At 73.1% G+C, this 111,650-nt stretch carries 110 protein-coding genes, 1 tRNA gene and 1 pseudogene (2 of these 112 running past the window's edge); 61 read left to right on the top strand and 51 right to left on the bottom strand.

Features of this window, described 5'->3' with window-relative positions; translation table 11 throughout:
* Positions 1-443, top strand: partial view of an alpha/beta fold hydrolase gene (locus tag BX286_RS30215; protein ID WP_121016885.1) — the 3' portion only. The gene continues 334 nt to the left of window position 1, outside the view; the window shows 443 of its 777 coding nt (coding positions 335-777); its start codon lies off the left edge, out of view; the stop codon is at positions 441-443.
* Between the two features lie 340 nt (positions 444-783).
* On the opposite strand, the gene BX286_RS30220 is transcribed toward BX286_RS30215, so the two are convergent.
* Together BX286_RS30220 and BX286_RS37060 are read right to left on the bottom strand one after the other, a co-directional pair.
* The gene (locus tag BX286_RS30220; RefSeq protein ID WP_079430663.1) at positions 784-1,146 is read right to left on the bottom strand and encodes a hypothetical protein; all 363 of its coding nucleotides are present in this window, start codon (positions 1,144-1,146) and stop codon (positions 784-786) included.
* Between the two features lie 191 nt (positions 1,147-1,337).
* The gene (locus BX286_RS37060) at positions 1,338-1,544 is read right to left on the bottom strand and encodes a hypothetical protein (RefSeq protein WP_222842062.1); all 207 of its coding nucleotides are present in this window, start codon (positions 1,542-1,544) and stop codon (positions 1,338-1,340) included.
* A gap of 136 nt (positions 1,545-1,680) precedes the next feature.
* Between BX286_RS37060 and BX286_RS30230 the strand changes: the two genes are divergently transcribed.
* The 3 genes from BX286_RS30230 to BX286_RS30240 all read left to right on the top strand — a co-directional run bounded on the left by BX286_RS30230 (position 1,681) and on the right by BX286_RS30240 (position 3,382).
* Entirely contained in the window at positions 1,681-2,115 is a 435-nt protein-coding gene (locus tag BX286_RS30230) for a hypothetical protein (protein WP_079430664.1), read from the top strand.
* A 94-nt stretch (positions 2,116-2,209) separates the two neighbouring features.
* Positions 2,210-2,782, top strand: coding sequence for a YceI family protein (locus tag BX286_RS30235; RefSeq protein WP_079430665.1), 573 nt, complete (start codon positions 2,210-2,212; stop codon positions 2,780-2,782).
* 186 nt (positions 2,783-2,968) lie between these two features.
* Positions 2,969-3,382 carry an SgcJ/EcaC family oxidoreductase gene (locus tag BX286_RS30240; protein ID WP_398898834.1) on the top strand — a complete coding sequence of 138 codons (414 nt, stop codon included), beginning with the start codon at positions 2,969-2,971 and terminating at the stop codon, positions 3,380-3,382.
* A 337-nt stretch (positions 3,383-3,719) separates the two neighbouring features.
* On the opposite strand, the gene BX286_RS30250 is transcribed toward BX286_RS30240, so the two are convergent.
* On the bottom strand, positions 3,720-4,247 hold the full coding sequence (locus BX286_RS30250; RefSeq protein ID WP_079430667.1) for a MarR family winged helix-turn-helix transcriptional regulator: 528 nt from the start codon (positions 4,245-4,247) through the stop codon (positions 3,720-3,722).
* A 111-nt stretch (positions 4,248-4,358) separates the two neighbouring features.
* Here BX286_RS30250 and BX286_RS30255 point away from each other — a divergent pair, with 111 nt between their 5' ends.
* The 5 genes and pseudogenes from BX286_RS30255 to BX286_RS30275 all read left to right on the top strand — a co-directional run bounded on the left by BX286_RS30255 (position 4,359) and on the right by BX286_RS30275 (position 7,544).
* The gene (locus BX286_RS30255; protein ID WP_121016890.1) at positions 4,359-4,934 is read left to right on the top strand and encodes an NADPH-dependent FMN reductase; all 576 of its coding nucleotides are present in this window, start codon (positions 4,359-4,361) and stop codon (positions 4,932-4,934) included.
* A 72-nt stretch (positions 4,935-5,006) separates the two neighbouring features.
* The gene (locus BX286_RS30260; RefSeq protein WP_100862428.1) at positions 5,007-5,435 is read left to right on the top strand and encodes a nitroreductase family deazaflavin-dependent oxidoreductase; all 429 of its coding nucleotides are present in this window, start codon (positions 5,007-5,009) and stop codon (positions 5,433-5,435) included.
* Between the two features lie 11 nt (positions 5,436-5,446).
* A pseudogene (locus BX286_RS30265) lies at positions 5,447-5,725 on the top strand (SDR family oxidoreductase); the annotation flags it as partial.
* 24 nt (positions 5,726-5,749) lie between these two features.
* Positions 5,750-6,109 carry a nuclear transport factor 2 family protein gene (locus BX286_RS30270; protein WP_079430670.1) on the top strand — a complete coding sequence of 120 codons (360 nt, stop codon included), beginning with the start codon at positions 5,750-5,752 and terminating at the stop codon, positions 6,107-6,109.
* Positions 6,110-6,650: 541 nt separating this feature from the next.
* Positions 6,651-7,544, top strand: coding sequence for a phenylalanine 4-monooxygenase (locus tag BX286_RS30275; protein WP_237293382.1), 894 nt, complete (start codon positions 6,651-6,653; stop codon positions 7,542-7,544).
* Between the two features lie 577 nt (positions 7,545-8,121).
* Here BX286_RS30275 and BX286_RS30280 read toward each other — a convergent pair.
* From BX286_RS30280 to BX286_RS36780, 6 genes are all read right to left on the bottom strand, one after another.
* Positions 8,122-9,075: an IS481 family transposase gene (locus BX286_RS30280; RefSeq protein WP_121017770.1), complete on the bottom strand. Its 954-nt coding sequence runs from the start codon at positions 9,073-9,075 to the stop codon at positions 8,122-8,124.
* A 123-nt stretch (positions 9,076-9,198) separates the two neighbouring features.
* Entirely contained in the window at positions 9,199-11,724 is a 2,526-nt protein-coding gene (locus BX286_RS30285; RefSeq protein WP_079430672.1) for a hypothetical protein, read from the bottom strand.
* A gap of 801 nt (positions 11,725-12,525) precedes the next feature.
* Positions 12,526-13,932 (bottom strand): hypothetical protein, encoded by a 1,407-nt coding sequence (locus BX286_RS30295; RefSeq protein WP_079430674.1) that lies wholly within the window; start codon positions 13,930-13,932, stop codon positions 12,526-12,528.
* Positions 13,933-13,949: 17 nt separating this feature from the next.
* Complete coding sequence (locus tag BX286_RS30300; RefSeq protein ID WP_121016894.1) at positions 13,950-14,579, bottom strand: hypothetical protein; 630 nt, start codon at positions 14,577-14,579, stop codon at positions 13,950-13,952.
* A gap of 199 nt (positions 14,580-14,778) precedes the next feature.
* Positions 14,779-15,138, bottom strand: a complete 360-nt coding sequence (locus BX286_RS30305) for a hypothetical protein (protein ID WP_079430676.1) — start codon at positions 15,136-15,138, stop codon at positions 14,779-14,781.
* A 65-nt stretch (positions 15,139-15,203) separates the two neighbouring features.
* Entirely contained in the window at positions 15,204-15,821 is a 618-nt protein-coding gene (locus tag BX286_RS36780; RefSeq protein WP_159036700.1) for a LysE family translocator, read from the bottom strand.
* Positions 15,822-16,325: 504 nt separating this feature from the next.
* Between BX286_RS36780 and BX286_RS30315 the strand changes: the two genes are divergently transcribed.
* The 4 genes from BX286_RS30315 to BX286_RS30330 all read left to right on the top strand — a co-directional run bounded on the left by BX286_RS30315 (position 16,326) and on the right by BX286_RS30330 (position 21,522).
* Positions 16,326-17,357 (top strand): 4-hydroxy-2-oxovalerate aldolase, encoded by a 1,032-nt coding sequence (locus BX286_RS30315; protein ID WP_121016895.1) that lies wholly within the window; start codon positions 16,326-16,328, stop codon positions 17,355-17,357.
* 463 nt (positions 17,358-17,820) lie between these two features.
* The gene (locus BX286_RS30320) at positions 17,821-19,107 is read left to right on the top strand and encodes a helix-turn-helix domain-containing protein (protein ID WP_187344218.1); all 1,287 of its coding nucleotides are present in this window, start codon (positions 17,821-17,823) and stop codon (positions 19,105-19,107) included.
* A 38-nt stretch (positions 19,108-19,145) separates the two neighbouring features.
* The gene (locus BX286_RS30325) at positions 19,146-20,003 is read left to right on the top strand and encodes a fumarylacetoacetate hydrolase family protein (RefSeq protein WP_121016900.1); all 858 of its coding nucleotides are present in this window, start codon (positions 19,146-19,148) and stop codon (positions 20,001-20,003) included.
* A 214-nt stretch (positions 20,004-20,217) separates the two neighbouring features.
* Positions 20,218-21,522: a phosphatase PAP2 family protein gene (locus BX286_RS30330; protein WP_261993549.1), complete on the top strand. Its 1,305-nt coding sequence runs from the start codon at positions 20,218-20,220 to the stop codon at positions 21,520-21,522.
* Here the strand turns inward: BX286_RS30330 and BX286_RS30335 are convergent.
* The 3 genes from BX286_RS30335 to BX286_RS30345 all read right to left on the bottom strand — a co-directional run bounded on the left by BX286_RS30335 (position 21,504) and on the right by BX286_RS30345 (position 27,796).
* Positions 21,504-22,457, bottom strand: coding sequence for a SigB/SigF/SigG family RNA polymerase sigma factor (locus BX286_RS30335; protein ID WP_121016902.1), 954 nt, complete (start codon positions 22,455-22,457; stop codon positions 21,504-21,506). The two genes, BX286_RS30330 and BX286_RS30335, sit on opposite strands and share 19 nt — an antisense overlap.
* Before the next feature lie 80 nt (positions 22,458-22,537).
* Complete coding sequence (locus tag BX286_RS30340; protein WP_100862424.1) at positions 22,538-24,838, bottom strand: SpoIIE family protein phosphatase; 2,301 nt, start codon at positions 24,836-24,838, stop codon at positions 22,538-22,540.
* 9 nt (positions 24,839-24,847) lie between these two features.
* Positions 24,848-27,796, bottom strand: coding sequence for a HAMP domain-containing protein (locus BX286_RS30345; RefSeq protein ID WP_121016904.1), 2,949 nt, complete (start codon positions 27,794-27,796; stop codon positions 24,848-24,850).
* A gap of 228 nt (positions 27,797-28,024) precedes the next feature.
* Here BX286_RS30345 and BX286_RS36785 point away from each other — a divergent pair, with 228 nt between their 5' ends.
* Genes BX286_RS36785 through BX286_RS30380 form a run of 7 tightly spaced genes read left to right on the top strand, consistent with a single transcriptional unit; the run spans position 28,025 to position 32,417 of the window.
* Positions 28,025-28,519 carry a hypothetical protein gene (locus BX286_RS36785; RefSeq protein WP_185117148.1) on the top strand — a complete coding sequence of 165 codons (495 nt, stop codon included), beginning with the start codon at positions 28,025-28,027 and terminating at the stop codon, positions 28,517-28,519.
* The gene (locus tag BX286_RS30355; protein ID WP_121016906.1) at positions 28,516-28,839 is read left to right on the top strand and encodes an MrpF/PhaF family protein; all 324 of its coding nucleotides are present in this window, start codon (positions 28,516-28,518) and stop codon (positions 28,837-28,839) included. Before BX286_RS36785 ends, BX286_RS30355 begins: the two co-directional genes overlap by 4 nt.
* A complete protein-coding gene (locus BX286_RS37600; RefSeq protein ID WP_261993550.1) occupies positions 28,826-29,134 on the top strand; it encodes a monovalent cation/H(+) antiporter subunit G in 309 nt (102 codons plus the stop codon). The genes BX286_RS30355 and BX286_RS37600 overlap by 14 nt, the downstream gene beginning before the upstream one ends.
* Positions 29,131-29,421 carry a DUF4040 domain-containing protein gene (locus BX286_RS37605; RefSeq protein WP_237293162.1) on the top strand — a complete coding sequence of 97 codons (291 nt, stop codon included), beginning with the start codon at positions 29,131-29,133 and terminating at the stop codon, positions 29,419-29,421. Before BX286_RS37600 ends, BX286_RS37605 begins: the two co-directional genes overlap by 4 nt.
* A complete protein-coding gene (locus BX286_RS30370; protein WP_121016909.1) occupies positions 29,418-30,146 on the top strand; it encodes an MnhB domain-containing protein in 729 nt (242 codons plus the stop codon). Before BX286_RS37605 ends, BX286_RS30370 begins: the two co-directional genes overlap by 4 nt.
* Positions 30,143-30,535 carry an NADH-quinone oxidoreductase subunit K gene (locus tag BX286_RS30375; RefSeq protein WP_121016910.1) on the top strand — a complete coding sequence of 131 codons (393 nt, stop codon included), beginning with the start codon at positions 30,143-30,145 and terminating at the stop codon, positions 30,533-30,535. Before BX286_RS30370 ends, BX286_RS30375 begins: the two co-directional genes overlap by 4 nt.
* A 16-nt stretch (positions 30,536-30,551) precedes the next feature.
* Positions 30,552-32,417 (top strand): complex I subunit 5 family protein, encoded by a 1,866-nt coding sequence (locus tag BX286_RS30380; protein WP_237293163.1) that lies wholly within the window; start codon positions 30,552-30,554, stop codon positions 32,415-32,417.
* 15 nt (positions 32,418-32,432) lie between these two features.
* On the opposite strand, the gene BX286_RS30385 is transcribed toward BX286_RS30380, so the two are convergent.
* Together BX286_RS30385 and BX286_RS30390 are read right to left on the bottom strand one after the other, a co-directional pair.
* On the bottom strand, positions 32,433-33,533 hold the full coding sequence (locus BX286_RS30385) for a glutamate--cysteine ligase (protein ID WP_121016912.1): 1,101 nt from the start codon (positions 33,531-33,533) through the stop codon (positions 32,433-32,435).
* A 65-nt stretch (positions 33,534-33,598) separates the two neighbouring features.
* Positions 33,599-33,835: a hypothetical protein gene (locus BX286_RS30390; protein WP_079430689.1), complete on the bottom strand. Its 237-nt coding sequence runs from the start codon at positions 33,833-33,835 to the stop codon at positions 33,599-33,601.
* Between the two features lie 288 nt (positions 33,836-34,123).
* Here BX286_RS30390 and BX286_RS30395 point away from each other — a divergent pair, with 288 nt between their 5' ends.
* A complete protein-coding gene (locus BX286_RS30395; RefSeq protein ID WP_079430690.1) occupies positions 34,124-36,193 on the top strand; it encodes a SpoIIE family protein phosphatase in 2,070 nt (689 codons plus the stop codon).
* Between the two features lie 71 nt (positions 36,194-36,264).
* On the opposite strand, the gene BX286_RS30400 is transcribed toward BX286_RS30395, so the two are convergent.
* The 4 genes from BX286_RS30400 to BX286_RS30415 all read right to left on the bottom strand — a co-directional run bounded on the left by BX286_RS30400 (position 36,265) and on the right by BX286_RS30415 (position 39,371).
* A complete protein-coding gene (locus BX286_RS30400; RefSeq protein ID WP_079430691.1) occupies positions 36,265-36,894 on the bottom strand; it encodes a DUF305 domain-containing protein in 630 nt (209 codons plus the stop codon).
* Positions 36,895-36,979: 85 nt separating this feature from the next.
* A complete protein-coding gene (locus BX286_RS30405; protein WP_121017772.1) occupies positions 36,980-37,462 on the bottom strand; it encodes a DUF6153 family protein in 483 nt (160 codons plus the stop codon).
* Between the two features lie 63 nt (positions 37,463-37,525).
* Positions 37,526-38,563 carry an NUDIX hydrolase gene (locus tag BX286_RS37935; protein ID WP_100862422.1) on the bottom strand — a complete coding sequence of 346 codons (1,038 nt, stop codon included), beginning with the start codon at positions 38,561-38,563 and terminating at the stop codon, positions 37,526-37,528.
* A 184-nt stretch (positions 38,564-38,747) separates the two neighbouring features.
* The gene (locus tag BX286_RS30415) at positions 38,748-39,371 is read right to left on the bottom strand and encodes a LysE/ArgO family amino acid transporter (RefSeq protein ID WP_079430692.1); all 624 of its coding nucleotides are present in this window, start codon (positions 39,369-39,371) and stop codon (positions 38,748-38,750) included.
* Positions 39,372-39,440: 69 nt separating this feature from the next.
* On the opposite strand from BX286_RS30415, the gene BX286_RS30420 reads away from it, so the two are divergent.
* From BX286_RS30420 to BX286_RS30455, 8 genes are all read left to right on the top strand, one after another.
* Positions 39,441-40,391, top strand: coding sequence for a LysR family transcriptional regulator ArgP (locus BX286_RS30420; RefSeq protein ID WP_079432072.1), 951 nt, complete (start codon positions 39,441-39,443; stop codon positions 40,389-40,391).
* A gap of 99 nt (positions 40,392-40,490) precedes the next feature.
* The gene (locus BX286_RS30425; protein ID WP_079430693.1) at positions 40,491-41,111 is read left to right on the top strand and encodes a dihydrofolate reductase family protein; all 621 of its coding nucleotides are present in this window, start codon (positions 40,491-40,493) and stop codon (positions 41,109-41,111) included.
* A 195-nt stretch (positions 41,112-41,306) separates the two neighbouring features.
* The gene (locus tag BX286_RS37620; protein ID WP_398898906.1) at positions 41,307-43,217 is read left to right on the top strand and encodes a protein kinase domain-containing protein; all 1,911 of its coding nucleotides are present in this window, start codon (positions 41,307-41,309) and stop codon (positions 43,215-43,217) included.
* A gap of 32 nt (positions 43,218-43,249) precedes the next feature.
* Positions 43,250-43,639, top strand: a complete 390-nt coding sequence (locus BX286_RS30435; protein ID WP_079430694.1) for a molybdopterin-binding protein — start codon at positions 43,250-43,252, stop codon at positions 43,637-43,639.
* 73 nt (positions 43,640-43,712) lie between these two features.
* Positions 43,713-44,795, top strand: coding sequence for a magnesium/cobalt transporter CorA (corA, locus tag BX286_RS30440; RefSeq protein ID WP_121016915.1), 1,083 nt, complete (start codon positions 43,713-43,715; stop codon positions 44,793-44,795).
* Positions 44,796-44,930: 135 nt separating this feature from the next.
* Positions 44,931-45,761 carry a chitosanase gene (locus tag BX286_RS30445; protein WP_079430696.1) on the top strand — a complete coding sequence of 277 codons (831 nt, stop codon included), beginning with the start codon at positions 44,931-44,933 and terminating at the stop codon, positions 45,759-45,761.
* Positions 45,762-45,921: 160 nt separating this feature from the next.
* Positions 45,922-46,275: a DUF805 domain-containing protein gene (locus BX286_RS30450; protein ID WP_100862421.1), complete on the top strand. Its 354-nt coding sequence runs from the start codon at positions 45,922-45,924 to the stop codon at positions 46,273-46,275.
* A gap of 198 nt (positions 46,276-46,473) precedes the next feature.
* Positions 46,474-48,693 (top strand): NADP-dependent isocitrate dehydrogenase, encoded by a 2,220-nt coding sequence (locus BX286_RS30455; RefSeq protein ID WP_079430698.1) that lies wholly within the window; start codon positions 46,474-46,476, stop codon positions 48,691-48,693.
* 108 nt (positions 48,694-48,801) lie between these two features.
* Here the strand turns inward: BX286_RS30455 and BX286_RS30460 are convergent, their stop codons facing one another.
* Together BX286_RS30460 and BX286_RS30465 are read right to left on the bottom strand one after the other, a co-directional pair.
* Complete coding sequence (locus BX286_RS30460) at positions 48,802-49,290, bottom strand: hypothetical protein (RefSeq protein ID WP_079430699.1); 489 nt, start codon at positions 49,288-49,290, stop codon at positions 48,802-48,804.
* A gap of 109 nt (positions 49,291-49,399) precedes the next feature.
* Entirely contained in the window at positions 49,400-50,737 is a 1,338-nt protein-coding gene (locus BX286_RS30465; protein ID WP_100862419.1) for a DUF2254 domain-containing protein, read from the bottom strand.
* 244 nt (positions 50,738-50,981) lie between these two features.
* Here BX286_RS30465 and BX286_RS30470 point away from each other — a divergent pair, with 244 nt between their 5' ends.
* Positions 50,982-52,586: a glycoside hydrolase family 71 protein gene (locus BX286_RS30470; protein WP_261993551.1), complete on the top strand. Its 1,605-nt coding sequence runs from the start codon at positions 50,982-50,984 to the stop codon at positions 52,584-52,586.
* A gap of 151 nt (positions 52,587-52,737) precedes the next feature.
* Positions 52,738-53,880, top strand: coding sequence for an aminotransferase class V-fold PLP-dependent enzyme (locus tag BX286_RS30475; protein ID WP_121017773.1), 1,143 nt, complete (start codon positions 52,738-52,740; stop codon positions 53,878-53,880).
* A gap of 67 nt (positions 53,881-53,947) precedes the next feature.
* Here BX286_RS30475 and cobF read toward each other — a convergent pair whose 3' ends face one another.
* Complete coding sequence (gene cobF / locus BX286_RS30480; RefSeq protein ID WP_079430702.1) at positions 53,948-54,700, bottom strand: precorrin-6A synthase (deacetylating); 753 nt, start codon at positions 54,698-54,700, stop codon at positions 53,948-53,950.
* A gap of 18 nt (positions 54,701-54,718) precedes the next feature.
* On the opposite strand from cobF, the gene BX286_RS30485 reads away from it, so the two are divergent.
* The 4 genes from BX286_RS30485 to BX286_RS30500 are packed head-to-tail and all read left to right on the top strand — an operon-like array spanning position 54,719 to position 57,978.
* Positions 54,719-55,474, top strand: coding sequence for a (Fe-S)-binding protein (locus tag BX286_RS30485; RefSeq protein ID WP_121016919.1), 756 nt, complete (start codon positions 54,719-54,721; stop codon positions 55,472-55,474).
* Positions 55,471-56,949 carry a lactate utilization protein B gene (locus BX286_RS30490; RefSeq protein ID WP_121016921.1) on the top strand — a complete coding sequence of 493 codons (1,479 nt, stop codon included), beginning with the start codon at positions 55,471-55,473 and terminating at the stop codon, positions 56,947-56,949. The genes BX286_RS30485 and BX286_RS30490 overlap by 4 nt, the downstream gene beginning before the upstream one ends.
* Positions 56,946-57,578 carry an LUD domain-containing protein gene (locus BX286_RS30495; RefSeq protein ID WP_100862415.1) on the top strand — a complete coding sequence of 211 codons (633 nt, stop codon included), beginning with the start codon at positions 56,946-56,948 and terminating at the stop codon, positions 57,576-57,578. Before BX286_RS30490 ends, BX286_RS30495 begins: the two co-directional genes overlap by 4 nt.
* 4 nt (positions 57,579-57,582) lie before the next feature.
* On the top strand, positions 57,583-57,978 hold the full coding sequence (locus tag BX286_RS30500) for a VOC family protein (RefSeq protein WP_079430706.1): 396 nt from the start codon (positions 57,583-57,585) through the stop codon (positions 57,976-57,978).
* A gap of 146 nt (positions 57,979-58,124) precedes the next feature.
* Here BX286_RS30500 and BX286_RS30505 read toward each other — a convergent pair whose 3' ends face one another.
* Positions 58,125-58,604 carry a DUF309 domain-containing protein gene (locus tag BX286_RS30505; protein WP_121016923.1) on the bottom strand — a complete coding sequence of 160 codons (480 nt, stop codon included), beginning with the start codon at positions 58,602-58,604 and terminating at the stop codon, positions 58,125-58,127.
* A gap of 110 nt (positions 58,605-58,714) precedes the next feature.
* Between BX286_RS30505 and BX286_RS30510 the strand changes: the two genes are divergently transcribed.
* A tRNA-Pro gene (locus BX286_RS30510) sits at positions 58,715-58,788 on the top strand.
* 74 nt (positions 58,789-58,862) lie between these two features.
* Here the strand turns inward: BX286_RS30510 and BX286_RS30515 are convergent.
* Both BX286_RS30515 and BX286_RS30520 read right to left on the bottom strand, forming a co-directional pair.
* Complete coding sequence (locus BX286_RS30515; RefSeq protein ID WP_100862408.1) at positions 58,863-59,693, bottom strand: DUF5995 family protein; 831 nt, start codon at positions 59,691-59,693, stop codon at positions 58,863-58,865.
* Positions 59,694-59,716: 23 nt separating this feature from the next.
* Positions 59,717-60,301: a hypothetical protein gene (locus BX286_RS30520; RefSeq protein ID WP_148710301.1), complete on the bottom strand. Its 585-nt coding sequence runs from the start codon at positions 60,299-60,301 to the stop codon at positions 59,717-59,719.
* Positions 60,302-60,427: 126 nt separating this feature from the next.
* On the opposite strand from BX286_RS30520, the gene BX286_RS30525 reads away from it, so the two are divergent.
* Together BX286_RS30525 and BX286_RS30530 are read left to right on the top strand one after the other, a co-directional pair.
* Positions 60,428-61,012, top strand: coding sequence for a TetR/AcrR family transcriptional regulator (locus BX286_RS30525; protein WP_159036692.1), 585 nt, complete (start codon positions 60,428-60,430; stop codon positions 61,010-61,012).
* An 84-nt stretch (positions 61,013-61,096) separates the two neighbouring features.
* The gene (locus tag BX286_RS30530) at positions 61,097-62,077 is read left to right on the top strand and encodes a zinc-binding dehydrogenase (protein ID WP_121016924.1); all 981 of its coding nucleotides are present in this window, start codon (positions 61,097-61,099) and stop codon (positions 62,075-62,077) included.
* Between the two features lie 80 nt (positions 62,078-62,157).
* On the opposite strand, the gene BX286_RS30535 is transcribed toward BX286_RS30530, so the two are convergent.
* The gene (locus BX286_RS30535) at positions 62,158-62,766 is read right to left on the bottom strand and encodes a TetR/AcrR family transcriptional regulator (RefSeq protein WP_261993552.1); all 609 of its coding nucleotides are present in this window, start codon (positions 62,764-62,766) and stop codon (positions 62,158-62,160) included.
* Positions 62,767-62,842: 76 nt separating this feature from the next.
* Here BX286_RS30535 and BX286_RS30540 point away from each other — a divergent pair, with 76 nt between their 5' ends.
* Positions 62,843-63,424, top strand: a complete 582-nt coding sequence (locus BX286_RS30540) for an alpha/beta hydrolase (RefSeq protein ID WP_100862404.1) — start codon at positions 62,843-62,845, stop codon at positions 63,422-63,424.
* Positions 63,425-63,509: 85 nt separating this feature from the next.
* Here BX286_RS30540 and rpsR read toward each other — a convergent pair whose 3' ends face one another.
* The 4 genes from rpsR to rpmG are packed head-to-tail and all read right to left on the bottom strand — an operon-like array spanning position 63,510 to position 65,359.
* Entirely contained in the window at positions 63,510-63,749 is a 240-nt protein-coding gene (rpsR, locus tag BX286_RS30545; protein WP_079430713.1) for a 30S ribosomal protein S18, read from the bottom strand.
* Positions 63,750-63,775: 26 nt separating this feature from the next.
* Positions 63,776-64,918, bottom strand: a complete 1,143-nt coding sequence (locus BX286_RS30550; RefSeq protein ID WP_079430714.1) for a GTP-binding protein — start codon at positions 64,916-64,918, stop codon at positions 63,776-63,778.
* Positions 64,915-65,163, bottom strand: a complete 249-nt coding sequence (locus BX286_RS30555) for a type B 50S ribosomal protein L31 (protein WP_079430715.1) — start codon at positions 65,161-65,163, stop codon at positions 64,915-64,917. The genes BX286_RS30550 and BX286_RS30555 overlap by 4 nt, the downstream gene beginning before the upstream one ends.
* 31 nt (positions 65,164-65,194) lie before the next feature.
* A complete protein-coding gene (rpmG, locus tag BX286_RS30560; protein ID WP_079430716.1) occupies positions 65,195-65,359 on the bottom strand; it encodes a 50S ribosomal protein L33 in 165 nt (54 codons plus the stop codon).
* Positions 65,360-65,429: 70 nt separating this feature from the next.
* On the opposite strand from rpmG, the gene rpmB reads away from it, so the two are divergent.
* The 3 genes from rpmB to BX286_RS30575 all read left to right on the top strand — a co-directional run bounded on the left by rpmB (position 65,430) and on the right by BX286_RS30575 (position 66,310).
* Entirely contained in the window at positions 65,430-65,666 is a 237-nt protein-coding gene (gene rpmB / locus BX286_RS30565) for a 50S ribosomal protein L28 (protein WP_079430717.1), read from the top strand.
* Positions 65,666-65,971 carry a 30S ribosomal protein S14 gene (gene rpsN / locus BX286_RS30570; protein ID WP_100862403.1) on the top strand — a complete coding sequence of 102 codons (306 nt, stop codon included), beginning with the start codon at positions 65,666-65,668 and terminating at the stop codon, positions 65,969-65,971. Before rpmB ends, rpsN begins: the two co-directional genes overlap by 1 nt.
* 201 nt (positions 65,972-66,172) lie before the next feature.
* Complete coding sequence (locus BX286_RS30575; protein WP_100862402.1) at positions 66,173-66,310, top strand: LuxR C-terminal-related transcriptional regulator; 138 nt, start codon at positions 66,173-66,175, stop codon at positions 66,308-66,310.
* On the opposite strand, the gene BX286_RS30580 is transcribed toward BX286_RS30575, so the two are convergent.
* Positions 66,303-67,184, bottom strand: coding sequence for an SDR family oxidoreductase (locus tag BX286_RS30580; protein WP_100862401.1), 882 nt, complete (start codon positions 67,182-67,184; stop codon positions 66,303-66,305). The two genes, BX286_RS30575 and BX286_RS30580, sit on opposite strands and share 8 nt — an antisense overlap.
* Before the next feature lie 48 nt (positions 67,185-67,232).
* On the opposite strand from BX286_RS30580, the gene BX286_RS30585 reads away from it, so the two are divergent.
* Together BX286_RS30585 and BX286_RS30590 are read left to right on the top strand one after the other, a co-directional pair.
* A complete protein-coding gene (locus BX286_RS30585) occupies positions 67,233-67,604 on the top strand; it encodes a MerR family transcriptional regulator (RefSeq protein ID WP_261993553.1) in 372 nt (123 codons plus the stop codon).
* 111 nt (positions 67,605-67,715) lie between these two features.
* Positions 67,716-68,777: an NAD(P)-dependent oxidoreductase gene (locus tag BX286_RS30590; protein ID WP_121017775.1), complete on the top strand. Its 1,062-nt coding sequence runs from the start codon at positions 67,716-67,718 to the stop codon at positions 68,775-68,777.
* Between the two features lie 124 nt (positions 68,778-68,901).
* Here the strand turns inward: BX286_RS30590 and BX286_RS30595 are convergent, their stop codons facing one another.
* Both BX286_RS30595 and BX286_RS30600 read right to left on the bottom strand, forming a co-directional pair.
* A complete protein-coding gene (locus BX286_RS30595) occupies positions 68,902-70,020 on the bottom strand; it encodes a sensor histidine kinase KdpD (protein ID WP_079430722.1) in 1,119 nt (372 codons plus the stop codon).
* On the bottom strand, positions 70,017-70,757 hold the full coding sequence (locus BX286_RS30600) for a response regulator transcription factor (protein ID WP_100862399.1): 741 nt from the start codon (positions 70,755-70,757) through the stop codon (positions 70,017-70,019). The genes BX286_RS30595 and BX286_RS30600 overlap by 4 nt, the downstream gene beginning before the upstream one ends.
* A 125-nt stretch (positions 70,758-70,882) precedes the next feature.
* Between BX286_RS30600 and BX286_RS30605 the strand changes: the two genes are divergently transcribed.
* From BX286_RS30605 to BX286_RS30630, 6 genes are all read left to right on the top strand, one after another.
* On the top strand, positions 70,883-71,593 hold the full coding sequence (locus BX286_RS30605) for a glycosyltransferase family 2 protein (protein ID WP_398898837.1): 711 nt from the start codon (positions 70,883-70,885) through the stop codon (positions 71,591-71,593).
* Between the two features lie 206 nt (positions 71,594-71,799).
* Positions 71,800-72,219, top strand: a complete 420-nt coding sequence (locus BX286_RS30610; protein WP_398898907.1) for a DUF2064 domain-containing protein — start codon at positions 71,800-71,802, stop codon at positions 72,217-72,219.
* Positions 72,216-72,935 carry a bifunctional 2-polyprenyl-6-hydroxyphenol methylase/3-demethylubiquinol 3-O-methyltransferase UbiG gene (locus BX286_RS30615; RefSeq protein ID WP_079430726.1) on the top strand — a complete coding sequence of 240 codons (720 nt, stop codon included), beginning with the start codon at positions 72,216-72,218 and terminating at the stop codon, positions 72,933-72,935. The genes BX286_RS30610 and BX286_RS30615 overlap by 4 nt, the downstream gene beginning before the upstream one ends.
* Positions 72,932-74,359, top strand: a complete 1,428-nt coding sequence (locus BX286_RS30620) for a glycosyltransferase 87 family protein (RefSeq protein WP_121016928.1) — start codon at positions 72,932-72,934, stop codon at positions 74,357-74,359. The genes BX286_RS30615 and BX286_RS30620 overlap by 4 nt, the downstream gene beginning before the upstream one ends.
* Before the next feature lie 113 nt (positions 74,360-74,472).
* The gene (locus tag BX286_RS30625) at positions 74,473-75,768 is read left to right on the top strand and encodes a molybdopterin-dependent oxidoreductase (protein ID WP_208949851.1); all 1,296 of its coding nucleotides are present in this window, start codon (positions 74,473-74,475) and stop codon (positions 75,766-75,768) included.
* A complete protein-coding gene (locus BX286_RS30630; protein WP_079430729.1) occupies positions 75,765-76,322 on the top strand; it encodes a hypothetical protein in 558 nt (185 codons plus the stop codon). The genes BX286_RS30625 and BX286_RS30630 overlap by 4 nt, the downstream gene beginning before the upstream one ends.
* Positions 76,323-76,341: 19 nt before the next feature.
* Here the strand turns inward: BX286_RS30630 and BX286_RS30635 are convergent, their stop codons facing one another.
* The 7 genes from BX286_RS30635 to BX286_RS30665 all read right to left on the bottom strand — a co-directional run bounded on the left by BX286_RS30635 (position 76,342) and on the right by BX286_RS30665 (position 85,577).
* Positions 76,342-78,039: a hypothetical protein gene (locus BX286_RS30635; RefSeq protein ID WP_121016930.1), complete on the bottom strand. Its 1,698-nt coding sequence runs from the start codon at positions 78,037-78,039 to the stop codon at positions 76,342-76,344.
* A 1-nt stretch (position 78,040) separates the two neighbouring features.
* Positions 78,041-80,737, bottom strand: a complete 2,697-nt coding sequence (locus tag BX286_RS30640; protein ID WP_121016932.1) for a hypothetical protein — start codon at positions 80,735-80,737, stop codon at positions 78,041-78,043.
* A gap of 209 nt (positions 80,738-80,946) precedes the next feature.
* Positions 80,947-82,551: a serine/threonine-protein kinase gene (locus BX286_RS30645; RefSeq protein ID WP_121016935.1), complete on the bottom strand. Its 1,605-nt coding sequence runs from the start codon at positions 82,549-82,551 to the stop codon at positions 80,947-80,949.
* A 159-nt stretch (positions 82,552-82,710) separates the two neighbouring features.
* The gene (locus tag BX286_RS30650; RefSeq protein WP_079430732.1) at positions 82,711-82,956 is read right to left on the bottom strand and encodes a ferredoxin; all 246 of its coding nucleotides are present in this window, start codon (positions 82,954-82,956) and stop codon (positions 82,711-82,713) included.
* Complete coding sequence (locus BX286_RS30655) at positions 82,953-84,146, bottom strand: cytochrome P450 (protein WP_079430733.1); 1,194 nt, start codon at positions 84,144-84,146, stop codon at positions 82,953-82,955. Before BX286_RS30655 ends, BX286_RS30650 begins: the two co-directional genes overlap by 4 nt.
* A gap of 201 nt (positions 84,147-84,347) precedes the next feature.
* Positions 84,348-84,692 (bottom strand): STAS domain-containing protein, encoded by a 345-nt coding sequence (locus BX286_RS30660; RefSeq protein WP_121016937.1) that lies wholly within the window; start codon positions 84,690-84,692, stop codon positions 84,348-84,350.
* A 123-nt stretch (positions 84,693-84,815) separates the two neighbouring features.
* Positions 84,816-85,577: a helix-turn-helix transcriptional regulator gene (locus BX286_RS30665; RefSeq protein ID WP_079430735.1), complete on the bottom strand. Its 762-nt coding sequence runs from the start codon at positions 85,575-85,577 to the stop codon at positions 84,816-84,818.
* Positions 85,578-85,659: 82 nt separating this feature from the next.
* Between BX286_RS30665 and BX286_RS30670 the strand changes: the two genes are divergently transcribed.
* Both BX286_RS30670 and BX286_RS30675 read left to right on the top strand, forming a co-directional pair.
* The gene (locus tag BX286_RS30670) at positions 85,660-86,460 is read left to right on the top strand and encodes a TSUP family transporter (protein ID WP_121016939.1); all 801 of its coding nucleotides are present in this window, start codon (positions 85,660-85,662) and stop codon (positions 86,458-86,460) included.
* A 281-nt stretch (positions 86,461-86,741) separates the two neighbouring features.
* Entirely contained in the window at positions 86,742-87,161 is a 420-nt protein-coding gene (locus BX286_RS30675) for a molybdopterin-binding protein (RefSeq protein WP_079432077.1), read from the top strand.
* A gap of 70 nt (positions 87,162-87,231) precedes the next feature.
* Here BX286_RS30675 and BX286_RS30680 read toward each other — a convergent pair whose 3' ends face one another.
* Positions 87,232-87,801, bottom strand: coding sequence for a hydrolase (locus tag BX286_RS30680; RefSeq protein ID WP_079430737.1), 570 nt, complete (start codon positions 87,799-87,801; stop codon positions 87,232-87,234).
* Between the two features lie 217 nt (positions 87,802-88,018).
* Between BX286_RS30680 and BX286_RS30685 the strand changes: the two genes are divergently transcribed.
* From BX286_RS30685 to BX286_RS30705, 5 genes are all read left to right on the top strand, one after another.
* Positions 88,019-89,851 carry a glycoside hydrolase family 15 protein gene (locus BX286_RS30685; RefSeq protein WP_121016941.1) on the top strand — a complete coding sequence of 611 codons (1,833 nt, stop codon included), beginning with the start codon at positions 88,019-88,021 and terminating at the stop codon, positions 89,849-89,851.
* A 143-nt stretch (positions 89,852-89,994) separates the two neighbouring features.
* Positions 89,995-91,806: an ABC transporter ATP-binding protein gene (locus tag BX286_RS30690; RefSeq protein WP_079430739.1), complete on the top strand. Its 1,812-nt coding sequence runs from the start codon at positions 89,995-89,997 to the stop codon at positions 91,804-91,806.
* A gap of 153 nt (positions 91,807-91,959) precedes the next feature.
* Positions 91,960-92,313, top strand: a complete 354-nt coding sequence (locus tag BX286_RS30695) for an STAS domain-containing protein (RefSeq protein WP_079430740.1) — start codon at positions 91,960-91,962, stop codon at positions 92,311-92,313.
* Positions 92,314-92,352: 39 nt separating this feature from the next.
* Positions 92,353-92,850 (top strand): ATP-binding protein, encoded by a 498-nt coding sequence (locus tag BX286_RS30700; RefSeq protein WP_079430741.1) that lies wholly within the window; start codon positions 92,353-92,355, stop codon positions 92,848-92,850.
* Positions 92,851-92,984: 134 nt separating this feature from the next.
* Positions 92,985-94,034: an enoyl-CoA hydratase/isomerase family protein gene (locus BX286_RS30705; protein ID WP_121016943.1), complete on the top strand. Its 1,050-nt coding sequence runs from the start codon at positions 92,985-92,987 to the stop codon at positions 94,032-94,034.
* 221 nt (positions 94,035-94,255) lie between these two features.
* Here BX286_RS30705 and BX286_RS30710 read toward each other — a convergent pair whose 3' ends face one another.
* Positions 94,256-94,999: a TetR/AcrR family transcriptional regulator gene (locus BX286_RS30710; protein WP_079430743.1), complete on the bottom strand. Its 744-nt coding sequence runs from the start codon at positions 94,997-94,999 to the stop codon at positions 94,256-94,258.
* Between the two features lie 271 nt (positions 95,000-95,270).
* On the opposite strand from BX286_RS30710, the gene BX286_RS30715 reads away from it, so the two are divergent.
* Positions 95,271-96,014, top strand: coding sequence for a class I SAM-dependent methyltransferase (locus BX286_RS30715; RefSeq protein WP_121016945.1), 744 nt, complete (start codon positions 95,271-95,273; stop codon positions 96,012-96,014).
* A 41-nt stretch (positions 96,015-96,055) separates the two neighbouring features.
* On the opposite strand, the gene BX286_RS30720 is transcribed toward BX286_RS30715, so the two are convergent.
* From BX286_RS30720 to BX286_RS30735, 4 genes are all read right to left on the bottom strand, one after another.
* Positions 96,056-97,126 (bottom strand): esterase family protein, encoded by a 1,071-nt coding sequence (locus tag BX286_RS30720; protein WP_079430745.1) that lies wholly within the window; start codon positions 97,124-97,126, stop codon positions 96,056-96,058.
* A 102-nt stretch (positions 97,127-97,228) separates the two neighbouring features.
* Complete coding sequence (locus tag BX286_RS30725) at positions 97,229-98,812, bottom strand: molybdopterin-dependent oxidoreductase (RefSeq protein ID WP_121016947.1); 1,584 nt, start codon at positions 98,810-98,812, stop codon at positions 97,229-97,231.
* 178 nt (positions 98,813-98,990) lie between these two features.
* A complete protein-coding gene (locus BX286_RS30730; RefSeq protein ID WP_100862388.1) occupies positions 98,991-99,221 on the bottom strand; it encodes a hypothetical protein in 231 nt (76 codons plus the stop codon).
* Between the two features lie 169 nt (positions 99,222-99,390).
* Positions 99,391-101,055: an alpha-galactosidase gene (locus BX286_RS30735; protein ID WP_237293168.1), complete on the bottom strand. Its 1,665-nt coding sequence runs from the start codon at positions 101,053-101,055 to the stop codon at positions 99,391-99,393.
* A gap of 246 nt (positions 101,056-101,301) precedes the next feature.
* Here BX286_RS30735 and BX286_RS30740 point away from each other — a divergent pair, with 246 nt between their 5' ends.
* The gene (locus BX286_RS30740) at positions 101,302-101,943 is read left to right on the top strand and encodes a TetR/AcrR family transcriptional regulator (RefSeq protein WP_079430747.1); all 642 of its coding nucleotides are present in this window, start codon (positions 101,302-101,304) and stop codon (positions 101,941-101,943) included.
* A 41-nt stretch (positions 101,944-101,984) separates the two neighbouring features.
* Complete coding sequence (locus tag BX286_RS30745; protein ID WP_121016949.1) at positions 101,985-102,905, top strand: serine/threonine dehydratase; 921 nt, start codon at positions 101,985-101,987, stop codon at positions 102,903-102,905.
* Positions 102,906-102,933: 28 nt separating this feature from the next.
* Here BX286_RS30745 and BX286_RS30750 read toward each other — a convergent pair whose 3' ends face one another.
* Genes BX286_RS30750 through mdlC form a run of 6 tightly spaced genes read right to left on the bottom strand, consistent with a single transcriptional unit; the run spans position 102,934 to position 110,946 of the window.
* On the bottom strand, positions 102,934-103,176 hold the full coding sequence (locus BX286_RS30750; protein ID WP_100862386.1) for a hypothetical protein: 243 nt from the start codon (positions 103,174-103,176) through the stop codon (positions 102,934-102,936).
* Positions 103,173-105,092: a peroxidase family protein gene (locus tag BX286_RS30755; protein ID WP_079430750.1), complete on the bottom strand. Its 1,920-nt coding sequence runs from the start codon at positions 105,090-105,092 to the stop codon at positions 103,173-103,175. Before BX286_RS30755 ends, BX286_RS30750 begins: the two co-directional genes overlap by 4 nt.
* A 9-nt stretch (positions 105,093-105,101) precedes the next feature.
* Positions 105,102-106,478: a hypothetical protein gene (locus BX286_RS30760; RefSeq protein ID WP_261993554.1), complete on the bottom strand. Its 1,377-nt coding sequence runs from the start codon at positions 106,476-106,478 to the stop codon at positions 105,102-105,104.
* Positions 106,479-106,521: 43 nt separating this feature from the next.
* Positions 106,522-107,874: a cytochrome P450 gene (locus BX286_RS30765; protein ID WP_121016951.1), complete on the bottom strand. Its 1,353-nt coding sequence runs from the start codon at positions 107,872-107,874 to the stop codon at positions 106,522-106,524.
* Positions 107,871-109,283, bottom strand: coding sequence for an FAD-binding oxidoreductase (locus tag BX286_RS30770; protein ID WP_121016952.1), 1,413 nt, complete (start codon positions 109,281-109,283; stop codon positions 107,871-107,873). The genes BX286_RS30765 and BX286_RS30770 overlap by 4 nt, the downstream gene beginning before the upstream one ends.
* Positions 109,284-109,335: 52 nt before the next feature.
* Positions 109,336-110,946, bottom strand: coding sequence for a benzoylformate decarboxylase (gene mdlC / locus BX286_RS30775; protein WP_121016954.1), 1,611 nt, complete (start codon positions 110,944-110,946; stop codon positions 109,336-109,338).
* Between the two features lie 485 nt (positions 110,947-111,431).
* Between mdlC and BX286_RS30780 the strand changes: the two genes are divergently transcribed.
* Positions 111,432-111,650: the 5' portion of a sugar ABC transporter substrate-binding protein gene (locus BX286_RS30780; protein WP_079430754.1), read on the top strand. Its footprint extends 1,116 nt past the window's final position; 219 of the gene's 1,335 nt are visible here — the first part of the coding sequence; the start codon lies at positions 111,432-111,434; its stop codon lies off the right edge, out of view.

A 111,650-nucleotide genomic window follows, 5' to 3' on the forward strand; every position in this document is an offset into this window, starting at 1 on the left:
GCTCGATCGTCGGCATCTCGCCGGTACCCGCGTCCGGGTTCCCGCTCGAAGGGGAGATGTGGGAGCTGTTCGTCGGGGCCGTGGAGGATTCCGGCAACCGTAGGACGATCTTTGACGTCACCACCGGCGGTCGGCACGACGATGCATGGCTGGATGCCAGGGTGAGCGGCTCGGAACGCTCCTCGTCGGCTGCCCTGCGCTCGTACCTCGAATCCTGGACTCGCGGCTCCGACATCCACGAGCGGATCGAGGGGAATCCGATCCCGGTGCTTGTCGTGGCTGGTGCGAACGACCCGGCGATGGGCCCTGACACCATGCGGTCCACCTGGCTGCAGTGGTATCCGAACGCTGAGCTCGAGGTCTTCGACGACGCCGGCCACTTCGCCCCGGATGAGAGCCCGGAGGCCCTGGCGGCAGTGGTCGAAAGGTTCCTCGGCCGCTAGTCTCCGCCTCTCGCTTGCGGCAGCGTCCGGATGCCGAGGGGAAACGCGAAAGTGCCTCCTGAGCTTGGGATATGAGGCCTGTCCAGGGACGCGCCTATAGCGGCCGGGGAAGACGTCCGACCGCTGAAGTCAGTTTGGGCACCGGCTGGTCTGCCGCCCCTGTCGGCGGGGCCGCAGGCCGGGCGCCCGTGTGGCTGCGCCAGCGCGTGCGGTGAGGTCGCGGTTGCACGGTGGCAGAAAGGCCGGGGCAGACGATTCGGCCTGCCATTACCAACCGGCCTCCCGCTGCGTGCGCGGGCCTGGACCGAACGGGGCTGGTGTGGGGCATGAGCGGGCCGGGTCAGCCCTGTGCCTTGATGTGGTCGATGACGGCGGTGAAGGCTTCGGTGGGTGAGAAGTCCACGTATTCGCAGTCCTCGAGGGCCACGGGGACGTGCCCGGACGGCCAGTAGAAGGCCTGGCCCGCTTCGTAGGTCTCCTCCCCGTCCTTCGTCACCATCTTCAGCCGCCCTTTGAGCATGTAGCCCCAGTGAGGGCAGGCACAGAGGCCGTCGGGCAGACCGGTCAGGGCAGGCCCCATGTCGGTGCCCTGCGGAAACCGAACGAAGGCAACGGACAGTCCGTCTCCGATCGCCTGCGTACGGACTTCGACGCCTCCGCCGTCGATCACGACCGGTGTGTCATCCCGCGTCGTCGCCGTCATGGCCCTCTCCGTTCGCTGGGACTACGGATGTCCTTCCTCCAGGCTGGCCCCGGCGGACGGATCGCGCCAGGTCGCGAGTGGGGGGCCCAGGGGCGGACGCGTTCGAGCTTGGCTGCGAGGCGCAGGAGGGTTGCCTCGTCGCCGACACGGCCGAGGAAGTGGACGCCGATGGGCAGGCCGCTGCCGGACCACTACAGGGGTACGGACACGGCGGGGTCGCCGGTGATGTCGGCGACGACGGCGGGGAAGGCGACGAAGGGGGCGCTGCGCTCGGCGGCGCGCAGGTCGTGTTCCCAGTACGCCCGGGTGAGGGTTCGAGCTCGCCGGGGGCGGGGTTCGCGGCCCAGTCCGGCGAGGAGCCCGAGGGCGTCAGGGCGTGTTCGCAGGCCAGCGACCACAGCGCCTCTCGCGAACGCCGTGACCAGCTGGTTTCCCTTGCTGCGGGGCCGGCGGGTGGGGGAGAACCGGCCCCCGTTTGACATGGTTCGAACGGATGGCAGGGTTGTATCTGGGGCCAGTGTTGGGAGGCTCGGCATGGTTTCCGGTGGGGCACGATGTTCCGTAGCACGGCAACTTCCGCTCAGGCTCACGGTCGGCGCGTTCTTCCTGAACTCCGGGCTCTCGAAACTCGGTGCGGACGAGGCCACCGCCGAGAGGCTGCAGCAGTTCGCCGCCACGACCTACCCGTTCCTGGGCAAGCCCGACGCCCAGAAGTTCGTACGGTTGCTCTCCGGCGGGGAGCTCGCCATTGCCGCCACCCTGCTCCTGCCGGTCGTCCCTGCCGCTGTCGCCGGGGTTGCGCTGACCGCGTTCTCCGTTGGCACCGTCGGGCTCTACCTGCGTACACCGGGGATGCGGAAGGAAGGCAGTCTGCGCCCGACCGAGCAGGGAATCGTGCTGGCCAAGGACGTCTGGATGCTGGGCATCGGCATCTCCCTCATCGCCGAGGGCCTGAACGGACACCGGTGACGCACCACGAGCACGTCGGCCGCCAGGGCTGCCGTACGCGCTCCGTGACCGCCATCGCATCCGTCCTGGTCGAAGGGGCAAGTCAGGGGCGCACATGGCCATGACCAAATGGTTCTTCGAGCCCGGTCACACCGCGGCGGAGTTCCGTGCCAGGCACATGATGGTCACCTACGTGCGGGGGCAGCTCAAGAACGTGCACGGCTTTCTGGAGGTCGATGCCGACGAGCCGGAGAAGGCGCGCGTCGAGGCGACGGTCGACGCGACCCAGGTGTACACCGGTCAGCCCCAGCGCGACGCCCACCTCCGCAGCGCCGATTTCTTCGACGTCGAGCACCACCCGACCTGGACGTTCGTCGGGTCGCGCATTCACCAGGTGAGCGGAACCGAGTTCGAGGTGACCGGAGATCTCACGGTACGTGGAGTGACGCGCCCCGTAACCTTCGACGTCACCTACTTGGGACAGTGGGATACGCCTTGGTGGGAGGAGGGGCGGGACCTCGGGCCCAGGCGACGCGCCGGTTTCGCCGCCACAACGCGTATCAATCGGCATGACTTCGGTGTGAGTTGGAACGATGTCGTCGACCACGGCGGCGTGGTCGTCAGCCCCATGGTCGATGTGACGGTCGACGTCGAGGCCGTCCTCGAGCCCATCGGAACGGCCGCCTAGTCGGCCGGGCCGTAGTGGAATCCGAGGTGGCCGACGTCGTCGAGCTCCGACGGGGTGCCTGTGGGTCGGAAGACCCAGTCCGGGTTTTCGGCACGCAGCTCGGTGGCGCGGCGGGTGAGGGCCGTTCGCCCGTGGTTGAGCGCCCTGCAAAGGAGGCTTGACCTCAATCGGGCTTGAGGTGTGACGATGATCCACATGACCACGGAATCCACAGTCCGCGCGGCAGACATCGAAGCGATCGGCCGGCTCGTCGCCACCGTCGAGCACTCACAGCAGAACAAGGACCCCGAGGAGTTCCTCGGCCTCTTCCATCCGGAGGCGATCTGGACGACGGCCCACGGGAAGGTCCTCATCGGATTCGACGCGATCGCAGAGTTCACCCGCAAGGTCCTCCCCTCAGCGAGCTGGGACGGCAAGGTCACCTACCAGGTGGACCACGTGCTCTTCATCCGCCCCGACGTCGCGGCGGTCAAGGTCCGTCAGCGTTACCTGGCCCCGGGCGAGGAGAGCGAGGGCGCCCCGCTGTACGTGATCTCGAAGCAAGCCGACGGCCGCTGGCTGCTGACCGCCTGCCAGAACACGGGAGTTGTCGCCGACTAGGGGGAGTTGGAAAGCTGTCACAGCGTGAGGAGTAACGGTCTTAGCTCCTCTACACTCCTATACTTTGGCCCATGTAGTCCATGACGAAGGCGTGCCGCTGAGCAGGATGCCGAGGGCCTCACCGCGCTGGTGCAGAGGTCCAGCGCCTATCAGGGGCCGTACGCCACGGTGATGTCCGGCTACCGGGTCACGGCTGACTGCATCGACCGGCATCAGGTCTTCGCGGCGATCGAGACGACCGGGCCGTTGGCTTCCGGCCGATCATTGTTGTCAACCACCGTCCAGCCATCCGCCCTGTCGCCACTACCCTCCGACCTCCTCGAACGGCGCACCTGGTTCAGGACCCGGGGTCGGTGACCTCGCACGGGTCGGGGGTGACGTCGCAGGGGGCAGTGGACAAGTCCATGTCCCGGACGTCGCAGGCGATCCGGCCGAGGAGGGTCCGGAACGCTTGGCGCTCATTCTCATCGAGCGCCCCAAGGAGCCGGTCTTCGGCTTCCTGTACCTGCCGCTGCAGCTCCTGGAAGGTGTTGACGCCGTGGTCGGTGGCGACGATCTTGCGCTGGCGGCGATCGGCGGGGTTGAGCCGGCGCTCGACCAGGCCGGCCGTGACGAGGTCGTCGATCAGGTAGGTCATGACCGTGCGGTCGATCCCCAGGTACGTCGCCAGGGCTAGCTGATTTTGCTGGTCGCCTCGGGTGACGACGGCGAGCGTCTGGTAGCCGCGGGCGCCTTGCGGGACGCCGTACAGGACCGACGCGACGACGGTCCTGTACGCGCGCATCAGGACGAGGAGGGAGAGACCGAAGTCCCCCGCGACGTCGACACCGCCGGCGACCGGCGTGGTCGGTGTCTCCGCACTCATAACAGGAATGATACCCGCCCATTCATTGTTGAACAGATCGTCTGCGCAGCATGCGATCTATCGGACAGCGCACTTCCGCGACGAAGCGCCGCAGATGAGAAGGCAACCGTCATGCTCAAGATCGGCATCATCCTCGGCAGCACCCGCCCCAACCGCAACGGCGAACAGGTCGCGAAGTGGGTGCTCGACACAGCCTTGCGCCGCGACGACGCCGCGTTCGAGCTCATCGACCTCCGCGACCACCCCCTGCCGCACTTCGATGAGCCGATGCCGCCGATGTTCGGCCAGTACCAGAACGTGCACACCAGGCAATGGGCGGCCAAGATCGGGGCGTTCGACGGGTTCGTCATCGTGACACCCGAGTACAACCACGGCATCCCCGGCGTGCTCAAGAACGCCATCGACTACCTGTACGCCGAGTGGAACAACAAGGCGGTCGGCTTCGTGTCCTACGGCGGGGTCGGCGGCGTCCGGGCCGTCGAGCACCTGCGCCTCGTCGTTGCCGAGCTCCAGATGGCCGACGTACGACAGCAGGTCGCACTCTCGATGATCACCGAATTCGAGAACTTCAGCGCCTTCAAGCCCGGGGCCCACAGCCTGACCGCCCTGGAAACGATGCTCGACCAGGTCATCGCCTGGAGCGCCGCGCTCGCACCGCTGCGCACGGCCTCGGCCGCCGCTGCCTGAGCCGCCCGCCGGCTGTTCCTGCAGATCATCCTCCCAACGCATCACCGGGTTCGTGGACGACAGGAGTTCGACATGAGCGAAGCACTCGACCGGAACGCGAAGGTCATCGCGGAGTTCCGGGCGAACGAGGGCAGGGTCGGCGGGGTCTTCGAGGGCGCTCCGCTGGTCCTCGTCCATCACCGCGGACGCAAGAGTGGGCAGGAGCACGTCAGCCCGATGATGTACCTCCCGCACGACACCGCGCCGGACATCGTCTATGTCTTCGCCTCCAAGGGCGGAGCACCCACCGACCCGGATTGGTACCGCAATCTGACCGCCGCCGGTGAGGGCACCATCGAACGCGGCACCGCGACCTACCAGGTGACCGTGCGCGAACTGACCGGCGCTGAACGCGACCGCATCTACGCCGAGCAGGCACGGCGTTACCCCGGCTTTGCCGAGTACGCACGAAAGACTGCTGGAATCCGCACCATTCCCGTGCTCGAACTCCGGCAGGCGTAGCCCACCCTCCAGAGGTCGCCCCGCGCGGCGTCCGCGTCAACACCGTCTCACCGGGCTTCATCCAGACCACCGCCGCAGACAACCTGGTCGCCAAGATCGCCCAGGAGGCCGGCGCCACCCGGGAAACCGCCCTGGACCGCCTCATGGGCTCACTCGGCGGGATTCCCCTCGGCCGCCCCAACCGACCGGAGGAAGTCGCTGAACTCGTCGCCTTCCTCGTATCCGACCGCGCCTCGGCCATCGTCGGCGCCGAACACGTCATCGACGGCGGTACCACCCCCGCCGTCTGAGCCCCCACAGTCAGGAGGACCGTCATGCCGAGCCATCAGCCCCACACCATAGCCCCGAGCGACTTGCCCAAGACGATCACCCGCTACCTGCGGGCCCACCGGGACCACGACACCTCGACCGCAGTCACCGCCTTCACCAGCGACGCCACGGTGACCGATGACGGCAAGACGTACCAGGGCGCCACTGCAATTGAACGGTGGCTGGACCGCTCCGCCACCGAGTTCACCTACACCATCGAACTCACCGAAGCGCAGCAGATCGATCCGGCCCACTACGTCGCCACACATCACCTCGAAGGCAACTTCCCCGGAGGCAGCGTCGACCTGCGCTATCAGTTCAGCCTCCGCGACGAACTGATCGAGCGCCTGGTCATCGAGCCCTGATCCGTCTGGGCGTGCTCCCTCCGGCCCTCAGTGGTCGCGGCAGCGGCAGCGTCCCGTCCGAACGGCCCGGGCACACCAGCCAACTTCCGGACCCTGTTCAAGGCGCACCTCAGGGTTCCATCCGGTCCCCGGCTCCCACGCAGTGCCGTGTGCTCGTGATGCCGTAGTCCTTGCGGCTGATCGGCACCGAGTCGCCCAGTGCCAGCGCCCGCCCCACACGCTCCTGCGCACGCGACCCCGACAGCAGCCCCCGCACCTGCTGCCAACCGGTCCTAGAACCCAGTCGGCCCCCGCGTGACACCTGGGGCGCAGCATCGTTGAACGATGCAATCCCGATCCGGGCCCGGAACGTCATGGCCGACCCGCGGGACGTCGGGACAGGTGCGTGGTGCCGATGGTCCTCCGGGCCGGGTTCAGCCGTCGGGGCGGGACTCCGCCGTGTGCCGAAGCGTAACGAGCAGGCCGGACCGCTGCGTACTGCTGAGGCGTCGCCCCCTGCGGACATGGACGAACAGGAGAATCCGTGGTCGAGGTGATGGCGATGACCCCCGTCAGGGAGGACGGCAGACTGGGAAGCGCCGACGCTCATCCCGCCTTCGCCGACCCTGCGTATGTGCTCCGCCGTGACGCCATTGCCGCCGGCGCCGCAGGGCATCGGGTGGGCGCGCCGTCGCCCATCGTCGAGTACACGGCTGCCGAACACGGGGTCTGGAGGCGGGTGCACGCAGCTTTGGCGGGAGCACGCGAGGGGCGCGTGTGCCGTGTGGTGGAAGAGGCCTGCCGGCAGGCGCCGATTCCCTCCGATCGCGTGCCGCAGCATGCCGAGGTCGGAGACCGGCTGCGTGAGCTGTCGGGGTTCACCTTCACACTGGCCGGAGGCATTGTGCCCAACAAGCGGTTCCTGGGCGCGATGGCCGACGGCTACTTCCACGCCGTGCAGTACATGCGGCACCCGGCTGTGCCTCTGTACGCGCCGGAGCCCGACATCATCCACGACGTCTTCGGGCACGGCATCCATCTGAGCAGCCCCTGGTTCGCCGACCTGTACCGCACCGTCGGCAGGGCGGCCCGCCGTGTGGACAGCGACGACGCCCTCGATCTGATCAGCCGCGTGTACTGGTACAGCCTCGAATACGGCGTCGCCCGCGAGAACGGCACGGTCAAGGCCTACGGAGCGGCGTTGTTGTCCTCCTACGGAGAGCTGCACCGCTTCCACCGGGCCCGCATCCGCCGATGGAACATCCTCGACCTCGTCCGCCAGCCCTACCAGGTCACCGGCTACCAGCCCCTCCTGTTTGCGGTGGACTGCCTGGACCACCTCGCCGAGGAACTGCACGCCTTCCTCGACGACTTCGACGAAACCGCCCGCGAACGACACGGCCTCCCGCCCCTGAGCCGGCGGGGCTCCATGGGCCGCCGCCCCGCCAGGCCCTGAACCGCCCGCCGGCCGTCATCGCCGCCCATGCCAAACGGGGTCCACCCAGAGAACCCGCGAACCCACGCCAGACTCAAGCTACGGGGTTCTGACCGGGCCTCCGGATGCTGTGGGTGATCTCCGGCACGAGCGCTGTCGCGTTCCAGTAGTCGCTGGTCACACGGCGCCCCGACGAGCCCGGGTGCCGGCCGAAGCCGCACGAGAGAACGGCTATCGGCGACAACTCCGGCACGCCGCACGGGGCGCAACAGCGCAGCGTCAATGGGTCCCGACAAGATCACCAACAGCATCCCTTCCGTGATCTCTACGCCAGAGGGATGACCTTGTCCAGGACCGGCAGACACGCGCTCCCGCCTGAGCGGCGCGCGGTTCTGCCGCAGTAGGCGTCCTCCGTCATCGAATCAAGGCGTTTGACAGCGAACCCAGCCGCTGGACTCGTCACGATTCCGGGGGCTGAGTGACGAAGAGGATGCTGCCTGTGTTCGTCATGTCCGGGACGCTGAAGGCCGTGAACGGTAGTCCGCGGGCCGCCAACAGACGATGGAGGCTGGGAGTCCACGGTTGACCCCGCGGCGCCCTAGATGTACTGCCCTGTGAGGTTGGGGACGCGGCTGGCGGGTGGTTTGCCTGCGAGTGCGGTGTGTCCGCGGTGGTGATTGTAGGTGTGGAGCCAGCCAGGGAAGGCGTCGCGTCGTTCCTGCTCTGAGTGGTAGGGGCGGGCGTAGGCCCACTCCTCGAGCAGGGTCCGGTTGAGGCGTTCGACCTTGCCGTTGGTCTGGGGCCGGTAGGGCCGGGTTCGCTTGTGGGCGATCCCGGCCGCTGTCAGGGCGTCGCGCCAGTCGCGGGAGCGGTAGCAGGCGCCGTTGTCGGTCAGGACCCGTTCGACGGTGATGCCCACGCCGGCGAAGTAGGCCTGGGCCCGGGCCCAGAAGGCGGTGGCGGTCTCCTTCTTCTCGTCGGCGTGGATCTCGCTGTAGGCGAGGCGGGAGTGGTCGTCGACGGCGGTGTGGATGTAGCTGTAGCCGGCGCTGGAGCGGTTCTTGCGGCCGGCCTGGCGGCCGAGGGTCTTGTGGCCGCCGCCGTCGGGGATGTTGCCGAGCTTCTTGATGTCCACGTGGACCAGCTCGCCCGGACGGTCGCGTTCGTAGCGGCGTATGACGGCGCCGGTGGCGCGGTCCAGGTGCGTGAGACGGGCCAGGCCGAACCGGGTCAGGATCCGGTGCACCGTCGAGGGCACCAGGTTGAGCAGGTGGGCGATGCGGGCGGGCCCCCACCGGCGGGCGAGGCGGACCTTGATGATCCGCCGCTCGATGCGGGTCGGGGTCCGGCGCGGGCTGGTGTGCGGGCGCGAGGACCGGTCGGTCATTCCGGCCTCACCCCCGGCCCGGTAGCGGGCCGCCCACCGCTGGGCGGTGGTGGGCGAGACCTGGAATCGCTCGGCCGCCCGGCGCAGCGGCCAGCCGTCCTCGACCACGCAGCGGGCCAGGCGAAGGCGTCCGGTCTCGGTCAGGGGTGCATTACGGTGGGGCATGAGGGCCTTCTGCTGGTCGGTGTAGACGTCGCAATCCACACCGAACCCGGAAGGCCCTCACCCGTTCAAGATCCCTCAGCCGAGACCTGCATCACCCGTCCACAACCTCCCAGGGCAATACACCTAGATCTGCAGGATCAGGCTCTCCACTTGCTCCAGGGCTGACACGCTGGTCTGCGCAGCATCGCGCGCCTTCACGAGCTTCTCCATCCACGTGATCCGCTCGTCCGCGGGCAGCGGTTCCTCGCCCAGCTGGGTGCGCAGACGGCGGGCCTCCTCGAAATCGGCGAGCAAAGCGTCGGCAGCGGCGACTGCGCTCTGATAGCTTCCCTCGGCCAACTCGACGCGGGCCGGCAGCTCCCTTCGGAGGCTGGCCAGCTGATCGCGCGGGTCCACAGGCGCATATTCGTGCACGGTGGCGCCGGCGTCGGCGGGATCGATGGCCCTGGAAGTCGACGGCCCTCCGCTCGCGCCCCCAGCAGCATGGGTCTGTGTGGCGCGGCCCAACTCCACGGGGAACATCTCGTCAAACCACGCCTTGTCGACGACGAAGGAGGTGGGGCGGCCGTCCATGTCCGGGACGAGCACCATTCCCGGCACGATCGCGGTTCGTGCCGTGTCGTCCCAGTACCGCTCGCCGTAACAGACCGGCCGACCCCCCTCGGGTGTCTCGGGTGGCTCCATCGCATCAGGGTGTGCCAACACAGCCCGCGCGAAAGCAAGGAGCAGCGCCCTGCTGACGTGCGGGGTCTGCTCGGTGTACGCCAGCGTCAGGGCCGCGAGCGCACTGGACGGGGTTCGGCGCACACCCTTGCGACTGTCTCCGGCCTCGCTGCCCTGGCCCGGTGTGATCAGCGGCTCAGGAGCATGCATCAGGTTCGGTGCCATCCGGCGCACCAGTGCGGCCCACGCGGTGGGATCGCCGGCCTCGGCCCCCAGGAACAGGTCCTTCAGCGACCTCGGGTCCTGCCCGGACCCTTCCTTTGCCTCCGGCACTCCGAACAGGCCAAGCGCGGAGAGAATGTTGGCCCGGTGCAGGTACAACTGGGCGATGGCCGCGGACCACAGCCTCGTGCGGGCCTCGGCGGTCTTGGCGCGGATCTGACTCCACGCCGGCTCCTGCAGCGCCCCTTGCACAATCGGCCAGAACCATCCGGTGTCACGGACCTGACGCCTCCCCGTCGACGGTGGAGCGGAAGGAACCTCGGGGAAGACGAGCGCTGTGATGGCCCGGATGGCCACGTCCCGCATCGTGACCGGCGAGACCTCCTCGCCTGGCGGCAGCAGGGAGGCCAGCGGATCGAGCGGCCCATTCGCAGTCAAGGCATCGCGCACGCCCCCCAAGTCGAGCAGTTCCGCCCCCCGCGCGGTGGGGAAGGTGTCGGCGAGCACTGCACCGAGCTGGCCCTCCTTGGCGTACGCGTCGACGAGCGTGGCGAACAGAGCGATCAGCCGTGCGTCTTCGTCGTAGGGCTGGATTCCGCGCAGGTGGTCGTTGACGTTCAGCGCCCGAAGCACGTGCTCCAGCGCCTCCGGCTTGCTGCAGCCGATGACAATCTCCATCGGAACGGTGGCGACCTTGGAGGCGCGCTTGGCCGCGTGCTCGGGTTCTGTCTCCTCCGCAGCACTGGCCTCGTTGAGGCCGGCCGAGACACGGTTGAGGATCTCGCGCTGGTTGAGCAGCAGCAGAGTCGGGTCGTTCTTCTCCTTCGGCAGCGGACACAGAGACTGGGGCATACCGGTGACCAGGTGTTCCGGGCGTAGTCCGAAGATATCGAGGCGGGCCAGCGCCCGGTTGTTGGCGGTCACCGCCACCATCCGCCACAGGCTGGAGGACGTACCGTCGGCAGTCTTGATCTGCCACTGCTGCAGCACGCTCATGCCGCGAGTGAGCTGCCCTGAGGCAACCAGGGACTCAGTGAGGTCGTAGCCTCGAGTCTTGCCTGCGCGCCGCAGGTTGGCCGCAGCGTAACGCTGGATGTGTACCGCCACCTCATACGGTTGCTCCGCGAGCGTCAGGGCTGACATGGGCTGACCGTTGTCGTCTACCGCCTGGACTACGGGGCGGGGCCGACGGTGCCCAAGCGCGGCCAGGAGGGCGTCACGTTCGCGCTTGGCATCCCTCACTTTCCGGGCTGCCTCAGCGAACTTCTCCCCCGCGGCGGCGAGCGCCTCGGCGGCATAGGTCTCGTCGCCGGGTGCGCGGCGGCGGGCGTCGCGCTCCTTTTCGGCGATCCTCTGTTCCTTCTCGGCCTTCTCCAGCGCCGTTTCGGCGGCGATCAGGGCTGAGACGCGTTGCGTTGCCTCCGGACTGGGCGGTGTCCAGGAGCTGACCGTACGGTCATTGAGGTCCCACGGCACCACGGCAGCACCGTGGACGTCACAGATGAGGAGGAGGACCGTGTCGGCGCCCGCCTGCACCGGCCGACACGTGTTGGGGCGCAGGACCTTCTTCCCTCCTACGGTGGCCACGATCTTCTTGATCTCAGTGTCGCCGAGGGCGGTGGCGAGGCCCTCGGTGATCGCAATACGCGGGGGCGGGACCACGCCGTGCTGCTCGCAGGTGTTCTCGACCGCGTCAGCCAGGTGCTTAGCCCAGGTATCGGTGCCGATGTATGGGTAAACGCCATCGGGTCGTTTGTAGGCCACGGGACTGTCGCCTTTCCCCGGCAGGCGCCGGGCGAAAAGCACGCTCTGCCTCTGCGGGAGCGTGACACGCGCCCGAAGGCCAAAGCCTCGCGCCAGCGGGATGCAGGCCGCTCACCGTGGGAGTGCGACATGTTCCGCTCCGTACGATCCGACTGCCGGCGCCCGTAGAAGGATCGGCCCGAACAGCACCCCGTATGGTGCCTGGGCATCTCGCGACTTGCTCCTGCTCCGCCGTCGGCGGCATGAGGCGGACGACGGTGACGAACCACCGACGTGCAGAGGGGAATCTGCCACCAGAAGGAGGGCTGAGCGGCCAGGATCCGTATGCGCTCACCCCATCGGGTGATCTTCTTGGCGAATCACCTCATTGGGAGGCGCATTGGGAAATAATCCGGCCTCCCCATTGTCCGTCGAGGAGGTGGGAACGCTCTTTGCCGGCTCCGGGGCGGCGAGCGGAGATCAGCCGGGACAGAAGCGGCCGTCGCACGAGTTGGCGTGCACGTCCGCTCGGTCATAGGCCAGGCAGGCACTTGGGGCGCCACATACCCGAGCGCCCTACCGCGCCGCTGCCCACCGGCTGCACTACACCGCAGGGCAGCTCGACGACGAGCGCAGGTCCCGTGTCCCCGTCGACCCGGGTGCCCTCATCAAGCAGCTGGACGGGCTCGCGGACGGGGAGCCCGGCGGGCATGCAGAGGGCCGTGAGGCCCTGGGACGGTGCCGGGGCGGGTTGACCGGCAAGCTCCATCTGCTGGCGGATCACCGCCGCCGGCCCGGCCGCTTGAGCGTTCGGGGTCGGTGTCAGCGGCGGCCGATGATCCCCGCGAACAGTGCCAGGGAGACGGTGCCGGACTTCTTGGCAGCCGCGCCGACGGCGCCCCAGCTGCCGATGGACTGCCCGTAGTTGGCCGTCAGAGCGGCACCCGTGGCTGCGGTCTTCGGGTCGGACATGTCCGTGCCGGAGGCCAGTTCCACCACCAGGGGGACCTGGGTGGAGAGGTTGACCGAGCCCTGAAGGACCTTGCCCGCGATCTTTCCGGAGGTGGCGGAGCCGCTGACGACCTTGGCGCCCTTGGTGCCGATGTAGTTGAAGACGGCCGAGGCATCGGAGGCGGCGGAGCCGCCGGTGGTGGCGAGGAAGGTGCGGCCGGCGGTCTTGGAGACGACGCTGGCCTTGGAGACCGCGTTGCCGGCGGTGCCGATCGTCTTCATGGCGGCTCGGCCGGCCTTCAGGCTCTTGGCGACCGCACCGATCCCGGGGAGGGCCGCGAGGGCGTCGGCGCCGAGACCGGCGAACGTCGTGGCGTCCCAGTCGCCCTTGATGGACGCGTCCACCGTGTGCGCTCCGAGCGAGGCGACAGCGGTGACGACGGCGATCGGCCCCGCGATCGGGGTGAAGACCGGGATGAGGGCCAGAACGCCGGAGACCGCGGAGACGATGCCCAGAATGTCACCGAACAGCGACCAGAATCCGCCGCCCTGCTCGGCGGCCGCCTTGCGCGCGGCCTCGGCCTTGAGCCACTCGAACTCCTGGCCCCGCGTCGTGATGATGCGGGTGAATTCGCGGTCGGTGAGCAGGGCCTGGAGCTGGAACTCGGCCTGGAGGGCGATGGCGGTGTCGATGAGGTCGTAGAGGTAGCCGTCGGGGATCCGGTCCCGGGCGTAGCCGTTGTCCTTGAGCCGCCAGTAGTTCCCGGTGAAGCTCATGCCTCCCATGGCGAGGGAGTAGTTGGGGCCGGTGTTGCGGGCGATCTCCGGGTGCATGAACGACATCACGCCCTGCACCGAAAAGCGCAGCCACTCCAGGTCGCTGCTTGAGGGCGGGAAGGGCGATTCCGCGGACGGTGCCCACTCCTGGAGCTGCGTGTACTGCTTCTCCAGGTCGTCCTGGAGGGACTGCGTGAAGGCTTCGGCCTGGCGGGCCGCTTCCGGGTTTGACTCCAGGTAGGCCCGGTACTCCTCGTCCAGGCGCCGCAGGGCGGAGAGGATCTGGTTCTCCTGGAAGACGAACATCCGCAGCAGCTGGTCGATCTTGTACCGGTCGGCGTCGGTGAGCGTGTTCGGGTCCCAGCCCCAGATCCTCAGGGCGTCCCGCTCGTTGCCGGTGTACATGTTGAGTTCGGAGTGGATGGCGCCGACGTACTTGTCGCTGCCCGGGTCGAAGCCGAGGCTGTAGAGCTGCTCGCTGATCTGGTACGAGATGCGCATCGCGGGCTGATCCCTTCTCAGGCGGCTTCGGCGAAGACGATGGTCCGGCAGACCTGGGCGAGGATCTCGACGCAGTCCTCCCACTCGGCGGTGTTCTCCGTGGCGATGGCGAAGTCCGCCATCGCCAGCCGGCCCGGGATGGGCACGAAGACGTGGAGCTGGCGCACGACGGTGGCGCCACCTCCCTCGCCCAGGAGGTTCACCGGCCGCTCCACCTTCCTCTCCTCGGTGAGCAGCACCGCCGGCCCGGCTTCGAGGCGGACGACACCCACCTCGGCATCCGGGTAAAGGGCGCCCATGGTGCGAGCCAGACGGTGCACGGTCAGCTCGTTCGACAGCTCACTGGGGCGCGCGGTCACCGTCAGCGTCACGGACGACAGCCGCTTCTCCGGTTCCTCGCGCGTCGGCCCGGAGAGCAGGGTGCCCGCGTAGACGGCGCCCGCCGCGCTGAGCATCTCGTACATCGACTGCTGCGCCAGGACGGCGTGCGCGATTTCCGCCTCCGACGGCTGCGGGTCGACCATGTTCAGCCGGTCGATCAGCCGGTTGGTGTTCACCTCCGCGGATACCGCGAAGTCGATGTCCTGAAAATCCTCCGGAACTCCGAAGCTCAGCGGCAGATCGATCGTGGCGTCGGGTACGGGCACACTCCAGGGAGACTGGGGGAAAGGGCAGGACGTGCAGGAGCCGTCACGGGCACGATCACGGATCGTGCCCGGCTGCGCCATCCTCCGGAACTCTCCGAACACCCGACAAGACGGCCAATCAAGCCAAGGGTGACGAACGGCTCGTTTTGCGCGGCGGTGGGGGCCCGGCCCTCGGGGGGGTCGGAGGGCCGGGTGGGTGTCAGGTGTCCATGCCGAAGTAGTGGCCGAAGTAGTCGATGATCTCGGCGCTGTGGGGCAGCAGTTCGGGCAACTGGGCGGCCAGGGTCTCGCGGGTGGCCGTGGCCAGGGCGGTGGCGCTCGTGGCGGCGGGGCGGACGTACGGTTCGAGGCGCCTGATCAGCTCGTAGATGACCCGGCCCCCTCCCGCCTCGGGGTTGACCCAGGCCTCCAGGGTCAGGTCGCCGCTCGGGGCGACCGCCTGCTGCTTGCCCGCGGGCAGCGTCAGGTACTGGTCCTTGCCGTCGAACAGGAAGGCCCGGCCGCCAGTCGCGGAGTCCGCCTCGCCCAGGGCATCAGATGGCTGGACCTCGCCGTCCAAGGCGGCCGGCCACCGCCGCACGGGCCGGCCCCCGGGGGCCTGGCGCGACGCGGCGGCGGAGACCGTCAGACCCCTGCGGCGACCGCGGTCCCGAGCGCCAGGAGTACCAGCCCGGTGACCACGCGCAGCCCCCGCTGCACGGCCGGCCGGGTCATCAGGGCCCGGCCGCGGCTGACGCCCCAGGTGAACAGCAGGTACCAGCAGGCGTTCACGAACGCCCATACGGCGCCCAGCAGTGCGATCGAGGCGAAGGCGGGCCCGTGCGCGGTGACGAACTGCGGTAGTACCGAGACCGCGAAGACACCTGCTTTCGGGTTGCCCAGGTTCGTCGCGAGACCCGTGCCGAAGGCGCCCCAGCTGCCTGTGCGCGGGCCGTCCCGTCCCGGTGGTGCCGGGCCGCCGCGCTGCGCCCGGAGCGTGTTGACCCCCAGGACGACGAGCACCAGGCCGCCGGCGATCCGTACGACGGTGTAGACGCCGGGGTTGGTCAGCAGCAGCGTGGACAGGCCCGCCGCCGCCGACAGGGACCAGACGAGCAGTCCCACCGCGTTGCCGACGATGGTCGCCCGCGCGGCGCCCAGCCCGCCCTCCAGGGTCTGCCGCATCATCATCGCCTGTCCGGCGCCCGGCAGCATCGCCAGGAGCCAGGTGGTCAGGACGAAGAGCGGCAGCTGCGTGGGCATTACGGCCGCCTGACGCGGGCGGCGGCGGGTAATGCGTGGGTGTTGTCCATGAGCGGTTCCTTCCTTCGGTGAAGTCCGGGACGTCGTCGGAGGCGTCACGCGGAGGCTACGCGGCGGTGATCGCAGGACCGTCGGAGTCCGCCTCGTGCGAGCGGCGGCCGCACTCCGCCTCGCGGTCCCGGCCGTTTCTCGACCGGGAATCCGTTGCCCGTGAAGGTCCCCTCTGCTTATCGGAGAGGGAATTTCCCGTGAAGGGACCTTCTTCGCGGTGGTCACGATCGGCTCCGGCCGGGCCCGGTCCGCACGTATGCGCACGTGAGCGGCGTGCGGTAGTCGATCCCGCACCGACGTGGAGACCATACAAGGATCGACGCCACTCACGGGGCGGCATCTTGGGCTTTCCCAGAAGCAGTGAAAGTGCCTCTTCCGTTGCCTCTCCCGCAGTTCGGCCCCGGGGTAGCTTGAAGACCCCTGAGCGACTTTCCTATGGGTTAGGGAGTTCCCATGACCGGCGTCTTGCAAGAAACCGTCGACCGTAATATTCCGGCTGCGGCCGAGATTCTTGACTGCACGCTCCGGGACGGCAGCTATTCCGTGGACTTCAGGTTCACGGAGGAGACCATCCGAGCCGTCCTGACCGGCCTGGAGAACGCGGGACTGGGGCTGATCGAAATGGGTCACGGCCTCGGTCTCAACGCCGGCGAGGCGCTTTCCCGCCCCAGCCTCGTCGGTGACGAACGCTGCTTCGCCGTCGCCGCCGAGACGCTGCGCCGGACGGCCTGGGGGATGTTCTGCATTCCCGGTCTCGCCGAGCCGGACCACCTCGTGCGCGCCGCCGACGCCGGAATGGGATTCGTGCGCATCGGCGTGGACATCACCGACGTGTCCCCGGCCGGGCACTTCGTCGAGCTGGCGAAGGAACTGGGCCTGCGCACGTTCGTGAACCTGATGAAGACCAACGTCCTCGACGAGGACGGGGTCGTGGCGGCGGTCCGGCGCTGCGCCGGCTTCGGGGCCGACAGCGTCTACCTGGTCGACTCCGTCGGCGGATTCCTGCCGCACGAGGTCGAGGAACTGTTCCGCCGGGTCGGCGCCGAGGTGGCCGTTCCGCTCGGCTTCCACGGCCACGACAACCTCGGGCTCGCCAATGCCAACGCACTGGCCGCCGCGACGGGCGGGGCGCGGTACGTGGACGCCACGCTCGACGGCATCGGGCGCGGTGCGGGCAACACCGTGACCGAGGCCTTCGCCGCGATCCTGACCCGGCACCGGGCCGGCGCCGCCTACGACTACCGGGCGCTGGCCCAGCTGAGCGAGACCGTCGTGCGCCCGCTCCCGCGGCTGCACGACGACCGGACCTTCCAGGTGCTCGGCGGGCTGACGCAGACCCACTCCAGCTTCTTCCCGCTGATCACGCGCTGCGCCGAGGCGGCCGACGTCGACGTCTTCGAGCTGATGACCGCCGTCGCGGAGGTGGAGCGCGTCCGTCCGACGGAGCAGCTGGTCAAGGAGCTGGCCGTCGCCCTGCGGCCCTGAACCCCCGGCGGGCCGGCCGCCGCGGGGCGGCGCTCCGGGGGCGGCTCGCCCGCCGCGCGTCCGCATGACATGCCTCACACGAAATGTCCGCACCATCCCGCCGGAAGCGGAGGGTTCACGCCACCGTGGCGGTAAACGCCAGGACCGATACCGGGATCATGCGGCTATACGAGGCATTCCCTTCCGACCGGGACGGCGGTACGAGGCACTTGCCTGCCGTCACAAGTGCCGATATGCCTCCAACCGGAACTCAACGCTTGATCGCACGAGGTTCCGTGGTTCAACCGACTCCAGTTAGGGTCGGGCCAGTCGGTACGCCGACTGATCCGCCGATATGTACCGATCCGGCTGACGGGGGCCAGGGGAATTCCCTACAGGGAATGGCTGCCGGCTGCGTACGGCACCGTCACTCCCCTCATGTGGCGGCGTGCGCGCGTATTCATATCTGGAGTAATTGAAGATGATGAACTGGGCGAATGTCGAGGACTTCGGAGTCCAGCTCCAGCGCTATCGGAAGCGAGCTCAGCTGAGCCAGAAGACCTTGGCCGACCTTTCCACGGTCAGCGTGCGGGCGGTGCGCAACCTGGAGCTCGGGCGGGTGGCCGCCCCGCGCCGGGAGACCGTACGGCTCCTCGCGGACGCGCTGGCGCTGACCACCGACGAACGGCTCTCCTTCGAACTCTCGGCGGGCGGCGAGGTCGACGAGGTGCTCTTCGAGGCCCTCGGCCTGCCGATCAGCGTCCTGGCCCGTCCCCTCGTCGGACGTGGCCGCGAACTCGACTCCCTCACCCGGCAGTTGCTGGACGACCAGCAGCGCATCACGGTCCTGTCCGGGTTCCCGGGCGTCGGCAAGACGCATCTGGCGGCCGCCGCGGCGGGTGCCGTCGAGGCGACGGGCTCCGCGGCGGTCCTCTGGGTCCGGCTACAGGAGGACTTCGACCGCGGCCCGCTGCAGGCCGCCATCGCCGACCTGCTCGTCGGCGAGGGCGCGGGCGTCAGCAGGCTCGCCCGGCAGATCGGCGACCGCGCCTCGCTGCTCGTCCTCGACGGCAACGACCACGGCCAGGTCCGTCGCGAGACCGTGTGGACCCTCATCCGCGAGTGCCCGCGCCTGAGCGTCCTGGAGACCGCCCGCGTCCCCCACGGCGTCTCGGACCACCACAGGTTCCTGGTGTCCCCCCTCGCCACCCGGCGCGCGGAGCCGCCGCAGGTCCCTCCCGCGCACGCGCCGGCCCTGGACTTCCTCCTGCGGCGCCTGGCCGACCTGCGGCCCGGCTTCCAGGCCGGCGAAGGCGAACTGCGCAAGCTCGCGGAGATCTGCGCCCGGCTGGACGGCCTGCCCAGCGCCCTCGAGTCCGCCGCCTCCTGGGCCACCGTGATATCCACCGACGAACTGCTGACCATGGCCCGGGAGGAACCGGAGGCCCTGGCCAGCCACCCCGCGATGCGGACCGACCCCGTGGCTGCGGCACAGGACGTACTCGCCCAGCAGACCCCCGTCATCCAGGACCTGGCCCTGCGGCTCGCAGGCCGGTCCGAAGGCTGGACCGTCGACCAGGTCGTCCGGCGGTCCGGGCTGCCCAGGGCGCAGGCGGCCCTCGCCCTCCAGTCACTGCTGCACGCCGGCCTGATCGCCGAGGTCCCCTCGAAGCCGGGCGGTCCCGTCCGCTTCACCCTCCTCAATCTCGTCCGGGCCGCGACGCGGGGCCGCTCCCCGCTCGCCCCCAGGCTCGCGCTGCGCGCGAGCTGACCCACCTTTCGCCATCTGTTCCTGGAAACGGAGTACCCATGCGCCTTTGCACCCTGACCGTGGACGGCCGGGAGGACGTCGGCATCGCGGTCGACGGCGGGATCGTCCGGCTCAGCGTCCTCGCCGAGCTGACCGGGACCGCGCTCGGTCCGACCCTCTTCGACATCGTCGTCGGCGACCAGCTGGGCAGCATCCGGGAGGCCCTGGCCGACCCGCCGGCCAGGGCCAAGGCCGTCCACTCCGCCGAGGTGGCCTTCGGGCCGATCTACCGCCACCCGCCCAAGCTGTGGGGAGTCGGGCTGAACTTCCGGGGGCACGCCGCCGACCTCGACGTCGAGCAGCCCGTCGGCACCCCCGGCTCGTACCTGCGTCCGAGCAGCTGCGTCATCGGCGACGGCGACGAGATCGTCCTGCCGGCCCAGTCGGACCGCGTCACGGCGGAGGCCGAACTCGGCGTGGTGATCGGCCGGACCTGCCGGGACGTCGCGCCGCAGGACGCGGCCTCCGTCATCTTCGGCTACACGACCATCCTGGACATGACCGCCGAGGACGCGATCCGGGTCAACCCGCGCTACATCCCGTGGTCCAAGGCGTTCGACACGTTCTGCAGCCTCGGCCCGTGGATCGTGACCCCGGACGAGGTCGCGGACCTCTCCTCGATCCGCATCTCCACGGTGGTCAACGGCGATACCATCGCCACCAACCAGGTCTCCGCCATGATGCGCGACCCGTACTGGCAGGTCGCCCACTTCTCCGGCGGCATGACCCTCGACGCCGGATCCGTCCTCTCCACGGGTACGCCCGGGGCCGGGGTCATCCAGGACGGTGACGTCGTCGAGGCCGTGGTCGAGGGGATCGGCACCCTCCGCAACACCGTGCGCCGCGCCGCGCGCTAGGGGGCGCACCCCGAGGGCCGGCCACCCCGGCCGGCCCTCCGCCGCGGTTCCCGGTGTCCGGCCCCGGCGGTACCGCCCGTATCTACAGGCACGGCCGCTCCGATAACATGTTCGGCCTAACAATGATCACGTCGAAACATGAACATCGGCCGAAAAATTGATATCTGCGGTAACGCGAGTGTTCTCCGGAAAAGACGGCGGAACGGAGCCTCCCGTGTGGCGTCGGCCCCGGGTGGTGCTGTGGGCTGCCGCGAGCCTGATCGGCCTGGGGTTCCTCGTCGCCCTGGAGATCGCCTCGCGCCATTACGGCTCCCCGGGGCCGATCACCGCCCAGGCACGCGAGGTGATCTTCCCGCCCCGGTCGGGGACGGTGCTGTACGCCGCCATGACCCTGATGCTCGTGGTGCTCACCTGGCGGCAGCGGTTCATCGCCGTCGGCGCCGCGGTCGGCATCGACCTGGTCTTCTGGCTCGTGCGCTGGGCGGTGGGCGCCCCGACGATGTTCGGCAACGGCGCCCTGATCGTGACCCTGGCCTGCGCCGTCATCGCCGTCACCCGCCGCTCCGGCCGGGAGCGCACCCTGCTGCTGAAGGGCGTCGGACTGGCCCTGCTGCTCGTGACCGGCCGCAAGACCGGCTACACCTGGCTGGACATCACCGCGCAGACCCGCCCGATGGTGCTCGACCAGTACGTGGCGACCGCCGACCACGCGCTCGGCAACCCCTCATGGGTGGCCGGCCGCATCGTGCAGGCCACCGGCGCCGTCGGCGCCCACGTCCTGGACTGGGTGTACATCCAGCTGGCGGTCGGCGCGGTCCTCGTCGCCCTCTACCAGCTGCGCAACGTGGCGTCCGAGCGCCGCTTCCCCAAGCACCACCTGGTGCGCACCTTCCTGGTCGTCGGGCTGCTCGGACCAGGCATCTACATGATCTTCCCGGTGGTCGGCCCGGTCCTCGCCTACGGCGCCGACGGCGGCCAGTGGGCCCTGGCCGACCTCTGGCCGAACACGCCGCCGCCGCTCGGCACCCCGCAGGCGATGCTCTTCGACGGATTCACCCCGCGCAACTGCATGCCGAGCCTGCACACGGCGTGGGCCACCGCGATCTTCATCCATTCGCGGAAGGGCCCGCGGGCCCTGCGGTTCCTCGGTTCCTTCTGGCTGGTCGCCACCCTCGGCGCCACGCTGGGATTCGGCTACCACTACGGCTCGGACATCCTCGCCGGCGTGGTGTTCACGGTCACGATCGAAGCCGCGCTGCGCGCCGTCGACCGGGGCCGGGACCGGCGGGGGCTCCTGCTGGCCGGGTACGGAACGGCCGTGTTCACCGCGCTGCTGCTCTCCTACCGCTACCTGTCGCAGGAGCTGGCCGCGCTGCCGTGGCTGTGCGGGCCGCTGCTCGTCCTGGCGGCGGCCTCGGTGGTCTACGGCTACCTGCGGACCACGAGGCTGTGGGACCGCGAGGCCCCGCAGGCGGCCGTGCCGCAGCCCCGGCGCGAGCCTCAGCCCGAGCTGGTCTGAGCGGCCGGACCGTCCTCGGGGTCTTCCAGCGGCGGGTCCGTCAGCAGGCCGGTCCGCAGGGTCGCGAGGGTCCGGGTGAGCAGCCGGGACACGTGCATCTGCGAGATGCCGAGCCGCTCGCCGATCTGCGACTGGGTGAGCTCCTGGCCGAAGCGCAGGGACAGGATCTCCCGGTCCCGCTCGGGCAGCTCCGCCAGCAGCGGCTTGAGGGACTCCAGGCACTCGATGCGCTCGTAGACCGGCTCCTCCTCGCCCAGCGGGCGCTGGGCCGTACCGGAGTCGGCGTCGTCCTGCGCCGGGGCGTCGAGCGACCGCGAGGCGTACACCTGGGCGGCCCGGCGTCCCTCGGCCAGCTCGGCCTCCGTCAGTCCGAGCCGGTCGGCCAGCTCCGCGTCGGTGGCGCCGCGGCCCAGGTCCTGCTCCAGCTCGTCGGAGGCCTTGGCCAGGTTCAGCCGGAGCTCCTGGAGCCGGCGGGGGACCTTGACGGCCCAGCTGGTGTCGCGGAAGAAGCGTTTGATCTCACCGGTGACGGTGGGCAGCGCGAAGGTGGTGAACTCCACCCCGCGGCTGACGTCGTACCGGTTGATGGCCTTGATCAGGCCGATCGTGCCGACCTGGACGATGTCCTCGAAGGGCTCGCTGCGGCCGCGGAAGCGGCGGGCGGCGTACTTGACGAGGCTGAGGTTCAGCTCGACCAGGGTGTTGCGCACGTACGCGTACTCGGCCGTGCCCTCCTCCAGGGCGTTCAGCCGGCGGAACAGGGACCGCGAGAGGGTCCGGGCGTCGGCGGTGCTGGCCTTGAGCGGTTCGGCGAGCAGGTCCGCCACGGGCTCCCCCAGCGGTGTCGCCGGGTGATCCTGCGGCGGGGCGGTACGGCAGGCGCTCCGCGGGGTTCCGCGGGTGGGGCGGGTGCGGGTCTGCTGGATTCGGGTCATGGAACGGACCTCCGACCCATGTCGGGTTTCATCCCTTTCATACCCGTTCCTCAGAGAACGACCCATCTTGGGCGGGCGCCTCAGGTGACCCGCACCACCACCAGGCTGGTGTCGTCGTCGGTGTCCCCGAGGACCGCCGACATCAGCCGGTCCGCCAGCTCCTCCGCCGGCTCCGGCCGCAGCCGCTCCACCGCCCGGCGCAGCACCTCCAGGCTCTCGTCCAGGCCCACGTGCCGACGCTCGACGAAACCGTCCGTGTACAGCAGCAGGGTGTCGTCGGACCGCAGCTCCGTGACGGTCTCCCCGTACCCGGCCCCCGGCAGCGCGCCGAGCAGGATGTTGTGCATGCCCTCCAGGAAACGGGCCCGGCCGCCGCGCAGCAGCAGCACCGGGGGATGGCCGGCCCCGCACCAGTGCAGCGAGCGGTCCGCCGGGTCGAACAGGGCGCACACCGCCGTCGCCGTCGGCTGCCCGGGCGTGCGCAGGGCCACCTCGTTCAGCCACTCCATCAGCCGGCCCGGGGTGTTCCCGGTGAAGGCCAGGCCGTGCAGTGCCCCGCGCAGGGCGATCATGGCCGTGGCGGAGTCGATGCCGTGCCCGGCGATGTCCCCCACCGTGACCAGCACCTTCCCGTCCGGCAGCGACTGCACGTCGTACCAGTCACCGCCCACCCGGTACTCCGCGGCCGCCGGCCGGTAGCGGGCCGCCACCCGCAGACCGGGCGGGTTCTCCAGGGCCGGGGCCTCCGGGACGATGGCGTGCTGGAGGCCCAGCACCAGGTGGTCGCGCAGCTCGGCCTCGATCCGCGCGGCCGACAGCTGGTCGTACGTGGCGGTCAGCGCCACCTCCGTGTGGTGCTGCGCCGACACGTCCTGGAACACCCCGACGATCCCGGTCAGCGCGCTGCCCGTCAGCACCGGCTCGGCCGCCACCCGCACCCGGCGCACCCCGCCCCCCGGCCGCACCGCCCGCACCAGGACCTGCCCGCCCGCGTGCCGGTCGGTCAGGGAGGCCAGCAGGCCCTCCAGCCGTGCCCTGTCCTGCGGGTGCAGCCGCGCGCCCAGGTTGCGCAGGGGCACGGCCGGATCCTCCGGGTGCAGCCCGAAGACCGGGTACGCGTGCGCGCTCCACACGGTCGTACCGGCCGCGAGGTCCTCCTCGAACACCGCCAGCTGCTCCAGCCGCGCCAGCGCCCGGGTCAACGGCGGCCCGCGCCGGTCGTCGGCGTGCCACATCACCGCCGTGCGCCCGCCGCCCAGCGGAAGCACCCGCACCTCGGCCATCGCGTGCTCGGCCGCCGCCGTCCCGGCCTTCGCGGGCCTGGCGTTCGGGGGAGCGGCCGGCAGGACGGGGGCGTACTGCGGGGCACCGGTGGCGTTCGCCCGCGCGAGCAGCCCGACCAGTTCCTCGTACACGGAGGGGAAGAGCTGCGCGACCGGCCGCCCGACGGGCGCGGGGAGGCTGCCGAGGTCGCGCACGGCGGCGGGGTTGAGGTAGTCCACGGTGTGCGCCCGGCCGAAGCCCACGGCCTGGCCCCCGGCCGGGACCGTCACGCTGACGAGCATCGCCGGCATCACGAGCTCGGAGAGGACGGCGGTCAGCCGGGGCGGCGCGGCCGGGCCGTGGTCCCTGAGGTCCAGCACCTGCCCGGCCGGGCGGCACAGGGCCGCGACGGTGGCGCGCACCGTGTCGTCGAGGCCCCGGGGTCCGGGCCAGACGACCAGGGCGAGCCCCGCGCTCTGGCCGGACCGGTGGAGCGGGACCAGCCCACGGGCCGCCTCGGCCCGGGGACCGGGCAGCCGGCCCTCCGCCCCCGGGCCGTCCGGGAACCAGGTGGGCAGGCCCATCGTGAGCGTGCGGTGCAGCGGTCCTTCGGTCTCGGGCGGGACCCAGCGCCAGTGCGTGGCCTCCAGCGGGGGCGCTCCGGCATGCCCGGCCAGTTCCAGGCAGTCGGTCTCGGTCCGCCGCCACAGATAGACGGACTCGATGCCGAGTCGCCGCAGGCCGCCCTCCAGCAGGGCCGAGGCCGCGGCGTCGGCGGTGTCGGAGGTCAGCACCGCGGTGGTGCCCCGGCGGATCCGGCGGGCCTCGGCCGTCGGCACCGCCACCTCCGCCGCCCCCGGGCCGGAACCGTGGACGGCGTCCGGGCCGATCGCCGCGTTGACGATGTCCGCCGCGAGGTCGGTGGCGCTCAGCCCCGTCGACACGGCCAGTCTGAGCAGGTGGTCGTTCGCCTCGGCGGGCGGCACCGACAGCTGGGCCATCAGCACCCCGCAGGCCAGGTCCAGGAGACTGCGCCGGGCCCGGTCGGCGTGCAGGGCGGCCACCTCGGCCGTCAGGTCCGCGACGGTCGAGGCGAGTCCGCTCTCGGGCTGGGCCATGAGGCTTCCTCAGCGGGGTGTCAGCCAGGTGCGCAGGGCGGTGAGCAGCCGGTCGGGGGCCACCGGTTTGACCACGTAGTCGGACGCCCCGGCCGCCAGGGCCTCCGTCCGGTCGCCCGGCATCGCCTTCGCGGTCACCACCACCACGGGCAGCTCCGCCAGCCGGGGCATGGCCCGGATGGCCCGGGTGGTGGCGTAGCCGTCGAGGCCGGCCATCATCAGGTCCATCACCACCAGGTCGACCTCCGGGTGCGCGGCCAGCATCCGGATCGCGGCCTCGCCGTTGTCGCAGGTCAGTACCTGCATGCCCGCGGACTTCAGCACCTCGGTGAGGGCGTAGACGTTGCGGGTGTCGTCGTCGACGACGAGCACCGTCCGGTCCCGCAGGCCCTCGTCGTCCACCGGCGCGGCGAGCGCGGCGGCAATGGCATCGTCCTGCTCCTCCTCGCTCCCGGCCGGCGCCGGCCGGGCCTGCGTCCTGCCGTCGTGCTCCGGCAGGTAGAGGGTGAAGCAGCTGCCCTGGCCCAGCGTGCTCTCGGCGGTGAGGGTCCCGCCGAGCAGTTTGGAGACCTCGCGGCTGATGGACAGGCCCAGGCCGGTGCCGCCGTACGCCCGGTCGGTCCCGCTGTCGCCCTGCTGGAACGCGTCGAAGACGGACTCGAGCTGTTCGGCGGGGATGCCGATGCCGGTGTCGATGACCCGGAAGGCGAGGACCGGCCCCGCCCCGCGCAGCGGTTCGGGCACCTCCTGCGGGGCGGTCTGCTGGACGCGCAGGGCGACCCCGCCGGTGTGGGTGAACTTCAGGGCGTTGGAGACCAGGTTGCGCAGCACCTGGCGCAGCCGGGCCTCGTCGGTGACCAGCCCCTCGCCCGCCGACGGCGCCCCGCTCACGGTGAACTCCAGGCCCCGCTCGTCCGCGACGGGCCGGAAGGTGACGTCCACGTAGTCCAGGACCCGCTGGAGGGACACCGGCTCCGGGTGCACGTCCATCCGCCCGGCCTCCACCTTCGACAGGTCGAGGATGTCGTTGATCAGCTGGAGCAGGTCGGAGCCGGCCGAGTGGATGACGGCCGCGTAGTCGGCCTGCTTCTCGGTCAGGTTGCCCTCGGCGTTCTGCGCCAGGAGCTGGGCGAGGATCAGCAGGCTGTTGAGCGGGGTGCGCAGTTCGTGGCTCATGTTGGCCAGGAACTCCGACTTGTAGAGGGAGGCCCGGGCCAGCTCCTGGGCCCGCTCCTCCAGTTCCTGGCGGGCCTGTTCGATCTGGTGGTTCTTCCGCTCGATGTCCCGGTTGCGGTCGGCCAGCAGGGCCGCCTTGTCCTGGAGTTCGGCGTTGCTGCGCTGGAGTTCGCGCTGGCGGGCCTGGAGTTCGCCGGACCGGGCGCTGAGCTCGGCGGTCAGCAGCTGCGAGCGCTCCAGCAGCTCGTCGGTACGGGCGTTGGCGGTCAGGGAGCTGACGTTGACCCCCAGCAGCTCGGTGAACTGCTCCAGGAAATCTCGGTGCAGGGGAGCGAAGGGGCGCAGGGAGGCGAGTTCCAGGGCGCCGAGCACCTGCCCTTCGAAGACGATGGGCAGCACGATCAGGGTGGTGGGGTCGGCGGAGCCCGTCCCGGTGAGCACCGGTGCGTACCCGGGCGGCAGTTCGTCCACGACGACCACCCGGTGGTCGGCGGCCGCCTGCCCGACCAGGGACTGTCCCACGCGGAAGCGGCGGGGCACGCAGGAGGGGTCGTCGGGCAGCCCGTACGAGGCGATCGCGACGAGTTCCGGTGCCTGGCCCTCGGCCCGGTCGGCGCCCACGGCGCCCTGCGGGCCGTCCTGGGCCAGGAAGAAGCAGCCGTACTGCGCGTGCACCAGGGGCGGCACCTCGCGCATGATCAGCTGGGCCACCGTGGTGAGGTCGCGCCGGCCCTGGATCCCGCCGGAGATCCGCGCGAGCTGGGTCTTGAGCCAGTCCTTCTCCTCGTTGGCCCGGGTGGTGGCGCGCAGCGACTCCACCATGGAGTTGATGTTGTCCTTGAGCGCGCCGACCTCCCCGGGAGCCTCGACGGTGACGGTACGGGTCAGGTCGCCGCGGGCCACGGCGCTGGTGACCTCCGCGATGGCCCGGACCTGGCTGGTGAGGTTCGCCGCGAGCTCGTTGACGTTCTCGGTGAGCCGGCGCCAGGTGCCGGACACGTCCGCCACCTCGGCCTGGCCGCCGAGCCGTCCCTCGCTGCCGACCTCCCGGGCCACCCGGGTCACCTCGGCCGCGAACGACCCCAGCTGGTCGACCATGGTGTTGATGGTGGTCTTGAGCTCCAGGATCTCCCCGCGGGCGTCCACGTCGATCTTGCGGGTGAGGTCGCCCTCGGCGACGGCCGTGGTGACCTGCGCGATGTTGCGGACCTGGTTGGTGAGGTTGTCCGCCATCGAGTTCACGTTGTTGGTGAGGTCCATCCAGGTGCCCGAGACCCCGTGGACGGTCGCCTGGCCGCCCAGGTTGCCCTCCGTGCCGACCTCCCGGGCCACCCGGGTGACCTCCTCCGCGAAGGAGGACAGACGCTCGACCATCGTGTTGATGGTGTCCTTCAGCTCCAGGATCTCCCCGCGCGCGTCGACCCTGATCTTCTGCGTGAGGTCGCCCCTGGCCACCGCCGTGGCCACCTGGGAGATGTTGCGCACCTGCGAGGTCAGGTTGTCCGCCATGCTGTTGACGGCGTCGGTGAGCTCGCGCCACACGCCCCCCACGGGCGGCACCCGCGCCTGCCCGCCGAGCCGGCCCTCCCCGCCGACCTCCTGCGCCACCCGGGTCACCTCGGTGGTCACGAGGGACAGCTGGGCGACCATGCCGTTGAAGACGGCCGCGATGTTTCCGGGCAGGCCGCCGGCGTCCTCCGGAAGCCGGGTGTCCAGATTGCCGTCGCGGACCGCCATCAGGCCCGCGAGCAGCTGTTCCAGCGTTCTGTCTGTCTCGTCCATGGCCAGTCCCGTAGAGGAGCCGTCGCCTCCACTGTGACACGTGAGGCTTCGTCCCGGAGTCCGGCGCCGCCCGCCGCCCGCCGCCCTACTCCGTACCGGTGACGCGGCGGCCCCCGCCCGGCGTGCCTCCCGCCCGGCCGGGACCCCGCGCCCGGGAGGGCGGTAGACCTGGCTCCGCGGACGGACAGGGGCGCCGCGGGCAGGGCGGACGGACGGCGGGGAGACGCGATGGAGGGTACGGCGAAGGGCCCGGCGGCCGCGGGCGCGGCGGCGGAGCTGTTCGCGTGGTGGGCGGCCGGCCTCGTCCTCCAGGTGCTCTTCATCAGCACCCTGTCCTGGCCCGAACTGGCCGTCGCGGCAGCCGGCGCCGCCCTGGCGGCCGTGGCCGCGCGGGCGGTACGGCGCGCCGCGGGCGCCCGCACCGGAGGCCGCGCCCGGCTGCTGACCGCCCTGCTGCTGTTCCCCGGCGCCCTGCTCACCGACACCGGGCGGCTGACCGCCGCCACCGCCCGCGTCCTGCGCGGCCGGCGGGTCACCGGCCGGTTCCACACGGTACGGCTGCGCCCGGGCAGTGGCACGGCCTGGGTCTGCGGGCTGCTCTCGGCCACCCCGGGCCTGTACGTCGTCGAGATCGGGCCGCCCGGCGCCACCGCCCTCGCCCACACCCTGCCCGGCCGCCCCACCGCCCTCGAACGCGCCCTGACCAGCGGCGGCCGCGGATGAGCGGGAGCACGGGCGAGCAGTGGAACGTCTGGCTCGGCGCCGCCGCCGTCCTGCTGGTCCTCGGCCTGCCGCCCGGTCTGGCGGCCGGCTGCCGGGGCACCCCGCCGCAGCGGCTGGCCGGCCTCGCCCTGACCGGGACCACGGCCACCGTCGTACTGCTCCTGGCCGCACGCGGCTTCGGCCGCAGCGGCTACGAGGACCTCGGCCTGGTCCTGGCCGTACTGGGCCCGGTCGGCGTCCTGGTCTTCGCCCGCGTCCTGGGCCGCCCCCAGAGGTCCCCGGCGCGCCCCGGGAAGGAGGGTGACGGTGGATCCCCGTGAAGTCTGCGCCGTCGTCCTGCTCGCCGCCGGGACCGGGGTCCTGCTGCTGTCGGGAGCCGCGCTGCTGGCGCTGCCCCGGCCCTACGCACGGCTGCACGCCCTGTCGCCCGCCTCCTCCCTGGGCGCCCCGCTGTGCGCCCTCGCCCTGGCGGTGGCCGCCGGGCCCGGCCGGGAGGCGGGGAAACTGCTGGTCGTGGCCGCGCTCATGGTGCTGGGCGGAACCCTGACCACCCTCGCCGTGGGCCGCTCCACCGCCGTGGACGAGGGCCGCGTCCCCCGGGACTCCCCGCCGTGACCCCCGTCGGGCTCCTCGTCGACCTCACCGTGCTGCTGGTCGCGGCCGTCGCCACCGTCGCCGTCCGCACCCACGACCCGGTCCGCCAGGCCGTCGTGCTCAGCCAGCTCGGGCTCCTGCTCGCCCTGCTGTTCACCTTCCTCCAGGCCCCCGACGTGGCACTGTCCCAGCTGGCCGTGGGCACCGTCGTCACCCCGCTGCTGATCATGCTGACCGTCCGCAAGATCCGCCGGCAGACCGGATCGGCCACCGGCGGCGGGCGGCGCGGCCGGGGCGGGAACCGGTGAACCGCACCGCGCGCACCACGCTGTTCTGGTGCGCGGCCCTGGCCATCGCCCTCTGCTACGGGATCTCCTGCGGGCACCTCCCCGGCTTCGGCGGGTCCTTCCACCCCTACGCCGACCGGGCCGTCCCGGCCGCCCTGGCGCACCGCACCGCGAACGCCGTCGCCTCCGTCAACTTCGACCAGCGCGGATTCGACACCCTGGGCGAGGAGTTCATCCTCTTCACCGCGGTCCTCGGCGCCGCGATCGTCCTGCGCCGGGCCCGCGACGAGCACACCGTCAGCCCCCGCCCCGGCCGCGTCCTGCCCACCGTCCGCCTGGCCGGCACCGTGCTCCTGCCGGTCGCCCTCGTCACCGGCGTGTACGTCATCGCCCACGGGCAGCTCACCCCCGGCGGCGGGTTCCAGGGCGGCGTGGCCCTCGCCACCGGACTGCACGTCGCCTACCTGGCGGCCGACTACCGGGTGCTGCGCAACGTCCGCCCCCGGACCGTCCTCGACCTCGCCGACGCGATGGCGGCCGGCGCCTTCGCCGCCCTCGGGCTGGCCGGTCTGGCCTGGGGATCGGCCTACCTGGAGAACGTCCTGCCCTGGGGCGTGCAGGGCCAGATCGTCTCCGGCGGCACCGTGCCCCTGCTCAACGCCGCCGTGGGGGTGGAGGTCGGCTCCGCCCTCGTCGTACTGCTCGCCGCCTTCCTCGACCAGGCCCTGGAGATCGAGACCGGATGACGACCACCCTGCTGGCGGCCGCCCCGGCGACCGGCCCGGCCACCACCGACCCGCTGCCCTACCTCGCCGCCGGCTGGATCCTCCTCGCCGGCCTCCACGGCCTGGTCACCAGCCGCCACGCCGTGCACGCCATCGGCTGCCTCACCGTGGTCCAGTCCGGCACGTACGTCCTGCTGCTGGCCGTCGGCTACCGGTGGGGCGCAACCGCCCCCTACTTCACCGACATCCCGCCCACCACCCCGGTGGCCGACCCCGTGGCCCACGCCCTCACCCTCACCGACGTGGTCGTGGGGGCCGCCGTCAGCGCCCTGCTGCTCGCCCTCGTCCTGCAGACCGCCAAACGGCACGGCACCGCCGACCCCGACGCCCTGACCGGCCTCAAGGGCTGAGGCCCTGGTACCCACCGTGACGCACGCCGCCGCCCTGCTCCCGCTCACCGTCGCCTGGCCGCTGCTCGGAGCCGTCCTGCTGGCCGGTCCCGGCCGGTGGCTGCCCCGGCTCGGCGCCGACGCCCTCGCCAGCGCCTGGGCCACCGCCCAACTGGCCCTGCTCGCCTGGCTGTGGTCCGCCGCCGGGGACGGGCGGATCATCAGCTGGGTCGCCGCCTGGACCCCCGTCGACGGCCACAGCGTCGGCATCGTCCTCGCCGCCGACCGCATCGGCGGCGGGCTGGCGCTCCTCGCGGCCGCCCTCGTCCTGGCCGCCCTCGGCTACTCCTGGCACTACTTCGACGAACCGGAGAGCGAGCGCGGGCACGGCGGCGCGTTCCCGGCCCTGCTGCTCCTCTTCGAGGCCGGCATGTGCGGGTTCGCCCTCACCGGCGACCTGTTCGACGCCTTCGTCTTCTTCGAGCTGATGGGCGTCGCCGCGTACGCCCTCACCGCCTACCGCGTCGAGGAGCCCCGCCCCCTCCAGGGCGCCCTCGCCTTCGCGCTGACCGGCTCGGTCGCCGGGTACTGCGCCCTGCTCGGCATCGGTCTGCTCTACTCCCGCACCGGGGAACTGGCCTTCGCCCGGATCGGCGAGGTGCTCGACCGGGAGCCGGCGGGACCGGTCTCCGCCGCGGCCTTCGCACTGATCGCCACGGCCATGCTGGTCAAGGCGGCCGCCGTGCCCTTCCACTTCTGGCTGCCCGACGCCCACGCCGAAGCCCCCTCCCCGGTGTGCATGCTGCTGTCCGGGGTGATGGTCGAGCTCGGGCTCTACGGACTGCTGCGCGTCTACTGGACGGTCTTCTCCGGGCCCGGCGGCATCCCCGCGGAGGCCTTCCGCACCACCTTCCTGGTGGTCGGCGCGCTGACCGCGCTGACCGGAGGCGTGCTCTGCTGGCAGCAGCGCCACCTCAAACGGCTGCTCGCGCACTCCACCGTCGGCCACATGGGGCTGTTCCTGTGCGCGGCCGCCCTGCTCACCCCGGCGGGCACCGCCGGGGCCGCCCTGTACGCCCTCGGCCACGCCGGTGCCAAGGCCGCCCTCTTCGCCCTGGTCGGCGTGCTCCTCGACCGGTTCGGCTCGGTGGACGAACACGGGCTGTACGGGCGCGGCCGCGACCTCGTGGCGGCCGGGGCGCTGACCGTGACGGGCGCCCTGGCCCTGGCCGGCCTGCCGCCGTTCGGCACCGGCCTGGGCAAGTCGGTCGCCGAGCACGCCACGGTCCATGAGGCCCCCTGGCTGCTGCCGGTGTTCCTGCTGGTCCCCGCCGTCACCGCGGGCGCCGTCCTGCGGGCCGCCCTGCGGGTGTTCGCCGGCGCCGGGACGACGCCCCGGCAGCGGCACGCGGGCCCCGAGACCACGGGCAGCGGGGAGGAGCCGGAGGTCCGCGACCCCAGCCGCCGCGTCCCGCGCGTCATGCTCGTCGTCCCCGCCCTGCTCCTGGGCGCCTCGCTCGCGGTGGGCCTGCTGCCCGGCCTCGCCCACCGGATCGCGGAGGCCGCCGCCCGGTTCTGCGACCCGGCCGGCTACGCCGCCGCCGTGACGGGCCGGACGGTCCCGGCGGCCGGCCCGCGGGTGCCCGAGGCCGGCTGGACGGCCACGGGGGTACTCCTCGGCCTGGCCGGCACCCTGCTGGCGGTGGCGATGGCCGCCGCCGCGCTCTGGGGACCCGCGCTGAAGGGCCCGGCAGCCGTGGCCGCCCGGACCGCGGCCGACCGCCTCACCGTCCTCGCGGTCGTCCCGCTGCGCCGCCTGCACTCCGGGCACGTGGGGGACTACGTCGCCTGGCTCGCCGCCGGACTGGCCGCGCTGATGGTGGTGTTCGCCCTGTGCACCTGATCCCGAAGGCGCTCGTCAGACGGTGGCGGTGGCGGCGGCCAGCTCGTCGACGACCTCGCTGAGGCGGCCGTGCCGGTGCAGCGCCGCCCGCTGCCGGGCGGCCCCGCTGCCCTCGCGCCGCAGCCGGCGCAGCAGGTCCTCCACCAGGGCCAGGTCCCCGGCGGCCTCGAGCCCGGGCGCCGCCCGGGCCAGGAGGCGGTCCACCAGGGTGCCGGCGGGCAGCCGTTCACCGCTGACGGGGTCCAGCCCCCAGCCGTGCAGCCCTTCGGCCGCGGCGAGCTCGTGCGCGGCGCGCAGCCGCCGGTCGGAGACCTCCGGCGGCGGCTGGTGGCGCTCGGCCTCGGCGAGCAGGTCCTGGGCGAGCCCGCGGAGGAGGGCGGCCACCAGGACCACCGTCTCGATGTCGGCGTTGGAGTCGGCCACGCGGATTTCGAGGGTGGGGACGTGCTCGGAGGGGCGGGCGTACCAGTAGAGCATCCGCCGGTCCATCAGGATCCGGTGCTCGACCAGGGCGCCCACGTACGCCTCGTACTGGGCCTCGCACATCACCGGAGCCGGGCCGACGGTGGGCCAGCGGGAGAACTGCTTGTAGCGCCAGCTGTCGAAGCCGGTGTCACGGCCCAGGACGAAGGGGGAGTTGCCGGTGAGGGACTGCAGGACCGGCAGCCACGGCCGCAGGCGGTGGGACAGGTCCAGGGCGGTGGCCCGGTCCATGGTGCCCAGGTGGACGTGGCAGCCGCAGACCAGGCCGTCGTAGCGGCCGACGAGCGCGTCGAACGCCCGGGCCATGCGCCGGTAGCGGTCGGTGTCGGTCACGGTCAGCGGCCGGGCGGGCGGCATCGCGGGGGTCCCCGTCGCCAGCAGCCTGCACCCGAACTCCTCGGCGGCCGCCACGGCGGTGCGCCGCAGCCGCGCGAGCTCGGCCCGCAGGCCGGTGGTGTCGGCGACGGGCAGGGTGCACACCTCGACCTGTGCCGCGAAGAACTCCGTCTGCACCTGTTCACCGAGCTCGACGGCGGCAGCCGCGATCACGGCGGGAGCCCGGTCGGCCGGACGCCGGCTGGCCCGGTCGACCAGCAGGAACTCCTCCTCCACTCCCATCGTCAGCGCGTGCATCGGGGTCTCCTCGCTCGGGGCTCCGCGTATACCCCGCGCCGCACGGGCGCAGTCGCGTCCGCGGGTCAGCGGTCGTCGCGCATGTCGTCCAGATCCCCCTCCCGCAGGTCGTGCATCACGTCGCGCATCGTCGCGTCCTCGCGGCCCCGCTCGTGCGCGATCTCACCGGGGGTGCGCGGCCGTCCGCCGGTCCTCAGCTGCTCGGGACTCGGCGACCGGCCCCGGATCCGCCGCCCTTGGCCCTGCCCCCGGCCCTGTCCCTGATCCTGTACCTGTTTCTCGTCCTGTCGCCTGTCACCCATGACGCACACTCCTCACCCCCACGCCGCCCCCCTCTCCTCCATGTTCCTCCCCTTGTGCACCCATCTCCTGGTGCGCCTACCCCCTGCGTTTGCCCCTATGGCCCCCGGGCAGACTCCGACGTGCCGCCCCGTGGTCTCGAACGCGGGGCGGACCACGTGCCGCGTGCCGGGCCGGGAGGCGGCCGGATGGCGGGCGGCAGACGATGGAAGCGCGGGCCGCGGTTCCGGCGGGTCCGCCCGGGCCGCCGGGCGGAGCGCGGGACGGGCTCGGCGTGGGGTGCGTGCCGGATGAACGAGGACATCCAGGTCGACGACCTGATCGACAGCGCGGCGCAGGCCGCGGGCGGCTGGCTGGGTTCCCTGCCCGTCGCCCTCATGGCCACCAGCGCCAACGGCACCATCGTGCGCTGGAACCAGGTCGCGCAGGAACTCCTCGGCTACGCCCCGCCGCAGATGCTCGGCCACAACATCGCCGACCTCCTCCACCCCGGATCCGACCGCAGCCTGGGCCGCTCCCTGTGGGAGACGGTGGCCACCGGCCGCGGAGTGATGGGCACGGTCACCGCCTGGCACCGCGACGGCCACCCGATGGAGCTGGAGATCTGGGCCTCACCCGTGGCCGACCGGCAGGGCCACGGGACCGCCACCGTACTGGTCTTCGCCGCCGAGGCCCCCGCCGCCCGGCGCATCCGGGGCTCCTCCGCCGTGTGGGACGGCTTGTTCGCCCGCTCGCCCGTCGGCATCGCCATCCTCGACACCCAGCTGCGGTTCCTCCAGGTCAACGCCGCCCTGGAGGCGATGAACGGGCTGCCGGAGTCGGCGCACGTGGGACGCCGGCTCGCCGAGATCCTGCCCGCCGTGAACGCCCGCGAGATGGAGGAGGCGATGCTCCAGGTCCTGGAGACCGGGGAGCCGGTCCTCGACCGCCGCCGGGTCGGGCGGACCCCCGCCGAACCGGAGCACGACCGGGTGTGGTCCTGCTCCTACGTCCGGGTCGAGGACCCCGCGCACAAGCCCATCGGGGTCATCGCCTCCCTCGTGGACATCACCGAGCAGCGGCGCGACCACGTCGAGGCCGAGGCGGGCCGGCGCCGGCTCGCCCTGCTCAGCGAGGCCAGCATCCGGATGGGCTCCAGCCTCGACCTGGAGCGCACCGCGCAGGAACTCGCCGACCTCGCCGTGCCCCGCCTCGCCGACGCCGTCACCGTCGACGTGCTCGACGCCCTGGCCCACGGTGAGGAGCCCGGCATGGGCCTCACCGGCGGCGCGGCCCTGCGGCGGCTGGGCCGGGCCCCGCTCGGCGGCTCCCGGGTGACGGACATCCTCGCCCCGCTCGGCCGGACCCTCGTCTTCCCCGCGACCGCCCCGTACACCCAGGCCCTGGCCTCCCGGCAGCCCTTCCTGGTGGCCCGCCTGGACGCACAGGCCATCGCCCCGGCGGCCCGGCACACGGCCAGACCCGCCCAACTGGTCGAGGCGGGCGTCCACTCCCTCGTCATGGCCCCGCTGGTGGCCCGGGACCGGGTCCTCGGCGTCGCCGTCTTCTACCGCACCCGGCCGGGCGGCCCCTTCGGCGCCGAGGACGTCACCCTCGCCGCCGAACTCGCCGCCCGTGCCGCCCTCAGCATCGACAACGCCCGCCTCTACCACCGCGAGCACGAGACCGCCGTCATCCTCCAGCGCAGCATGCTGCCCCAGCACATCACCCCGCCCCGGGGCATCGAGGTGAGCCACCGCTACCTGCCCGCCAGCGACGTCAACGAGGTCGGCGGGGACTGGTACGACGTGCTGCCCCTGGCGGGAGGCAAGGCCGCGCTGCTGATCGGCGACGTCATGGGCCACGGCATCGCCGCCGCCGCCGTCATGGGCCGGCTCTCCGCCTCCGTACGCTCCCTCGCCCGCCTGGACCTGTCGCCCGTGCGGCTGCTGCACCAGCTGGAGGCCGCCCTCGACGACCTCGCCGAGCCGATGCTGGCCACCTTCCTCTACGTGGTCGTCGACCCCGCCGCCGGCCGCTGCACCGTCACCCGCGCCGGCCATCCGCCGCCCGTCCTCGCCCTCCCCGACGGGACCGTGCGCATCCTCGACACCCCGCCCGGGGTCCCCCTGGGGGTCGGCGGCATCGCCTTCACCCCGACCGAGGTCGAGGTGCCCCCGGGCAGCCTCCTCGTCCTCTACACCGACGGCCTGATCGAGGCCCGCGGCAGCGACCTCGACGAGCGCCTGGCCGAACTGGCCCAGCTCCTCGCGGACCCGCAGCGCAGCCTGGACCACGTCTGCGACTCCCTGATCACGCACCTGGTCCCGGCAGCCGCGGACGACGACATCGCCCTCCTGGTCGCACGGGTGGGCGGCTGACCCCCCGCGGCGAAGGCCCCCGCCCGTCCCCGTCGTGCCGGGCGGCGCGGGGGCCTTCGCCGGCCACCGGGTCAGTTCTTGCCGAGGAGGCCGTTCATCCGGGTGATCTCGGCGCTCTGGGAGGTGACGATCGCCGCCGCCATGTCCTTGGCGGGCTGGTAGCGACCGTCCGTCTGCTCGGTCTTCGCCATGGCGACGGCGCCCTCGTGGTGCTTGACCATCAGCTGGAGGAAGGCGGTGTCGAAGGCCTTGCCGGAGGCCTTCGTCAGCTGGTCCATCTCCTCGCCCGTCATCATCCCGGACATGGAGTGGCCCGTGTGCCCGCCGCCCTCCGCGGGAACCTGCTCGCCCCAGGAGGCCAGCCACCCGGAGAGGGTCTTGATCTCCGGGTCCTGGGCCTTCCTGATCTCGTCGGCGAGTGCCCTGACCTCGGCCGACTCGGCGCGGGTCGCGGCGAGGGAGGCCATCTCCAGGGCCTGGCGGTGGTGCGGGAGCATGCCCTGGGCGAAGGCGGTGTCGGCGGCGTTGTGCGCGGCCGTGCCCGAGGGGGCGGTGGAGGCGGGAGCGGTGGGGGTGTCGTGGCCGCCGCCGTGTCCGGAGGCGCCGTCGGACTTCCCGCCGCAGGCGGCGAGGACGAGGGCGGCGGTGACGGCCGCGGCCAGCGCGGTGGTGCGGCGGATCGGGGAACGCTTGGCGTGCATGGTGGTGCTTCTCCTGTGCTGAGGCGTGTCGGAACGTCGGAACGTCGGAACGGGCTCGGCCGGCGGGTGTGCCGGCGGGAGCCGCCTATATGCGCAGGAGCTGCAGTTCGCTGAGGGAAGGGGGCGCACGCCCGTGCGCCGTCGCCCCGGCCGGCGCCGCGTGCGCGGCCGCCGTGGCGGCGGGGACACCGCCGGGCGCGGGGGCGAGGGCGGGCAGGACCGGGGTGCCGCTGGTGCCGGGGGCCGCGCAGGCGGCGTCGGCATGCCGCGCGTGCCCGCCCCCGCACCCGTCGTGCGCGGCACCGCCCGCGTGGGTACGCCCGCAGGCGCCGGGCGCCGACGCGGCTGCCTCGGGGGCACCGGCCGTGGCGCCCGGGGCGTGCCGGGCAGGGGTCGCGGCCCCGGAGGCGGCGTACGGGTGGGGCATGGCGTCCGGGCCGGGATGCGGGAGGCCGCCCGGGCCCAGGCCGTGCATGGCGATCAGGCCCGTGAGGACCGCCAGGACGAGCACCAGGAAGCCGGCCGGGCCGACGGCCCACCCCGCTCGCTCCGCCCGCGTCGTCCTCATGCCGGGCATCGTATGCGAGGCGTCCCGATACTCCAAAGGGGTAGGGGGTATGGGCGCGGGCCCTCAGACCGGCCGGCCGCGGTGCAGCTCCAGTGGGCCGGTGCCCTCGGCGAGGGCCTTGAGGCAGGCCTTGATCTGGCGCCGCAGGTGCGGTCCGACCAGCCCGCGCAGCTCCCGGCGGGGGACGGTCCGCCACTCCAGCAGCTCGGCCGGCGCCAGCCGGATCCGGGCCAGCGCCGCAGCGTCGAGCACCCCGCCGTCGTAGAGGAACCGCACCCGCGCCGGGTAGCCCGGCCGGTGGGACCAGTTGACGGCCAGGAGCCGGCCGGGGGCGAGGTCCAGGCCGATCTCCTCGCGCACCTCCCGCGCGGCGGCGGCCCGGGGGGTCTCCCCGAGGTCGCTGTCGACCCCGCCGCCGGGCAGCAGCCAGCGGCCCGGCTCGCCGTAGCCGGGCCGGACCAGCAGCACCCCGCCGGCCCCGTCGGTGAACAGCACGTTCGCCGCCGTGAGGGCCTTCGGCCGGGCGGCCCGGTGGGCGGCGGCGTCGTAGCCGCCCGCATGCTCCCGGGCCGTGCGGTCCGCCGGGTCGTACCCGGCCGGGGAGCCGGGCTGGGCAACGCCGTCGACGAGGTGCGCGAGGGAACCCGAGTACAGCGCGGCCAGCGCCGCGCGCAGCCGGGGCGCCAGCCGGGCGGGCAGCTGCCGCACGGCGTCCTCGGGGGAGAGCCAGCGGGCCTCGGAGACCTCGCCGTCGGGGAAGGACAGCGCTGCGGCCCGTTCGTCGGAGAGCGGTCCCACGAGGTACACGTGCACCACGAGCGAGCGCCCGAGCGCCCCGGGCGGGCAGGAGTCCACGGCCAGCAGCCGGCCGACCGGCACGGCCAGGTCCAGCTCCTCCTTCAGCTCCCGGGAAAGCCCCTCCTCCGGGGTCTCGGTGTCCTCCACCGTCCCGCCCGGCAGTTCGAGGCCCTCCTTGTAGGAAGGGGTCAGCACGAGGACCCGCCCGCCGGCGTCGAGGACGATCCCGGTGGCGGCGACCAGCGGGGACGGCTGGGCGGCGTAATAGGCGCGCACGGCCTCGGGTGAGGGTCGGTCGGGCACGGTGACGGCTCCTGGGATAGGGCGGGCCGGCTGGCCCGGAGGGCGGGACGCGCCCCTGGGGACGGTTCCCGCGCATCACTACCACGCCCGCGGTGCGAGCAGGCCGGACACCACGGATCGGCCCTCCGGGCGGGTCGCCGTGGCCGAAGACCGGGGCCTTCGCAGGGGCCGCGACCGGGCGGCTTCAGGCGCGGGCGAGGAGCATGCCGCCCATCGTGACCATGGTCGCGGCCACCAGCCCGTCCAGCACCCGCCAGGCCCCCGGCTTCGCGAGCACGCCGCTCAGCAGCCGCGCCCCGTAGCCCAGGGTGGAGAACCAGGTCAGGCTGGCCAGGCCGGCCCCGATGCCGAAGGCCCAGCGCAGGTCCCCCCGGTCGGCGGCGAGCGAGCCGAGCAGCAGGACGGTGTCCAGGTAGACGTGCGGGTTGAGCCAGGTCATCGCCAGGCAGGTCAGCACGGCCGCGCGGGCCGACCCGGAGCCGGCCCCGTCGGCGGTCAGGGCCGCACCCGGGGTCGGGCGCAGCACCCGGCGCGCCGCCAGGACCCCGTAGCAGATGAGGAACCCGCCGCCGGCGATGCCCACGGCCGTCAGGGCGGCCGGCCAGGCCGTGACGAAGGCGCCGACGCCGGCCACGCCGAGGGCGATGAGGGCCGCGTCGGACACGGCGCAGATGGCGACCACCCACAGGACGGCGTGCCGGCGCGCGCCCTGCCGGAGCACGAAGGCGTTCTGCGCGCCGATGGCGACGATGAGGGAGAGGCCGGTGCCGAAGCCGGCCAGGAGCGCTGCGGTGATGCCGTTGTTCATGCCTCCGACCGTAGGCAGCGCGCCGCGCTCAGTACAGCTAAAGATTTTTACGTACCCTTAGCGTTCATGATGGACGAGCTTCCCCTGGACCAGGTGCGGACCCTCCTCGCGGTCGTCGACGAGGGCACCTTCGACGCGGCCGCGGCCGCCCTGCACGTGACGCCCTCTGCCGTCAGCCAGCGGGTGAAGGCCCTCGAACAGCGCACCGGCCGGGTCCTGCTGATGCGCACCAAACCGGTACGCGCCACCGAGTCCGGCGAGGTGGTGGTCCGCTTCGCCCGCCAGCTCGCCCGGCTGGAGCGCGACGCCCGGGCCGAGCTGGGCATGGGCACGGCCGACGGGCTGGGGCCGGTCCGGCTGCCGATCGCCGTGAACGCGGACTCGCTGGCCACCTGGTTCCTGCCGGTGCTGAGCCGGGTCCCGCAGGACCCGCCCGTCTGCTTCGAGCTGTACCGCGAGGACGAGTCCCACACCACGGCCCTGCTGCGCGAGGGCCAGGTGATGGCGGCCGTCACCTCCTCGCCGGACCCGGTGGCGGGGTGCACCGCGGGCGCGCTCGGGCTGGCCCGTTACCTGCCGGTGGCCGCCCCCGGCTTCGCGGCCCGCCACCTCGCCGGGGAGCCGGCGGTGGACCTGCGCACGGCGCCGACCATCGTCTTCGACCGCCGCGACGACCTCCAGGACTCCTTCGTCCGCTCCCTCACCGGCGACGGGACCGGCGCCTCGCCCGTCCGCCACCGGGTGCCGACCTCGGAGGGCTTCCGCGACGCGGTGGCCGCCGGGCTGGGCTGGGGCCTGGTGCCCGAACCGCAGGCCGAGCCGCTGCTGCGCGCGGGGGCGCTCGTACGGCTGACCCCGGGGCGGACCCTGGACGTACCGCTGTACTGGCAGCAGTGGAAGCTGGACTCGCCCGCCCTGGCGGCGGTGGCCCGGCTGGTCGCCGAGACCGCCCGCGCGGCCCTCCTGCCCCCGGGCCGGCCCGGCTCCCGGGGGCCCGCCGCCGGGGACCGCCCGCGCTGACCGCCCCGGAACCGGAGGCGGCCGGGATGAGGGCCGGCGGCGGGCGTCGTCTACTGGGAGGGACGTGCGTACACCGACCGACCGCAGGGGAGCACCGGGATGAGGAAGATCACCGCAGAGCTGTTCGTATCCCTCGACGGCGTCGTGGAGGCCCCCCACGAGTGGCACTTCCCGTACTTCAACGACGAGATGGGCGCCGCCGTCGAGGCGGTCGTCGGCACGGCCGACACCCTGCTGCTCGGCCGGCGGACCTACGACGGTTTCGCCGGGGCCTGGCCGGAGCGCGAGGCCGCGGGCGGCGAGGACGCGGCCTTCGCCAAGCGGCTCGGCGACACGCGCAAGGTCGTGGTCTCGCGCGGCACCCCGGATCTCGGCTGGCGCAACGCCGAGCTGCTCCGCGGCGGCCTCGTCGAGGGGGTCAGGGCCCTGAAGAACGAGCCGGGCGACGGCCGCGTCGCGATCAGCGGCTCGGTGTCGGTGGTCCGCCAGCTGCTGGCCGCGGGCGAACTCGACCGGCTGCACCTGCTGGTGCACCCCCTCGCAGTCGGCCGGGGCATGCGGCTGTTCGCCGAGGACGGGCCCCCGCTCCCCCTGAGGCTGGTTTCCTGCGAGACCTTCGAGACCGGCGTCCTGAACCTCTTCTACGCCCCCGCCACGGCCCCCGGCAGCGCCACGTACGAGGACGCCAAAGCCCACCTGCCGCGGGAGGACGCCGGGTGAGCCGGCTCCGCCGACCCGGTGAACCATGACGCGATCATGCCTCTACGCTTGGCCCCGGCAGGCCGTCGACGGACGGCCGGTGAGGGAACGGAGCGGGCGGTGCCGGTGCCATCGGAGCAGGCGAACGACGGAGAGCTCGTCGGCAGGGCGCTCGGGGGGCGCTACCGGGTCACCTCGGTGGTCGGCCGTGGGGGCATGGGCGTGGTCGCGAAGGCCGTCGACGAGGTCCTCGGCCGGGAGGTCGCCGTCAAGCTGCTGCGGGCCTACACCGACGCCGGCCCCGCCGAACTGGCCGACCTGCGGACCCGGATGCAGCGCGAGGCGCAGGCCGCCGCACGGATCCGGCACACCGGTGTGGTCACCGTGCACGACGTGACCGAGGACCAGGGGCTCCCGGTCATCGTGATGGAACTCGTCGACGGCCCCTCGCTCGACGCGGTCGTCGCACAGCGCGGCGCGCTCGACCCCTACGAGGCCGCCGCGATCGGCGCGAAGCTGATGGACGCCCTCGACGCGGCCCACCGGGCCGGCGTCCTGCACCGGGACGTCAAGCCGGGCAACGTGCTGCTGGAGCGGGGCGGCCGGGTCGTCCTCACCGACTTCGGCATCGCCAGCATGCAGAGCCCCGACGACGAGGAGCTCGCGAAGCTGACCCGCAGCGGCGAGATCGTCGGCTCGCTGGACTACCTGCCGCCGGAGCGCGCCCAGGGCCGGGAACCCGGACCCGCCTCGGACATCTGGTCGCTGGGGATGACCCTGTACGCGGCGGTGGAGGGCGTCTCGCCGTTCCGCCGGACCTCGGTGTGGTCGACGCTGTCCGCGATCGTGGCCGAACCCCTGCCCGAGGCCCGGCGGGCGGGCCCGCTCGGCCCGGTGCTGCAGGCGCTGATGGCGAAGGAACCGGAATCCCGCCCCACCGCCGACCAGGCGCGCGCCCTGCTGGAGGCGGTGGCGGCCGGGGGCGCCGGGACCGCCGCGGGACAGGCCGGGACCGCCACGGGTACGGGCCCCGCGACGGCCGCCGGGCCGGCCGGCCTGCCCGGGCAGCCGGCCGGGGCCGTGCCGCCGGACCGGGCCGGCGCGGCCGGTGCCCCGGGCCCGGGCACCGCCCTGGCGCAGCCCGCGGCCGCCGGCTTCGGGCCGCCGCCCACGGCCCCGTCGCCCGTCGCCCCGCTGCCGTCCGGCACCGGACCGGCCGCCGCGCCGGGTGCCGGCTCCTTCACCGAGCCCGGTGGCGCGCCCTTCGCGTCATCCGGCGCCGGCTCCGTCACCGGGCCCGGCGGTGTGTCCTTCACCACGCCCGGCGCCGGGGCGCCGGCCGGGTTCGGGCCGCCTCCGGCTGCCGCCGGGGCCGGCGTACCGTTTCCGCAGCAGCGCTCCCAAGGCCCGTCGCCCTACGACCCGTTCCCCCCGCACGGCACCCCGCAGGGCGCCCCGCACGGCACCCCTCAGGGCGGCCCGCACGGGACCCCGCAGGGCAACCCGCACGGCACCCCGTCGGGGCGGCCGCCCGCGGGCGCCGGCGGGGCCGGGGGCCGGGGGCGCGGGCGTGGCCGGATCGCGGTCGCCGTCGCCGTGGTCGCCGTACTCGCGGCCGGAGGCGCCACGTACGCCCTGACCTCCTCGGGCGGCGGCAAGAAGGCGCGCACCACCGCCGGACCGCCGGCCTCCGCCACCGCCTCCCCGGCCCCGGGCGACCTGCACGGCGCGGCGAGCCCGGCCCCGTCCCCCTCCCCGTCCAGGTCCGGCCCCTCCGCCACCCCCTCGAAGACGCCCGGCACGGCGTCCCCCTCCGCGTCGGCACCCTCGCCCGCCGCCGCCAAGCCGAGCCCCACCCCGACGGGCTGCGCCGGCTGGACCCACAAGGACCCCAAGCCCGGCACCTACGGCTACATATCCGGCGACCACCACCTGCTGGCCGCGCCCTACCAGCAGTGCGCCCAGGGCAGCCTGGTCAAGAGCGGGACGAAGCTCTGGTACCACTGCTACATCATCAACTCGTACGGCAACCAGTGGACGTTCGTCCGCGTGGACGGCACCAACCAGACCGGCTGGCTCTACAACCGCGACCTCACCGGGCAGAAGGGATCGTCCCCCGCGTGTTAGCCCGCCCCGACGCCCCGGCCTAAGCTGCGCCCATGGAGTCCTACACCATCGGCCAGGCGGCCCGGCTGCTCGGCGTCAGCGTCGACACGGCCCGCCGCTGGGCCGACGCCGAGCGCTTCCCCACCCGCCGCGAGGGCACCCGCCGCATGGTCGACGGACCGGACCTGGCCGCGTTCTGCGTCGAGGCGGCGCAGGAGGGGGCCGACGGCGAGGAGTCCTACACCTCGGCGCGCAACGCCTTCCCCGGCATCGTCACCGGCGTCAAGCTCGGCACCGTCGACGCCCAGGTCGAGATCCAGGCCGGCCCCCACCGCATCGTCTCCCTGCTCACCCGGGAGGCCGTGGAGGAGCTGGGCCTGGAGGTGGGCTCGCGGGCCACGGCGCGGGTGAAGTCGACCAGCGTCTTCGTCGACCGCGGCTGACCTCCCGCGGGTTCCCGGGCGCGGCGGTGGCAGACTGGCCGCTGATCCGCCGAAGGGAAGTACCGCGTTGTCCATGTTCAGCAATCTGCGCCGGGCCGTACGCCGCGGCTACCGGCGGGCCGTCGACCTCAGCCACCCGGCCCGCTCGCCGCTCGGCAGCGCCGTGGTCAACTGCGTGGTCTACCAGGACGGCATCCGCCAGGAGGGCTGCGGCGAGGTCGAGGAGGCGCTGCGCCGGGTCCGCAAGACCGGCGAGGGCTTCGTCTGGATAGGGCTGCACGAGCCCTCCCAGCTGGAGCTCGCCAGGCTCGCGGAGCTGCTGGGGCTGCACCCGCTGGCCGTCGAGGACGCCGTCCACGCCCACCAGCGGCCCAAGGTGGAGCGCTACGACGACACCCTCTTCGCGGTGTTCAAGACCGTCCGCTACGTCGAGCACGAGGAACTGACGGCGACCAGCGAGGTGGTGGAGACCGGCGAGCTGATGGCCTTCGTCGGCGAGGACTTCGTCATCACCATCCGGCACGGCGGCCACGGCACCCTCGGTCCCGTCCGCGAGGCGCTGGAGGTCGAGCCGGAGCAGCTGGCCAAGGGTCCGGCGGCCGTGCTGCACGCCATGGCGGACCATGTGGTCGACGACTACGTGGCCGTCACGGACGCGGTGCAGAGCGACATGGACGCCGTGGAGACGGCCGTCTTCAGCGAGCACGGCGGGCGGGGCGACGCGGGCCGGATCTACCAGCTCAAGCGCGAACTCCTCGAACTGCGCCGGGCGGTGGCCCCGCTGGGGCGGCCGCTGGAACAGCTCGCCACGCAGCCGATACCGGTGATCCCGCCGGACGTCCGGGCGTACTTCCGGGACGTGGCCGACCACCTGACGCGGTCGACGGAGCAGATCGCCGCCTACGACGGGCTCCTCGACTCCATCCTCCAGGCGCACCTGGCACAGGTGACGGTGGCGCAGAACGAGGACATGCGCAAGATCACGGCGTGGGCGGCGATCGTGGCGGTGCCGACGATGGTGTGCGGGGTGTACGGCATGAACTTCGACCACATGCCGGAGCTGCACTGGACGTACGGCTACCCGCTGGTCCTCGCCGTCATGGCGGTGGCCTGTTACGTCATCCACCGGGGCTTCCGCCGCAACGGCTGGCTCTGAGCCGTCCGTCCGCGCCGGTGCGCGGACGGACGGGTGCCGGACGGCTGTGCCCGAGGGGGTGTCCTCCGGTTCCCGTATCTGGTAGGAAAGTTTCCTAACGGAACAGGGAAGGCTCAACCCCCCTACGGAGGCCTTGTGTTCACCCCTCGTCGCACCACCCTGGCCATCGGCGCCCTCCTCGGCGCCACCCTCCTCGCACTCCCGGCCGCGGCCCAGGCCGCGCCCGCCGCCCCCGCCCCCCGCGCCGCCCGCGCGGCGGCGGGCCTGGACGACCCGGCGAAGAAGGACATCGCCATGCAGATCGTCTCCAGCGCCGAGAACTCCTCCCTCGACTGGAAGGCGCAGTACAAGTACATCGAGGACATAGGCGACGGCCGCGGCTACACCGCCGGCATCATCGGCTTCTGCTCCGGCACCGGCGACATGCTCGACCTCGTCGAGTACTACACCCAGGTCAAGCCCGGGAACGTGCTCGCCAAGTACCTCCCGGCCCTGCGCAAGGTCAACGGCAGCGACTCCCACGCGGGCCTCGGCCCCGCCTTCACCAGGGACTGGGCCAAGGCCGCCCAGGACGCCGAGTTCAAGAAGGCCCAGGACCACGAGCGCGACCGGGTCTACTTCGACCCCGCCGTCAGGCAGGGCAAGTCCGACGGTGTCGGCACCCTCGGCCAGTTCGTCTACTACGACGCCATCGTCATGCACGGCGACGGCACCGACCCCACCAGCTTCCGCAGCATCCGCAAGCGCGCCCTGTCCAAGGCCAAGCCCCCCGCCCAGGGCGGCAGCGAGACCGCATGGCTGAACGCCTTCCTCGACGCCCGCGTCTGGGCGATGAAGCAGGAGGAGGCGCACAGCGACACCAGCCGCGTCGACACCGCCCAGCGCGTCTTCCTCAAGAAGGGCAACCTCGCCCTGAACACCCCGCTTGACTGGAAGGTGTACGGGGACTCGTACCACATCGGCTGACCCCGGCCCGCTGAACAGCCCAACTCCCTTTGAAACCAACGGTACTGGCCTTATTCGGTTGGCTCGAAGTGGCTTGAGGGCGTCGCCCCGGGGGCATAACCCCGGCCCGGCCCCGTTTTTTACAGGGGAGGGGCCGCAGGTTCCGTCCCAAGGGGGGCTCGTGAACTACTATCTCGACGTCATCAAGCGGTACGCCGACTTCCAGGGCCGCGCCCGCCGCCAGGAGTACTGGATGTTCCTCCTGTGGAACATCCCGATCGTGATCGTCCTGACGATCCTGGACTACGCGCTCGGCAGCTACCCGGTCATCACCTGGATCTACACCCTCGCCGTGTTCCTCCCGTCCCTGGGGGTCTCGGTCCGCCGGCTGCACGACACCGGGAAGTCCGGATGGTGGTACCTGATCAGCCTGATCCCCTTCGTCGGGTTCATCTGGATGATCGTCCTGATGGCCACCGAGGGTGACGCCGGACCGAACGCGTACGGCCCCAGCCCCAAGCAGATCGCCGCCTGATCCGCCTCCGGGCGGCCCGCACCTCGAAGCGCCGTCACCGGCCCCTCACGGCCGGTGACGGCGCTCGCGTGTGCCCGGGGTGACACGCGTCTCGCTCGGGTTGCGGCAGGGGGCTGTCCTGACCGGGCCGATCACGAGATATCTTGATGTCGAGCAATGTTGCAGACGAGAGACGCAGACTGTGGAGCGGAGCATCCGGTGACTGACTCGACCATCATCTACACGCACACTGACGAGGCCCCGGCCCTCGCGACGTATTCCTTCCTGCCCGTGGTGCAGGCGTACGCGTCGACGGCCGGTGTGAATGTCGAGACCCGTGACATCTCCCTGGCCGGTCGGATCATCGCCCTGTTCCCCGAGTACCTCGAGGAGGGGCAGCGCATCGCCGACGCCCTCGCCGAGCTCGGCGAGCTGGCGAAGACCCCCGAGGCCAACATCATCAAGCTGCCCAACATCTCGGCCTCGATCCCGCAGCTGAAGGCCGCGATCGCCGAGCTCCAGGGCCAGGGCTACGCCCTTCCGGACTACCCGGACGACCCGAAGTCGGACGAGGAGCGCGAGATCCGCGCCCGCTACGACAAGGTCAAGGGCAGCGCCGTCAACCCGGTCCTGCGCGAGGGCAACTCCGACCGCCGCGCCCCCGGCTCGGTGAAGAACTACGCCAAGACCCACCCGCACCGCATGGGCGCCTGGACCCCCGAGTCGAAGACGAACGTCGCCACCATGGGCGCCGACGACTTCCGCTCCACCGAGAAGTCCGCGGTCATGGCCGAGGCCGGCACCCTGCGCATCGAGCACGTGGCCGCCGACGGCACCACCACCGTCCTGCGCGAGTCCGTACCGGTCCTCGCCGGCGAGGTCGTGGACGCGTCCGTCATGCACGTCGACGCGCTGCGCACCTTCCTCAATGACCAGATCGCGCGTGCCAAGGCCGAGGGCGTCCTGTTCTCCGTGCACCTCAAGGCCACGATGATGAAGGTCTCCGACCCGATCATCTTCGGCCACGTGGTCCGCGCCTTCCTCCCGAAGACCTTCGCCCGCTACGGCGAGACCCTGGCCGCCGCCGGCCTGTCCCCGAACGACGGCCTCGGCACCATCCTGAACGGCCTGGGCGCCCTCGCCGACGGCGACGCCATCAAGGCCTCGATCGACGCCGAGATCGCCGAGGGCCCGGCCCTCGCGATGGTCGACTCCGACAAGGGCATCACCAACCTGCACGTGCCGTCCGACGTCATCGTCGACGCCTCGATGCCGGCCATGATCCGCACCTCCGGCCACATGTGGGGCCCCGACGGCGCCGAGGCCGACACCCTCGCCGTCCTCCCGGACAGCAGCTACGCCGGCGTCTACCAGGCCGTCGTCGAGGACTGCCGCGCCCACGGCGCGTTCGACCCGGCCACCATGGGCTCGGTGCCGAACGTCGGCCTCATGGCCCAGAAGGCCGAGGAGTACGGCAGCCACGACAAGACCTTCGAGATCGCCGCCGCGGGCACCGTCCGCGTCGTCGACGCCGCGGGCAACGCGGTCATCGAGCAGGAGGTCGCCGCCGGCGACATCTTCCGCGCCTGCCAGACCAAGGACCTGCCCATCCAGGACTGGGTCAAGCTCGCCGTCACGCGCGCCCGCGCCACCGGCGCCCCGGCCGTCTTCTGGCTCGACGAGACCCGCGCCCACGACGCGCAGCTGATCGCCAAGGTCAAGACCTACCTGGCCGACCACGACACCGACGGTCTCACCATCGAGATCCTCTCCCCGGTCGAGGCCACCAAGTTCTCCCTGGAGCGCATCCGCCGCGGCGAGGACACCATCTCGGTGACCGGCAACGTGCTGCGCGACTACCTGACCGACCTCTTCCCGATCCTGGAGCTGGGCACCAGCGCCAAGATGCTGTCGGTCGTCCCGCTGATGGCGGGCGGCGGCCTCTTCGAGACGGGCGCTGGCGGCTCCGCCCCGAAGCACGTCCAGCAGCTGGTCAAGGAGAACTACCTGCGCTGGGACTCCCTCGGCGAGTTCTTCGCGCTGGCCGCCTCCTTCGAGCACCTGTCCGCCACCACGGGCAACGCCCGCGCCCAGGTGCTGGCCGACACCCTCGACCGCGCCACCGGCACCTTCCTCAACGAGGACAAGTCGCCGACCCGTCGCCTCGGCGGCATCGACAACCGCGGCAGCCACTTCTACCTCGCCCTGTACTGGGCGCAGGAGCTGGCCGGCCAGAGCGACGACGCCCAGCTGGCCGCGGCCTTCGAGCCGCTTGCCAAGACGCTGGCCGAGCAGGAGGAGACCATCGTCTCCGAGCTCGTCGCCGTCCAGGGCACCCCGGCCGACATCGGCGGCTACTACCAGCCCGACCCGGTCAAGGCCGAGGCCGTGATGCGTCCCTCCGCGACGCTGAACCAGGCGCTCGCGCTCCTGGGCTGACGCCGCCCCTGACACGGCGGTAGTGGTCCGGGTCCGCCCCGGCCGGCACGGCGCCGGCCGGGGCGGACCCGTATCCGCGGGGCCCGGCCCCGCGGCGGGGGAAGGCTCTCAGAGGCGGTGGACGCGGCCCTGGCCGACGGCCAGGGGGCGGCGGCCGGCCGCCAGGATGCGCAGCCCGGGCGCCACGGCGAGCAGCCGCCGCAGCCAGGCCAGGGCCTCGGGGGAGAGCCGGTCACTGTCGTCCAGGACCAGCAGCATGTCCCGTTCGGCCAGCCAGGACGCGGCGTCGGCGGTCCCGCAGGGCAGGAAGGGCATACCGGGCAGGCACCCCAGCGCGGCCACGAGCTCGCGCACGCCGCCGTCCCCGGACACGGAGACCACCGAGGCGCCGTCGCAGAAATTGGACGAGATCCGCCGCGCGATGTCCCGTACCAGCAGGCCGCGCGGCTCGCGGAAGCGGCCCGTCACGGTCAGCACCCGGCCCCGCCGTACGGTCGTGAGCAGGACCGACAACTCGGTCGAGGTGGCCGGTAAGGTCCCGGCCGCGCCGTCCGACCGTGCCGGTCTGGAGTCCCCCATCATCACGATGCCCCCCATCGCACGCGTGATTGGTGCGGCAGCTGGGATGGTTCGAGCCGCGTGACGACGATTATGCGCCACTTCACACGGATGACTAGGGGAATGTCGTATTCCGCGGCCGTGGGTTTCAGCCGATGCCCTGCCGGTCCGGCTGGAGGGCGAACGCCGACCGCTGCGGGCTCGCCGCCGTGGTGTGGACGGCCTCCTCCAGGAGGTCCCGGTGGCGCCGTACCGGCTCGCGCCGGTCGGGCGGGGCGAGCCGTTCCAGGTCGTCCAGGCAGGCCGCGATCCGCCGGGTGACCTGGGCCGAGCCGATCCCGTAGTCCCGCACCTCGGTGAGGGCCAGGTCCAGCAGCTCCGGCCAGCTCGGCAGGGTCTCCACCAGCCGCACCGCGCCGTCCGCGTCCCGGTGGTACGCCCGCCCCAGGGGCTGGAGGGCGAAGGCGGTCAGCAGCACCTGGATCCGGTCGAGGGCCTGTACCGCCGTCGTCGGGTCGTTGACCGCGGGGGACAGGGCGCGCGAGGCGATGTCGGCGAGCTGGCGGATCCCGAAGGCCAGGTCCTGCTCGGTGGTCCGCTCCACACCCAGCTCCAGGGCCGCCTGGAGCTCCGCGTCGGACGGCGCCGGCCCGCCCGCGACCCGGAACAGGGGGGTGTGCGGCACCAGGTAGTCCCCGATCCGGGGGACGAGGTGCAGCACGAGCCCGTCCCGCCCGGCGAGGGCCACCAGCCGCGGCACGTCCACGGCCTGGAGCACACCGGGCCGCCACACGTGCCCGACCGCCGTGCCGCCCGGATCCGCGCCCCGCTCCCCGGCGTCCCCGGCCAAGGCGCGCGCGGGCCCGGCGCTGTCCCGGATCAGCCGCAGGCTCTCCTGGCACACCCGGTCCATCACGTACGTGACCCTCATCAGCCGGATGGTGGAGTGCACGTAGACGACGAACAGGACCAGGCTCAGCAGCAGGAACCCCATGGCGAGCGAAGAGCCCAGGTAGGGCACGACGGCATCGCTGTCGTCGGTGGAGGAGCCGTACTCCTTCTGCACGCGCAGGGTGTACAGGAAGGTGCACAGGAAGGTCCCCAGGGTCAGTTTCGTGACCCGGCTCTCCACGTAGATGCGCAGCACCCGCGGCGAGAACTGGCCCGCCGCCATCTGGAGCGCGACCAGGGTGATCGAGAAGACCACGCCGATGAACGTCAGCATCGCCGAGCTGACCGCGGCCACCGCCGTCTTGGCCGCCGACCCGAAGTCCGCGGCCGTGCGCAGGAACCACAGCCCGGAAAGGTCCACACCGGTCCAGCGGGCGTCCAGGTCGTGGATGAAGGAGTCCGCCCGGACCACGACCGTGGCCAGCACCCAGCCGATCAGCAGGCCCGCGAACGGCACGAAGAGGAAGGAGTTGCGCATGCGTTTGCGCAGCCTCGGGAGCACCCCTCGGCGGCGCCGCACCACGGTCATCGGCATGCACGCCAAATTAGCCCCGGCAAAGCGGTCTTCGTGGTTCCTGAGGTCGCCGTGACGTACGTGCCGCCACCCGCCCCGGGGAACGGTTGTCCGCACCGCGGACATCGGCTCTACTGCTGTGCAGCCCCCGGTGGGGCGCGTGCCAGGAAGGGGCTCGGCGATGACAGCGGACCGGCGGACCAACGGGCCTGCGCGCAGAGCCTCTTCGCACCGGCGCCGCCCGCGGCTGCGGGGGAGCGGGGCGTTGGCGGCGCTGCTGCTCGCGGTGTTCCTGCTGGTCGGTGCCGGCGCCGCCACCGGCATCGCCTGGGACCCCTTCCCCTCCGGTGCCCCCGCCCCGGCGGCCGCCCCCGCGACCGGGGCGCCGGCGTCCGCACGCCCCTCCGCCGCGAAGCCCGCGGGCGGGGACCAGGGCGCGGCCAAGGGCGGGGCGACGCCGCCCCCGGCCACCCGCGGCCAAGAGGACACCGGCGGCCCGCGTCCCGCCGACGCCCTCCCCTTCGACCTGCCCGGCCCGGCCGCCCTGCGCTCCGGCGAGGCCGGCCGCAAGCTCGTGTTCGCCCACTACTTCACCCCGTACCCGCTCTCCCTGGACAACGCGAGCGCCGACTCCGACTACTACACCCGCAACTACCTCGACCCCGGCGGTGAGAACGGCAAGCACCAGCGCTACGGGGGCCTGCTGCGCGACCGCCCCCTGCCCGTGCCGCCGAAGGCCGGGGACTGGGAGTACGCCAACCTCCGGCAGGAGGTGCGCACCGCCCGGGACGCGGGCATCGACGGCTTCACCCTCGACCTGCTCTCCCTCTCCGGCAAGAACTGGGAGCGCGCCCGGCGGCTGATGGAGGCGGCCCACGCGGCGGACCCCGCCTTCAAGATCATGCTGATGCCCGACATGACCGCCCTGGACACCGACGACCCCGCGGTGCTCGCCGGAGCCGTCGCCACCCTCGCCGCGTCACCCGCCGCCCACCGCCTCGCCGACGGCCGCCTGGTCCTCTCCCCGTTCAAGGCCGAGCAGAAGGACCCCGCCTGGTGGGGCAGGGTCATCGACACCCTCCGGACCCGGCACGGGATCCGGACCGCCCTCGTCCCGCTCTTCCTCGACTTCGACGCCCACGCCGAGGCCTTCGCGCCGATCAGCTACGGCTTCTCCGAGTGGGGCAGCCGCAGCTACGCCGGCCAGGAGGGCGCCACCGCCGACGTCCGGCGGGCCCGCGAGCTGGGCGGGATCTGGATGCAGCCCGTGTCCGTCCAGGACGCCCGCCCCAACCAGGGGATCTACGACGAGGCCGGCAACACCGCCACCCTGCGGTCCACGTGGACCCACGCCATCGAGGACGGCGCCGACTGGGTCCAGCTCACCACCTGGAACGACTACTCCGAGGGCAGCCAGTTCGCGCCGTCCCTGCACAACGGCTACGCCTACCTGGACCTCACCTCGTACTACCTGACCCGCTTCAAGACCGGCGCCTGGCCGCGCATCGTCCGCGACACCCTCTACCTCACCGCCCGCACCCAGTTCGCGGACACCGGTCCGACGGGCGCCCAGTCCCAGCTGATGTCCCTGCGCAAGGGCAGCGCCGCCGCCCGGGACACCGTGGAAGTGCTCAGCTTCCTCACGGCCCCCGGGACCGTCCGTACCGCCGTCGGCCGCACCGCGCGCGAGTACGCGGCCCCGGCCGGCCTCCACGCCGAACTGCTCCCGCTCGGGCCCGGCATCAGCTCCGCCCGGCTGGTCCGCGACGGCCGGGCCACGGCGGAGGTGGAACTGCCCTACCCGGCGGACCGCACGGTGCCGGTGCAGGACCTCCAGTACTACGCGGCGACCAGCGGACGGGCCGGGTAGGGGCAAGGCGGGCCAAAGCGGGCGCCGGAGGGGCGGCGCCAGGCCAATCCCGCCCAAGCGGCCCTTTCGCCGGGCCCCGGCCCCGCCGCATGCTTCCCGGGCCGGCCCACGAGGCCGCGTGCGCCCGCCCGTCCCCGACCCGGAGGCATCCGTGACCGCTCCGACCGCCCCGTCCGCCTTCCCCGGCGGCCCCGACCTCTTCCGGCTGGACCCCGCCGTCGCGCACCTCAACCACGGCTCGTACGGGGCGGTCCCGCTGCCCGTCCAGGCCGCCCAGGAAGCCCTGCGCACCGAGGCCCACGCAGACCCCGACGCGTTCTTCAACGGGGTCTCCGAACGGCTCACCGCAGCCCGGGGCCGGATCGCGGCGCGCCTGGGGGCGGACCCGGACGGCCTCTGCTTCATCTCCAACGCCACCGAGGGCGCCAACCTCGCCCTCGACGCGATCCCCCTCGCCGAAGGCGACGAGATCCTGGTCACCGACCACGGCTACGGCACCGTCGTGGACGCCGCCGCCCGCCGGGCGAAGGTCACCACGGTCACCCTGGACCCCCGCCTCCCCGACGAGGACGCCGTACGGGAGGCCGTACTGGCCGGGGTCACCCCCCGCACCCGGGTGGCCGTGCTCGACCACGTCAGCTCGCCCACCGCCCGCCTCATCGCCGGCCCCCGGCTCCTCGCCGACCTCGCCGCGCGCGGGATCACCACCGTCGTCGACGGCGCCCACGCCCCCGGCATGCTCGCCGAGCCGGTCGCCGCGGGCGCCGACTTCTGGTTCGGGAACCTGCACAAATGGGGGTACGCCCCCTCCGGCAGCGGCCTCCTCGCCGTGGCCCCCGCCCACCGCGCCCGGGTCCGCTCCCTCAGCCCCTCCTGGGAGGACCACCGGGGCTTCCCGCTCTCCGTCGAGTACCGGGCCACCTTCGACTACACCGGCTGGCTGGCCGCCCCCGAGGGCCTTGACCTCCTGGAACGCCTCGGCGCCGAACGGGTCCGGGCCCACAACAGCGCCCTGGCAGGCTACGGCGCCGAACTCCTCGCCCGGGTCCCGGGCCTCACCCCGCTGCCGCACACCGCGGGCCTGGCCCTGCGCTCCCTGCTGCTGCCGCCCGGCGTCGCCGAGACCCGCGAGGCGGCCACGGCACTGCGCGAGGAACTGGCCGCGAAGCTCCGGATCCGCGTCCTGGTCTGGCCCCGGCCGGGCGGCGGCGGGCTGCGGGTGTGCGGGCAGGTCTACAACCGGCCCGAGGAGTACGAACGCCTCGCCGCGGCCCTGCCCGCCTACCTGCGCTGACCCGCCTACCTGCGCTGACCCGCCTACCTGCGCTGACCCGCCTGCCTGCGCCGGCCCGCCTGCCGCCTCAGGGGCGGCGCAGCAGGTAGGTGTCCATGATCCAGCCCTTGCGGGCCCGGGCCTCGGTCCGCAGCTCCTCGATGCGGCCGGCCACCTCCGACAGCTTGCCCGAGACCAGGATCTCGTCCGGGGTGCCCACGTACGCACCCCAGTAGATGAACAGGTCCTGGTCCAGGTGGGCGGTGAACGCGTGCCGGGCGTCCAGCATCACCACCACGTCGTCCACGTCCTGCGGCCAGCCCTCCGCCAGTCGCCGGCCCGTGGTGATCTGGACCGGGCGCCCGACCCGGTTCAGGTTGGTGCGGTGGCGCGCCAGCAGCGCCGACACGCTGCTGATGCCCGGCACCACCTCGTGCTCGAAGGCCACCCGGCCACGCTCCAGCACCTCGTCGAGGATCGCGAGCGTGGAGTCGTACAGCGAGGGGTCGCCCCACACCAGGAACGCGCCCGTCTCGCCGTCCGCCAGGTCCTCGGCGATGAACCGCTCGAAGATCTCCGCCCGGGCGCTGCGCCAGCCGTCCACCGTCGGCGCGTACTGGGCCGGGGTCCGGTCGCGGTCCGGGTCGCGGCCCTCCACCAGACGGTGACCGGGCCGGGCGTGCGCCTCCAGCATGGTGCGCCGCAGTCCCGTCAGGTCCGCCTTCTCCTCCCCCTTCTCCAGGATGAGGAATGCGTCCGCCGCGCCGATCGCCCTGACCGCCTGGAGGGTCAGGTGGTCCGGGTCGCCCGCGCCTATACCGATCACTGAGAACTTCTTCACCGGGCTATTGTGCCCACCATGCGTGTCGCCCTGTTCGTCACCTGCGTCAACGACGCCCTGTACCCCCGTACGGGCATCGCCGTCGTCCGCCTCCTGGAGCGGCTCGGCGTCGACGTGGACTTCCCGGCGGCCCAGAGCTGCTGCGGCCAGCCCCAGTACAACACCGGCTACCGCCGCGAGGCCGAACCCCTGCTGCGCCGCACCGCGGAGGCCTTCGCCGGCTACGACCACGTGGTCACCCCCTCCGGCTCCTGCGCCGCCATGGTCCGCGCCCACTACCCGCGCATCGCCCGCCAGGCCGCCCGGGAGGGGCGGGGGAGCGGACTGGAACGGCTCGCGGAGGAATTCGTACCGCGCGTGTACGAGCTCACCGAGTTCCTCGTCGACGTGCTCGGCGTCACCGACGTCGGCGCGTACTTCCCCCACACCGTCACCTACCACCCCTCCTGCCACGGCCTGCGCACCCTCGGGCTGGGCGAGCGCCCCCGCCGGCTGCTGGCCGCCGTCAAGGGCCTGGAACTCGTCGCACTTCCCGGCGCCGAGGAGTGCTGCGGGTTCGGCGGCACCTTCGCCGTCAAGAACCCCGGCGTCTCCGCCGCCATGGGCGCCGACAAGACCGCCGCCGCGCTGGCCACGGGCGCCGAGGTCCTGTGCGGGGCCGACAACTCCTGCCTCGCCCACCTCGACGGCACCCTCCGCCACGCCGGGGCCCGGCTGCGCACCCTGCACCTCGCCGAGATCCTGGCGTCGACCGAGGAGGACCCGCTGCCATGACCCGCACGAACCTGGGCATGCCCTCCTTCCCGCCCTTCCCCGAGGCGGCGGGGGAGGCCGTACGGGACGAGGTCCTGCGCGCCAACCTCCGCCGCGCCACCCACACCATCCGCGACAAACGGGCCCGCGCCGTCACCGAACTCACCGACTGGGACCGGCTCCGCGCGGCCGGCAAGGCCGTCAAGGACCACACCCTGCGCCACCTCGACCACTACCTCCTCCAGCTGGAGGCCTCCGTCACCGCGGCCGGCGGCACCGTGCACTGGGCGGCCGACGCGGACGAGGCCAACCGCATCGTGACCGGCCTGGTCCTGGCCACCGGCGAACGCGAGGTCGTCAAGGTCAAATCGATGGCCACCCAGGAGATCGGCCTCAACGAGGCCCTGGAGGCCGCCGGGATCGCCGCGTACGAGACCGACCTCGCCGAGCTCATCGTCCAGCTCGGCCACGACCGGCCCTCGCACATCCTCGTCCCCGCCATCCACCGCAACCGCGACGAGATCCGCGACATCTTCCGCAGTGAGATGGCGAGTTGGGGCCGACCCGCCCCCGACGACCTCGGCGACGACCCGCGCGAACTCGCCGAAGCCGCCCGGCTCCACCTCCGCGAGAAGTTCCTGCGCGCCAAAGTCGCCGTCTCCGGCGCCAACTTCATGGTCGCCGAGACCGGAACCATGGTCGTCCTCGAATCCGAGGGCAACGGCCGGATGTGCCTGACCCTGCCGGAGACCCTGATCTCGGTCGTCGGCATCGAGAAGGTCGTCCCCGCCTTCCGCGACCTGGAAGTCTTCCTCCAGACGCTGCCGCGCTCCTCCACGGCCGAGCGGATGAACCCGTACACCACCATGTGGACGGGGACCACGGACGGCGACGGCCCGTCCGCCTTCCACCTCGTCCTCCTCGACAACGGCCGCACCGACACCCTCGCCGACGAGACCGGGCGGCAGGCCCTGCGCTGCATCCGCTGCTCCGCCTGCCTCAACGTCTGCCCCGTCTACGAACGCGCCGGCGGCCACGCCTACGGCTCCGTCTACCCCGGCCCCATCGGGGCCATCCTCAGCCCCCAACTGCGCGGCACCGGCAGCGACATCGACGCCACCCTGCCCTACGCCTCCACCCTGTGCGGGGCCTGCTACGAGGTCTGCCCGGTCGCCATCGACATCCCCGAGGTCCTGGTCCACCTGCGCGAACGCGTCGTCCAGGGCGGCCCCGCCACCCGCGCCGGGGTCCGGGTACGCCTGCGCCCCGCGCACGGACACACCGCCGAACGGGCCGCCATGCGCGCGGCCCGCCTCCTCCTGGACCACCCCGGCGCCCTGCGCACCGCCGAACGCCTCCTGGCCCGCGCCCGCCGCCTGCGCCCCCGCCGACTCCCGGGGCCCGGCCGCGCCTGGACGGACACCCGCGCCCTTCCCGACATCCCGGCGGAGCCCTTCCGCGACTGGTGGGTCCGCGAACGGGGGAACCGAGGTTGAGCACCAAGGACCGCATCCTGTCCCGCATCCGGCGGGCCACCGCCCAGAACCCGGACGCCCCACCCATCCCCCGGGACTACCTCCGCACCCACGGCACCCGCACCCCGGCCGAGACGGCCGACCTGCTCGCCGCCCACCTCACGGAGTACCGGGCCAGGGTCCACCGCACCGACGAGGACGGCCTCCCGCTCCTCCTCGCCCGCCTGCTCTCCGCCTCCCGCACGGTCCTCGTCCCGCCGGGCCTGCCCCCGCACTGGCTCTCGGCCGCCGACGCGACCCGGATCCACGACCGCGCGGGCTCCACCCCCCGCGACCTGGACGGCGTCGACAGCGCCGTCACCGGCTGCGCCCTGGCCATCGCCGAGACCGGCACGATCGTCCTGGACGGCGGCCCCGATCAGGGCCGGCGCCGCATCACCCTGATCCCCGACCACCACGTCTGCGTAGTCCGGGTCCCGGCCCAGGTCGTGGACTCCGTTCCGCAGGCCCTCGAACGCCTCGATCCCGCCCGCCCGCTGACCTGGATCTCGGGACCCTCCGCCACCAGCGACATCGAACTCGACCGGGTCGAGGGCGTACACGGCCCCCGCACCCTGGACGTGGTCCTCCTCGACACACCCGCACAATGAGCGCATGCCATCCCACATCGCCCTCACCGCCCTCGTGGTCCGCGACTACGACGAGGCCATCGACTTCTACACCCGCGCCCTCGGCTTCGAACTCGCCGAGGACACCCCCCGCCCGGACGGCTCCCGCTGGGTCGTCGTCCGCCCGCCCGGCGCCAAGGAGGCCGCCCTGCTGCTGGCCCGTGCCAAGGACGACGCCCAGCGCTCCCGCATCGGCGACCAGACGGGCGGCCGGGTCGGCTTCTTCCTCCACACCACCGACTTCGCCGCCGACCACGCCCGCATGACCGCGCAGGGCGTCCGCTTCCTGGAGGAGCCGCGCCACGAGCCGTATGGCTCCGTCGCCGTCTTCGAAGACCTCTACGGAAACCGCTGGGACCTGCTACAGCCCGCCTCCGCCTAATGGCTGTCCCGTAATCCCCGGTGGATCAGCGCACGGCGTCAGATGCGGTGCATCGCAAGGCGGAGGGGCGCCCGCATACTGGGCGTATTCGGGCGCCCCGACAACGCAGCGAGGTGCCGTAGCCGGCGTCGTGCGCCCGCCGGGGATTACGGGACAGCCCTTAGCCTCGGCGCCTCCCGCGCCGCGTCCACCACGGCCCCGGCCTCCACCCGGTGGGCCAGCTCCCCGGCCCACCGGACCAGCCCCGGCAGGTCCATCCCGTACGCCCGCTCCACCCCGCCGAGCGAAGCCGCCCCGCGCCGCAGCAGCCGCGCCCCGCCGACGGCGTTCCCCCGCGCGGCGTGCGTCAGCCCCACGGCGAGCTGCGCCAGCCCCCGCCACAGGGCGGCGTCCCCCGTCGGCCCGGACTTCCAGGCGTCCTCGAACACCTCGTGCGCGTGGAACGGCATCCCGGCATCCAGCAGCCGCTGCGCCTCCGAGACCGTCTCCCCGGGCGTCCGCACGACCCCCTCGGGCTGCCGCGCCACCCCGGCGGCCCCGTAGGGCAGCGGCCGCCCCAACCCGTCCCGCGGCCGCGCACTCCGCGCCCGCCCCGCACCGTCCCGATCCCGCTCCCGACCGTCCACCGCCCCATCCTCCCGCGCCCCGATCACCCGTGCACACGCACCCCTCGGCGTGCGGTAATGTTCTGCATGTGCCCGGCGCACGAGGGGGAAACCCTAGGTCGCAGGGGCAACGGGACGTGGCGCAGCTTGGTAGCGCACTTGACTGGGGGTCAAGGGGTCGCAGGTTCAAATCCTGTCGTCCCGACTTGCGAATACGCAGGTCAGAGGCCGTATCGGAGCATCCGGTACGGCCTCGAGATCGTTACGGGCTTCGGCTTTCTACGCGAGGGGCGTACTCGCCGCGGGCCAGTGCCGGCGTTCGGGAATCAGCCTGCGCAGGATCCACAAGCCGGCGCGCAGCTTCCAGTCTCCGGGGGAGCGGATTTCGGAGATGAGGGCGCCGGTGCTCCTGCCGATCGACCGCGACGCTTCCTCGGTCGCATCCGGGTCCAGGAGTCTGTCGCAGTTGAACCAGGCCAAGCCCCGTGCGACCCGGATCCCGTAATTGGTCAACAGTTCGTCACTCCGGGTGAACAGCCTGTCCAAAGACCTGAGCCCGTAGATGTACCTGGACGAAAGGTCGTCCTGGACCCTGTCGATACAGGACCCCAGCACGTCGTTCATGCGGTGGAAGTCCGCGATGTGGCTGCGGTCGCCCGTGGACGTCGCCATGCGACGCAAGGCCCCCGGCAGGTCGTACGAGATGTGCGCCATCATGGAAAAGAGCACGTCTTCCAGGGTGTACGAGCGCCGGACGCTCGAAGCGGCGAAGACGTCCCGCCATGGTGGGGGGACGAGGTCCGGCAGATCACCGGGCCGGACTTCGTCCGCGGAGCCGCCGGGCCGTCCTGCCAGCCAGGTGTCGATGCCGTCCATCGCGGCGAAGTAGGCCGACGCGAGCGTCTCGCACAGCTCGGCGACCCACGGCGGGTCGTTGAACGCGGGGGTGCCCGTATCCAGGGCTGTGGCGAGCGTCGTGGTGAGGCGGTAGTAGGTGTAGGCGAACGCGGCCCGGTGATCGTGTGTGGTGTCGTACTGCCTGACCCGCTCGGCAAGCAATCCGGCGACCCGGGTGACCTTTTCGGCGGGGAGCATGGACTCGGCGGTCATCGGGAGTGTGTTCCTGCCGCCCGCTAAGCCGGCCCGCTGACGCGGCGGGTTTCCTCGGTCGCCCTGCCCCAGTCGCACACCAACTCCGCGAAGAGGCTCTGGCGGTCGGGTGAGACCTGGTAGTCCGCCGTCCAAAGGGTTTCGAGCAACGGCATGTGGTAGGTCGCGGCCATGCCTTCGTCGCGGATCTCCGCAGAGTAGGTGAAGGTCCGCGTGAGCAGGCCCGGCACGGGGCCGAGCCTCTCGTGCGCGCGGACAGTGACTCCGGTCCCGTTGCCGTCCAGCACGTACTGCTCTTCCAAGAGGTACAGGGTCACGCCGAACTTGGTCATCCTGACCACGTTGTCGGCCTGGCCGAACTCGCCCTCGTCCGGCTTCGCCACGATCGTCGAACTCTGCCGTAGCGCACCGGCGACCCGCTCGAGGGTGTGCATGGCGGTCGCGAGCAGCTTGTTCGTCCATCCGATGCGGCTGCGCATGAGGCGACGCCATGAGGTGACGCGGAAGGTGGCCTTTCCGTGCCAGGTGCCGGTCCCGATGTCGAAGTAGTAGACGCGGCTGGGCGCGGTCGTGCGGTGTCGAGGGATGCCCTCGGGCTCCATTGTCACGGTGGGTAGCGTAGCATCACGCCCTGTGAATGACCCCTCAGGGTCCGGAAGGCTGAGATCCGACGGGGCCTCGGCTTCGTCGGTGGCGGCGTTGTTCTTGAATGGTCATTCATGTATCTTCTTGTCATGCCCAGACCACGAGAGTTCGAGCCCGACGCCGTTCTGAACGTGGCCATGCTGCGGTTCTGGGAGCGCGGCTACCGGGCGGTGTCCGTCGAGGAGCTGGTGAAGGCGACCGGCGTCAAGCCTGGCAGCCTCTACAGCGCGTTCCCCGGCGGCAAGCGTGCGCTGTTCCTGAAGTCCCTGGAGCGCTACTCGAAGCTGGTCGTCCCGCAGAAGCTGGGCGAACTGGAGGCCCCGGGCGCCTCGGTGGGCGAGGTCCGCGGCTACTTCGACGGACTGGTGAGCGATCTGCTCAGCCCCGAGGGCCGGCAGGGCTGCCTGCTCGTCAACACCGCCATCGAGAACGCGGCCGAGGACGACGAGGCGGCGGCCGTCGTCCGCGGCCACCTGGCGCGGCTCGAACGGTGCATGACGCACGCGCTGGAGAACGCGGCCCGCAGGGAGCAGGTCCGCGCCTCCCTGGACTGCGCCGGCAGCGCCAAGCTTCTGGTGGCCGCCTGTCAGGGGCTCATGGTCGTCGGGAAGGCGAACCCCGACGAGACGCTCCTGCGCGCGATCGTCGACAACGCCTTCGCCGCTCTCGCCTGACGGCGAGGGCTACGGGCCACCGTTCGCGGTGGCCCTTTTCCTCGCATCAATAGTTGAATAGGTGCTCAAGAATGGAGCCGGGACATGAAGGCCATAGTCATCTCCGCCCACGGCGGCCCCGAGGTCCTCACCCTCACCGAACTGCCCGACCCCGTGCCCGCCGACGGCGAAGTGCTGATCCGGGTCAAGGCGTTCGGCCTCAACCACGCCGAGGCGTACATGCGCAGCGGTGCCTGGGGGAAGGTCGCGGCCGTCCCCGGGATCGAGTGCGCCGGGGTGGTGGAGGCCGACCCGTCAGGTGAACTCGCCGCCGGTACCCGGGTCGTGGCGATCCTCGGCGGCATGGGCAGGACCCGCAACGGGAGCTACGCGGAGCTGGTGACCGTGCCGGCGACCAACGTGGTGGCCGTCCGCTCGACGCTGGACTGGGCCGGTCTCGCGGCCGTTCCCGAGGTGTACGCGACGGCGTGGAGCGGCCTGTTCGGCAACCTCGACCTGCGGCCGGGCGAGACCGTCCTGGTGAGGGGAGCGACCTCCTCGCTGGGCCAGGCCGCGGTCAACCTGGCGGTCGACCACGGCGCGACCGTTCTCGCCACGACCCGGGACCCGCTGCGGGCGCCCCTGCTGAAGGAGCTCGGGGCCGCCGGCGTACTCGTCGACGACGGAGCGCTCGCCGCCCAGGTCGCGGAGCGCGGGGCCGGCGTCGACGCGGTGTTCGACGTCGTCGGCAACAGCGTCCTGCGTGACTCGCTCGCCCTGGTCCGGCCGCGCGGCCGGGTCTGCCAGCTCGGCTTCCTGGGCGGCTTCGATCCCGTACACGACTTCGACCCGATCGCCGACCTCCCCAGCGGGGTCCGGCTCAGCTTCTTCGGCAGCGCCTTCGTGCTGGGCACCCCGGCGTACCCGCTCGCCGACGTGCCGCTGGACGAGATCTACGCCAAGGTCCAGGCCGGTGTCCTGCGGGCCCGTCCCTCGCGGGTCTTCCGGTTCGAGGAGATCGTGGAAGCCCATCGGGCCATGGAGGCCGGAGAAGCCCTCGGGAAGATGGTCGTCACCGTCGGCTGAATCCCCGGACCCTCCGTCAGCCCGCCGAGGGGCGCCTGCTCCGGCCGGCGCGGACACGACAGCGCGGGTGGCACTTGGTCCTACTCCGCCCCGCGCGTACGGAGTCCGTGCAGCAGTTGGTCGACATGGCCTGCGGCCTGGGCGGGTTCGAGTGGTTGGTGGCCTACCAGCAGGCGGTACCAGAACAGGCCGAAGAGCCGGTCGGTGGCGGCCTCCACGTCTGCGGTGGACGGGAGTTCGCCGCGCTGCACGCCCCTGGCGAGGAGGGTCAGCACGACGGCGCGGCGGCTCTCCACCCATTCCCGGAACGGCTCGGCGAAGGCCGGGTCGAGCTGTGCCTCCGCCATCAGGCCGCGCAGTGTCCGGACCCGCAGCGGGTGCGCGCAGACGCCGTACAGGGCGGTGGTGAACGCGGTCAGGTCGTCGGTCAGCGAGCCGGTGTCGGGTTCGGGCATGCGCTGCTCGACCGCCGTCCGGTACGCGTCCATGACGAGGAGGGCCTTCGATTTCCACCAGCGGTAGACGGTGCTCTTGGCGACGTCGGCGCGAGCGGCGATCCGTTCGATGGTGACGGCCTGGTAGCCGAGTTCCTCGACGAGCTCGACCGCGGCGGCCAGGACGGCGTCGTGGGCCTCCTGGCTGCGGATCCGGCCGCCGGTCCGGCGGCTGTGGGTTTCTGGGGAGGACACCCCGTCACGTTAGCAGCGTGCTACTCTCAATCAAAACGCTACGGAGCGTTTTGATTGATGGGGGAGTGGAACGAGCATGGGTGAGATCGTGGTGTCGCACGGCTACGGCGCGAGCGACGACAGTGTCTGGTTCCCGTACCTGGCCGAACGGCTTGCGGCCGGCGGACACCGGGTCACCGTGCCCCGGCTGCCGGAAACCACCGCTCCGCGGCTGGAGCCCTGGCGCAAGGCGTACGGCGAGGCCGCCCTGGCCGCCGGCCCGGCCGGGTCGACGGTGCTGGTCGGGCACAGCATCGGCGGCGTGAACGTGCTGCGTTTCCTGGAGCAGCACGATCCCGAGACCCAGGGGGTGTTCGCGGGCGTGCTGCTGGTGGCGACCTCCGCGCACGAGGTCGGGTACGACGAGCTCGCCGAGTTCTTCGAAGGAGGGTTCGACTGGGAGCGGATCCGCCGCTCGGCGCTGCAGTTCCGGGTGCTCCAGGCCATGGACGACCCGGTCAATCAGCCGGACCCGACCGAGCACGTCAGGCTGCTGGTCGACGGCCTCGGCGCGACCGCGGTGGTGACGCCCACCGGAGCGCACTTCGGTGCCACCCCGGACGACCACGTCGAGGTACCGGAGGCGGTCCGGCTGGTCACCGAGCTGCTGGCGGGCTGACCGGCCCGGGGCGGGGACCAGGCAGGGGCGGCGTGCGGCATCGCACGCCGCCCCTGCCGGCTTCTGCGCGGAACGGGTCGGGGGACTACCGGGTGCTGCTGTACGGCAGCAAGGCCATCTCGCGGGCGTTCTTGATCGCCTGGGCGAGGCGGCGCTGCTGCTGTGCCGTGACGCGGGTGACGCGGCGGCTGCGGATCTTGCCGCGGTCGGAGATGAACTTCCGCAGCAGGTCGGTGTCCTTGTAGTCGATGTAGGTGATCTTCGCGGCGTCCAGCGGGTTGGGGCGGGACTTCAGCGGCTTGTGGGGGGCCTGACGGCGGGCCATGAGGGCTCCTAGGGGTGGTCGGACGGTCAGGAGACGGGGTCGAGGAGGGAGTCGAAGGCGGCCGGGAGGCTCTTCCATGCCTCCCGGCCCGCCTCGTATTCGGCGTCGGTGAGCAGGCAGGACTCGAGGAGTCGTTCGAGCCCGTGCCGGTCGAGGCCGGGTGAGGTGAAGACGAGGTGCTGGCAGCAGTCGCCGTGCTCGGGATGCCAGTCGAGCGATGCGGCCGCCCGGCGCATCGGCGGCACCAGCTCCCAGGCGGCGTCCGGCAGGGACGCCAGCCACGGGCCGGCGTTCTCCACGCACAGCGCCCCGCCCGCGGCGTCCCAGGCCAGCAGCGTGTCGGGGCGGTCGGCGAGCCAGAAGCGGCCGCGACTGCGGGCGGCGGCGCAGCACAGCTCTTCCAGGGCCTCGAAGAGCCGTTCGGGGTGGAAGGGGCGCCGGCGGTGCCAGACGAGGGTGGTGACTCCCGCCTCGTCGGCCTCCTGCGGCAGCAGGGCGCAGGCCGGGTGCTGGGCGGCGGCCGCCGTTTCCGGGTCGAAGCCGGCGAAGGCCAGCGCGGCGAGTTCGCCGGATCCGGCCGGCACCTGACGGGCGGTCGGGTGGAGCTGGGCGAGGAGGGCGCGGTCCTCGTCATCGGCCTCTTCGCTGTCGACGAGGGCGAGTACGGGGGCGTATTCGAGCTGCCGCGCCCAGGTGTCCGCGACCGTCCGCTGGTCGGAGGCGGCCGCGGCGAGGCCCGCCTCTGCCAGGTCGTCTCCGTTGGCGAGGTAGGGCAGTACGAGTGCGGGGTCGACCGCGGTGATCACGCCCGTGAGGTCGAGTACCCCGGCGCCGTGCGCGACGACGACCTCTGCCATCGCCTTGGGTTCGACGGAATCCCAGAGTTCGACGACGGCCAGCCGGGTCGTGCCGTTGCCGGCCAGCCGTTCCAGCTCGGGGACCAGGTCCTCGCGCAGCGCGCAGCAGGCGCAGTCGTTGGCCAGGGGTGCCTCGCCGCGGGACAGCTCGCCGGAGGCGTCGCGTACCAGGCGCCGCACCGTGCCCGTCGGCGCGGTGGCCAGGTCGTGGTGGAGGGCGACGCTGCCCGGCACGGCGTGCAGCAGCCGGTCCACGACCTCCTTGCGGGCGTCGGAGTGCAGCCCGCCGACGATCACGACGGGCAGGGTCACGCCTTGCTCCCGTAGCGGCGCTCGAAGCGCTCGACGCGGCCGGCCGTGTCCAGGACGCGGGCGGTGCCGGTGTAGAAGGGGTGGCTCTGCGAGGAGATCTCGACGTCGATGACGGGGTAGGTGGTGCCGTCCTCCCACTCGACGGTCTTGTCGCTGGTCGCCGTGGAGCGGGTGAGGAAGGCGAAGCCGGCGGCCTTGTCGCGGAAGACGACGGGGCCGTAGGCGGGGTGGATTCCAGGCTTCATGGGATGCGGCCTCTCGGTTGTGGGGTCCTGGTCAGCGCTCTTCGCGGAAGTCGACGTGCCGGCGGACCACCGGGTCGAACTTGCGCAGCACCATGCGGTCCGGGTCGTTGCGGCGGTTCTTGCGGGTGACGTAGGTGAAGCCGGTCCCCGCGGTGGAGCGGAGCTTGATGACCGGGCGTACTTCGTTGCGTGCCATGCCGCTACTATACGGGAATGGAAATCGTTTCCAATAACCTTCCCCTTCGGAGAGAGGCAGGCCACACGCCATGTCCGCCCACTGCCAACTGACAGGCGCCCAGCCGGGATTCGGCAACAACATCTCCCACTCTCACCGGCGCACCTCCCGCCGCTTCGACCCCAACATCCAGCGCAAGCGCTACTGGCTGCCCGGAGAGGGCCGCTACGTCCGCCTGACCCTGAGCGCGAAGGCGATCAAGACCGTCGACGTGATCGGCGTCGAGGCTGCCGTGGCGCGGATCCGCGCCCGAGGGGGGAGGGTCTGATGGCGAAGAAGAGCAAGATCGCGCAGAACGAGAAGCGCAGGGCGGTCGTCGAGCGGTACGCGGCCCGGCGCGCCGAGTTGAAGGAGGTCCTGCGGCGGCCGTCCTCGACGGATGGCGAGCGCCGCGCGGCCCTGGCGGAGCTGCGCAAGCAGCCCCGCGACGCCAGCGCGACCCGGGTCCGCAACCGCGACGCCGTCGACGGCCGCCCCCGGGGCCACCTCCGCAAGTTCGGGCTCTCCCGCGTCCGGATGCGTGAACAGGCACACGCCGGGTTCCTCCCCGGGGTCACCAAGTCCTCCTGGTAGCCCGGCGAGTCGGGTAAGGGCGCGGCGCGGGCCCACCCGAGCGCGAAGCCGGGCGGGCGGGCGCGGTGGGACCGGTACCGGGCCGGGCGGTGCCGTGGCTGCGGCCGCCGCCCGGCCCCGTCAGGGTCCCGGACCGATGGCGGGGGCGGCCGGACGCCGTCCCCGCAGCCTCGGGGCCCGGGACGAGGCTGCAATGCCGAGATCGCCGACGAGCTGTTCCTGTCGCGGCGCACCGTAGAGCACCACGTCGCCGCCGTGCTGCGCAAACTCGGCGTGGCGTACCGGTCGGAAGCCGCTCGGTACGCCCGGCGAAACGGCGTGGGTCCTCCGGTCAGCTGAATTCGGCCGCACGGTCGACGGCCCACCGCGCGAAGGTGCGGGCCGGACGGCCGGTGAGGCGCTCGATGTGGTTGGTGGTGCGGTGTGACGCCGGCCGGTGCACCGAGGCCGAGATCAGCGCTTCCACCAGCCGCTCGGGGCGCCCGTCTGCGAGCATCCGTGACCGTGCGAGGTCGGTGGTGACCGCCCGGAAGCGCAGACGGCGCCGGAGCGCGGCACCCAGGAGGGCGACCTGGTCGGTGCGGCTCAGCACCTCCGGACCGGTCAACAGGTAGGGCCCGTCGTCCGGTTGGCCGTGCTGCTCGAGCAGCACGGCTACGGCCGCGTCGGCGACGTCGCGCTCGTCGACGACGGCCGTGGGAGCCATGTCGGGGCCCGACACCACGTCGCCCGCCCGTAGCTGCTGCGCCCAGCCCCGCGCGTTGGACGCCAGTGTGTCGCTGCGCAGCACCAGGGGGCGCAGACCGGCATCGCGGAGCAGCGCTTCCATGTCGGCGTGCACCTGAACGACGGGGTCGCTCTGGCGCGCGGCTTCGTCGTCCACGGCCGTCGAGGACAGGTAGACGACACGGGGGGCCGCCGCGACGAGTTCCGCGACCAGGTCGTGGGCGGGTGCCGAATCGAGCAGGGGCCAGATCAGGAAGACGGTGTCGATGCCCACGAGCGCTGCGCGCACGGCGGCGGCGTCCGTGAGATCGCCGGTCGCCTGCCCGGCTCCGGGGTGCGGACCGGTCTGATCGCGCACGAGGCCTCGTACGGGCGCGCCGTGTGCGCGGAGGCGGTCGACGACCTCACGGCCGAGGTTGCCGGCCGCGCCGGTGACCAGGATCGACGGACGGAAAGGAGCGCCCGTGGGGCGAGGGGTATCAGGCATGATCGGGACGCTAGGGGTTCAGGCCGACATGAAGGCAAGGCGCGAGTGGTGAAGACGATCGGAGAAGCGGCCGCGGAACTGGGAGTCGAAGCCCATGTGCTGCGGCACTGGGAAGACGTCGGGGCACTCGCCGTGCCGCGCGACGGCAAGGGCTACCGCATGTACGACGACAAGGCGGTGGAACAGGCGCGCACGGTCCTGAAGCTGCGGCGCGTCGGCCTCTCGCTGCCCGAGGTCACCGCCGCCATGGCGCCGAAGAAGTCGCAGGCGCAGGCGGTCGTGAGGGCGAAGATCGCTGAACTCGAAGCCGAAGTGGAGCGGAGGCAGCAGGCGATCGCCTTCCTGCAGCACACCGCCGAGTGCCGGCACCGGTACCTCGACGAATGTTCGGATTGTGCGGCGTTCGTTCGGGAAGCCTGAGTTGACCACCTGTCGGGTGTGCTGACCCACCGGCCGCCGGGGGGTGACGGAAGTCTTACGGTGCGGTGCGGGAGGGCGCTTCGGCGGGTGGGGTTCCGTAGCCTGCCGGGCATGCGAGTACTCGTCACAGGAGGAGCCGGGTTCATCGGCTCACACGTGGTTGCCGTCCTGGCAGCCGAGGGACACACGCCCGTGGTTCTGGACGCGTTGTTGCCGAAGGCCCATCCGCACGCCCCAGAGGTGGCGGACGCCGAATTCGTGCGGGGCGACGTCCGGGACGCCCGGACGGTCGCGCGCGTGCTGCGCGGCGTGGACGCCGTGTGCCACCAGGCCGCGATGGTGGGCCTGGGGAAGGACTTCGCGGACGCGCCGGAGTACGTCGCCTGCAACGACTTGGGGACGGCGGTGCTGCTGGCCGGGATGGCCGAGGCCGGGGTGCGGCGGTTCGTGCAGGCCGGGTCCATGGTGGTCTACGGGGAGGGGCGGTACGAGTGCGCCGAGCACGGAGTGGTGCGGCCGGGGCCGCGGGCGGTCGCGGATCTGGAGGCGGGCCGGTTCGAGCCCCGCTGCCCGGGCTGCGGGGCCGAGCTCGTCCCCGGGCTGGTGGGCGAGGACGCGCCGGTGGATCCGCGGAACGTGTACGCGACGACGAAGCTCGCACAGGAGCACCTGGCAGCCGCCTGGGCACGGTCGACCGGTGGTACGGCCGTGTCGCTGCGGTACCACAACGTGTACGGGCCGGGCATGCCGCGGGACACCCCGTACGCGGGTGTCGCGTCCTTCTTCCGGTCCGCGCTGGCCCGGGGCGAGGCGCCGCGGGTGTTCGAAGACGGTGCGCAGCGGCGGGACTTCGTGCACGTACGGGACGTGGCCCGGGCGAACGCGGCCGCCCTGGCGGGTCTCGAGGGCCTGCCGGAGGGCGGCCACACGGCGTACAACGTGGGCAGCGGCGATCCGCACACCGTGGGGGAGATGGCCGCCGCGCTGGCGGCGGAGCACGGCGGCCCGGCTCCCGTGGTGACGGGGGAGTTCCGGCTGGGCGACGTGCGCCACATCACGGCGGACTCGTCGCGGCTGCGGCGGGAGCTGGGCTGGCGTCCCGAGGTGGGGTTCGCCGCGGGCATGGCCGAGTTCGCCCGGGCGGGGCAGCGGGGCTCGGTCCGCGTCGGGTAGGCCGGGTGCGGGTGCGGGTGCGGGTGCGGGCGTCGGTGCCCCGGGGCGGGTGCCGGTGTCGGCTTCGGGGTCGGTGCCCCGCGCGGGTGGCCCGTGCCCGGTGCGGGTGGCCCCGGGGTGTGGGTCAGGCGTCGGCGGCGGCGAGGGGCAGGGTGACCTCGAAGCGGCAGCCGCCGCGCACGTTGCGGACCCGTGCCCGGCCGGCGTGGGCCTCCACGATGCCCCGTACGATCGCGAGCCCCAGTCCGGCGCCGGCGGGGGGCGTGCGGGCCGGGTTGCCGCGCCAGCCCGTGTCGAAGACCTTCGGCAGGTCCTCCTCCGGGATGCCGCCGCAGCCGTCGGTGACGGACAGGACGGCGGTGTCCTCGTACCGGTCGACCCGTACGGCCACGGTGCCGTCGGCGGGGGTGTGCCGGATGGCGTTGACGAGGAGGTTGGCCAGGACCCGGGTCATCTCCTTGCCGTCCACCTCGACCGGGACGTGGGCGATGTCCTCGCCGCACAGCCGCACCCCGCGCTCGCGCGCGAGCGGGTCGGCGCCCAGGAGCGCGTCGGCCGCCAGGTCCCGGAGGGAGACGCGGCTCGGGGCCAGCTCCAGGGCCCCGGCGTGGATGCGGGAGAGCTCGAAGAGGTCGCCGACCATGGTGTCGAGGCGTTCGACCTCGGTGCGGATCTGCCGGTGGTAGCGGGCGGGTTCGGCGGCCACCCCGTCCTCCAGGGCCTCGGCCATGGCCCGCAGCCCGGCGAGCGGGGTGCGCAGGTCGTGGGAGATCCAGGCGACGAGCTCCCGGCGCGAGGCCTCCAGGGCGCGCTCGCGCTCGCGTGAGGCCGTGAGCCGGGCACTGGTGGCGGCCAGTTCACGGGTGACGGCGGCCAGTTCCGCGGTGGCCCGGGCCGGGGGCGCGGCGAAGCTGCCGCCCTCGCCGAAGTCGCGGGCCGCGCGGGCGAGGTCGCGGCCGCGGGCGACGACCCAGCGTCCGAGCAGCAGCGCGGTGGCCAGGGAGACGACGGCGGCCATGGCGACCACCAGGGTGACCACGCTCAGGTCGTGCGGGGAGAGGAACATGGCCCGCGCGACCGCGAGGGTCCCGGCGAGCATGGCGGTGACGGCGACCGCCGCGACGACGATCAGGGACACGGCGACGGACCGGTGCCGCAGCAGGCGCAGCGCGACGGCGCCGAGCAGCCCGGCGCAGGCCGCGCCCCCGAACGCGAACGCCGCGATCAGCAGGACGTCCTTCACCGGGTGCCCTCCTCCGCGTCCGCCTCGAACCGGTACCCCACGCCCCAGACGGTCTGGATGAGCCGGGGGGCGGCGGGGTCGTCCTCGATCTTGGCGCGCAGGCGGCGTACGTGGACGGTGACGGTGGACAGGTCGCCGAAGTCCCAGCCCCACACCTCCCGCATCAGCTCCTCCCGGCCGTGGACCCGGCCGGGATGGCTGAGCAGGTGCGCGAGGAGGTCGAACTCCCGCAGGGTGAGCGTGAGCTCCCGTCCGTTCCTGGAGGCCCGGCGCCGCTGCGGGTCGAGCCGGATGCCCGCGCCGGTCAGCAGCCCCGTTCCGGGGGCCGGCGGCGCCGCGGCCCGGCTGCGGCGCAGGACGGACTCGACGCGCAGGACCAGCTCGCGCGGGCTGAAGGGCTTGGTGACGTAGTCGTCCGCGCCGAGCTCCAGGCCGGCGATCCGGTCGTCCTCGTCGCCGCGGGCCGTCAGCATGATCACTGGGACGGGACGCTCGGCGCGCAGCCGCCGGCACACCTCCAGCCCGTCGATGCCGGGCAGCATGAGGTCGAGGACGACCAGGTCCGGTTCGTGCCGGGCGGCGGAGTCCAGGGCGGCGGCGCCGTCGGCGGCGTGGTGGACGTGGTGGCCGGCCCGGCGGAGGTAGCCGGTGACGACCTCCGCGACCGTGGGGTCGTCGTCGACGACGAGGACCCGGGCGGGCGGGGCGGGCGGGGGCGTGCTGGTGGCCGTGCTCATGACGGCAAGCCTCCCACCGGCGGGCCGCTGCCGTCTGCGGGGGAGTGGCCCCGGAGGGCCGACGTCCGTGTTTCGTAAGGAGTCGATGTCCGGTATGTCCCCGGGGAAATCCTACGGTGGCAGTCGTGACCGAAATCTCCGTGGACGTCGTCCTGCCCTGTCTCAACGAGGCCGAGGCCCTGCCCTGGGTGCTCGCCCGCATCCCCGCCGGCTGGCGGGCCCTGGTCGTGGACAACGGGTCCACCGACGGATCCGCCGAACTCGCCCGCTCCCTGGGCGCCACCGTCGTCGCGGAGCCGCGGCGCGGCTTCGGCGCCGCCTGCCATGCCGGACTCATGGCCGCCGAGGCCGAGTACGTCTGCTTCTGTGACTGCGACGCCTCCCTCGACCCCGGTCTGCTGGGCGGATTCGTCCGGGCGGTGGCCGCGGGCGAGGCGGACCTGGTCCTCGGCCGCCGCCGCCCCCGGGGCCGGGGCACGTGGCCCGCGCACGCCCGGGCGGGGAACCTCGTGCTCGCCCGGATGCTGCGCCGCCGCACCGGCCTGCGGCTGCACGACCTCGGCCCGCTCCGGGCGATGCGCCGGGAGGACCTGGTGGGCCTGGAGCTGACCGACCGGCGCTCCGGATACCCGCTGCAGATGGTCGTCCGGGCGGCCGACGCGGGCTGGCGGGTGCGTGAGGAGGACGTGCCGTACCTGCCGCGCAGCGGCAAGTCCAAGGTCACTGGCACCTGGCGGGGCACCTGGAACGCGGTCCGCGACATGCGTGCGGTCCTCGCCGAGCCCCCGTACGTCCCTGCCGCCGGCCGCTCCGAGCGGGCCGGCGGTGCGCGGTGACCAGCCTGCTCGTGATCGCCAAAGCGCCCGTGCCCGGCCGGGTCAAGACCCGGCTCACCCCGCCGTTCACCCCCCGGCAGGCGGCGGACCTGGCCGAGGCCGCGCTCGCCGACACCCTGGCGGCCGCGGCGGCCACCCCGGCCGGCCGGCACGTCCTGGTCCTGGACGGCGCCCCGGGGCCCTGGCTGCCGCCCGGCTTCGAGGTCGTGCCACAGGGCGGCGGGGGCCTCGACGAACGGCTCGCGGCCGCGTTCGCCGGCTGCGCCGGGCCGGCCCTGCTGATCGGCATGGACACCCCGCAGGTCACCCCGGAACTCCTGGCGCCCGCGCTGGCCTTCGACGCGTACGACGCCTGGTTCGGCCCGGCCGCCGACGGCGGGTTCTGGGCCCTGGGCCTGGCGGCGCCGGACCCGGCCCTGCTGCTCGGCGTCCCCATGTCCGTGCCCGAGACCGGGGCGGTGCAGTACCAGCGGCTGCGTGCGGCCGGCCTGCGCACCGGGCTGCTGCCGCGGCTGCGGGACGTGGACACCGCCGCCGACGCCGCCGAGGTCGCCGCCCTGGCACCGGCCGGCCGGTTCGCCGCGCTCCACCGGCGGCTCAGCGCCCGGACGGCGGTGGCGCGATGACCGCCCCCACCACCTCCCGGCCGCCCGCCACACCGGGCCGGCAATGGCGGGCCGACCCCTACAGCCTGGCCCTGCGCACCGGGCAGGGCCCCCTCTTCCTGCGGCGGACGGACGGCTGGCTGCTGCCCCTGGACGTCGAACGCTGGTGCGCCGGGGCCGACGCCGCCGACGAGAGCGTGCTGGCCCGCTGCCGCGGAAGCGTCCTCGACATCGGCTGCGGCCCCGGCCGGCTCGTCGTGGCGCTGGCCGAACGGGGCCGCCGCGCCCTCGGCATCGACGTGACCCCGGCCGCCGTGACCCGGACCGTGGGCCGCGGCGGAACGGCCCTGTGCCGCTCCGTCTTCGAGCCCCTGCCCGGCGAACGCCGCTGGGACACCGCCCTGCTGATCGACGGCAACATCGGCATCGGCGGAGATCCCGCCGCCCTCCTGCGGCGCACCGCCGGCCTGATCGGCCCCGGTGGCCGCCTGGTCGCCGAGGCCGCGCCCGTCGACGTCGACGAGCGGTGCGAGGTGCGCCTCGACGACGGCCGCGGCACGCTCGGCGCCCCCTTCCCGTGGGCCCGGGTCGGCCGCCGGGCCCTGCTGAGCCACGCCGAGGCCACCGGCTGGCGCACTGCCGGCAGCTGGACGGTGGCCGGCCGGCACTTCGCCGAACTCGTCCCCGGGACACCGCGCGGCCCCGAGGCCGGCACCGCCCTGCGGGCCGCGCCGTGACCCGGCCCGCCGCCGGTCCCGTACGGGCCGCCGCGACCGCGACCGCCGCCACCGCCGTCCTCGTCACCGCCCTGGTCGCCGTGCTCGTCCTCACCGTGCGCAAGGACGGCTACTTCGCCGACCCGGCCGGCCTGTCCTGGCTGTACGCCGCCTGCTGGGCCCTGTTCGCGGCGGCGGTGTGGTCCCTGCGCCGGGTACCCGCCCGGCACGCCGCAGCCCTCGTCCTCGCCGGCGGTGTCGCCGTCGCCCTGACGGGACTGGCCGCCCCACCCCGCACCAGCACCGACTCGTACCGGTACGCCTGGGACGGCCGCGTGCAGGCGGCGGGCATCTCCCCCTACGACCACGCCCCGGCCGACCCCGCCCTCCTGCCGTACCGCGACGGATGGCTCTTCCCGACGGGGGAGGCGTGTGGCAGGCCGGACCTGGCCGCCGTGTCCGAGGGCGTCTGCACGCGCATCAACCGCCCCCGCGTCCACACCATCTACCCTCCGGCCGGCGAGCTGTACTTCCTCCTCGTCCACGCCCTCTCGCCCGACGGAGTCCGCCACAAGGCCTTCCAGGTCGGCGGCGCCGTACTGGCCCTCGCCACCACGCTGTCGCTGCTGCGCATCCTCCGCCGGCGCGGTGACCCCAGGACCGCGGCCTACTGGGCCTGGTGCCCCGCCGTCGCCGTCGAAGCCGTCAACAACGCCCACGCGGACGTCCTCGCCGTCCTGCTGTCCGTCCTCGCCCTGGGCCTGACGGTGCGCCACCGGGCCTGGGGCGGCGCCCTGCTCGGCCTGGCCACCGCGGCCAAACTCCTGCCCGCCGTCCTGCTCCCCGGCGCCCTGTCGGGCGTACGCCGCGCCCGTGACGCCGCCGCCGTCCTGCTCCCCGCCGCCGCCGTCCTCGTCGCCCTCTACCTGCCGTACGTCCTGCTCTCCCACTCCTCCGTCCTCGGCTACCTCGCCGGGTACGCCGACGAGGAGGGCTACCAGGACGCCTCCGCCGGCGACCGCTACGCCCTCCTGCGCCTGCTCCTCCCCGACTCCTGGGCCGTGCCCGCCGTCGTCGCGGGCATGCTCGCCGTCAGCCTGTACGTGATCCGGCGGGGCGACCCGCAGCGCCCGTGGAGCGGTGCCCTCCTGGTCAGCGGGACCGCGTTCCTCCTGACCACGCCCGGCTACTCCTGGTACGCCCTCCTCCTGATCGCCCTGGTGGCGCTCGACGGCCGCTGGGAATGGCTCGGCGTCGCGGTCGCGGGCGCGGCCGCCTACCTGACGGGCCGGGTCGTCCCGCACGCCGGCACGGCCGCCTACGCCGCCGCCGCGCTGGCCGTCGCGTGCGGCTGGGCGGCGCGCCGGCGAGCCCGCGGCCGGCGCGCCGCCCCGCACCGTACGGCCGGACCGGACACGCTCCCCTCGGCGGGGAGGGCCACGTGAACCCACGCATGCAGCATCCACATCCACGGAGGCACCCCATGAACGCGAACGGAGGCCGTCCGGCCGCACCCGGCGGTCCGGCGCGGGCGGGAACGGAACCCGGCGACGGCAGCATGGCGGGCCTCGCCCGGCTGCGGTCGGCCCTGGGCGCCCGGTGGGCGGCCGGCCCGCCACGGGGCCCGTCCCGCCCGGAGTTCTGGCGCAGCCCGCTGCGCGGCCCGTGGCTGACGGCGGTGTTCGGGATCGTCCTGCTCTTCGGCATCACGATCGTCTTCGTCACCGGCCTGGTCTCGTACGCCGCGTACGAGCCCGACCTGGCGGCGGTCAACGACCAGACCCCCGGCAAGGGATGGCTGGGCTTCTACCTCTTCTCCTGGCCGACCTCCCCGTACTGGCTCTACCGCGTCACCCAGGGCGTGCACGTCACGCTCGGCGTCGTGCTCGTGCCCGTGCTCCTGGCCAAGCTGTGGTCGGTGATCCCGAAGCTCTTCGCCTGGCCCCCGGTGAGCTCGGGCGCCCAGGTCCTGGAGCGGCTCTCCCTCCTCCTGCTGGTGGGGGGCGCCGGGTTCGAGTTCGCCACCGGCATCCTCAACACACAGCTGCACTACATCTTCCCGGGCTCCTTCTACACGCTGCACTTCTACGGGGCCTGGGTCTTCATCGGCGCCTTCGCGGTCCATGTGGTCTTCCGGCTGGGACGGGCCGTGCGGGCCCTGCGCGCCGGGCCGCGGCAACCGGCCCCGGACAGCGAGGAGGCGGCCGGGCTGGTCTCGCCCCGCCCGGCCGCTCCCACGATCTCCCGGCGGGGCGCGCTGGGCATGGTGGGGCTCGGCTCCCTCGCGCTGCTCGTGGTGACCGCGGGGCAGAGCGTGGGCGGCTGGTTCCGCCGGACGGCCCTCCTGGCGCCGCACGGCCAGGACCCGGGCTCCGGCCCGAACGGCTTCCAGATCAACAAGACCGCCGCCTCCGTCGGCATCCGCCCCAGCGACACCGGTCCGGCCTGGCGGCTGACCGTGCGCGGCGGGCGCCGCCAGATCGACCTCACCTACGCCCAGCTGCTCGGCCTGCCGCAGCACGAAGCGCTGCTGCCCATCGCCTGCGTGGAGGGCTGGTCGACCGCCGACCAGCACTGGAGCGGGGTCCGCCTCACCGACCTGGCCGCGCTCGTGGGCCTGGGCACGCACGCGCCACAGCTCCTGGTCCAGTCCGTCCAGCGGGGCGGGTCGTTCAGCTCGGTCGTGCTGAGCGCCGACCAGGTCCGGGACGCGCGTTCGCTGCTGGCCGTTCGGGTCAACGGGGCGGTCCTGTCCGCCGACCACGGCTATCCGGCCCGGGTGATCGTCCCCGGGGCACCCGGTGTCCACAACACCAAGTGGGTCACCCGCCTCACCTTCGGAGAACCGTCATGAGGGCGCCCACCGCCGACACCGCCCCGGCCGGCTTCCGGCACCGCTACGGCTCCTCCCCGCTCCACCTGCTCCTCGTGCTCGCGTCCTTCGCCCTGGCCTGCTACGCCGGTCTGCGCCTGCTCGAAGGGGACGCCCTCGGCGTGGCCGTGTGGTTCGTGGGAGCCGCGCTCCTGCACGACCTCGTCCTCCTGCCGCTGTACGCGGTCGCGGACCTGGCCCTCCAGCGGCTCCTCGCGCCCGGTGAAGGGGAGGGGGCGCGCATGCGGCGGGCCGGCGTCAACCACGTCCGGGTGCCCGCCTTCGTCTCCGGCGTCCTGCTGCTCGTCTACTGGCCGCTGGTACTGGGGCAGGTCGGCCACTTCACGAGCAGCACCGGCCTGCCGGCCGACGTGTTCCTGGGGCGGTGGCTGCTGATCACCGCCTGCCTGTTCGCCGCCTCGGCAGCCGTCCTCGCCGTGCGCCTGTGGAACGCGGGCGGTGAGGCGCGCAAGGCCCGGGCCCGGGCCCGCAGGGCGCGGAAGGCCGGTCCGCCGCCGCCGGGCGGGGCCGGCTGAGGGGGTTCAGGCCGGCCGCTCAGCCGGCGCGCAGTTTCGACGCGTGGCCGAAGCCGAGTGCCGCCGTGAACGGGTGGATCAGGCCGGCGTCGGCGGCTTCCAGGGGGAAGAGGGGGAGGACGCCGGCGGGCCGGGTCCTGGCGCGCAGGAGTCCGGCCCGGTAGAACGCGGCCGTCCAGCGGCCGTCCTCGGAGTGCCATGCCTCGGAGAGTCCCGGCAGGGAACCGGCCTTGTGGGGAAGCCCGGCGAGGGCGGCGAACTGCCGGGCCGGCGGGGTGTCGCCCATCGTGTGGTCGCAGTGGTACAGGCGCATGCGGCGGTCGTTCCCGTCGGCGAACCACCGCAGGAGCTGACGCTCGTAGTCGGCGGCCTTGATGCCCGTGGCTTCGGCCTTCAGCTCCAGGTCGAGGTCCCACCATTCGCGCCACACCGCGTCGAACGCCGCCGCGTCGCCGCCGAAGAGGTGGCGCGGGAAGTGGTGGGGGAGGGAGATCTCCTTCCGTGTCAGGAGCGGGAAGATCCCCATGATCGCGCTGCTGAACCCGCAGACGGTGACGCTGCCCAGGGCCGGCGGGGGCGTGGGCACCGAGCCGGCGCGGCGCGCGGTGGGCAGCGGGGGCAGCAGGCCGACCGGTGCGGTGCTGCCCTGCCAGCGGCTGAAATCGGTGCCGGAACCGCCGTACCCGAAGCGGTGCAGGAAGCGCACCACCTCCAGCAGGAGACGGTGGGTCCCCTCCTGGGAGTTGAACGGTTGCCAGGCGAACCTCTCGTTGTCCTTGCCCGGCGGCAGCGCGGGCAGGATGGGAACGACGACCACCGCCGGACGGCCCGAAACGTGCTGCGCCTGGACCAGATTGAGGTCCCGCAGCAGGTGCCGGTAGCCCACGACGACGTACGGCTGGTCGGCCGTGGTGTCCCTCTTGACGCTGTACGGGTAGTTGCTGCGGAAGGGGTAGGCGGAGAGCGGATAGCCGCGCGTCGCGGTGGAGGGCGTGAAGTAGCAGACCACGTCGATGCCGTCGGCCGGGACCGGGGCCGAAGGCCGCTTCGGCGCCCAGACGGCGACCAGGAAGCGCGGCTGCGGCGGGTGCGCGTCGTCGTTGCCGCCGTACTCCAGCCAGAGGAAACCCCCGGTGTCCGCCAGTGCCACCACCTGGTCGGTGGTGCGAAACCGGTCCCAGCCCTCCTGCTCGGCGCGGGCCGGCGCCGCGTCGGTGAGCGTGCGGACGCTCACCTTCTCCAGCCACAGCGGCGTGGCGGGCGGGGCCGGCGTGTTCAGCACCGCGTACCTCCTCGGCTGCCCCGTCGCCTCCCGGAAGAAGACCCCCGGCTGGTCACCGTGCACCTGGGTGCCGGTGTACGGCGGCGGGGTCACCGGTGACTGGCGGATGCGGCCCAGCTCCATCGTGAGCCGCAGGTCGTCCCCGTCACGGGTCACCGTGACTCCCCGGTTGTCCCAGTACACGGGCGCGTCGGGGCTGCGGGTGAGGGTGACCGACTCCGGCGCGTAGTCGGGGTGGGCGACGTCGAGGTCGATACGGCTCCACTCCTGCGCGGGGACCGCACGGGTGACGGGGCCGTCCAGCGGGAGGCTGATGTGCTGGGTCACCGGTCCCTGCGCATCGGTCCACGTCAGCTTCACCTCGGCCACCGTCCCGGCCTGCGGCGGTCGGCCGAGGACGTCGGCCACGGCGAAGGTGAGACGGGTCGTCGCCATCTCAGAGCTGCATCCCGGTCTTCGGGTCGTAGTGGACCTCGGTGGCGACGATCTGATCGGTCGGCATGACCTCGATCCACTGGTCGAAGACCTGGAAGGGCTCGGTGCCGTCCGCCTCGAATCCGTCGCCGAGCGGATCGAAGCCGCGCTCGTAGACCTTGTCGGTGGGCAGGTAGTTCACGGGCGTGCCGTCCGGAAGCCGGTCGCTGACCTTCACCCGCGACTTCTGCCAGTCGCCGCCGACCACGACGGCCAGATAGCGGATCGCGTCGTGCACCGTCAGCGCATCGGCCGGCAGGTCGCGGTAGCGGGCGGTGAGCTCCGGGTCCCTCCAGGCGTACCGCTTGAGCACCAGCAGCATGCGGCCGCGCTCGCCCGGGACCGACTCGGCGTACAGCGAGTCGAGTCCGTCGGTCCCCTCGACGCCCGCGTTGGTCAGCCATTGCAGCGCCTCGAACTCGTGCCCCTGGCGGATCGGGACGACGGCCTTGACCCAGGGGGCGTTGAGGAAGGCGTTGCGCAGGTTGTCGCCGTCGAGCTGGAGCAGCCAGCCCAGTGAACTCCCCAGCCTGGCGGGCCGGGAGTCGGCGGTGATGTAGTAGTCCTCGCCGGTGTTGCTGGTGCCGCCCCAGCCGACGACGGTGCTCTTCTCGAATTCCTTCTCCGTGGCCCCCGAGCCGTCGAAGCCGAGGTTCTCCTTCACGGCCAGCTTGTTGGGCACCCACCACTCCGGGGCCACGAAGTACAGCATGCGGTCGACGTCGAAGAACGTCTGGACCAGCTCGGCCATGATGTGCTGGGTCTGGCTGCTGATGCCGGACAGGCCCTTCCCCTTGAAGAGCTGGCGGATCAGGCTGCGGTACACGACGATCTGCTCCTCTTCCCGCAGATCCTCGAAGCGCCGGGGGCTGATGCCCGCGGCGAGCTTCACCCGCTCCTGGGCCGCTTTGAAGAACGCCTCCTTCGCCAGCCGCTCCTTCTCCTGGTCGACCTCCTTCAGGCGCTCGGCGTTGACCTTGTTCACCTGTTCCACGTAGGCCGAGGTGGGGCCGTAGTTGACGGTGAAGCGGTAGGGGAACATCTCGCCGTCGTCACCGCTGTGCCCGATGATCCGCAGCCTCAGCCGGTTGGTCCCCTCCGCGAACTGGCTGACCCGCAGATCGGCGACGTTGCTGCTCAGCCACTGCACGTTGGTGTGGCTCTTGTACTCGTATCCGTACTTCGGATAGAGCAGCAGATCCGCCAGGGCGTCGTCGAAGTAGTCGTCGTCCGGCCCCTTGTACGTGCCTTCGACGGTCTCCTGGTACTGCTCGGGCATCGGGACGAGCTGGGCGGGCTGGACCTGACCCTGCGGGGGCTGCGCGACGTGGACCAGCTCGGCGACCCCGAGTTCGTCGCCCGGCCGGTCGATGTAGGTCTGCCAGCACAGCTGGGTGCCGATCTCCTGGACCTGGACCCCCACCTGGCGCATCTTGCGCCGCAGTTCGTAGTTGACGAGCTTGTCGGTGGTGTTCTGCAGGAGGTACCTCTTGCTGGAGGTGTCGGTGGTCTCCACGACCGTCTTGAACGTCGACTTGAAGCTGCGTTTGATCTCCGTGGACAGCTTGATCGTCTGCTGCCGCAGCTGCTTGTGGGTCTGTTCCTTGGCGGTCTTGCGCGCGTCGGCCGAGTCGTAGCTCGTACGGGCGGTGGCCTGGGTGTTGAAAACCCCCAGCTTGCCACTGGTCCGCGCCTCCAGGCTCACACCGAACTTGCTGCTGCTCTGGTTCTCCTCGCTGACCGAGGCCGACAGCTCGTCCTCGGACCGGCTCTCCTGCTCGCTGCGCTGGGTGACCTCCTCGGAGGCCTCGGTGGTGCGTTCGGTGAGGGTACGGCGCGTGGAGACCTCGATCAGCTCGACCGCGGCGCCGGGGCTGAGCCAGATGTGCTGGACCGGGGGGCCGAGGAACGAGTCGAACTCGAAGAAGTACTGGCGGAAGAGGTGGACGACACCGAGCGGGGACAGCGACGCCTCGGGCAGGCCGGCGGTGGCCGCCCGGTCCCGTGCTCCCGGCGACACGGGCGGCCCGCCCCCCAGCAGTTCGGCGAGGGCGTCGACCTCGGGCACGTTCACCCGGTGGCCGCTCGTCGCGAACATCGCGTGCAGCACGTCGTACCGGCCGGCGGCCTGCAGGTTCTTCAACGCTCCCGCGACGCGGGACTCCTGGGCGGCCAGGGCGGCGGGGTCCGCGGCGGCCGCCGGGAGGCCGTCGGACGCGGCGTGGACGATGACGCCGCCCTGGGCGATCTTCTCCTCCGCGATGCGCAGCAGGGCGGCGAGCCCGTCGGGCCCCGGCCCCACGAGACGGTCCCAGACGGCCGGATCGGCGAGGTCCGCCTTCTTGAGCCGGGCCAGGAGTTCCCGGGTGACCACCGAGTCGAGGGTTCCGGGGAGGGCGGAGGCGACCGACGGCACCGGGGCGCCCGGCTCGATCGTCAGGGCGGGCGCGGCGGCCGTGGCGGAGGCCGGGGCCAGGGTGAAGGAGGGGCGCATGTTCTCGGTGAGCGCCGCCGCGAGCGAGCGGCGCATGGCGGGGCCCGTGGTGCCGAACCGCTCGGCGAGCCGGGCCGAGCGCCAGCCGAGCAGCGGCTGGTAGACGCCGTACAGCTCGGAGGCGTACGGCAGAGAGCCCTGGAATTTCGCGAAGTTGACCTTCATCTGCCGACTCTCGCCTCCCCGACGCGGCCGCCCTGTCCGACCTGCTCCACAGGCTCCCGTTCCGGGCGGTTCGCGCCCAGTCCAGGCCTGGGAATCCGCGTCCCAAACCACCTGGCCGAGTGAAGGGGCGGCATGCAGAAACGATCCCCGGCGGGCCGCAACCCCGAGCGGGCACGGACCGGCCCCCGCGTGTTCCCCGACGGCTCGGCTCAGGCCCTCACGATCCGGAGCACCGAGGCCAACAGCAGGGCGGGCGAGACCGCCCCTCCGATGACGATCACCGGCAGGGCCACCCACAGGAGGGGGTGGTCCCCGGCCTCGGACGGCATGTCCTCCTGCACGATCACGAACCACGCCAGGTGCAGGGCCGTGCCCGCCATCAGGGCGATCCAGTACAGGCCGATCCCGGCCGACCACAGCCGGACCCTGCCGGCAGGCGCGGTCATCAGCCGCTTCCGGTAGACCTGGAGCCCCACCATCGCGCCGAGGAGCAGGAGGGCCACGGGGAAGCGCCACCAGTCGTCGTTCACGGCCCACTGGTGTGCGGCGCTCGGCTGCTCTGATTCCGACGGGTACCGCGCGGCCCGGTCCAGCAGGTCGAACCCTCCGATGAGCAGGGCGACGACCGGGATCAGGAAGAACAGCCCGTAGAGCGGCCTGCCGAGACCCGTGGTCAGGGCCCCGACGGCGTCCTCCCGCGGGGAGGACGCGCCCGACGACGCGGCACGGGCGCGGACCGGGCCGGCCGGTGTCCGGCCGGGCATGACCGCCGTGGGCGGCGGGGTCCGCGGGGGAAGCGCGGTGATGGCGGCCACCCGGTCCGGTCCGGACACCGCCCCGGCCTCCGACCCCCGTACGAGGCGCTGCGCTTCCTTCTCCGGTTCCTCCGCTTCCTTCCTCGGCCCCTCCGGCCCCTGCGGCCCCTCCGGCTCCTGCGCCTCCGCGTTGAGCAGTTCCTCCGCCTTCTGCGCGATGGCGGCGACCACGGGCGCCGGCAGCCAGGGGCCCGTGCCGGCCCGTTCCCCGGACGCGGCGGCGAGCTCCGCGACCGTCGGGCGGTCCGCGGGCCGCTTGGCCAGGCAGCGCCGGGTCAGTTCCCCGAACGCGCCCTCGATCCCGTCGAGGTCCGGTTCGTGGTGCACGAGCCGGTACAGCAGTTCGGCCACCGACCCTCCGCCGAACGGCCCGCGTCCGGTCGCCGCGAAGGCCAGCACCGCTCCCAGGGAGAACACGTCCGCCGTCGGGCCGACGGTCCGGCCCTCCGCCTGCTCCGGTGACATGTAGCCGGGTGAACCCACCACCAGACCGGTCCCGGTCAACGCCGTCTCGTCGGCGGACCGGGCGATGCCGAAGTCGATGAGCAGCGGCCCCGACGGGGAGAGCAGCACGTTGGAGGGTTTGACGTCGCGGTGCACCAGACCGGCCCCGTGCACCCCGGCCAGCGCCTTTGCGAGTCCGGAGAGCAGCCGCCACAAGGCCTCCTGGGGCAGCGGCCCGTGGAGGACGACGGCGTCGGCGAGCGCGGGCCCCGGAACGTACGCCGTGGCGAGCCAGGGCACCTCAGCCTCCGGGTCGGCGTCCAGGACCGGCACGGTCCCCGCTCCCCGGAGCGACTGGGCCGCCCTGACCTCTCGGGCGAAGCGCTGCCGGAAGCCCGCGTCGCCGGCGATCGTCCCGTGCACCACCTTGAGGGCGACCGTCCGGCCGCCCGGCGACCGGCCGAGGTAGACGCGGCCCATGCCGCCCTCTCCCAGGCGGTACAGCAGCCGGTACGAGCCCACTTGGCGCGGATCGGTCGCGGTCAACGGCTGCATGCCACACCCCCGTGAGACGCCATCCCCGTCGTCCTCCCACGCGACGCTCGTCCCGTGGGCGCCAGTCAGCATGGCACAACGGCCCAGCCCCCGGCACGGGAAGCAGAGCGGAAGGTCCACGCCGTGCCCGCCTTCGGGCTTCGAAGCGGTGGCCTCCGCTCATCCGGACGGCGACCGGTCTCCGGGGCCGTCCTCGGATTCCGGCCCGGTGACGGTGATCGCCCCGGAGGGGCACACCCCTGCGGCCATCCGCGCCGCCGCGAGGCGGTCGGGGGCCGGGTCGGTCCGCAGCAGGACCACCAGGCCGTCGTCGGGGTCCTGGTCGAAGACGCCGGGCGCGGTCATGGCGCACATCCCGGCGCCGATGCAGCGTTCGCGGTCGACGCCGAGACGGGCCGGGCTCACCGCGGGTCCCAGGTGACCGGGAGGCTCTTCACCCCGTAGATGTCGGCGCTCTCCGGGCGCAGACGGACCTCGTCGGCCGGTACGGCCAGGCGCAGCGTGGGGAAGCGGTCGAGCAGCGCGCGGAACGCCACCCGCATCTCCACACGGGCCAGTTGCTGGCCCAGGCACTGGTGGATGCCGTGGCTGAAGGCCAGGTGGCCGTCGTACGGCCGCCGGATGTCGAGCGCGTCGGGGTCCGTGAAGCGGGCGGGGTCGCGGTTGGCGGTGTTGAACGACAGGACGACCGTCGTGCCCGCCTCGATGGTGTGGCCGCCCACCTCGACGTCCTCCAGCGCCGTCCGGTGGAAGGTCTTGGCGACGCTCAGGTACCGCAGCAGCTCCTCCACCGCCCCGTCGGTGAGCGAGGGGTCGTCGCGCAGGGCGGCCAGCTGCTCCGGGTTACGCAGCAGGGCGAACGTGCCGAGGGAGAGCATGTTCGCGGTGGTGTCGAAGCCGGCCGCCAGCAGGATGAGGCTGATCCCCTTGAGCTCCTCGTCCGTCAGATCGCTGTCGGTGAGCTCGCTCAGCACGTCGTCGGTGGGGTTCGCGCGCTTGGCCGCCACCAGGCGCGCGAGGTAGTCCTGGGTGGCGGTGTAGGCGGCGATCAGCTCCTCGTCGCTCACCTCCCCGCCCATGAAGGCGTCGATCTGCTCCTGGAAGGACGCACGGTCCTCGTAGGGCACGCCGAGGATCTCGCAGATCACGATGGTGGGGATCGGCTTGGCGAACGCGGTCACCAGGTCCGCCGAAGGCCCCGCCGCCTCCATGGCGTCCAGGCACTCGGAGGTGATCTGCTCGATGCGCTCGGTCAGCATCCGCATCCGCCGCACGGTGAACTTCCCCACCAGCGGCTTGCGGTAGCGGCTGTGCTGCGGCTCGTCCATCAGGAGGAACTCGCCCGGAGGAGCCGGAGGAAGCTCGAAGTCGACGATGTTCATCAGCTCCTTGCGCGAGCTGAACCGGGAGTCCGCCAGGACCGACCGCACCAGGTCGTACCCGGTGATCAGCCAGCCGGGCTTCCCGCCGACGTGGGTGAAACGGCTGATCGGACCGTGCCGCTGGGCATCGCTCAGCTCGGCCGGCGGATCGAAGGGGCACCCGGACCGACGCTCCGTCGGCATCGCCTCGACGGTGTGCGGGGACTGGCTCATGAAGCGTTCCTCATCTCGCGATATGACGCGTTTGCTGTCCCTCGAAAGCTACGTTGCATTCATCATGCAGTCAACGGATTGCAGGCATATGTGCAGGTCAAAGCCGGGAAATTGGTGCAATGGCCCTGCCGCCGAATGCAACGGTGCGTTGCAACGGGTGGCGGTGAAGGCAATGGCCGGGCGCCGGGTGCCCGCGCGGTGTCAGCCGGCCGGCTCCAGGGGGAAGAGCTCGGCGGTGCCCGTCAGGTCGAGCAGTCGCAGCATCTGGTGGCTGGGAGCGGCCAGGCTGAGGGTGTGGCCGGCGCGCAGCGCGGCCTCGCGCGCCCGGAGCAGCGCGGTGAGCCCCGAGGAGTCGCAGAAGGACGAGTTGCTCAAGTCGACGATCACCGCTGCCGCGGGCTCGGCCTGGGAGAGGGCCGCCGTGAGCCGGCTTTCGAGTTCGCCGGCGTGCCGGATGTCGATTTCACCGCTCACGTGGACGACGACCGGCGTCCGCACGCCGCCGTCCGCCCCGCGGTCCGCCCGTACGTCGAATTCGGCAGTCATGTGAGGCCTCCTCACCCCCCTGGATGGCATCGCCGCCCGCCGGGGGCCGGCCCGTGGCCCGCACGCCGGCGTCGGAATCCGCCGCAGGGCTTCTGCCCGCGCGACAGGGGCCCATGCCGCCCGTCAGTGCTGCCTCATGGAGGACGGCGGCACGTCGAAAGCACGGGTGAAGGCGTACGAGAAGGCCGCCGGGGAGGCGTAGCCGAGCAGGACGGCGACCTCGGTCACGCTCTTGTGGCGCAGGAGGGGGATCGAGGCGAGCAGCCGGGCGCGGGACCGCCAGGCCGCGGGGCTCGTCCCCGTCGCCTGCCGGAAGCGCCGGGTCAGCATGCGCTCGCTCATGGCCGTGGCGCGCGCCCAGTCGGTGTTGCTCACCGACAGGCCGGGATCGGCGAGGTAGCCGCGGCACAGCGCGGAGAACGGCTCCTCGTGGGGGAGGGCCACGTACAGCGGGACTTCGGAGAGCGCGGCCGTCTCCAGCAGGACCAGCGCGATCAGCGCGCTGTCGCGGGCGTCCCCGGCGTAGTCCGCCTCCAGGTCTGCGGCGGCGAGCAGCAGCTCCCGCAGCAGCGGCGGGACCGCCACGACCCGGCAGGCCGCGGGCCACCACGGGACGGCGGACGGCTCCACGTAGAGGCTGGCCGTCCGGGTGTCCAGCATCCGCACCTGATGGCGGGTCCGGGGCGGGATGAGCACCGCCCGCTCGCCCGGAACGGTCCACGCCCCGTCGTCGGTCTCCACGAGCATGGTGCCGGTCGCGGCGTACAGGAGCTGCGCCCGGCGGTGCTCGTGCCAGGCGAGGAGGGTGTCCGGCGGGTAGTCCGTCGCGATCGGCAGCACCTCGGCGGGGAGGTGGTCGACCTGTCCGAGGGGCACGTTGCGCATGGCGGGATCCTATGGCCGGAACTCGAAAGGACCGGGCCGACAGTCGATCGTCGGCGCGGGCCCTCTCGGCTGGACTGGGCCCATGAGTGCTTTCGTTCTCGTCGTCGTCGGGGTCCTCACCGGGCTGACCACCGTGCTGTTCGGATTCGGAGGGGGTTTCGTCGCGGTCCCCGTCATCGTCTGGGCGGACGCCGCCGCGGGGCCGGCCGCGGCGGCCGTCGCGGTGGCGACCTCGGCCGTGGTGATGGTCGTCAACGCGGCGGTGGCCACCGCCGCCACGCCCCGTCCGGTCCTGAGGCATCTGCGGGGCACCACCCCGCTGCTGGTCCTGCTCGGCGCCGGAGGGGTGGCCGGCGCGCTCGCCGCGGGCGCCGCGCCGGCCGGGCTGATCCCCTGGGGGTTCGTGCTCTATCTGGCGGCCACCCTCGTCGACGTGCTCGCCCGCCCGGGGTTCCTGCGCCCGGACACCGCGGCCGCGGGGCGGCGGGGCGGGTTCGCGGTGTCCGCCGGGCTGGGGGTGCCCATCGGTGCGGTCGCCTCGTTCCTCGGCGTCGGCGGGAGCGTCATGACCGTACCCCTGCTGCGGCGTTCGGGCCTCCCGATGCGCACCGCGGCGGCGCTGGCCAACCCCCTCACCGCCTGCGTCAGCGCCCCCGCGTGCGCGGTCTTCCTCAGCGCCCGCCACACGACCGGGGCCGGGGCGCCGGCGACGGCCGTCGGATCGGTCGACCTCGGCGCCGCCGCCCTGCTCCTCCTCGGAGCGGTCCCGGTCGTCCTCCTCCTGCGCCGCAGACCCCCGCGCATCACGGACCGGCTCCACGCCCGCGGGTACGTCGCCCTGCTCTGCCTGGTGCTGGCCGCCATGCTGGTCCGGACACCGTGAGGGCCGGATTTCGGTAATCGCTCGCTCCGGAAAAGTATGAAAGGACTCCTGCGATTTCGAGAATTCCGGGGGCTGGACGGGATTTCGCCAGGCAGGAGTCCCCGGATCCTTGGCATCTGCCGGTCCTTCCGGAATTGGCCCGCGGGACAGGGCTGTTCGGCTGGGGTATGAGACCGGGTGCCTCCGCCGCCTTTCGGCGCCCTGTAATGTCGGCCGTAAGGCAGGTCACACCGGACCCGCATTTTCCGTCCCCGTTTTTCTCTTCAGTGAGGCGTGTGTTCATGACCCTGTCCATCCGCAACCAGATCTCCGGCACCGTCACCTCGATCACGGCCGGCGAGGCCATGTCCTCGGTGAAGGTCCGCCTGGAGGGCGGTCAGGAAATCACCGCGGTGATCACCACCGATGCCGCCAAGGAGCTGGGTCTGGCCGAGGGCGCCGCGGTCAAGGCCCTGGTGAAGGCCACCGAGGTCTCCCTGGCCACCGGCGCCGTCTCCGGCGTCTCCATCCGCAACCAGATCCCCGGCACGGTCGTCGACGTGGCCGCCGGCCCGGCCATGGCCTCCGTGAAGGTCGACGTGAACGGCGGCGGCCTGACCGCCGCGATCACCGCCGACGCCGTGAAGGACCTCGGCCTCGCCGCCGGCACCTCCGTCGTCGCCCTGATCAAGGCCACCGAGATCTCCCTCGCCGCCGCCTGATCCCCGTTCCGGCGGCCACGCTTCCTCCCGCGCCCGGTGACCGCACCGCCGGGCGCCCGGCGCGGGGGCGTCAGGCGTCGAGGGCGGTGATGATCTCGTCCGTGGTCCCGATCCGGCCGAGCCGGGGGAAGATCTTGCCGAAGGTGTGGGCGTGGGAGTCGGCGTCCGTGTCCGTGATGGCGTCCTCGGCGAAGGTCAGCTCGTAGCTGTGCTCCCAGGCCGAGCGGGCGGTGGATTCCACGCCGATGCTGGTGGAGATGCCGGCCAGCACGATCCCGGTGATGCCGCGGCGGCGCAGCTGCAGGTCGAGCTCGGTCCCGGTGAACGCGCCCCAGTGGCGCTTGGTGATCACGATGTCGCCGTCGGAGGCGAGCCCGGGAGGGAACGCGGAGAACGCGGCCGGCGGTGCGGCCGCCGGGCCGGGGCGCTCGGTGCGGCCGGAGGGCAGGTCACCGCCGTCGGGGGACCAGGCGACCCTGACCAGGACGACCGGGAGCTGCCGGGCGCGGAAGGCCTCGGCGAGCCGGATCCCCTGCTCCAGGATCCGGTCGGCGGGGGTGACGGTGGGCAGGCCCAGGATGCCCTGCTGGAGGTCGATCAGGACCAGGGCGGTGTGGCGGTCGAGGCTGAGGCCGGACATGGGTGACTCCTCGCTGGTTCGGCCCCGGTGGTCCGCCGGGGCGTGCGGTGCGTGCGGTGCGCCTGCCGTGCCGTGGTGTGCCGTGGGTCAGTCCTCGGCCGCCCCTCGCATACCGGTCAAACAGTCAAGCTGACAAGGAGTCGTCGCACGGGGTGCCCGGCAGGGTCCATGACCGTAGCGTGAGAGGGGGACCGGTCCCGCCCGTGGAGGGAGCGCCATGCGCCGTCGCCGATATCCGCTGATCGGGGACCACGGGCTGATCGGGGACCTTCGGACCGCCGCGCTGGTCTCCTCCGAAGGGGTGATCGACTGGTTCTGCGCCCCGCGCTTCGACTCGCCCAGCCTGTTCGCCTCCCTCCTGGACCACGACCGCGGCGGACACTTCGCCATCGCGGCCGAGGCGCGTGACCCCGTCACCCGGCAGCTGTACCTGGCCGACACCGCCGTCCTCGTCACCCGGTTCATGACCGGGGAAGGGGTCGGCGAGGTCGTCGACTTCATGCCCCTGGGGGAGGCCGAGGCGCCCGCCGACCGGCACCGGATCATCCGCATCATGCGCGTCACCCGCGGCACCGTCCGGTTCCGGATCGACTGCCGGCCCGCCTTCGACTACGGGCGCGCCGGGCACCACCTGGACGTGGAATCAGGCACGGCGCGGTTCGGCGGACCGGAGGTCTCGGCGTTCCTCCAGCTCAGCGGTCCGGCGCGGATGTGGCAGGACGGGACGGGCGTACGAGGAGAGGCGGAGCTCGGGCAGGGCGGGCTCGCCGCGGCCGTGCTGACGGTCTGCCACGACCCCGCCACCGCGCCGCCCGAGCCGATGACCGAAGCCGAACTGCGCCGGGCGTTCCGTTCCACCTACGACCACTGGCACCGCTGGCTGAGCCGCAGCCGCTACCGAGGCCGCTGGCAGCAGATGGTCAACCGCTCCGCGATCACCCTCAAGCTCATGACGTACGCCCCGACGGGCGCCCCCGTGGCCGCCGTCACCATGGGCCTGCCCGAACGGGTCGGCGGGGAGCGGAACTGGGACTACCGCTACACCTGGGTGCGCGATGCCTCGCTGTCGGTCAAGGCCCTGCTCGACCTGGGGCTCGAGGACGAGGCCGAGGCGTTCCGGCGCTGGCTGGGCGCCCGCGTGCACAGGGGCGGGACGGTGACCGGCGAGCCGCTGCAGATCATGTACCGGGTCGACGGCGACCCGCGTCTGGAGGAGCAGGTGCTCGGGCACCTGGAGGGGTACCGGGGGTCCGCACCCGTACGGCTCGGGAACGGGGCGGTCGGGCAGCTCCAGCTCGATATCTACGGCGAGGCCGTGTTCGCCCTCAGCCACGCCGCGGACCTGGCCCAGCTGGCCGGGTACGACGGCTGGCGGAACCTGAGCGACCTCCTCGACTGGCTGGCCCGCTCCTGGGACCGGCCCGACGAGGGCATCTGGGAGACCCGCGGCGGCCGCCGCGACTTCACCTACAGCCGGCTGATGTGCTGGTCGGCCTTCGACCGGGGCATCCGGCTCGCGGCGGACCTGGCCCGCCCCGCCGACGTGGCCACCTGGACCGCCGCACGGGACGCCGTCTTCCACCAGATCATGGAACGGGGCTGGAGCGAGCGCCGCGGGGCCTTCGTCCAGCACTTCGACGGCGAGGTGCTGGACGCCGCCCTGCTGCTGATGCCCACGGTCGGCTTCATCTCCCCGAAGGACCGCCGCTGGCTGTCGACCCTCGACGCGATCGAGGCGGAGCTGGTCTCCGACAGCCTGGTGCACCGCTACGACCCCGAGGAGTCGCCGGACGGACTGAGCGGCGACGAGGGCACGTTCTCCCTGTGCACCTTCCTGTACGTGGGCGCCCTCGCCCGCGCCGGCCGCCTCCCGGCGGCCCGGTACGCCTTCGACAAGATGCTCACGTACGCCAACCACGTCGGCCTGTTCGCCGAGGAGATCGGGCCGACCGGGGAGCAACTGGGCAACTTCCCGCAGGCGTTCACCCACCTCGCGCTCATCGCCGCGGCGCTCTCCCTGGACGAGGAGCTGGACCGCGCCGGATCCTGAGGCACCCTGTCGCGCCCCGCACCCGTTCCGCTACAGTGCGTGATGCCCTTACCGGTCGAAAAACGGATGGACCGTACGGGCGCCCTTGCGGAACACTGCGGAACCTTCTCTGACGGTCCGACACAGCAGGGTTGGTACGGGAAATGCCAGAATCGTCCAAGAGTTCGCCGAGCAAGGGCTCGGTGTTCCTCGCACTCCGCTACTACGGCCGGGAGCTGGCCCGGCTCAAACGCTGGACCGCCCCCGCGATGCTGCTCCCGGCGCTGGGCAACATCGGCATCAACTACGTGGCGCCGCTGGTCGTCGCCAAACTCGTCGGGCGGATCGCGGACGGCGCCGCCACCCGCACGGGTGCCATGCTCCCCTACGTGGCCGGTTTCGCCGCCGTCCTCCTCCTCTCCGAGGGGATGTGGCGCCTGGGACTGCACTGCCTCAACCGGGTCGACGCCCTGGGCGTCGAGCGGCTGTACGTCATCGGTCTGGACGAACTCTTCGCCAAGGACGCCGCGTTCTTCCACGACAACTTCGCCGGCTCGCTCACCAAGCGGGTCCTGAGCTTCGCCTCCCGCTTCGAGGAGTTCGTCGACGCGCTCACCTTCAACGTCGTGGGGCGGCTGGTGCCGCTGGTCTTCGGGTCGGTGGTGCTCTGGCAGTACGATCCGCTGCTCGTCGTCGGGCTCCTGACGATGATCGTGGTGACCGCGCTGGGCGTGGCACCCCTGATCAGGCGCCGGCAGGCGCTGGTCGACCAGCGGGAGGAGGCGATCGCCCGGGTGTCGGGGCACGTCGCCGACAGCCTGATGAACATGGACACGGTGCGCGCGTTCGCCGCCGAGGAGCGCGAGGCCGCCGAACACCGCTCGCGGGTCGCGCAGTCGCGCCGGCTCATGCTGCGCTCCTGGGACTACGGAAACCTGCGCATCGACACCCTCGTCGCGCCGATGTCCGTGCTGACCAACGCGCTGGGCCTGTTCCTCGCCGTCGCGCTCGCCCGGAGCGGCCACGGGGTGGAGGGGGTCGTCGTCGCCTTCACCTACTACAGCAACGCCACCCGCATCATGTTCGAGTTCAACCAGATCTACCGCCGTCTGGAGAGCTCGATGACGGAGGCCGCGCAGTTCACCGAACTGCTGCTGACCCCGCCGAAGGTGCTCGACCCGGTGTGCCCGGAACCGCTCCGGCCGCAGGCCTCCGACGTGTCCTTCGAAGGGGTGCGCTTCACCCACGCGGGCGGTACCGAGCCGCTCTTCGACGGCCTGGACCTGGCCGTCGCCGGCGGGTCGAAGATCGGCCTCGTCGGCCGGTCCGGCGGGGGCAAGACGACCCTCACCCGGCTGCTGCTGCGGATGACGGACATCGACGCCGGACGGATCCGGATCGGCGGGCAGGACATCAGCCGGCTCTCCCAGAGCGACCTGCGCAGCCTGATCGGCTACGTGCCGCAGGACCCGGCCATGTTCCACCGCACCCTGCGCGAGAACATCGCCTTCGCCCGGCCGGACGCCACCGACGCCGAGATCCGCCGCGCGGCCGAGGCGGCGCACGTCACCGAGTTCGCCGACGCCCTCCCGGACGGCTTCGACACCATGGTCGGCGAGCGCGGGGTCAAGCTCTCGGGCGGGCAGCGCCAGCGGGTCGCCCTCGCCCGGGCCATCCTGCGCGACGCGCCGGTCCTGCTGCTCGACGAGGCGACCAGCGCGCTGGACTCCGAGAGCGAGCTCCTGGTCCAGGACGCGCTGTGGCGGCTCATGGAGGGCCGGACCGCCCTGGTGGTGGCGCACCGGCTGAGCACGGTCGCCACGATGGACCGCCTCGTCGTCCTCGACCGCGGCCGCATCGTGGAGCAGGGCACGCACCAGGAGCTGCTGGCCGCCGAGGGGGCCTACGCCAGGCTCTGGCAGCACCAGTCGGGCGGCTTCCTCGACGACGCCCCCGCACGGGCCGACCTGCTCTAGGGGGCGGCTGCGTCCGTTCGGGCGAGACGGGGCGGTCCGCCCGCTCGCCGCGGCCTGGCCGGTCCCGGCGGACCGGCGGTGGACGGGGTATGCATGCATAGGGCGCCGGTGCCGGGGCAGGCGCAGGGAAGCGCGCGGGAAGGGTGATGCCGGATGGTGATGCCGGGAACGGAAGACGAACGGTTCAGCGTTGCGGTACGGACGGTGGACGGCGCGGTCCTCCTCACGCTCGGCGGCGAGCTGGACCACGACACGGCCGAGCCCCTCCGGCAGGCCCTGGCGGCGGCGGCCGTGGCGGGCGGACGGCTGGTGGTGGACATGTCGGGGCTGCGGTTCTGCGACTCCACCGGGCTGAACGCCCTGCTGCACGGGCGGATCGCCATCGAGGAGGCCGGCGGCTCCCTGGAGCTGGCCGGACTCGGCGGGCCGGTCGCCCGGATGTTCCGCATCACCGGGGCGGACGCGGTCTTCCCCGTCCACGACGACGTGGCGCAGGCACTGGGCTGAATCCCGGCCGGTGAGAGCGAGGAGAGGGGCAGCAGGGCCATGGAACAGCGCGGGCCGGTCAACCGGAACTGGCTCCTGGTCCTCGACGGGCTCACGGAGCCCGTCTCACGCGGCCGTGACTTCACCCGGCGGGCCCTGACCGCCTGGAGCTGGCTGCCCGCGGCCACGCCGGAGAGCCGGCAGGCGGCGGAGGACGTCCTGCTGCTGGTCTCGGAGGTGGTGGCCAACGCCTGCCGGCACGGGGGCGGGCCCGGGGCACTGGTCCTGGACTGCGCGGACGACCGGCTCCGGATCGAGGTGACGGACACCGACCCGGCGCCCCCGGTCCCGCCCGGCTCCGGCCGCCCCGGGGCCGCCGGACGGCCGGGCGGTTACGGGCTCCTCATCGTGGACCGCCTGGCCCGGGCCTGGGGATGGCGCCCGGGGGCGGTCGGCAAGTGCGTCTGGCTGGAGGTCCCCTGCCCGCCCGAGATCCGCCGCCCGCACGGGTCGCGGGCCCCGGCGGGGCTCGGCGGAGGGCGCGCGGGGCAGCTCTGAGTCCGCCGGCGGGACGCGGCCCGGGGAGCGGCCCGCGCGGCTGTTCGGGTGACGTTCGGGCCGAAGTCGTTCAGACATGACAAGATCGTCAGAAAGGATCTTCATAGCGCCTCGGACCCGACATACTGACGCCTGTGAAGACCGAAGACGAGACCGTTCAGCTCGGCACCGAGGGCTGTACGGGCCTGATCACCCTCAACCGTCCCGAGGCCCTCAACGCCCTCACCCGTCCCATGGTGCTGCGGATCACGGAGGCGCTGACGGCCTGGGAACACGACCCCGCCGTCCGCCAGGTCCTCCTCCGCGGGGCCGGTGAACGCGGCCTGTGCGCGGGGGGCGACATCCGCGCCATCCACGCCGACGCGAAGGCCGGCACCACCGGTTCGCTCGCCTTCTGGCGGGACGAATACCGGCTGAACGCCCGCATCGCCCGTTACCCCAAGCCGTACGTGGCCCTCATGGACGGGATCGTCATGGGCGGCGGGGTCGGCCTGTCGGCCCACGGCGGCGTCCGGATCGTCACCGAGCGCTCGCGGGTCGCCATGCCCGAGACCGGCATCGGATTCGTCCCCGACGTCGGCGGCACCTACCTCCTCTCCCGCGCCCCCGGCGAACTCGGCACCCACCTGGCCCTGACCGGTACGGCGGTCGGCCCCGGCGACGCGGTCCTGTGCGGGCTCGCCGACCACTACCTGCCGTCCGACTGGCTGGAGGAGTTCACCCGGGAGCTCACCCTCGCACCCGTCGCCGAGGTACTGGGGAAGTTCGACGGCGCCACCGCCCCCGCGGTCCCGCTCGCCGCCGAGCGGGAGTGGATCGACCACTGCTACGCCGCCGACACCGTCGAGGAGATCCACCGGCGGCTGCTGGCCACGGGCCTGCCCGCCGCACGCGAGGCCTCCCAGACCCTGCACGCCAAGTCCCCGACCTCGCTGAAGGTCACCCTCGCCGCCCTGCGCCGCGCCCGTGAGCTGGACTCGCTGGAGCGGGTGCTGGAGCAGGAGTACCGGGTCTCCAGCGCCGCGCTGTCCGCCCCCGACCTCGTCGAGGGCATCCGCGCCCAGGTGATCGACAAGGACCGCCGTCCGCGCTGGTCCCCCGCGGCCCTGGTCCAGGTCCGCGCGGCGGCGGTGGACCGGTTCTTCGCCCCGCTCGGCGAGGGCGGCGAGCTGACCTTCCCCTAGTAGTGCTTTGTTAGGTGGTGTCGTAGGGCTGCCAGGGGACGGTTTGTCGGCAGGTGGGGCAGGTGCCGGTCCAGGTCGCCAGGAGGTGTTGGAGGAGGTCCAGGGCCTGGTAGAGCGTCAGACCCTGGACCGTCCGGGCCGCCCGGCACGCACGCTCGCCGCACGCACCGAACGACCCGGCCTGATCCGGCGCGAATTGTCAGACAGGCCCTGAGCCGGGGTCAGCTCCGTGCGAGCCGCGTCGCCAGGCCGTCGAGGATCCGCTGGAGGCCGTAGTCGAAGTTCTCGTCACGCAGCCGCGCCGGGTCCTTGCCCTGCCAGGCGGCTGCGTGGTCCTGCGTCAGCGGGTGCTCCTCCAGGGCCTGCTGGGAGGCGGGCACCAGGGACTCCAGCCACTCGCTCTCGCTCTTGCCGCTGCGGGCGAGGAGGGAGAGGTAGGAGGCCTCGCTGGTGGCCGCTCCGAGCACGTAGGACATGACGGCCTTCATCGCCAGGTCCGCCTCGGCCTTCGGGAAGCCGGCCGCCAGGGCCATGGCCAGCATCCGCTCCGACATGCGCATCAGGTTGGGGCCCAGGTGCGCGAGGCCCACCTGGCCGAGGACGGACGCCACCCAGGGGTGGCGCAGGACCATGCCGCGCAGGCTGTGCCCGCTGTGCGCCAGGGCCTCGCGCCATCCGTCCGCACCGGTGACGGCCGGGAGTTCGAGCTCGCCGTAGACCTCGTCCACGACCAGTTCGATCAGCTCGTCCTTGTTGGCCACGTGCCGGTAGAGAGAGGTGGCGGCCGTGCCCATCTCGGTGCCCAGCTTGCGCATGCTCAGCGCCTCGATGCCTTCGGCGTCCAGCAGCCGGACGGCCGCCGCGACGATCTGCTCCCGGCTGAGCGCGGGCTGCTCCTTCTGCCGACGGGGCCGGGCCCAGACGGAGGGGACGGGGGCGGAAGTCTGCTGCTCTGATGAGGACATGCCCCCAGCCTACCGCGCTGCGCACGCTGTACGCACGATGCGTACACCTGGATGGCTCATCCGTCCGGAAAAGCGCGCCGCCGCGGGCCGGAAGGGCCCCGCGCGGGGGCGGGGCGGGGGTGTCCGCAGCCGTACGGCAGGAGGGCGGAGGAGGCGGCCAAGGCCCCGGCCCGCGTCGTGCACGCGGCCGTACCGGCGCCCGGCGCATGGGCTCCGACCTGCGGCGATGTGCCGTTCTCGATACGATGTCCCCCTCGGGAAAGGGGAGTTGATGGACCGGAACATACGCTCGGTGGAAGACGTACTCGGCCTGCTGGACGGACTGTTCGCACCGGGGGCGGACCGCTGGACGGCCGCCGGCGCGGACTGGTGGGACGGCTTCTACGCCGACCGCTCCAAGCCGGTGCCGTTCTTCGTGGCGAAGCCCGACGAGAACCTCGTCTCCCACCTCGAACGCGGCCTGATCACCCCCGGCCGGGCCCTCGACCTGGGCTGCGGCCCCGGGCGCAACGCCCTCCACCTCGCCTCCCTGGGCTTCCAGGTGGACGCCGTCGACCTGTCCCCGGCGGCCCTCGCCTGGGCCGGGGACCGGGCCCGGGAGGCGGGTGCCGACATCCGCTTCCACCGCGGCGACGCCTTCGCCCTGGCCGCGGCCGGCGAACTCGGCGGCCCCTACGACCTGGTGTACGACTCCGGCTGCTTCCACCACCTGCCGCCGCACCGCCGCGTCAGCTACCTCGACCTCCTCGAACGCGTCCTCGCCCCCGGCGGCCACCTCGGCCTCACCTGCTTCGCGTCCGGCGCGATGGGATCCGAACTCCCCGACGCCGCGCACTACCGCGAGGGCGGCCTGGGCGGCGGGCTCGCCTACACCCCCGCATCCCTGCGCTGGATCTTCTCGGGCCTGGAGGAGCGGGAAATCCGCCGGATGCGCGACCAGCCGCAGGAGTCCCCGCACTTCGGCCAGGCCTTCCTCTGGACCGCCCTCTTCCGCCGCCCGTCCGTGACGCCGTAGACCCCGGCCGGGCCGGGCAAGGCCGGCCGGCACGACGACCGCTACCCGGGGGCGGCGGGCGGGGAGAGCTCCGTGCTCAGCCAGCCCAGGGCGTCGGGGTACATCCCGGTCCACGTCTGGAAGTTGTGGCCCCCGGCCGGCCGGACGAGCGTCTTCACCCGGACCCCGCTGCCCTGCGCCGCCCGGGTGAAGGCGGCCAGCTGCTGCGGCGGGCTGTCCCGGTCCTGCGCCGAGGTGGCCAGGAACAGCCCGACGTCCTCGCCCTTGGCCTGCCCGACCAGCCACACCGGGCTGTTGTGCTCCCGCAGCACCGGGTCGGGCAGCACCTGCGGATCCCCAGTCAGCGGATCGGGGTCCAGGGCCGCGCCCGCACGGAACACCTTGGGGTACTGCAACGGCAGCTTCACCGCGCAGAACGCCCCCGTCGACACCCCCATCAGCCCCCACCCCTTCGGCTCGGGCAGGGTGCGGAAGTTCTTCCGCACCAGGTCCGGGACGTCCTCCGCGAGCCAGGTGGCGATCTTGCGCTGCGGGGTGTCGCTGCAGTCGGTGTTCACCCCACCGGGGTACAGCTCCGGGATGACGAGGATGAACGGCTGCGCCGCCCCCAGCCGCACCAGCTGCTCCAGCGCGTCCGGCATGGAGCCCAGGTCGATCCAGGAGCGCGGCGTGCCCGGGTACCCGTGCAGCAGCGTCAGCACCGGGAAACGGGTCTTCTGCGCGCCCGGGGCGTCGTACTCGGGGGGCGTCCACACGACCACCTGGCCGGCGAGCTTCGAGCGGCTGCCCCGGAAGTAGGTGCTCCGGGTGCCGTTCTCCCCGGGGGTGAAGCGCGCCCGGCCGACCGGGGGGCCGGTCATCGCCGAGGCGCCGGCGTCCGCACCGGTGCCCAGCAGGTCGTCCCAGGAGGCGTACAGCCCGTAGCCGTCGTTGATCCAGGCGGCCACCACGCCGATGGCCGTCAGCTGGCACACCCCGATCATCAGCACCCGGGCCACCCAGCGCACCACGCCCGGGCCCGGCACCCGGTTCCACAGCAGCAGCGCCAGGAGCATGGCCAGTGCGGTGACGGCGATCAGCGTGACGAGGAACGACGTGCTGGTCAGCTCCACGGCGGCGGCTCCTGACGTACGGTCACGGGTCCTCGTGTCACCGGGGATGCCCGGTGTCCCCGCGCTCCCCGCTGTCCCACCCAATGTACGGGCCCGGAACCGCTACGCGTGGACGCTGACCGTGACGGAGTGCCAGCCCGTCGCCCCGTCGGGGAGGGTGCCGCGGCGCTCCTGCGTCTGCACCTCGCCCCGCCCGTCGGTCGCACGGACCTCCAGGGTGTGCTCCCCGGGCGCCGCCTCCCACGGCCACACCCACTGCCGCCAGGTGTCGGTGCCGTCCGCGTCGCCGAGCCGGGCCTCGTGCCAGGGGCCGCCGTCGGCCCGTACCTCCACCCGGGCGATGCCCCGGTGCTGCGCCCAGGCCACCCCGGCCACGGCGAGCCGTCCCCGTGCGAGCTTCGCGAAGGCGCGCGGGGTGTCGATCCGCGACTGCGTCTTGACGGGTGCCTGCTGCGCCCAGGAACGGCGCACCCAGTACGCGTCGTACGCCGCGAAGGTGGTCAGCCGCAGCTCCGTCAGCCACTTGCAGGCGGACACGTACCCGTACAGGCCCGGTACGACCATCCGGACCGGGAAGCCGTGCGCGAACGGCAGCGGTCCGCCGTTCATCCCGACGGCGAGCAGGGCGTCCCGGCCGTCCATGACGGTCTCCACCGGTGTGCCGATGGTCATCCCGTCCACCGAGCGCGCCACCAGCTGGTCGGCCGGGCCGCCCCGCGAGGGCGGCCGTACCCCGGCCTCGTCCAGCAGGTCGGCGAGGCGGACGCCGAGCCAGCGGGCGTTGCCCACGTAGGGGCCGCCGACCTCGTTGGACACACAGCACAGGGTGATGTCGTGCTCGGTCAGGGGCCGGGCCAGCAGGTCCGCCAGGGTCAGGGTGAGGGGGCGGGACACGCCCTCGCCGTGCAGGGTCAGACGCCAGGTGCGGGCGTCGACGCGGGGCACGACCAGGGCGGTGTCCACCCGGTAGAAGTCCGGGCCCGGGGTGAGGAACGGCCCCACGCCCGGCACGTGCAGGTCCGCCCCGGCGGGCACCGGCGGCGCCGGCTCGGCGGGGGGCGGCAGCACCAGGTCCGCGCGGGAGGCGGTGGCACCGGCCGAGCCGTGGGCGCCGAGCCGCCGCCCGGCGTATCCGGCGGCCGCCGAGGCGGCCACGGTGGCCGTGAGGAGGCGGCCGAAGGCACGCCGGTCCATCGGCCAGGTCCCGCCGGTCCGGCCCGGCGCCGGGTGGGGCCGGCGGACGACCGTGACCAGCAGGTACAGCGCGACAGCGGCGGCCGCCGCAGCGGCCACGGAGGGCAGCGCGTCCTTCCAGCCGGCCTCGGGGCGGCTCAGCGCGGCCGCCGCCCCCAGCACCCCCACCGCCGCCGCGAGGGCGCAGCCGGCGCGCGGGTGGCGGACGGCGAGGATCCCGGTGCCGACGGCGAGCAGGGCCAGGACGGCGCAGATCCCGAGGGTCAGCACCAGCTTGTCGGAGGTGCCGAAGGAGCGGACCGCCCAGTCCTTGACGGCCGCCGGAGTGCGGTCCACGACGACGCCGCCGACCGCGGTGAGGGGGGAGGCCTCCGGGCGTACGAACGCGGCCGCGAGCTCGCCGACCGCCAGTCCGCAGAAGGCGGCGGCCACGCCGCTGACGGCTCCGGCCGCGGCCGAGGGGCGGGCGGGGCCCGCCTGTACAGGTGTCATGGGGCTCACCTCCGCGCCGGACACCCCGTCGGGGCCCTGCCGCCAACATAGCCCCGCATCCCGGGGCGCGGAGCCTTCTCCCCGCCCCGCCCCTTCTCCGTCACGGCGCCACCGCGCCCGCGCCTCGAACGCCGGCGGGGCTGAGCTCCGCTGGGCGCGCTCCGGCCCGCACCGGGGGTCAGGGGCGGGGCCCCCGGGACCGGGCGAAGGGCGGGTGGGGGACCTCGCCCCGCGCAGCGGGCCCGGCGTCCGGTGCGGGTTCCGGGGCCGGCCGGGGAAGGCCCCCCGGGGCGGTGCGGTCGGCGCACGGGGCCGGAGCGGCCGGTCTGCGCTTGCGGAGTTCCACCACGCCGTCGGTGATCCCGGCGGCGGCCGGGGTCCGGGGCAGCTCCTGGGCGTTCTCGTGCATGTCGGTGCACTCCTGTCGGCTCTCGTGGCCCGTGCGCGCCGCAAGGGGCGGCCGCCGGATCGTTCCGGCGGCCGCCCCTCGGCCGCTCCGGGTCAGTGAACCCAGTGCCCCCGCCGGACGGGGCAGCCCGCGAGGCGATTCCCCCGGAAGAGTGAAGCCGTCTCCGGCGTCACACCGGCAGGGACCAGGCCTGGTCCGCCCGGTGGTCACCGCAGGCGGTCAGCCGCAGCCGTTCGGCCGCCGCGTCGGCGGTCAGGCAGGTGCCGGACGCCTCCTCCACCAGGGACCCGTCCCGCCGGTGGCGCCAGCTCTGCCCCGCCCTGCGTCCGGGCGCGCAGTCGGCCAGTTCCACCAGACCGCCCGAGCCTGCCGTGAGGCACTGCCCGGCCAGCCTCAGCCGTCCACCGCCGCCCAGGGTCCAGCGCTGGTCGGCCCCGGCGGTGCAGGCCGCCAGGACGACCGCACCGACCCCGCTGGTGCTCGCCCCGTCCGCGCACTTCGCCCCGAGGCCGTTGATCTGCCCCGTGGGCACGGGCGCCGCGCAGCCGTGCGGGGTGAGCCGCCACACCGCCGTGTCGTGCGCGGCGACCCGCCCCGTCAGCGTGTCGCCCGCCTCCGTGCGCCTCCCGGTCCACAGGTCCACGGCGTCCACCGCGCACGGGGCCGGCAGTCCGGCGTCGGCCAGCGGTACGGAGACGTCGCGGTCGGCGGCCGAGCGGTTGAGCACCGCCACGGCCCGGTCCCCGTTCGCCAGCGGCCGCACCAGCACCTCGAAGGTGGCGTTGGAGGAGACGACCGCGCCCTGCCGCCCCAGCGGATCCTGGTCCAGGCCGATCAGACGGGTGTTCCCCAGGGCCGCGAGACCGCCCGGGCTGAGCGCCGAGACGTCCGAGGAGAGGATGAACGGGGCTGCCATCATCGCCCACAGCGCCACCTGGCTGCGGCTCTCCGCGTCGGTCAGCCCGGGGGCGCCCGCGATCAGGAAGTCCGGGTCGTTCCAGTTGCCGGGGGCGGCGTAGCGGCCGAGCCAGCGGTTGTACCCGTAGTTGCCCAGCACCGAACTCCAGCGGGAAGTCTGCGGGGCGGTCGGCTTGTAGACCTTGATGTCCTTGCCCTCGCGCCACAACTGGCCGGTCTCGCCCACCCAGTCGAGGACCTTGTGCCAGTCGGCGCCGCCCCACTCGCCCTGCTGGAAGTAGGCCGGGGCGGAGGCGGAGAGCACCATCGCCCGCCCGCTGTCGCGCAGTGCCCGCGCGACGGAGTTGTACGCGTCCCGGTAGGCCTGCTCCTTGGTCTTCCCCGGGGGCACCCACAGGTTGCAGCCGTCCATCTTCACGTAGTCCACCTCCCACGAGGCGAACAGCCGGGCGTCGCGGGCGTAGTGGTCCGCGCCGCCGCCCTCGGGGGCGCCGCTGCCGGGGTAGCGCTCGCAGGTGAGCGAACCGGCGTCCTCGTAGATCCCGAACTTCAGCCCCTTGGCGTGCAGATGCCCGCCCAGCCAGGCCATGCCGTGCGGGAACTTCACCGGGTCGGCGACCAGGTTCCCCTGCGCGTCGCGCTCCCGGCGCATCCAGCAGTCGTCCACCGTGACGGTGTCGTAGCCCTTGGCGGCGAGGCCGCTGGAGACGAGGGCGTCGGCGTTGGCGACCACCTTCGCCTCGTCGACGTCGCACATGTAGTGCGCCCAGTTGTTCCATCCCATGGGCGGGGTGAGGGCCAGCGGGGTGTCCGAGGTCGCGGTCGGCTCCGCCGTCGCGGGGGCGGGGCAGAGCGCGAGGGCGAGCAGGGCGGCCGCGGTCAGACAGGGGAGTGAGGCGCGCAGGCGAGGCGGCACGGGGTCTCCTTGGCGTGGTGCGTACCGACGGTGATCGTGCCTCAGTGCAGCGGGGTGACCACGCACTGTCAACAGGGGTCGGTGGTTATGGACCGATGACCAGCAATATGGCCGCAGTCGGTATCACACAGTCGTGTCACACAGTCGTGTCACGCGGTCGTGTCATACGGCCCGGCCGTGTCACCCCGCAGCACCGGGGAGCTCGGAGAGACGCCGTATGTGACGTCGGCTGATACGGTGTATCTCATGCCGAGAAGATCAGCGGCCCTCGACCGGGCCACCCCCGAGGCCATCGCCGTCGCCGCGCTGCGCATCCTCGACGAGGAAGGGCCCGGGGCCCTGAGCTTCCGCGCCCTCGCCGACCGCCTGGAGGTCTCCCACGCCACCGTCCAGCGCCGCTGCACCGACCTCGCCGGCCTGCTGGACCTGTGCACCGAGCACCTGGCAGCCCGGCTCCCCGACATCCCCGCCGGCACCGACTGGGCCGAGGCCGCCGAGCAGCGGTTCGGCGCCCTCTACCGGCTCCTCACCGCCCACCCCGGGCTGCTCGTCCTGCGCGGCGGACGCCCCTGGCTCGGCCGCCAGCTGCTGGCCCGCCTCGTCGAACCCGCCCTCGCCGACAGCGTCGCCGCCGGCATGACCCGCGTCGAGGCCATGACCGTCTACCGCCGGATGTACCTGCTCACCCTGGGCTGCGCCGCCTTCGTCGACCACCGGGACCCCGCCGGGGCCACCGCCGCCTCACGGGCCGCGCTCGCCGCGCTCGACCCGGCCGAGTTCCCGGTACTCGGCGGCGCTCCCGCCGAGCTGCTGCCCCCGCTGACCGACCACGAGGTCTACTACGGCGCCCTGCGCCAGCTCATCGCCGCCGCCCGGCCCACCGCCTGACCCGCCCCCAGTCCCGCCCCACCCGAGAGAGGCCGCCCGCCATGGAACAGCAGCTCGACTACGCAGCCGTCCGCGCCGCCGCCGTCCGCACGGCCGGGGCCGTCCGGCCCGTCGCCGTCGCGCCCGCCGCCAAGGGCCTCTGGTACGCCCTGGAGCACCTCCAGCACACCGGCTCCTTCAAGGCCCGCGGCGCCCACAACTTCCTCGCCGCCCACCGCGAGGCCGGCGCCCTCCCGGAGGCCGGGGTCACCATCGCCTCCGGCGGCAACGCCGGCCTCGCCTGCGCCTGGGCGGCCCGCGCCCAGGGCGTCCCCGCCACCGTCTTCCTCCCCGTCACCGCCCCCCGCGTCAAGGTGGACCGGCTGCGCGGATACGGGGCCGACGTACGCCTCGTCGGCGACCGCTACGCCGATGCCCTGGAGGCCTGCCACCGGTTCGCGGCGGACAGCGGCGCCGTCGGCAGCCACGCCTACGACCACCCGCTGATCGCGGCCGGCGCCGGAACCCTCCTCGACGAGATCCGGGCCGCGCTGCCCGGACTGGACACCGTCGTCGTGGCGGTCGGCGGCGGCGGGCTGTTCGCCGGCGTCGCCGCCGCCGCGCGGGCCCACGGAGTACGGGTGGTGGCGGCCGAACCCGAGAACTGCCGGGCCCTGAACGCCGCCCTGGAGGCCGGCCGCCCCGTCGACGTCCCCGTGGACTCCGTGGCCGCCGACTCCCTCGGCGCCACCCGGGTCTCCGCCGATGCCCTGGACGCCGTCCGGCAGGACAACGCCCTGTCCGTCCTCGTGCCGGACGCCGCCATCACCGCCGCCCGGCGCGCCCTCTGGGAGGAGCACCGGATCGTCGTCGAAGCCGCCGCGGCCACCGCCCTGGCGGCCGTCCGCACCGCGCCGCAGCCCCTGGGCGAGCGGGTCGCCGTCGTCCTGTGCGGGGCGAACACCGACCCCGCGGACCTCTGACCCCGACGGCCCCCGGGGCCGGCCCCCGCTACCGCCCGCGGCCGTCGAGCTCCGCGGCCGACCGGGCCAGCCCCTCGGCCGCCCGGGTGCAGCGCAGCGCGAGCTCGTCGACCCGGGCGCGGAAGAGGTCGGCCTGCGGCCCCTTCCAGTCCAGGCCCGCGCAGGCCCCGCGCAGCCGCTCCGCCCGCTCCCGCAGCGCCGCGGCGTGGGAGCGCAGCCCCTCGGCGGCACCGCGCGGCCCGGCCGGCGCCCCGTACGGCCGCCCGCTCACCCCTGCCCCTTCCACGGGGCGAACGCGTTGGACACGCCGTCCAGGTGCGGCGCCAGCTCGGGGTGGTGGCGCAGCAGCACCGTCACCATCGAGTTCTCGTCGACCCAGCGCAGCCCCTCGGCGGTGTACACCTCCGGCCGGTAGTCGGTGGTGAAGAACCGGTCGCTCTTGAGCCGGCGGGTGGCCATCAGCGCGAAGATCCTGAACAGGGTGTCGCTGAACCCGAAGCCCGCCGGCCGCGGTTCGGCGAGGTTGCCGACCAGCGTGTCCACGCGGTCGAGGCGGCCGTCGTAGACCTCCCGCAGCAGCGGGGTGTCGGCCGGATGGCCGCCGGTCAGCTCCTCGAACGAGGTGACCGGGCGCTTGCGCAGCATCTGCCGGTAGGCGTTGTAGCGGGGGATGCCGCGCTCGCGGTCCCGCAGGACGTCCACCGTCCCGAGGTCGATGCGCTCGCCGGACAGCCGGGTGAAGTTCCGCAGCGCGTCCGGGTGGTTGTGCAGCACCAGGGCGCCGGGGTGCTGCACGCCGAAGCTGTACAGCAGGTCGCTCGTGCCGAACTCGTCCACCGCCGTGCGGGTGGTGGCGCCCTGCATGTCGTCGAAGCCGACGACCTTGCGGACCGTGCCGCCCCGGTGTTCGCGGACGGTGATCTCGTCGGGGATCAGCGGGTGCAGCCGGTACGCCGACACGAACTCCTCCGTCATGGAGAACGGCGCCGCGTGGTGGTCGGTGGCGGAGCCCAGGGTCCCGCTCAGCACCTCGCCGCCGATCCGCCCGAAGGTCCTCGTCACCCAACGAGGCAGCAGGCCGTACCAGTTGGAGCGCATGGCGTGGTGCAGCACCGGGTGGTCGAGGATGGCCGGGGTCCACTCCACCGTGTGGATCTTCGCCATCAGGGCGGTGTTGACCAGCCGCGCGGTGTGGAAGAGCCGTTCGTCGTCCCAGGTGGGGTGGTGGGAGCGGATCAGATCGCAGATCGCGTTGTGCTCCTTCGCGAACAGCGTGTGCAGCAGCGACAGGCCGGTCCAGTAGTCGCTGTTCATCCCGGTCGCGTCGAGGCAGTCCATCCCGGGCCGCGGGTCCCGGGGCAGCCGGCCGTCCTCCAGGACCAGCCGGCCCTGCTCGCCGGTGCGCAGGGAGCGGCAGCGCGCCTCGTCCGAACCGTAGATCTGCGAGCCGTCCCACCAGTGGGTGACGGTGTTCTCGTACGTCGGCGGGGCGCCGGGGGTGGTGTGCGCGACGGGGTCGGGGCGGGTGCGGTTGACCCGCATCGGGCAGGTGCCGCCCCGCTGCGCCCAGTCGTCGTCGGCGGCGAGCGGGACGGTGAAGGGCTCGGCCTCCTCGTTGTCCCCGTGGTTGGCCCAGCCGTGGTTCTGGAACTGGATCCAGGCGGCGGCCAGCAGGTTGAGCGTGGGCGCCGGGACGAAGCCCCGCCGGGCCAGCAGCTCCCGGCTGACCTCGCGGGGGCTGGGCGTCATCAGGGCCTCGTCCTCGTCCGGACGAGCCAGCTCCAGCGGGGAGTTGCGGTCCAGCCGGGTGCCCGCCCGGCCCATGTCCACGTCGAACGGATCGTAGCCCGAGCCGTCGTACGAGCGGTGCGGCGCGAGGTGGGGGGTGGGGCGGCGGTCGCGCTCGCCGCCCGCGCCGAAGGTGTCGTGCAGGTTGAGGCGGCGCAGGTCCTCGCGGATCACGGCGAGGTTCATCAGGCCCAGGGCGTGCGGCAGTTCGTACCACTCGTGGGTGCGGTTGACCCGGGCGAAGACCGCCGACTCCAGCCGCTCCAGGAGGCCGGGCGGGCCGTACGGACGGGGGGCCGCGGGCGGCGGCGTGCCGGGGCCGGACCGCCCGGCCTGGCCGGGCAGCGGCCCGGCGGCGTCGGGGGCCGCCTGCGGGGTGGTGTCGGTGGTGTCGGTCATACGGGGTCCTCAGCGGTCGTGGAGGGTGAACAGGTGTGTGCCGGTGACCCGGCCGCGGAAGGCGGCGAGTGCGGAGTCGACGCGGGTGCGGGCGTGGGGGACGTCGTGCTCCAGGTTGTGCGCGTACCGCTCGGCGGCATGGCACAGCGGGAACGCGTGAGTGTCGTCCTTCCAGGTGAACTCGGTGAACTCGGCGGGCAGTTTGTAGGCCGACACGGGAGAGCGGCCCTCCAGGCTCGGCACGATGTCGTGCTCGTTGACGAGCGAGAACACCCGGGTACGCGGGTCCGCGGCCCTCTTGTGGTCGACGGGCGACCCGATCGCGACCACGTGCGTGACCGTGTACAGGGCGTTGAAGTCCCGGCTCGACGCCAGGTTCATGGCGGTGAGCCCGCCCTGGCTGTGCCCGACCAGCGCCAGCTCCGACCCGGAGGGCACCAGCCGGTGCAGGGCCCGGCGCACGGCGCGGGTGTAGGCGGTGTCGGCGGAGCCCATCGCGTTGCAGCTGCCCAACAGGTCCTGGGGGCTCTCCTGGTTGAACCCCTTGCCCATCCCGGCGAGTTGCACCACGAACCGGCGCGTCCCGTCCGGGCCGGACACCTGCTGGACGAGGAGCAGCCCGCGGGTGCCGAGATGGCCGATGTTGCGGACGTAGCCGACGATGGTGCCCGAGCTGTCGATCCGCTCCAGCAGCTCCGCCGACGGGGTGTGGGGTTCGGCGCGACCCCTGCCCCGGTCGAGGAAGGACCAGAGCGCGGCGGCGGTGCCGAGCATGAAGTCGGAGGTCAGGGGCCGGTTGGTGGCGATCTGCCAGCCGGCGGTGTCGTTGAAGGGGTTCTCGTCGGTCAGCGCGTTCCAGGCCATGATGTCCGCGAAGGACGGCGCCAGCAGCGCCAGCGCGTACTCGGCCCCCTTCTCGGTCAGCAGCCCCTTGAACACCCGGACGGCCTCGGCCTGCCGGTCCTCGTCGATGGCGCGCAGCACCCGCGAGGTGGTGGGGCTGGCCAGCAGCTCCGGGTGGCGCACGGCGGCCGCCCGGATCCGCGCCTTGAGCCCGGCCACGGCGAGGCTGACGGCCAGGCTCTCCCGGCTGGTGAGCACCCCGGCCAGCCAGAGCGCCCCGGCGAGCGGGGTGCGCCCGTGCGGGGCCCAGCCGAAGCCCCGCGGATCCAGCAGGGTCCGCAGCAGGCCGCGCTGGGCGGCCCGGGCCCGCCGCGGTCCGGCCGCGGCCAGCGGCAGCCGGGGGCCGAGGGCGAGCCGGGAGGCGTAGCGCGCGGCCTCGCGCACGGCCTCGGCCGCCCCGGCCAGCTCGCGGCAGACGTGGTGCAGGGAGTCGACGTCCGGCTCGGTGACGGCCGCGGCGGCCTCGGGCACGGCTTCGGGCACGGGGTGCTCCTCTTCGGGGCAGACGGGACTTTGAGGACAGGCCCTACGGGCGGCCGAGGCGGAGCCGGATGCCGGCCGTGTCGACGATGCCCGGCAGCGGACGGCCGGTGTCGAGGACCGGGCGGGCTCCGGTGAGCCGGTTGCCGCGCAGCACCTCGGCGCAGACCAGCGAGGACAGCAGCAGCCCGAGCCGGTCGCCGGGGCAGCGGCCGGCGCCCTGGCTGAACGGGGCCGTCCGGGGGTCCAGGTCGGCGCCCGGGACCAGCCAGCGGCCCGGTGCGAACAGGTGCCCGCCCGGCACCCGGCCGGGGTCGCGCTGGTGGAAGCCGATGGGGACGAGGACGGTGGTCCCCGCCGGGTGGCGCACCCCGCGCCACTCGGTTTCGGCGCGGGTGACCCGTACCAGGTCGGGCACGACCGGGTACAGCCGCAGCGACTCCTGCACGCAGGCCCGCAGCCGGGGCAGTCCGGGGGTGCCCGCCGCGATCTCCGCGCGCACCTCGTCCTGTTCGGCGGGGTGGGCGGCCAGCAGGAGCAGGGTGCGGATGACGACCGGCGCGCAGACCTCGATGGCCAGCAGCCAGTGGTGGGTCTGTCCGAGCGGGTCGGTGCCCTCGGGGGAGGGGGCGCTCAGGGCGCGGGCGGCCAGGGTGTGCTCCGGCGCGCCGTCCGCGTACCGGGCGATCCGCTCCTCCGCCCGCGCGTACAGGGCCCGGTTGGCCCCGGGCCGGCTCTTGCCCATCCAGTTGGCCTGGTCGCGCAACGTGGTGAGCCAGCCCGCGAGTTCCGTGTCGTCCGCCGCCCGGTCGCCGAGGACGATCCGGCGGGAGATCCGGGCCAGGGCGGTGCCCAGGCGGGGGAAGCCGAGGACGGTGGCGGCGGTGAGCGGCCGGCACTCCTCGGCGACGATCCGCTGGTACTCGGCGCAGTCGGGGTGGATGTCCCGACCGGCGGCCAGGGCACGGTCGTTGACCTCGCGGCGGTCCTCGCGCAGCTGCCCGTGCGAGCAGATGACGCCGGTCGGCTCGAACACGGAGAGGCTGTCGAGCTTGTCCCGGGCGTCCATGGCGAGGACGTCCATGGGTTCGGCGAAGAACCGTGCGATGTCCTCCTCGTCGAAGAGGACGAGCATCTCGCCGGAGAGGGCGCGCACCAGGACCGGCGCTCCGCCGTGCCGGGCCCGCATCGCCCGCAGCGTGGCGTTCGACCAGGCGGGCTGGTTCAGCCGGGAGTACAGGGCCACCACCCCGAACCGGGGGCTGGCGACGCCGCGTACGAAGACCGGCAGGGTGTGGGTGGCCATGAAGCGCACGGTCTCCGCCAGGCCCGCCCGGGCCGGCGGCCGCGGCGGTGTCCCGGGGCGAGCGGCCTCGCGGGTCTCGGTGGAGTGGGTCATGCGCGGACCACCTTGCCGGGGTTGAGGAGGTTCTTCGGGTCGAACAGCCGCTTGAGGCCGCGCTGGAGCTCCAGGGAGACGGGGCCCAGCTCGCGCTCCAGCCACTCCCGCTTGAGGGTGCCGATGCCGTGCTCCCCGGTGGTGGTGCCGCCCAGGGCGAGTCCGGCCGCCATGATCTCGTCGTAGGCGGTGCGGGCGCGGTCGAGTTCGCCGGGGTCGCAGGGGTCGAAGACGACCGTGGGGTGCAGGTTGCCGTCCCCGGCGTGGCCGAGGGTGAACACCCGCAGCCGGTGGCGGTCGGCGATGCCCTCGATCAGGCCGATCAGCGCGGGGAGTTCGCTGCGGGGGACCGCCACGTCCTCGATGAAGGCGGTGAGTCCGCCGCCCCGGGAGGCCATGTACGCGCCGATCGCCGGGGTGACCAGGCGGCGCGCCTCGATGATCTCCCGGGCCTCCTCGGGGGTGGCCGAGGTGGCGACCTGCTCGGACCCGGCCTCCTTGCACAGGAGTTCCATGGCGGTCAGGTCCGCGCCCGGGTCGGTGCCGTCGCTCTCCACGATCAGGGTGGCGGCGCTGCCGGCGCGCATCAGCGGGTGGGTGCCGAGGTCCACGACGGCCTGGGTGGTGGCCCGGTCGAGGAGTTCGAGGGCGGACGGGGTGTGCCCGGCGGCGGTGATCGCGGCGACGGCGTCCCCGGCGGCGGCCAGGGTGGGGAACCGTGCCAGCAGGGACAGCGCCGGCGGCCGGGCGGGCCGCAGGGCGAGGGTGGCGCCGACGACCACCGCGAGGGTGCCCTCCGAGCCGACGACCAGCCGGGTCAGGTCGTACCCGGCGACGCCCTTGGCGGTGTCCCGGCCGGTGCGCAGCCGCCGCCCGTCGGGGAGTACGAGGTCCAGCCCGAGGACGTAGTCGGCCGTGACCCCGTACTTGACGCAGCAGATGCCGCCGGCGCCGGTGGCGATGTTCCCGCCGATGGTGCACGTCTCCCAGGAGGCCGGGTCCGGCGGGTACGTCAGCCCGTGCTCGGCGACGGCCTCGGCGAGCCGGCGCGTGGTGACCCCGGGCTCGCAGCGCACCAGGCGGTTGGCGGGGTCCACCGACAGGATCCGGTCCATGGCGGTGGTGGACAGGACCACGCAGCCGTCGACGGCGTTGGCGGCGCCCGCCAGTCCGGTGCGGGCGCCCTGCGGGACCACGGGGACGTCCAGCGCGTAGGCGGTCCGCATGATGTGCTCGACCTGCTCGGCGGTGCGGGGGACGGCGACCACGACGGGGGTCCCGTACGCGGAGAAGGGCGCGGTGTCCCGGGAGTGGGCGGCGAGGTCCGCCGGACCGGTGAGCAGGGCCTCGGCGGGGAGCTCCTGGCGGAGCCTGGCGAGCAGGAGGGGGGTGTCGGTGGTGACGGACATGCCGGCCTTCCGGGAGGGTGCGGCGGAACGGGGGTGCGGGGGAGCGGAGGGGCTACAGGGTGGGGAGCTCGGTGGTGACGGGCACGTCGATGAGGACCGGGCCGTCCTGCTGGAGGGCCGACTCCCGGACCAGCTTGGCCAGTTCGCCGCAGCCGGACGCCCGGTGCGCCCGCACCCCGTAGCCGGTGGCGACGGCCGTGACGTCCAGGCCGGGGATGTCGAGCCCGGGCGCGCCCTGGGCCCGTTCCACCTGGGCGAACCACTGCAGGATGGCGTAGCGCTGGTTGCTCAGGACGACGAAGGTCACGGGCACCTTGTAGGCGGCGGCGGTCCACAGGGCCTGGACGGCGTAGTGGGTGGACCCGTCGCCGATGACGCAGACCACCGGCCTCCGCGGGGCGCCGAGCTGGGCCCCGACGGCTGCGGCCAGGCCGAAGCCGAGGCCGCCGCCCGCGGTGAAGAGGAACGAACCGGGGGTGTCGATCCGGGTGGCGTCGTGGAACTGCCCCAGGTTGGACGGGGATTCGTTGATCCAGAGGGTGTCCGCGGGGGCACCCTGGGCGATGGCCGTCATCGCGGCGAGCGGGGTCAGTGCCCCGTCGACCTCCTCGAAGGACTCGGCCCGTTCGGTGCGCGGGGCGGCCGGCGGTGCCTCGCGGTGGGGCAGGGCGGCGGTCAAGGCCCGTACGGTCAGGGTGAGATCGGCGACCAGGGCGTCTCCCACGGGGGCGCGGGCGGCCTCCTCCGCGTCCCGGGTGAGCTGGACCAGCTCCGCGCCCCGGGGCAGGTAGTCGCCGGGGACGTGGGGATAGTAGCAGAACACCGGGGCGCCGATCACCAGCACCAGGTCGTGGCCCTCCAGGCAGCGGGAGAGCGGCCCGATGGCCGGGGGCAGCGTCCCCCGGTACTGCGGATGGGACTTGGGGAAGGCGATCCGGCCCTCGGTGGGTGCCGACCAGACCGGCAGACCGGTGCGCTCGGCCAGTTCCACGACCGCCTCCCAGGCCCCCGAGGCGTCCACGTCGTTACCGGCGACCAGGACGGCGCTGCGCGCCCGTGAGATCCGTGCGGCCAGCCGCTGCACCACCTCGGCGGCGGGGGCGGCGGCGTGCGTCACGGTCCGCGCCGCGGTCCGCTGCGCGGCCCGGTCCTCGTCATCGTCGAGCAGTACGTCGAAGTCGTCCATCGGGAGCGAGACGAAGACCGGCCCCTGCGGCGGGGTTTCGGCGATCTGCGCGGCGCGCGCCAGCGCGGGCCCGATGTCCGCCGGGCGCGGCGGCTCGTAGGCCCACTTCACGGCGGGCTGGGGCAGGAGGGTGGACTGGGGGTTGGCCAGCAGGGCCTCCATGGTGAGCATGGCGCGCACCTGCTGGCCCGCGGTGACCACCATCGGGGTCCGGTTGGCCCGGGCGTTGAGGATCGCGCCCATGGCGTTGCCCGTGCCCGGTCCGGTGTGCAGGTTGACCAGGCCGGTGGTGCCCGAGGCGAGGGCGAAGCCGTCGGCCATGCCGACCACGACGGCCTCCTGGAGCCCGAGGACGTAGCGGAAGTCCTCCGGGAACTGCTTGAGCATGGGGAGTTCGGTGGAACCGGGGTTCCCGAACACCGTGGTCATCCCGCGGGTTCGCAGGACGTCCAGGACCGACTCACGGACCGTGCGCATGGGAGGTTCCTTCGCTGGCGGGCGGCTTCGCGACAGTGCGTGATCAATGCATCACATTGCGTTGATCAAGGCAAACCCGTGATCCGTTCGGGTCGGGAGACGCGGTTCTCTTGCCGGGCGTCCGTCGTGCGTGCTATCGGCCGTCCGGCCGGGGCAGTGCGCCGTATTGCGATAAACCGCATTAGTGCCTGCCGTGCGCATTCGTCTCCCGGCCTCGGGGCGCACCGGCGATAAGAAGTCAAAGACGGCCCGGGAATGGACTGAGGCGCCCAGGTGGCATCGGGGATGGAAATGCCCGTGCTAAAGCGCATCAGTCCAGGTCAACGCTGCCGCACCGGCCCCGGGTGCGGGTGTCTTTCGACGCCCTCGGACACGGGTTCCCCGGCCACCGGGATTACGGCCGCATTGACGCGACCGGCGCTTGCGTACAGCCTGGGGCACCGCCCTCCGGCGCCGGAGCCGGAACTCCCACGAAGGCGGCGACGATGACCCGTTCCCCCCTGACCCGCACGGCCGTCGCCACCGCGGTGGCCGCCGGGCTGCTCACCCTCTCCGCCTGCGGTCTCGGCGGCGCCGGACACCCGACGGGCGAGGCGCGCAAGACCGGCGAGGTGGCCGGGGAGATCACCTTCCGGACCCTCCAGCTGAAGCCCGTCTACACCGCCTACGTCCAGGGCCTCATCGACTCCTTCGAGCGCAAGTAC

Source organism: Streptomyces sp. 3211.6 (genome assembly GCF_003634815.1).
Lineage (GTDB): Bacteria > Actinomycetota > Actinomycetes > Streptomycetales > Streptomycetaceae > Streptomyces > Streptomyces katrae_A.

Bases quoted from the DNA above. Each gene is read 5' to 3' on its own strand.
- BX286_RS30715 (WP_121016945.1), top strand. From the start codon at position 95,271: ATGGACCGGAACATACGCTCGGTGGAAGACGTACTCGGCCTGCTGGAC.
- BX286_RS30635 (WP_121016930.1), bottom strand. From the start codon at position 78,039: ATGGCGACGACCCGTCTCACCTTCGCCGTGGCCGACGTCCTCGGCCGA.
- BX286_RS30500 (WP_079430706.1), top strand. From the start codon at position 57,583: ATGCCATCCCACATCGCCCTCACCGCCCTCGTGGTCCGCGACTACGAC.
- BX286_RS30320 (WP_187344218.1), top strand. From the start codon at position 17,821: ATGAACTGGGCGAATGTCGAGGACTTCGGAGTCCAGCTCCAGCGCTAT.
- BX286_RS30755 (WP_079430750.1), bottom strand. From the start codon at position 105,092: ATGACCGACACCACCGACACCACCCCGCAGGCGGCCCCCGACGCCGCC.
- BX286_RS30645 (WP_121016935.1), bottom strand. From the start codon at position 82,551: ATGCAGCCGTTGACCGCGACCGATCCGCGCCAAGTGGGCTCGTACCGG.
- BX286_RS30345 (WP_121016904.1), bottom strand. From the start codon at position 27,796: ATGGACGAGACAGACAGAACGCTGGAACAGCTGCTCGCGGGCCTGATG.
- BX286_RS30235 (WP_079430665.1), top strand. From the start codon at position 2,210: ATGGCCATGACCAAATGGTTCTTCGAGCCCGGTCACACCGCGGCGGAG.
- BX286_RS30655 (WP_079430733.1), bottom strand. From the start codon at position 84,146: ATGAGCCAGTCCCCGCACACCGTCGAGGCGATGCCGACGGAGCGTCGG.
- rpsR (WP_079430713.1), bottom strand. From the start codon at position 63,749: ATGGCCCGCCGTCAGGCCCCCCACAAGCCGCTGAAGTCCCGCCCCAAC.
- BX286_RS30515 (WP_100862408.1), bottom strand. From the start codon at position 59,693: ATGACCGCCGAGTCCATGCTCCCCGCCGAAAAGGTCACCCGGGTCGCC.
- rpmG (WP_079430716.1), bottom strand. From the start codon at position 65,359: ATGGCACGCAACGAAGTACGCCCGGTCATCAAGCTCCGCTCCACCGCG.
- BX286_RS30490 (WP_121016921.1), top strand. From the start codon at position 55,471: ATGACCCGCACGAACCTGGGCATGCCCTCCTTCCCGCCCTTCCCCGAG.
- BX286_RS30400 (WP_079430691.1), bottom strand. From the start codon at position 36,894: ATGCACGCCAAGCGTTCCCCGATCCGCCGCACCACCGCGCTGGCCGCG.
- rpmB (WP_079430717.1), top strand. From the start codon at position 65,430: ATGTCCGCCCACTGCCAACTGACAGGCGCCCAGCCGGGATTCGGCAAC.
- BX286_RS30670 (WP_121016939.1), top strand. From the start codon at position 85,660: ATGAGTGCTTTCGTTCTCGTCGTCGTCGGGGTCCTCACCGGGCTGACC.
- BX286_RS30260 (WP_100862428.1), top strand. From the start codon at position 5,007: ATGAGCGAAGCACTCGACCGGAACGCGAAGGTCATCGCGGAGTTCCGG.
- BX286_RS36780 (WP_159036700.1), bottom strand. From the start codon at position 15,821: ATGCCCACGCAGCTGCCGCTCTTCGTCCTGACCACCTGGCTCCTGGCG.
- BX286_RS30680 (WP_079430737.1), bottom strand. From the start codon at position 87,801: ATGTCCGGCCTCAGCCTCGACCGCCACACCGCCCTGGTCCTGATCGAC.
- BX286_RS30665 (WP_079430735.1), bottom strand. From the start codon at position 85,577: ATGCGCAACGTGCCCCTCGGACAGGTCGACCACCTCCCCGCCGAGGTG.
- BX286_RS30435 (WP_079430694.1), top strand. From the start codon at position 43,250: ATGGAGTCCTACACCATCGGCCAGGCGGCCCGGCTGCTCGGCGTCAGC.
- BX286_RS30745 (WP_121016949.1), top strand. From the start codon at position 101,985: ATGGAACAGCAGCTCGACTACGCAGCCGTCCGCGCCGCCGCCGTCCGC.
- BX286_RS30640 (WP_121016932.1), bottom strand. From the start codon at position 80,737: ATGAAGGTCAACTTCGCGAAATTCCAGGGCTCTCTGCCGTACGCCTCC.
- BX286_RS30730 (WP_100862388.1), bottom strand. From the start codon at position 99,221: ATGCACGAGAACGCCCAGGAGCTGCCCCGGACCCCGGCCGCCGCCGGG.
- BX286_RS30630 (WP_079430729.1), top strand. From the start codon at position 75,765: ATGAGGGCGCCCACCGCCGACACCGCCCCGGCCGGCTTCCGGCACCGC.
- BX286_RS30255 (WP_121016890.1), top strand. From the start codon at position 4,359: ATGCTCAAGATCGGCATCATCCTCGGCAGCACCCGCCCCAACCGCAAC.
- BX286_RS30460 (WP_079430699.1), bottom strand. From the start codon at position 49,290: ATGGGGGGCATCGTGATGATGGGGGACTCCAGACCGGCACGGTCGGAC.
- BX286_RS30710 (WP_079430743.1), bottom strand. From the start codon at position 94,999: ATGTCCTCATCAGAGCAGCAGACTTCCGCCCCCGTCCCCTCCGTCTGG.
- corA (WP_121016915.1), top strand. From the start codon at position 43,713: ATGTTCAGCAATCTGCGCCGGGCCGTACGCCGCGGCTACCGGCGGGCC.
- BX286_RS30485 (WP_121016919.1), top strand. From the start codon at position 54,719: ATGCGTGTCGCCCTGTTCGTCACCTGCGTCAACGACGCCCTGTACCCC.
- BX286_RS30700 (WP_079430741.1), top strand. From the start codon at position 92,353: ATGGAACAGCGCGGGCCGGTCAACCGGAACTGGCTCCTGGTCCTCGAC.
- BX286_RS30525 (WP_159036692.1), top strand. From the start codon at position 60,428: ATGCCCAGACCACGAGAGTTCGAGCCCGACGCCGTTCTGAACGTGGCC.
- BX286_RS30335 (WP_121016902.1), bottom strand. From the start codon at position 22,457: ATGACCCGAATCCAGCAGACCCGCACCCGCCCCACCCGCGGAACCCCG.
- BX286_RS30590 (WP_121017775.1), top strand. From the start codon at position 67,716: ATGCGAGTACTCGTCACAGGAGGAGCCGGGTTCATCGGCTCACACGTG.
- BX286_RS30765 (WP_121016951.1), bottom strand. From the start codon at position 107,874: ATGACCCACTCCACCGAGACCCGCGAGGCCGCTCGCCCCGGGACACCG.
- BX286_RS30675 (WP_079432077.1), top strand. From the start codon at position 86,742: ATGACCCTGTCCATCCGCAACCAGATCTCCGGCACCGTCACCTCGATC.
- BX286_RS30615 (WP_079430726.1), top strand. From the start codon at position 72,216: ATGACCGCCCCCACCACCTCCCGGCCGCCCGCCACACCGGGCCGGCAA.
- BX286_RS30295 (WP_079430674.1), bottom strand. From the start codon at position 13,932: ATGCGCATCTCGTACCAGATCAGCGAGCAGCTCTACAGCCTCGGCTTC.
- BX286_RS30725 (WP_121016947.1), bottom strand. From the start codon at position 98,812: ATGACACCTGTACAGGCGGGCCCCGCCCGCCCCTCGGCCGCGGCCGGA.
- BX286_RS30385 (WP_121016912.1), bottom strand. From the start codon at position 33,533: ATGCACGCGCTGACGATGGGAGTGGAGGAGGAGTTCCTGCTGGTCGAC.
- BX286_RS30280 (WP_121017770.1), bottom strand. From the start codon at position 9,075: ATGCCCCACCGTAATGCACCCCTGACCGAGACCGGACGCCTTCGCCTG.
- BX286_RS30315 (WP_121016895.1), top strand. From the start codon at position 16,326: ATGACCGGCGTCTTGCAAGAAACCGTCGACCGTAATATTCCGGCTGCG.
- BX286_RS37620 (WP_398898906.1), top strand. From the start codon at position 41,307: ATGGGCGTGGTCGCGAAGGCCGTCGACGAGGTCCTCGGCCGGGAGGTC.
- BX286_RS30390 (WP_079430689.1), bottom strand. From the start codon at position 33,835: ATGGGTGACAGGCGACAGGACGAGAAACAGGTACAGGATCAGGGACAG.
- rpsN (WP_100862403.1), top strand. From the start codon at position 65,666: ATGGCGAAGAAGAGCAAGATCGCGCAGAACGAGAAGCGCAGGGCGGTC.
- BX286_RS30555 (WP_079430715.1), bottom strand. From the start codon at position 65,163: ATGAAGCCTGGAATCCACCCCGCCTACGGCCCCGTCGTCTTCCGCGAC.
- BX286_RS30690 (WP_079430739.1), top strand. From the start codon at position 89,995: ATGCCAGAATCGTCCAAGAGTTCGCCGAGCAAGGGCTCGGTGTTCCTC.
- BX286_RS30340 (WP_100862424.1), bottom strand. From the start codon at position 24,838: ATGGCCCAGCCCGAGAGCGGACTCGCCTCGACCGTCGCGGACCTGACG.
- BX286_RS30540 (WP_100862404.1), top strand. From the start codon at position 62,843: ATGGGTGAGATCGTGGTGTCGCACGGCTACGGCGCGAGCGACGACAGT.
- BX286_RS30425 (WP_079430693.1), top strand. From the start codon at position 40,491: ATGAGGAAGATCACCGCAGAGCTGTTCGTATCCCTCGACGGCGTCGTG.
- BX286_RS30405 (WP_121017772.1), bottom strand. From the start codon at position 37,462: ATGAGGACGACGCGGGCGGAGCGAGCGGGGTGGGCCGTCGGCCCGGCC.
- BX286_RS30660 (WP_121016937.1), bottom strand. From the start codon at position 84,692: ATGACTGCCGAATTCGACGTACGGGCGGACCGCGGGGCGGACGGCGGC.
- BX286_RS30230 (WP_079430664.1), top strand. From the start codon at position 1,681: ATGGTTTCCGGTGGGGCACGATGTTCCGTAGCACGGCAACTTCCGCTC.
- BX286_RS30395 (WP_079430690.1), top strand. From the start codon at position 34,124: ATGAACGAGGACATCCAGGTCGACGACCTGATCGACAGCGCGGCGCAG.
- BX286_RS30270 (WP_079430670.1), top strand. From the start codon at position 5,750: ATGCCGAGCCATCAGCCCCACACCATAGCCCCGAGCGACTTGCCCAAG.
- BX286_RS30695 (WP_079430740.1), top strand. From the start codon at position 91,960: ATGGTGATGCCGGGAACGGAAGACGAACGGTTCAGCGTTGCGGTACGG.
- BX286_RS36785 (WP_185117148.1), top strand. From the start codon at position 28,025: ATGGAGGGTACGGCGAAGGGCCCGGCGGCCGCGGGCGCGGCGGCGGAG.
- BX286_RS30325 (WP_121016900.1), top strand. From the start codon at position 19,146: ATGCGCCTTTGCACCCTGACCGTGGACGGCCGGGAGGACGTCGGCATC.
- BX286_RS30415 (WP_079430692.1), bottom strand. From the start codon at position 39,371: ATGAACAACGGCATCACCGCAGCGCTCCTGGCCGGCTTCGGCACCGGC.
- BX286_RS30375 (WP_121016910.1), top strand. From the start codon at position 30,143: ATGACGACCACCCTGCTGGCGGCCGCCCCGGCGACCGGCCCGGCCACC.
- BX286_RS30685 (WP_121016941.1), top strand. From the start codon at position 88,019: ATGCGCCGTCGCCGATATCCGCTGATCGGGGACCACGGGCTGATCGGG.
- BX286_RS30275 (WP_237293382.1), top strand. From the start codon at position 6,651: ATGACCCCCGTCAGGGAGGACGGCAGACTGGGAAGCGCCGACGCTCAT.
- BX286_RS30420 (WP_079432072.1), top strand. From the start codon at position 39,441: ATGGACGAGCTTCCCCTGGACCAGGTGCGGACCCTCCTCGCGGTCGTC.
- BX286_RS30465 (WP_100862419.1), bottom strand. From the start codon at position 50,737: ATGCCGATGACCGTGGTGCGGCGCCGCCGAGGGGTGCTCCCGAGGCTG.
- BX286_RS30355 (WP_121016906.1), top strand. From the start codon at position 28,516: ATGAGCGGGAGCACGGGCGAGCAGTGGAACGTCTGGCTCGGCGCCGCC.
- BX286_RS30600 (WP_100862399.1), bottom strand. From the start codon at position 70,757: ATGAGCACGGCCACCAGCACGCCCCCGCCCGCCCCGCCCGCCCGGGTC.
- BX286_RS30770 (WP_121016952.1), bottom strand. From the start codon at position 109,283: ATGTCCGTCACCACCGACACCCCCCTCCTGCTCGCCAGGCTCCGCCAG.
- BX286_RS30220 (WP_079430663.1), bottom strand. From the start codon at position 1,146: ATGACGGCGACGACGCGGGATGACACACCGGTCGTGATCGACGGCGGA.
- BX286_RS30625 (WP_208949851.1), top strand. From the start codon at position 74,473: ATGGCGGGCCTCGCCCGGCTGCGGTCGGCCCTGGGCGCCCGGTGGGCG.
- BX286_RS30240 (WP_398898834.1), top strand. From the start codon at position 2,969: ATGATCCACATGACCACGGAATCCACAGTCCGCGCGGCAGACATCGAA.
- mdlC (WP_121016954.1), bottom strand. From the start codon at position 110,946: ATGCGCACGGTCCGTGAGTCGGTCCTGGACGTCCTGCGAACCCGCGGG.
- BX286_RS30250 (WP_079430667.1), bottom strand. From the start codon at position 4,247: ATGAGTGCGGAGACACCGACCACGCCGGTCGCCGGCGGTGTCGACGTC.
- BX286_RS30740 (WP_079430747.1), top strand. From the start codon at position 101,302: ATGCCGAGAAGATCAGCGGCCCTCGACCGGGCCACCCCCGAGGCCATC.
- BX286_RS30530 (WP_121016924.1), top strand. From the start codon at position 61,097: ATGAAGGCCATAGTCATCTCCGCCCACGGCGGCCCCGAGGTCCTCACC.
- BX286_RS30580 (WP_100862401.1), bottom strand. From the start codon at position 67,184: ATGCCTGATACCCCTCGCCCCACGGGCGCTCCTTTCCGTCCGTCGATC.